Origin of the sequence: Nocardia mexicana NBRC 108244 (assembly GCF_001613165.1) — a bacterium.
In the GTDB taxonomy this organism is placed as follows: domain Bacteria; phylum Actinomycetota; class Actinomycetes; order Mycobacteriales; family Mycobacteriaceae; genus Nocardia; species Nocardia mexicana.
This window is the reverse complement of the sequence record NZ_BDBV01000035.1, coordinates 55,706-166,885: the sequence shown is the minus strand read 5'-3', so window position 1 is coordinate 166,885 and position 111,180 is coordinate 55,706. Positions and strand designations below refer to the sequence as shown.

97 protein-coding genes and 1 pseudogene (1 of these 98 running past the window's edge) are annotated in these 111,180 nt (G+C 68.2%); 46 read left to right on the top strand and 52 right to left on the bottom strand.

Translation table 11 applies throughout. The annotated features are described in order from the left end of the window. The 4 genes from NM1_RS14855 to NM1_RS42235 all read right to left on the bottom strand — a co-directional run. The coding region (locus NM1_RS14855) for an AAA family ATPase (RefSeq protein WP_084519640.1) at positions 1-1,586 on the bottom strand (1,586 nt) is incomplete at its 3' end. A 154-nt stretch (positions 1,587-1,740) separates the two neighbouring features. Continuing rightward, positions 1,741-2,037 carry a WXG100 family type VII secretion target gene (locus NM1_RS14850; protein WP_068019780.1) on the bottom strand — a complete coding sequence of 99 codons (297 nt, stop codon included), beginning with the start codon at positions 2,035-2,037 and terminating at the stop codon, positions 1,741-1,743. 47 nt (positions 2,038-2,084) lie between these two features. After that, complete coding sequence (locus NM1_RS14845) at positions 2,085-2,381, bottom strand: WXG100 family type VII secretion target (protein WP_068019777.1); 297 nt, start codon at positions 2,379-2,381, stop codon at positions 2,085-2,087. A gap of 115 nt (positions 2,382-2,496) precedes the next feature. After that, positions 2,497-2,721, bottom strand: coding sequence for a hypothetical protein (locus NM1_RS42235; RefSeq protein ID WP_147289079.1), 225 nt, complete (start codon positions 2,719-2,721; stop codon positions 2,497-2,499). A 345-nt stretch (positions 2,722-3,066) separates the two neighbouring features. Here NM1_RS42235 and NM1_RS14840 point away from each other — a divergent pair, with 345 nt between their 5' ends. From NM1_RS14840 to NM1_RS14830, 3 genes are read left to right on the top strand one after another with little or no spacing between them, the layout of a single operon-like run. Then, positions 3,067-3,750: a response regulator transcription factor gene (locus NM1_RS14840; protein ID WP_068019775.1), complete on the top strand. Its 684-nt coding sequence runs from the start codon at positions 3,067-3,069 to the stop codon at positions 3,748-3,750. Further along, on the top strand, positions 3,747-5,075 hold the full coding sequence (locus NM1_RS14835) for a sensor histidine kinase (protein ID WP_068019774.1): 1,329 nt from the start codon (positions 3,747-3,749) through the stop codon (positions 5,073-5,075). Before NM1_RS14840 ends, NM1_RS14835 begins: the two co-directional genes overlap by 4 nt. Before the next feature lie 60 nt (positions 5,076-5,135). Then, positions 5,136-5,354: a hypothetical protein gene (locus NM1_RS14830; RefSeq protein WP_068019772.1), complete on the top strand. Its 219-nt coding sequence runs from the start codon at positions 5,136-5,138 to the stop codon at positions 5,352-5,354. 202 nt (positions 5,355-5,556) lie between these two features. On the opposite strand, the gene NM1_RS14825 is transcribed toward NM1_RS14830, so the two are convergent. Both NM1_RS14825 and NM1_RS42230 read right to left on the bottom strand, forming a co-directional pair. After that, on the bottom strand, positions 5,557-5,988 hold the full coding sequence (locus NM1_RS14825) for a hypothetical protein (protein ID WP_068019770.1): 432 nt from the start codon (positions 5,986-5,988) through the stop codon (positions 5,557-5,559). Positions 5,989-6,004: 16 nt separating this feature from the next. Beyond that, entirely contained in the window at positions 6,005-6,154 is a 150-nt protein-coding gene (locus tag NM1_RS42230; protein ID WP_157123916.1) for a hypothetical protein, read from the bottom strand. Positions 6,155-6,225: 71 nt separating this feature from the next. Between NM1_RS42230 and NM1_RS14820 the strand changes: the two genes are divergently transcribed. Further along, entirely contained in the window at positions 6,226-6,465 is a 240-nt protein-coding gene (locus tag NM1_RS14820; protein WP_068019768.1) for a hypothetical protein, read from the top strand. A gap of 1,170 nt (positions 6,466-7,635) precedes the next feature. Here NM1_RS14820 and NM1_RS14810 read toward each other — a convergent pair. The 5 genes from NM1_RS14810 to NM1_RS14790 form a co-directional block, all read right to left on the bottom strand. Continuing rightward, on the bottom strand, positions 7,636-7,983 hold the full coding sequence (locus tag NM1_RS14810) for a WXG100 family type VII secretion target (protein ID WP_068019764.1): 348 nt from the start codon (positions 7,981-7,983) through the stop codon (positions 7,636-7,638). Positions 7,984-8,060: 77 nt separating this feature from the next. After that, positions 8,061-9,965 (bottom strand): propionyl-CoA synthetase, encoded by a 1,905-nt coding sequence (locus NM1_RS14805; protein ID WP_068019762.1) that lies wholly within the window; start codon positions 9,963-9,965, stop codon positions 8,061-8,063. A gap of 155 nt (positions 9,966-10,120) precedes the next feature. Beyond that, positions 10,121-10,450 carry a glycine zipper domain-containing protein gene (locus NM1_RS14800; RefSeq protein ID WP_147289078.1) on the bottom strand — a complete coding sequence of 110 codons (330 nt, stop codon included), beginning with the start codon at positions 10,448-10,450 and terminating at the stop codon, positions 10,121-10,123. 132 nt (positions 10,451-10,582) lie between these two features. After that, positions 10,583-12,088, bottom strand: a complete 1,506-nt coding sequence (locus NM1_RS14795; RefSeq protein ID WP_084519631.1) for an MFS transporter — start codon at positions 12,086-12,088, stop codon at positions 10,583-10,585. Positions 12,089-12,437: 349 nt separating this feature from the next. Then, positions 12,438-14,057 carry an AMP-binding protein gene (locus NM1_RS14790; protein WP_068019755.1) on the bottom strand — a complete coding sequence of 540 codons (1,620 nt, stop codon included), beginning with the start codon at positions 14,055-14,057 and terminating at the stop codon, positions 12,438-12,440. Positions 14,058-14,149: 92 nt separating this feature from the next. On the opposite strand from NM1_RS14790, the gene NM1_RS14785 reads away from it, so the two are divergent. After that, on the top strand, positions 14,150-17,098 hold the full coding sequence (locus NM1_RS14785; RefSeq protein ID WP_084519629.1) for an AfsR/SARP family transcriptional regulator: 2,949 nt from the start codon (positions 14,150-14,152) through the stop codon (positions 17,096-17,098). Here the strand turns inward: NM1_RS14785 and NM1_RS41080 are convergent. The 3 genes from NM1_RS41080 to NM1_RS14770 form a co-directional block, all read right to left on the bottom strand. After that, on the bottom strand, positions 17,058-17,717 hold the full coding sequence (locus tag NM1_RS41080; protein WP_084519628.1) for a response regulator transcription factor: 660 nt from the start codon (positions 17,715-17,717) through the stop codon (positions 17,058-17,060). The genes NM1_RS14785 and NM1_RS41080 overlap by 41 nt on opposite strands. Positions 17,718-18,778: 1,061 nt before the next feature. Then, entirely contained in the window at positions 18,779-20,242 is a 1,464-nt protein-coding gene (locus NM1_RS14775) for a sulfatase family protein (protein ID WP_068019747.1), read from the bottom strand. Between the two features lie 188 nt (positions 20,243-20,430). Then, on the bottom strand, positions 20,431-21,093 hold the full coding sequence (locus tag NM1_RS14770; protein WP_068019745.1) for a TetR/AcrR family transcriptional regulator: 663 nt from the start codon (positions 21,091-21,093) through the stop codon (positions 20,431-20,433). Between the two features lie 264 nt (positions 21,094-21,357). Here NM1_RS14770 and NM1_RS14765 point away from each other — a divergent pair, with 264 nt between their 5' ends. Continuing rightward, on the top strand, positions 21,358-22,197 hold the full coding sequence (locus NM1_RS14765; protein ID WP_211339490.1) for an SAM-dependent methyltransferase: 840 nt from the start codon (positions 21,358-21,360) through the stop codon (positions 22,195-22,197). On the opposite strand, the gene NM1_RS14760 is transcribed toward NM1_RS14765, so the two are convergent. Beyond that, entirely contained in the window at positions 22,178-22,483 is a 306-nt protein-coding gene (locus NM1_RS14760; protein ID WP_147289077.1) for a hypothetical protein, read from the bottom strand. The two genes, NM1_RS14765 and NM1_RS14760, sit on opposite strands and share 20 nt — an antisense overlap. Positions 22,484-22,986: 503 nt before the next feature. Between NM1_RS14760 and NM1_RS14755 the strand changes: the two genes are divergently transcribed. From NM1_RS14755 to NM1_RS14745, 3 genes are all read left to right on the top strand, one after another. Beyond that, positions 22,987-23,220: a DUF397 domain-containing protein gene (locus NM1_RS14755; protein WP_084519625.1), complete on the top strand. Its 234-nt coding sequence runs from the start codon at positions 22,987-22,989 to the stop codon at positions 23,218-23,220. Between the two features lie 61 nt (positions 23,221-23,281). Then, entirely contained in the window at positions 23,282-24,181 is a 900-nt protein-coding gene (locus NM1_RS14750) for a Sco1979 family transcriptional regulator (protein WP_068019741.1), read from the top strand. 89 nt (positions 24,182-24,270) lie between these two features. Continuing rightward, a complete protein-coding gene (locus tag NM1_RS14745; protein WP_307719314.1) occupies positions 24,271-25,671 on the top strand; it encodes a cytochrome P450 in 1,401 nt (466 codons plus the stop codon). A gap of 23 nt (positions 25,672-25,694) precedes the next feature. Here NM1_RS14745 and NM1_RS14740 read toward each other — a convergent pair whose 3' ends face one another. The 7 genes from NM1_RS14740 to NM1_RS14710 form a co-directional block, all read right to left on the bottom strand. Then, positions 25,695-26,534: a hypothetical protein gene (locus NM1_RS14740; protein WP_068019737.1), complete on the bottom strand. Its 840-nt coding sequence runs from the start codon at positions 26,532-26,534 to the stop codon at positions 25,695-25,697. After that, positions 26,531-27,268: an ABC transporter ATP-binding protein gene (locus tag NM1_RS14735; protein ID WP_068019734.1), complete on the bottom strand. Its 738-nt coding sequence runs from the start codon at positions 27,266-27,268 to the stop codon at positions 26,531-26,533. The genes NM1_RS14740 and NM1_RS14735 overlap by 4 nt, the downstream gene beginning before the upstream one ends. Before the next feature lie 15 nt (positions 27,269-27,283). Then, on the bottom strand, positions 27,284-27,766 hold the full coding sequence (locus NM1_RS14730) for an MTB12 C-terminal domain-containing protein (RefSeq protein ID WP_068019732.1): 483 nt from the start codon (positions 27,764-27,766) through the stop codon (positions 27,284-27,286). A 100-nt stretch (positions 27,767-27,866) separates the two neighbouring features. Next, complete coding sequence (locus NM1_RS14725; RefSeq protein WP_068019731.1) at positions 27,867-28,679, bottom strand: SAM-dependent methyltransferase; 813 nt, start codon at positions 28,677-28,679, stop codon at positions 27,867-27,869. 194 nt (positions 28,680-28,873) lie between these two features. Further along, complete coding sequence (locus NM1_RS14720; RefSeq protein WP_147289075.1) at positions 28,874-29,941, bottom strand: hypothetical protein; 1,068 nt, start codon at positions 29,939-29,941, stop codon at positions 28,874-28,876. Positions 29,942-30,074: 133 nt separating this feature from the next. Then, entirely contained in the window at positions 30,075-30,431 is a 357-nt protein-coding gene (locus NM1_RS14715; RefSeq protein ID WP_068019730.1) for a VOC family protein, read from the bottom strand. Positions 30,432-30,455: 24 nt separating this feature from the next. Then, positions 30,456-31,094 (bottom strand): VOC family protein, encoded by a 639-nt coding sequence (locus tag NM1_RS14710; RefSeq protein WP_068019729.1) that lies wholly within the window; start codon positions 31,092-31,094, stop codon positions 30,456-30,458. A 228-nt stretch (positions 31,095-31,322) separates the two neighbouring features. On the opposite strand from NM1_RS14710, the gene NM1_RS14705 reads away from it, so the two are divergent. The 3 genes from NM1_RS14705 (at position 31,323) to NM1_RS44625 (ending at position 35,627) form a co-directional block, all read left to right on the top strand. Next, complete coding sequence (locus NM1_RS14705) at positions 31,323-34,109, top strand: ATP-binding protein (protein ID WP_068019728.1); 2,787 nt, start codon at positions 31,323-31,325, stop codon at positions 34,107-34,109. Positions 34,110-34,710: 601 nt separating this feature from the next. Then, positions 34,711-35,532 carry an SDR family NAD(P)-dependent oxidoreductase gene (locus NM1_RS14700; RefSeq protein WP_068019819.1) on the top strand — a complete coding sequence of 274 codons (822 nt, stop codon included), beginning with the start codon at positions 34,711-34,713 and terminating at the stop codon, positions 35,530-35,532. Positions 35,533-35,552: 20 nt separating this feature from the next. Further along, on the top strand, positions 35,553-35,627 hold the full coding sequence (locus NM1_RS44625) for a 50S ribosomal protein bL37 (RefSeq protein WP_373864043.1): 75 nt from the start codon (positions 35,553-35,555) through the stop codon (positions 35,625-35,627). Here the strand turns inward: NM1_RS44625 and NM1_RS14695 are convergent. After that, positions 35,624-36,643, bottom strand: a complete 1,020-nt coding sequence (locus NM1_RS14695; protein WP_068019727.1) for an AraC family transcriptional regulator — start codon at positions 36,641-36,643, stop codon at positions 35,624-35,626. The genes NM1_RS44625 and NM1_RS14695 overlap by 4 nt on opposite strands. Before the next feature lie 276 nt (positions 36,644-36,919). Here NM1_RS14695 and NM1_RS14690 point away from each other — a divergent pair, with 276 nt between their 5' ends. Continuing rightward, entirely contained in the window at positions 36,920-38,017 is a 1,098-nt protein-coding gene (locus NM1_RS14690; RefSeq protein ID WP_147289074.1) for a PucR family transcriptional regulator, read from the top strand. A 4-nt stretch (positions 38,018-38,021) separates the two neighbouring features. Here NM1_RS14690 and NM1_RS14685 read toward each other — a convergent pair whose 3' ends face one another. From NM1_RS14685 to NM1_RS14670, 4 genes are read right to left on the bottom strand one after another with little or no spacing between them, the layout of a single operon-like run. After that, a complete protein-coding gene (locus tag NM1_RS14685; RefSeq protein WP_068019726.1) occupies positions 38,022-39,329 on the bottom strand; it encodes an FAD-dependent oxidoreductase in 1,308 nt (435 codons plus the stop codon). Between the two features lie 18 nt (positions 39,330-39,347). After that, positions 39,348-40,316 carry an AfsA-related hotdog domain-containing protein gene (locus NM1_RS14680; protein WP_068019724.1) on the bottom strand — a complete coding sequence of 323 codons (969 nt, stop codon included), beginning with the start codon at positions 40,314-40,316 and terminating at the stop codon, positions 39,348-39,350. Then, positions 40,313-43,432 carry a type I polyketide synthase gene (locus NM1_RS14675; protein WP_068019722.1) on the bottom strand — a complete coding sequence of 1,040 codons (3,120 nt, stop codon included), beginning with the start codon at positions 43,430-43,432 and terminating at the stop codon, positions 40,313-40,315. Before NM1_RS14675 ends, NM1_RS14680 begins: the two co-directional genes overlap by 4 nt. Before the next feature lie 19 nt (positions 43,433-43,451). Then, a complete protein-coding gene (locus NM1_RS14670) occupies positions 43,452-49,940 on the bottom strand; it encodes a type I polyketide synthase (RefSeq protein WP_068019720.1) in 6,489 nt (2,162 codons plus the stop codon). Between the two features lie 265 nt (positions 49,941-50,205). On the opposite strand from NM1_RS14670, the gene NM1_RS14665 reads away from it, so the two are divergent. The 4 genes from NM1_RS14665 (at position 50,206) to NM1_RS14650 (ending at position 54,946) form a co-directional block, all read left to right on the top strand. Beyond that, positions 50,206-51,111: an SDR family NAD(P)-dependent oxidoreductase gene (locus tag NM1_RS14665; RefSeq protein ID WP_068019718.1), complete on the top strand. Its 906-nt coding sequence runs from the start codon at positions 50,206-50,208 to the stop codon at positions 51,109-51,111. Beyond that, positions 51,098-52,309: a lipase family protein gene (locus NM1_RS14660; RefSeq protein WP_373864040.1), complete on the top strand. Its 1,212-nt coding sequence runs from the start codon at positions 51,098-51,100 to the stop codon at positions 52,307-52,309. Before NM1_RS14665 ends, NM1_RS14660 begins: the two co-directional genes overlap by 14 nt. 31 nt (positions 52,310-52,340) lie before the next feature. Continuing rightward, entirely contained in the window at positions 52,341-53,528 is a 1,188-nt protein-coding gene (locus tag NM1_RS14655; RefSeq protein ID WP_068019714.1) for a lipase family protein, read from the top strand. A gap of 131 nt (positions 53,529-53,659) precedes the next feature. After that, positions 53,660-54,946: a PucR family transcriptional regulator gene (locus NM1_RS14650; RefSeq protein ID WP_068019712.1), complete on the top strand. Its 1,287-nt coding sequence runs from the start codon at positions 53,660-53,662 to the stop codon at positions 54,944-54,946. Positions 54,947-54,949: 3 nt separating this feature from the next. Here the strand turns inward: NM1_RS14650 and NM1_RS14645 are convergent, their stop codons facing one another. Then, positions 54,950-55,876 (bottom strand): cyclase family protein, encoded by a 927-nt coding sequence (locus tag NM1_RS14645; protein WP_068019707.1) that lies wholly within the window; start codon positions 55,874-55,876, stop codon positions 54,950-54,952. A gap of 140 nt (positions 55,877-56,016) precedes the next feature. Beyond that, positions 56,017-56,490 (bottom strand): hypothetical protein, encoded by a 474-nt coding sequence (locus NM1_RS14640; protein WP_068019705.1) that lies wholly within the window; start codon positions 56,488-56,490, stop codon positions 56,017-56,019. A gap of 350 nt (positions 56,491-56,840) precedes the next feature. Between NM1_RS14640 and NM1_RS14635 the strand changes: the two genes are divergently transcribed. Beyond that, the gene (locus NM1_RS14635) at positions 56,841-57,719 is read left to right on the top strand and encodes a class I SAM-dependent methyltransferase (protein WP_068019813.1); all 879 of its coding nucleotides are present in this window, start codon (positions 56,841-56,843) and stop codon (positions 57,717-57,719) included. Between the two features lie 21 nt (positions 57,720-57,740). Here NM1_RS14635 and NM1_RS14630 read toward each other — a convergent pair whose 3' ends face one another. Next, complete coding sequence (locus tag NM1_RS14630; RefSeq protein WP_084519619.1) at positions 57,741-58,739, bottom strand: LysR family transcriptional regulator; 999 nt, start codon at positions 58,737-58,739, stop codon at positions 57,741-57,743. 266 nt (positions 58,740-59,005) lie between these two features. Between NM1_RS14630 and NM1_RS14625 the strand changes: the two genes are divergently transcribed. From NM1_RS14625 to NM1_RS14615, 3 genes are all read left to right on the top strand, one after another. Beyond that, positions 59,006-60,253, top strand: coding sequence for a Glu/Leu/Phe/Val dehydrogenase dimerization domain-containing protein (locus tag NM1_RS14625; protein ID WP_084519618.1), 1,248 nt, complete (start codon positions 59,006-59,008; stop codon positions 60,251-60,253). Between the two features lie 537 nt (positions 60,254-60,790). Further along, positions 60,791-61,846 carry a DUF8832 domain-containing protein gene (locus NM1_RS14620; protein WP_114699738.1) on the top strand — a complete coding sequence of 352 codons (1,056 nt, stop codon included), beginning with the start codon at positions 60,791-60,793 and terminating at the stop codon, positions 61,844-61,846. Positions 61,847-61,953: 107 nt separating this feature from the next. Then, positions 61,954-63,291 (top strand): MFS transporter, encoded by a 1,338-nt coding sequence (locus NM1_RS14615; protein WP_114699737.1) that lies wholly within the window; start codon positions 61,954-61,956, stop codon positions 63,289-63,291. Between the two features lie 93 nt (positions 63,292-63,384). Here the strand turns inward: NM1_RS14615 and NM1_RS14610 are convergent, their stop codons facing one another. From NM1_RS14610 to NM1_RS14590, 5 genes are all read right to left on the bottom strand, one after another. Further along, complete coding sequence (locus NM1_RS14610; RefSeq protein ID WP_068019702.1) at positions 63,385-64,047, bottom strand: peptidylprolyl isomerase; 663 nt, start codon at positions 64,045-64,047, stop codon at positions 63,385-63,387. A gap of 286 nt (positions 64,048-64,333) precedes the next feature. After that, entirely contained in the window at positions 64,334-66,781 is a 2,448-nt protein-coding gene (gene hrpB / locus NM1_RS14605) for an ATP-dependent helicase HrpB (RefSeq protein WP_174556875.1), read from the bottom strand. Next, on the bottom strand, positions 66,778-67,476 hold the full coding sequence (locus NM1_RS14600; RefSeq protein WP_246011564.1) for a DUF4166 domain-containing protein: 699 nt from the start codon (positions 67,474-67,476) through the stop codon (positions 66,778-66,780). The genes hrpB and NM1_RS14600 overlap by 4 nt, the downstream gene beginning before the upstream one ends. 5 nt (positions 67,477-67,481) lie before the next feature. Next, complete coding sequence (locus tag NM1_RS14595; RefSeq protein ID WP_211339484.1) at positions 67,482-68,201, bottom strand: hypothetical protein; 720 nt, start codon at positions 68,199-68,201, stop codon at positions 67,482-67,484. After that, positions 68,198-69,028 (bottom strand): MerR family transcriptional regulator, encoded by an 831-nt coding sequence (locus tag NM1_RS14590; protein WP_068019699.1) that lies wholly within the window; start codon positions 69,026-69,028, stop codon positions 68,198-68,200. Before NM1_RS14590 ends, NM1_RS14595 begins: the two co-directional genes overlap by 4 nt. 135 nt (positions 69,029-69,163) lie before the next feature. Between NM1_RS14590 and NM1_RS14585 the strand changes: the two genes are divergently transcribed. After that, positions 69,164-70,138 (top strand): DUF5996 family protein, encoded by a 975-nt coding sequence (locus NM1_RS14585; protein WP_068019697.1) that lies wholly within the window; start codon positions 69,164-69,166, stop codon positions 70,136-70,138. Between the two features lie 112 nt (positions 70,139-70,250). On the opposite strand, the gene NM1_RS14580 is transcribed toward NM1_RS14585, so the two are convergent. After that, positions 70,251-71,069, bottom strand: a complete 819-nt coding sequence (locus NM1_RS14580) for an LLM class F420-dependent oxidoreductase (protein ID WP_068019695.1) — start codon at positions 71,067-71,069, stop codon at positions 70,251-70,253. A 57-nt stretch (positions 71,070-71,126) separates the two neighbouring features. Further along, a complete protein-coding gene (locus NM1_RS14575; protein ID WP_068019693.1) occupies positions 71,127-72,293 on the bottom strand; it encodes an aromatic ring-hydroxylating oxygenase subunit alpha in 1,167 nt (388 codons plus the stop codon). Positions 72,294-72,405: 112 nt separating this feature from the next. Between NM1_RS14575 and NM1_RS14570 the strand changes: the two genes are divergently transcribed. The 3 genes from NM1_RS14570 to NM1_RS14560 all read left to right on the top strand — a co-directional run bounded on the left by NM1_RS14570 (position 72,406) and on the right by NM1_RS14560 (position 74,194). After that, complete coding sequence (locus NM1_RS14570) at positions 72,406-72,954, top strand: TetR/AcrR family transcriptional regulator (RefSeq protein WP_068019691.1); 549 nt, start codon at positions 72,406-72,408, stop codon at positions 72,952-72,954. Between the two features lie 73 nt (positions 72,955-73,027). Continuing rightward, positions 73,028-73,543, top strand: a complete 516-nt coding sequence (locus tag NM1_RS14565) for a DUF3558 domain-containing protein (RefSeq protein ID WP_084519617.1) — start codon at positions 73,028-73,030, stop codon at positions 73,541-73,543. 63 nt (positions 73,544-73,606) lie between these two features. Further along, on the top strand, positions 73,607-74,194 hold the full coding sequence (locus NM1_RS14560) for a TIGR03086 family metal-binding protein (protein WP_068019684.1): 588 nt from the start codon (positions 73,607-73,609) through the stop codon (positions 74,192-74,194). 3 nt (positions 74,195-74,197) lie between these two features. Here the strand turns inward: NM1_RS14560 and NM1_RS14555 are convergent, their stop codons facing one another. Then, positions 74,198-74,761 carry a cupin domain-containing protein gene (locus NM1_RS14555; protein WP_068019682.1) on the bottom strand — a complete coding sequence of 188 codons (564 nt, stop codon included), beginning with the start codon at positions 74,759-74,761 and terminating at the stop codon, positions 74,198-74,200. A gap of 209 nt (positions 74,762-74,970) precedes the next feature. Further along, complete coding sequence (locus NM1_RS14550; protein ID WP_068019680.1) at positions 74,971-76,314, bottom strand: lipase family protein; 1,344 nt, start codon at positions 76,312-76,314, stop codon at positions 74,971-74,973. A 250-nt stretch (positions 76,315-76,564) separates the two neighbouring features. Between NM1_RS14550 and NM1_RS14545 the strand changes: the two genes are divergently transcribed. Together NM1_RS14545 and NM1_RS14540 are read left to right on the top strand one after the other, a co-directional pair. Further along, entirely contained in the window at positions 76,565-77,695 is a 1,131-nt protein-coding gene (locus NM1_RS14545; protein WP_068019678.1) for an alkaline phosphatase PhoX, read from the top strand. Positions 77,696-77,765: 70 nt separating this feature from the next. Beyond that, positions 77,766-77,999: a hypothetical protein gene (locus NM1_RS14540; RefSeq protein WP_068019676.1), complete on the top strand. Its 234-nt coding sequence runs from the start codon at positions 77,766-77,768 to the stop codon at positions 77,997-77,999. Between the two features lie 74 nt (positions 78,000-78,073). Here NM1_RS14540 and NM1_RS14535 read toward each other — a convergent pair whose 3' ends face one another. Continuing rightward, entirely contained in the window at positions 78,074-79,108 is a 1,035-nt protein-coding gene (locus tag NM1_RS14535) for a phosphotransferase family protein (RefSeq protein ID WP_114699736.1), read from the bottom strand. Next, the gene (locus tag NM1_RS14530) at positions 79,105-80,220 is read right to left on the bottom strand and encodes an Rv3169 family protein (protein WP_068019674.1); all 1,116 of its coding nucleotides are present in this window, start codon (positions 80,218-80,220) and stop codon (positions 79,105-79,107) included. Before NM1_RS14530 ends, NM1_RS14535 begins: the two co-directional genes overlap by 4 nt. A gap of 127 nt (positions 80,221-80,347) precedes the next feature. Here NM1_RS14530 and NM1_RS14525 point away from each other — a divergent pair, with 127 nt between their 5' ends. Then, positions 80,348-80,959: a TetR/AcrR family transcriptional regulator gene (locus NM1_RS14525; RefSeq protein WP_068019672.1), complete on the top strand. Its 612-nt coding sequence runs from the start codon at positions 80,348-80,350 to the stop codon at positions 80,957-80,959. A 441-nt stretch (positions 80,960-81,400) separates the two neighbouring features. Here NM1_RS14525 and NM1_RS14520 read toward each other — a convergent pair whose 3' ends face one another. Further along, complete coding sequence (locus tag NM1_RS14520; RefSeq protein ID WP_157123914.1) at positions 81,401-81,727, bottom strand: hypothetical protein; 327 nt, start codon at positions 81,725-81,727, stop codon at positions 81,401-81,403. A gap of 122 nt (positions 81,728-81,849) precedes the next feature. Next, on the bottom strand, positions 81,850-82,086 hold the full coding sequence (locus NM1_RS14515; RefSeq protein ID WP_147289072.1) for a hypothetical protein: 237 nt from the start codon (positions 82,084-82,086) through the stop codon (positions 81,850-81,852). Here NM1_RS14515 and NM1_RS44820 point away from each other — a divergent pair. The 5 genes and pseudogenes from NM1_RS44820 to NM1_RS14490 all read left to right on the top strand — a co-directional run. Further along, positions 81,986-82,309: pseudogene (locus NM1_RS44820) on the top strand (hypothetical protein); the annotation flags it as partial. The gene NM1_RS14515 and the pseudogene NM1_RS44820 sit on opposite strands and share 101 nt — an antisense overlap. Positions 82,310-82,577: 268 nt before the next feature. Beyond that, on the top strand, positions 82,578-82,967 hold the full coding sequence (locus NM1_RS14505; RefSeq protein WP_068019665.1) for a DUF8832 domain-containing protein: 390 nt from the start codon (positions 82,578-82,580) through the stop codon (positions 82,965-82,967). Positions 82,968-83,067: 100 nt separating this feature from the next. Continuing rightward, the gene (locus tag NM1_RS14500; RefSeq protein WP_068019664.1) at positions 83,068-83,469 is read left to right on the top strand and encodes a FixH family protein; all 402 of its coding nucleotides are present in this window, start codon (positions 83,068-83,070) and stop codon (positions 83,467-83,469) included. Between the two features lie 43 nt (positions 83,470-83,512). Continuing rightward, positions 83,513-84,634, top strand: a complete 1,122-nt coding sequence (locus tag NM1_RS14495; RefSeq protein WP_068019662.1) for a hypothetical protein — start codon at positions 83,513-83,515, stop codon at positions 84,632-84,634. Further along, complete coding sequence (locus NM1_RS14490) at positions 84,634-85,182, top strand: hypothetical protein (RefSeq protein WP_373864042.1); 549 nt, start codon at positions 84,634-84,636, stop codon at positions 85,180-85,182. The genes NM1_RS14495 and NM1_RS14490 overlap by 1 nt, the downstream gene beginning before the upstream one ends. A 180-nt stretch (positions 85,183-85,362) precedes the next feature. Here the strand turns inward: NM1_RS14490 and NM1_RS14485 are convergent, their stop codons facing one another. After that, positions 85,363-85,821 (bottom strand): SRPBCC family protein, encoded by a 459-nt coding sequence (locus NM1_RS14485; RefSeq protein WP_084519616.1) that lies wholly within the window; start codon positions 85,819-85,821, stop codon positions 85,363-85,365. Positions 85,822-86,014: 193 nt separating this feature from the next. After that, the gene (locus tag NM1_RS14480; protein ID WP_068019656.1) at positions 86,015-86,554 is read right to left on the bottom strand and encodes an LOG family protein; all 540 of its coding nucleotides are present in this window, start codon (positions 86,552-86,554) and stop codon (positions 86,015-86,017) included. Between the two features lie 654 nt (positions 86,555-87,208). Between NM1_RS14480 and NM1_RS14470 the strand changes: the two genes are divergently transcribed. Continuing rightward, positions 87,209-88,975, top strand: coding sequence for an oleate hydratase (locus tag NM1_RS14470; RefSeq protein ID WP_068019652.1), 1,767 nt, complete (start codon positions 87,209-87,211; stop codon positions 88,973-88,975). Positions 88,976-88,985: 10 nt separating this feature from the next. Here the strand turns inward: NM1_RS14470 and NM1_RS14465 are convergent, their stop codons facing one another. Next, positions 88,986-90,392: a lipase family protein gene (locus NM1_RS14465; RefSeq protein WP_425454316.1), complete on the bottom strand. Its 1,407-nt coding sequence runs from the start codon at positions 90,390-90,392 to the stop codon at positions 88,986-88,988. A gap of 199 nt (positions 90,393-90,591) precedes the next feature. On the opposite strand from NM1_RS14465, the gene NM1_RS14460 reads away from it, so the two are divergent. Further along, a complete protein-coding gene (locus NM1_RS14460) occupies positions 90,592-91,221 on the top strand; it encodes a TetR/AcrR family transcriptional regulator (RefSeq protein WP_068019649.1) in 630 nt (209 codons plus the stop codon). A gap of 47 nt (positions 91,222-91,268) precedes the next feature. Here the strand turns inward: NM1_RS14460 and NM1_RS14455 are convergent, their stop codons facing one another. After that, positions 91,269-92,654: a serine hydrolase domain-containing protein gene (locus tag NM1_RS14455; protein ID WP_068019647.1), complete on the bottom strand. Its 1,386-nt coding sequence runs from the start codon at positions 92,652-92,654 to the stop codon at positions 91,269-91,271. A gap of 49 nt (positions 92,655-92,703) precedes the next feature. Further along, on the bottom strand, positions 92,704-93,720 hold the full coding sequence (locus NM1_RS14450; RefSeq protein ID WP_147289071.1) for a poly(ethylene terephthalate) hydrolase family protein: 1,017 nt from the start codon (positions 93,718-93,720) through the stop codon (positions 92,704-92,706). A gap of 217 nt (positions 93,721-93,937) precedes the next feature. Here NM1_RS14450 and NM1_RS14445 point away from each other — a divergent pair, with 217 nt between their 5' ends. The 5 genes from NM1_RS14445 (at position 93,938) to NM1_RS14425 (ending at position 97,908) form a co-directional block, all read left to right on the top strand. Further along, positions 93,938-95,479, top strand: a complete 1,542-nt coding sequence (locus NM1_RS14445; protein WP_373864039.1) for an LVIVD repeat-containing protein — start codon at positions 93,938-93,940, stop codon at positions 95,477-95,479. Continuing rightward, on the top strand, positions 95,469-96,113 hold the full coding sequence (locus NM1_RS14440) for a DUF305 domain-containing protein (RefSeq protein ID WP_246011554.1): 645 nt from the start codon (positions 95,469-95,471) through the stop codon (positions 96,111-96,113). The genes NM1_RS14445 and NM1_RS14440 overlap by 11 nt, the downstream gene beginning before the upstream one ends. A gap of 37 nt (positions 96,114-96,150) precedes the next feature. Continuing rightward, positions 96,151-96,597 carry a MarR family winged helix-turn-helix transcriptional regulator gene (locus NM1_RS14435; RefSeq protein ID WP_068019639.1) on the top strand — a complete coding sequence of 149 codons (447 nt, stop codon included), beginning with the start codon at positions 96,151-96,153 and terminating at the stop codon, positions 96,595-96,597. Between the two features lie 97 nt (positions 96,598-96,694). Next, entirely contained in the window at positions 96,695-97,156 is a 462-nt protein-coding gene (locus tag NM1_RS14430; protein ID WP_068019800.1) for a hypothetical protein, read from the top strand. 20 nt (positions 97,157-97,176) lie between these two features. Then, complete coding sequence (locus tag NM1_RS14425; RefSeq protein WP_068019636.1) at positions 97,177-97,908, top strand: HD domain-containing protein; 732 nt, start codon at positions 97,177-97,179, stop codon at positions 97,906-97,908. A gap of 8 nt (positions 97,909-97,916) precedes the next feature. On the opposite strand, the gene NM1_RS14420 is transcribed toward NM1_RS14425, so the two are convergent. Further along, positions 97,917-98,477 (bottom strand): EF-hand domain-containing protein, encoded by a 561-nt coding sequence (locus tag NM1_RS14420; protein ID WP_068019633.1) that lies wholly within the window; start codon positions 98,475-98,477, stop codon positions 97,917-97,919. A 134-nt stretch (positions 98,478-98,611) separates the two neighbouring features. Beyond that, positions 98,612-99,742, bottom strand: a complete 1,131-nt coding sequence (locus NM1_RS14415; protein WP_246011553.1) for a lipase family protein — start codon at positions 99,740-99,742, stop codon at positions 98,612-98,614. A gap of 571 nt (positions 99,743-100,313) precedes the next feature. On the opposite strand from NM1_RS14415, the gene NM1_RS14410 reads away from it, so the two are divergent. The 3 genes from NM1_RS14410 (at position 100,314) to NM1_RS14400 (ending at position 105,140) form a co-directional block, all read left to right on the top strand. Then, entirely contained in the window at positions 100,314-102,071 is a 1,758-nt protein-coding gene (locus NM1_RS14410; protein ID WP_084519613.1) for a BCCT family transporter, read from the top strand. A gap of 436 nt (positions 102,072-102,507) precedes the next feature. After that, entirely contained in the window at positions 102,508-104,241 is a 1,734-nt protein-coding gene (locus NM1_RS14405; protein ID WP_068019632.1) for a thiamine pyrophosphate-dependent enzyme, read from the top strand. Positions 104,242-104,321: 80 nt separating this feature from the next. Beyond that, the gene (locus NM1_RS14400; RefSeq protein WP_068019630.1) at positions 104,322-105,140 is read left to right on the top strand and encodes a thioesterase family protein; all 819 of its coding nucleotides are present in this window, start codon (positions 104,322-104,324) and stop codon (positions 105,138-105,140) included. Positions 105,141-105,214: 74 nt separating this feature from the next. Here NM1_RS14400 and NM1_RS14395 read toward each other — a convergent pair whose 3' ends face one another. Together NM1_RS14395 and NM1_RS14390 are read right to left on the bottom strand one after the other, a co-directional pair. Further along, positions 105,215-106,720, bottom strand: a complete 1,506-nt coding sequence (locus NM1_RS14395) for a YfcC family protein (RefSeq protein ID WP_068019627.1) — start codon at positions 106,718-106,720, stop codon at positions 105,215-105,217. Positions 106,721-106,784: 64 nt separating this feature from the next. Continuing rightward, positions 106,785-107,855 (bottom strand): SAM-dependent methyltransferase, encoded by a 1,071-nt coding sequence (locus NM1_RS14390; RefSeq protein ID WP_255286191.1) that lies wholly within the window; start codon positions 107,853-107,855, stop codon positions 106,785-106,787. Between NM1_RS14390 and NM1_RS14385 the strand changes: the two genes are divergently transcribed. From NM1_RS14385 to NM1_RS14375, 3 genes are all read left to right on the top strand, one after another. Then, positions 107,802-109,385, top strand: a complete 1,584-nt coding sequence (locus tag NM1_RS14385) for a DUF885 domain-containing protein (RefSeq protein ID WP_218022166.1) — start codon at positions 107,802-107,804, stop codon at positions 109,383-109,385. The genes NM1_RS14390 and NM1_RS14385 overlap by 54 nt on opposite strands. A 116-nt stretch (positions 109,386-109,501) precedes the next feature. Continuing rightward, entirely contained in the window at positions 109,502-110,113 is a 612-nt protein-coding gene (locus NM1_RS43960; protein WP_084519612.1) for an aggregation-promoting factor C-terminal-like domain-containing protein, read from the top strand. A gap of 213 nt (positions 110,114-110,326) precedes the next feature. Continuing rightward, positions 110,327-111,180, top strand: the 5' portion of a protein-coding gene (locus tag NM1_RS14375) for a DUF475 domain-containing protein (RefSeq protein ID WP_068019624.1). 274 nt of this gene lie beyond the right edge of the window; the window shows 854 of its 1,128 coding nt (coding positions 1-854); the start codon lies at positions 110,327-110,329; its stop codon lies off the right edge, out of view.

The window sequence follows — 111,180 nt, the reverse complement described above, 5'->3', positions numbered from 1 at the left end:
CCCACGTTCAACGACGCCAGGATCTCCGTCAGCGCGGCCCGCATATCCTCCGCCTCGATCCGCATCAGCAGCGACTCGTCGGCGGCCGACAGGTCGAGCGAATCGTCGTTGGCGAGCCGGAACTCGCGTTCCTCCTCCGCCGCCTCGATCACGTTGCGGACGAAGCGCCCGTTGCCCGCCAGGTCCACCCCGCGCCGCGGCGCACCGCTCTGGTCGGTGCTCTCCAGGTTGTACAGCTGCTCGCAGGCCCGCACCAGCAGCGCCTGCGCATCCTCGGACAGTTCCGAATCCCGGGCCCCGGCGATCAGCACCGCGATCCGGCCGAGCTCTTCGGGCTTGTACGAAGGGAATTGGAGACGCTTGGAGAAGCGGGAGGACAGGCCGTCGTTGGCCTGCAGCAGCCGGTCGATCTCGCCGTCGTACCCCGCGATGATCACCACGAGCCGGTCGCGGTCGTTCTCCATCCGCGCCAGCAGCGTATCGACCGCCTCACGACCGAACGCGTCACCACCCGACAGTCCCGTTTGGATCAGCGTGTAGGCCTCGTCGATGAACAACACGCCATCCATGGCGGTGTCGATCAGCTTCTCGGTCTTGATCGCGGTCGAGCCGAGGTGCTGGCCCACGAAATCACCGCGCTTGGCCTCGACCACCTTGTCGGTCCGCAGAATCCCGACACCGCAATAAATCTTGGCGACCACGCGGGCGATGGTGGTCTTACCCGTGCCGGGCGGGCCGGTGAACGCCAGATGCTGACCACGCGGCGCCGCCGACAGGCCCTTCTCGGCGCGGATCTTGGCCAGCTGCGCCGTCGACTGCAGCTTCGCGACCTGGTTCTTCACCGCGTCCAAACCGATCTGACGGTCCAGTTCGGCACGCGCGTCGGCGAGGATCGCCTTGGCCCGGTCCTCGACCTCGGCCTGCTGCATCCGCCGGATCGCCTCGCCGAACAACCCCAGCTGCGCACACGCCGTGCCGACCATCACATGAGCACCGGCCGCGAGGTACGGATCATCCCACTCCGCAGACCCTGCCAACACCGTCATCACATCCGGCCACCGCTGCGTGTTGTAGTGCAACACGGCGCGCACATACGCTGCGACGCGTCTGTCCATATCGCCCGCGGCAATTCTTTTGTCCCCCAGACGGTCCGGTTCCTCGAACCGCGATGTGCGATGGTCCTCGAGCTCGTCCAGTACGCGTTCGGCCACGTCGTACTCCCGCTCTCCGATCAGGTGCGTCGCCCACGCCAACCAGATCTCCGCATAACCCGACAGCGGATAAACGATGAACAGCCCCAACGGAAACCGGCCCGCCAACCGCCCCTGCGACAACCCTACCCAGCGCTGCTCCCTGTACAGCGTGCCCGCACTGGTCTTGTGCAGACTAAACAACACCTCCGTGACCTCCGCAGCAGTGGCCCGGCCCAGCCAGGCATCACACATCGTCGGATCCCACCCCGTCGCGCGCTGAAACGCCAACCTCGCATACTGCGGATCCGGCGCCGATTCCTGCCCCTCGATCGGCAGACCCAACGACAAGACCCCGGAATCGAATGCGCGCTGCGCCTGACGATTACTGCTCACGACGGTCGCACTCCGAAACCCTCGTTCATGATTGTGTTTCCATTCATCGGCCGACCACGGGTTGCCGCACGACAATTCAGGACCGAACACCGACGGCCGACCAGCCACTCCGGTCGGCCGTCGGCATGACCTCATCGAAACCGCTTGCGCGGACTCAGAATCCGGCGAACCCGTCGCCGACGCGGCCGTCCGCCTCCAGCGCCGCATTCTTGGCGCTCTCGACCTTTCCCGCCAGGGCATCCAGCTTCTGCCGGGTGTCCGCCAGCGCCTCGTTCATCTTGTCGCTGGCCTGCTGGAAGCTGGCCTGGGCCTGCTCACCACCCAGGTTGTCGTGGAACGACTTGGCGGCCGACTGCAGCGCGTCGATCTCGCCATTGATCTTGCTGCCGTTGGCCTTCAGCTCGTCGAACAGCCGGTCCATGGCCTTTTGGTCGTAAAGAATCTCGCTCATGTTCTCAATTCCTCTGTGGTCGAATGAAATAGGGGATCGTCACCGGATCAGACGGAGGTCTCGTCCATCTTCACCAGGGTCGACTTACCCGAGGTCACGGCTTGCGACAGCGCATCCAGCCGCTGGTTCAGCTGAGCCGACTCGTCGTTCCAGTCGTCCATCGTCTTCTTGAACGAGTCCTGCGCCTCCCCCTTCCAGCCCGCGCGGACCTCATCGCACGCGGCGTCGACGGCATTCACCGACTGGCGCAGGTTCTGGATCGACGTCTCCATATCGGAGACGACCTTGTCGATACCGGCGGTCTGGACGCCGACGGCATTTCCGCCATTACCGAACATAGACATTTCTCAAAGCCTTTCGTTACGGATGATCTTGATTTCTAGATCGGTTCGATCTGACCGGATTCACATTCACGATTGGGCTACGGCGTCGGGCACCTCCTTACGTCCGGCGGCCCGGTCACGCCGTCATCGCCTGCGGGCCACCGGGTTCGGGGCCCGGAACGATGTCGGCGCAGGTATGACATGGCCCGAACGGACCCGCCCAAATGGAATCTCTTATCCATACCGTCGCGACTTGTTCTTCCGAACCGCGCACGCGCACATACCAGTTCGGGTGCGCGAGCGCCTCGAGCACTCCGTCGACCCAGTCGTCCATCCGGCGCCACAGGTCCTCCCACGCCACGCCGACGCTGCTCCATCTCGTAAACCATGGCATCCTGGTCGCTCTCGAACGACAGCGGCTGCGGTAGCGAGCCGACGCGATATCGTTCACGCGACCGTGGTGGATCGTTCCAAGACGACTATGGCTGGTTGATTATGAGAATTTCATGAATGCTTAATCCACGCTGGGACATTCCGTCCGGACTCCTGGCCCGAAGTTGGCGCGGTGGACACTGTTCTCGACGCGTGCAACAGGAGTCGTAGGGACCGCTTCGCGATCCGCGCGGAATAATTTTTCGATCATTTGATACCAATCGAGACCTTGCGACGGTTGGGCAGTGCGTAGAAATGGCCTAATGTCTGCCCGGTGCGTGTTCTGGTGCTGGAGGACGACCAACGGCTGCGCCGTGAGGTCGTGGAGGGGCTGAAGGCGGCCGGTTTCGCTGTAGACCTGGCATCCGATGTCGCCGAGGCCGACTTCAAGGTCGCCGTCAATCGGTACGACTGCCTGGTTGTCGACCGTGGGTTGCCCGACGGGGACGGCTTGGATCTGATCGCCGGCGCTCGTGCCGCCGGACAAACCGTGCCCGCGCTGATCCTGACCGCCCGCGATGGGCTGGCCGACCGTATCGAGGGGTTCGAGAATGGGGCCGACGACTATTTGGCCAAGCCGTTCGCCTTGCCCGAGTTGGTCCTGCGCGTACGCGCGTTGTGCCGGCGGCAGGATCAGCCCACGGCTTCGCGAATCACGGTGGGCGACATAGAGCTGGACCGGATGCGCCGTCGGGTACAGCGCGGCGGGATCCTGTTGTCCCTGACACCGAGGGAATTCGCCGTACTGGAGCTGATGGCGGCACGGCACGGCGGCGTGGTCTCACGCAGCGAACTCATCGAGTGTTGCTGGGACGAAATGGCCGAACCCGCCTCCAATGTCGTGGACGCGGTGGTAGCCAAGCTGCGTCGAAAGCTCGGAGCGCCGGCGGTGATCGAGACCGTGCGCGGTGCCGGATTCGTGCTTGCCGCGACCGGCGCGGGGTCGGCCCGGGCATGAGTTCCATCGATCGTCCCGCGCTCGCGCGGCTGCGCAGCACACGGTGGATGCTGACGGCGCTGGTCACCGCGATCACGGCGGTGTGCATGACTGTGCTCGGCGTGGTTGCGGCAACGCTGGATGCCCAGTCGCGGTCACAGGGTGTCGACCGCGATCTGGACCGGGTGGCCGGCGGCTTGGCGCGCGCCGTGCAGCTCACCGACGAAAATCACACCATCGATGTCGCCACCATCGTCGACGATTCGCTGGCCAATCAGCAGGCCGCTGTCGCCGTCCTCACTCGCAGTGGGGCGAGCGGGCCCTGGCGGCAGGCACACACCTACCTTCGGACGCAACTGCCGTCGGACGCCGACCTCGAACTGCTTGCCTCCGATACCGTGGACCGGTCGGAGTGGCAGATTTATGCCACCCGTATGCACAGCGAGACGGGTCTGTCCGGCGCCGCGGTCCGAGTCGCTGCGACGCCGGTGTTCTGGGCCGACAACGACCTTGTCGCGGTGGTAATGGCGGGTGCCCCACCGATGACAGGAACCGGTGAACACCGGATGCTGGTGGCGGGGCTCGTACTCGGTGGGCTGCTCATCGTCGCAGCCGCCGCAGCGACAGGACATCTGCTGGCGGGACGCAGCATTCGCGCCGCCGCACGGGTACTCGACGAGCATGAGCAGTTCCTCGCCGATGCGGCGCACGAGCTGCGCACCCCGCTGACGACTATGCGCCTGATAACTGAATCCCACCCGCGGTCGCCCGGCGATGTCGATCGTATGCTCGACGAGACGCGTGGACTGGCCGATCGGATGGCCCGGCTCGTCACCGGCCTGCTCACGCGGGCGCGCATGCAGGCGGGCATTGCCGACCCGGAGCGCACCCCGCTCCGCCTCGACCAGCTCGCCGAGGCCGTCACCGACGAGCTCGGCGACGCCCGCCTCACGATCGACGCACGACCCTCGGTGGTGGTCGGCGATCCCGAACTGCTGAGTCTCGCTGTCCGCAATCTCCTCGAAAACGCAATCATGCACGGCGCGGTGAACAGGCTGGTCCCCGTGGAAGTGTTCGTGGCCGAGGGGCGGATCAACGTCCGCGACCATGGCCCCGGCATCGATCCGACCATGTCGGCCAACCCCTTCGAGCGCGGGGTCGCCGGGCGCGGTGGTCGGCATGGAGTCGGCCTGTCGCTGGTGGGCTGGGTGGCGCGCATGCACGGCGGCAACGCGTCAATAGAACCTGCCACAGGCGGCGGCACCCTCGCCACGCTGTGGCTGCCGCCCGCCGAACTCCCCACCCCCGCGGTCACGAGAGGACCGGCGGTCACGAAATCATCATAGTCGCCCTGTTGTAATGCGTTGTGGTGGAACGTGATCCACCACAACAAAGGGAGACTGCAGATGTCGAACCGGATCGCGGCCGCCTTCGCCGCTCTCACAATCGGCACACTGTTCGGTAGCGGAGCCCAGGCGCTGGCCGACGACATCCGCTACGGCGTATACGACAACCGGGGCGCCTGCGAAGCCGCCGGCGCCGACACGCCCGCGCACCCGGGCTGGACCCGCTACGAATGCCGACCAGCTCCCTCGAGCAGCTGGGAACTGTACCTCGTCAACTGACGGAAGCCGGACTCGTCGAAGATTCCGGGGCAACCGAATTCCCACACATGTTTCCATGCGTAACACGATGTCCCCAACACCATTATCCACGATGCACCCCGGCCCGGTCGCCGCAATCGGCGACCGGGCCGAGCGAGAGAGGCTGCGTGAGGTAGCTGCTACACCCACTCACTCGCCACCCCTGTGCGTGCCGACTATAGTGTCAGCCCACATCCTTGAAATACACCGTCATGCCATCGCGACGATCGACCAAACCCCGATAGCGCCAGTTGGCAAATCCACCATCCCCGTTGTTGGTGAACTGCCCGCCCTCGATCAGGTAAAGACCATAGGTAATGCCGTCGTAATCGAAACTCGTGTAGCCCGCTACGTCGAGCTTCGAATCGTCATGCGGCTGCTGCAAATTCATCGCAAGCACACCGAACTCCTCCCTCTCGTCGAAGTACGCCTGATTGACGGCGGCCTCGATCGCAGCTTCCCGATTATTCGCGGCCTTGATCGAACTCGCGATCGCTTGCCCGAGCGCACCCGGATCGACCGGCAACGGCTTGGCGGACGCAGCGGGTGCGGTGAACGCCGTCGCACCGATAGCCGTCGCGGCTAGAGCGGTCGCAGCGAACGTAGTGAGTTTCATTGCGGCAGTTGTCCTTCTACGAGTCGTTCCCGAACAGCCAGCAGACAATCACCCCGTCTATGACCGAATCGTGATCGGGCATGCCGATCACGATTGGGTCCGGCACGATCGCCACCGTGGTGAGGCTCGACCTGACGCGACTGGAGAATTCGGTCGAAACGGTCATGAAACCTTCACGATCGGGTTGGTGAAGTAGCCGTAGCGGTCGCCCGACCGCTACGAAGAAAGGAAGATCTGATGTTCAAGACCGTACTTGCCGCCAGCGCCCTGGCCCTCGGCGTCGTCGCCGGCGGCGCCGCGACCGCCAACGCCGAAGAGCTGGTCGTTCAAGGGCAGTACAACACGATCGGCGAGTGCACCGGCGCGGGCGACTTCGGCGAGGTCACCGTCGACGGAAACCCGGTCAAGCTGTCCGACGGCTGGTCCTACCGGTGCGACCCGGTCGGCGACAAGTTCCAGATGACCCTCGTCCGCTGATATATCGCAGGAGCCACGCACCGAGTGCGCGGCTCCTGACCAACGTCAGCCGTCGCAGCGCTGGGTGTACGCGATGGTTCGCGGGCGCGCCGCCCGGACATCATCTACCCAAAGGAGTACACGATGATGTGGCTGATGCTTTTGATGGATCTACCCAGGTACATATTGTCCGGCAGCACGGAATCTCCGTTCGGACCACCTGGGCTGTAATGGAGTTTGACCACTTTCCAAAACTGCCGGAAATTACCACAAGAAGTCAGGAGCACTGTGCACCGGAAGAAATCGGGTATCATTCTCGGCGGGGCCGCGGTAATCGCTGCACTCGCCACCGCACAACCTGCCGTAGCGAACGCCCAGGGCGTGGCGGATACCATCACAGTTCAAGTCAAGGTCCCTCTGAGCGACAACTCTGACGCCCCTGACTCGTCCAAACCGGACGAGGGCTCCCGCGTACGCGAAGGGGGCATCCAGTACCCGCAGCCCGATCCTGGCAATGCGGATGACGACAGAGATAACGGGAACCATTTCCCCTGAGGTCAACACGCTCTGAGCCCACTGACCGGTCGCGTCCATCCCAGCGGCCGGTTACGGTTCGAAGTTCCGCTCTTCTCGCGAGGCCTCGACCACCAGGAACGGCAGCACATCTGGTGGTCGAGGCCCTCGACATAGGTTGAGGGGCCTATCCATCCGGGTTCCATCGCCACCCGCAGTGGCCGGTGTGCCGAGTGCGATGGTCGCGGGAATCGGGTTCTGGGTCTGTGTCCTCGTCAGCAGAAGGGCGGCGACTGCACTGCATGAGCTCACCCGTCCGGAGATCGATGTCCTGCTTGGCGCAACGACCGCATTGGCGCTGTTCGTGCAGGCAATCGTGACGTTTTCGCTGTCCAGACGACCGTAGTGTCGATGGCTCCGGTCATGGTCTGGTACTGCTTCGCTCTCTGTAAGGCACGCCGGCAGGTTCGCGGCGCAGCGCAGTCCGGGACGGTGCGGATACTGTGCTGTCGTTGTTGCTGGGTGGGGCCCGCTCGCCCAGAGTTCTCGAGCGGACGTTGAAAATCGACGGCCCCGCCGATGGCGGGGCCGTCGCTGTTAGCGTGTTGTCCGATTACGGTGCATCGGAACGGTTCTGAGCTTCTTTCGACAAGGCCATTTCTGCGGTTCAGTCCACTTTTACCCTGTCGGATGCCGACGCGATTGAACTCGTGGGGCGAGCATGTCGCGAGAGCGATCCTCGACGCATTCGAACTCCTCCGCAGCCTGACGAATCTGATTCGCGTTGTCATTGAGGAGTGAGATCCGGCCGTCGATCGCTTCGATCATATTGTCTCGGCCACTCTCATACCCCTGCTCACCCTTGGCAAACTTCTCGCCGATCTTGTCATCTCCCCAAACCTGTCCCCTGCTCTGGATCGCGTCTTGCAACTTGTCCACTGTTCGCCGACACCGTTCGGCGATGTCCTCGAACTCCGCTGCCGCCTCGCGCAATTTCGCCGGGTCCAATTCGATGCGGTCTACCATGATTGACGCCCTTTATCGTTCTCAGAGTTGGTGAAACATCGGCGATACCAGCCAAACTCGGCTGCTACGTGACAGCCTCAGCGGGCGTTGGCCGCACCAGAAGACTTCGCGGACAGCAGGGTCCGCATGCCGTCCAGGACCGCCGGATCCTCGATCGTCGCGGGGAGCGGCTCCTCCCGGCCGTCCGCGATGGCGCGCATAGCTTTTCGCAGGATTTTCCCGGAACGAGTCTTGGGCAACGCGGGCACGATGTCGACATCGCGGAATGCGGCGATCGGTCCGACGCGGTCACGCACCGCCTGCACCAGTTCGACACTCAGCTGCGCGGCCGAGATGTTCTCGCCCGATTTCAACACGACGAGAGCCCGTGGAAGCTGGCCCTTGAGCTGGTCTCGGACGCCTATGACGGCGCATTCAGCGATCGCGGGGTGATCGGCGACGACCGCCTCCATCACGCCGGTCGACAGGCGGTGGCCCGCTACGTTGATGACGTCATCGGTACGGCCCAGGAAGAACAGGTAGCCGTCCTCGTCCAGGTAGCCACTGTCGCCGGTCAGGTAGTAGCCCTCATGCGCCGACAGATAGGAGTCGATGTAACGCTGGTCCGAACCCCACAGTGTGGTGAGCGTTCCCGGCGGCAACGGTAACTTCATGCACACCGCACCTTCAGTGCCCCGAGGGACCTCCTGTCCGTCTTCTCCCAGAATCCGGATGTCGTAGCCGGGCACCGGCACAGTCGCGGATCCGGGTTTGGCCGGAAGCAGTTCGATCCCGGCCGGATTCGCCGCAGCGGGCCAGCCGGTCTCGGTCTGCCACCAGTGGTCGATGATCGGGGTGCGAAGAACCGCGTGGGCCCAGTGGTAGGTATCGGGGTCCAGGCGCTCCCCGGCGAGGAAAAGGTAGCGCAGTGACGAAATATCGTGATCGCGAAGGCATTTCGCCTCCGGATCCTCCTTCTTGATGGCGCGGAACGCGGTGGGAGCGGCGAACAGAGTCTTGACCTTGTGCTCGGCGACGACCCGCCAGAACGCACCGGGATCCGGGGTCCCGACGGGCTTACCCTCGTAGAGCACGGCGGTCGCCCCGGCGAGCAGCGGGCCGTACACGATGTAGGAGTGGCCGACGACCCAGCCGACATCGGAGGCAGCCCAGAAGACATCGCCCGGCTCGATACCGTAGATGTGACGCATACTCCACAGCAGCGCGACGGCGTGGCCGCCGTTGTCACGGACCACGCCTTTGGGTTTTCCGGTGGTGCCGGAGGTGTAGAGCACATACAGCGGATCGGTCGCCGCGACCGGCACGCAGTCGGCGGGCTCGGCGGCGGCTGTCGCCGCATGCCAGTCGACATCCCGTCCGTCGACGAGATCGGCCTCCAACTGCGGGCGCTGCAGGACGATGCACCGGTCCGGTTGGTGGACAGCCAGTTTCAGCGCCTCGTCGAGTAGCGGCTGGTAGGCGATCACGCGGTTCGGCTCGATTCCACAGGACGCGGAGACGATCACCTTCGGTGTCGCATCGTCGATCCGCACCGCCAACTCCGCGGCTGCGAACCCGCCGAAAACGACCGAGTGCACTGCGCCCAGCCGCGCACAGGCAAGCATCGCGACCGCCGCCTCGGGCACCATCGGCATATAGATCACCACCCGGTCGCCCACGCCCACACCGAATCCCCGCAGCGCACCGGCAAACCGGGCCACCCGCTCGAGCAGTTCACCGTAGCTGAGTGTTTCTCGCACGCCGGTGACAGGACTGTCGTAGATCAGCGCCGCCTGATCCGAACGCCCCTGTGCCACATGCCGATCCAGGGCGTTGTCACAGGTATTCATCCGCCCGTCGACGAACCACCGGTGCAGCGGCGCTCGACTCGAGTCCAGTACCACCGTGGGCGCATGGTCCCACGTCACGGCGCTAGCATGGGCCGCCCAGAACTCCTCCGGATCGTTCATGCTGCGGTTGAAATGCTCGATGTAGACGCTCATGCTTCCTACTGTCTTCGGCCGGAATAATTCTGTGATCAGTCACCGCTCAACCGGTCACCGGTCGATATTCGGAGGCAGCATGTTCCACTGCGCTGGTACACCAGAAGGAGACCGGTGACTCGGTACGAACGCCTACTGAAATGGATGTGTGGACGTCAGGGAAGGACCTGAGGGACCACGTCCGGATTGAAGTGTCCGATCAGGGCACCGATCAGCCCGCCGATGACAGGTCCACCGAAGCCCGTGGCCGAGCCGACGGCGCTCCCGATTCCGGCACCGAGCACGGTGCCGTTGAGGACCGGATCGGGAAACTGGGCGTTGGGATTGGTTGCGATGTCGTCAGATTGCAGGGGGACACCGGCGACGGGCGCTGCCTGATCGGCATACGGTGATGACTCGGCGGAGGCTGGACCCGCGTAAATCGCCGCCGCGACCAGCGGCATAGAAATAACCGTCAGCGATTTTACGAGTGTGTTTCGTACCATGTTCGTATCCTTTCGACCCCTCGGCCGTGCCGAGGTACTTGTTTCGGTGGTCCGGCGCGGACTCCGGCCGAAGCGAGTCGGCCCTGTGCAGTCGCACCATGAAGTCATTGAACAGATCGGTTCGTGATCAATTCATGACGTTGTGGGCGCCTGCTCGGCAGAGCGCCGCCAGCCGAGGACGGTGAGTCCCGCAGCGATCACGGCGATGCCGGCGGAAAACGCGAAGGCGGTCCCGAAGCCGTGAGCCAGCGCGTCGGTGGGTCCGGCCGATGGCATGCTCGCCAGCCGATCCGAGGTCGCCCGGGCCGCCACCGACGCGAGCACCGCCACCCCGAGCGTCCCACCCACCTGCTGGGCCGCGCCGAGCACACCGGAGAGAACGCCCGACACCTCCGGCGTTACCTGCTCCACCGCCGCGAGAGTGATCCCGACCGTGGCGAAACTCACCGCGAAACCCAGCAAGACCAGTGCGGGGAGAAGCGTGAGATAGCCACTGCGGACATGAGTGGCCAGCCAGATCGAGGTGATCAAGTAGAGCCCGGAACCCATCGCCATCAGGGGGCGCGGGCCGATCCGCAGTACCAGTTTCTTGGCCACGCCCGCGGCCAACAGCATCGAAACCCCGCAGGGCGCGAACGCCAATCCTGTTTCCAACGCGTCGAATCCGCTGACGTCCTGCATCATCCGGGTACCGAAGAACAGGATCGGATACAAGCAGCCGTAGGCTGCGACCATCGTGCCGATCGCCGACAGCCGGGCTCGATCGCGCAATAGGCCCAGCGGCAGGATAGGTTGTCGGCCGTTCCACTCGACTGCCACGAAAAACACTGTCAGCCCCGCAGATCCGACCAACAACATCAGCGTCGTCGGATCTGTCCAGCCGTCCGTGCCCGCCCTGATCGCGCCGTATACCAAGCACACCAACGCCGCAGTACCGGTAATCGCACCGGGTACATCCAAACCGCGCGCCACCGACTTGGGGACCACCGGCAGCACTATCGGTGTCAGCACCAGCAGCAGCATCCCGATCGGCACATTCACGAACAGAACCCAACGCCAGGAACCGAATTCGGTGAACACGCCGCCGAGCAGTTCCCCGCCGATCGCGCCGAGTCCGGCCATCGCCGCGTACACCGTCATCGCCCGCTGCCGCCGCGGCCCGGCCTCGAACAGCACGGTCACCAGCGACAGTGCCGCCGGAGATGCGAACGCCGCGCCCATGCCCTGCAACACGCGCCCAGACAGCAACACACCGGGCGTCGCCGCCGCCCCGCCCAGCAACGATCCGGCGGTGAATACCGCGATCCCGAGCGCGAACATGCGCCGCCGGCCGACCAGGTCGGCCATGCGACCACCGAGCAGCAGCAACGCACCGAAGGCAAGGGTGTAGGCGTCGACCACCCAGGCCAGCTCGGAGTTGGAAAATTCCAGGTCGTGTTGGATCGAGGGGATCGCGATATTCACGATCGCGACATCCAGCACCACCATGAACTGGGCAAGGCAGATCACCGGCAACGCCCACCGCCCCACTCGGTACTGCGGCCGGGCAAGCAGGGCTTGGAACGGATCGTGGATCGCCGGCCGGTTCGGCCGGATGGGGGCGCTGCCGAAATGTCGCACTGTCGGAATGTTTCTCATCGATGTCCTGTTGTTGATTTCTTGACCGCGGGGCCGATGACCTTCCCTCGGGGAAGCGGTACGCCCACTCGCCTGCCGACGGCCTTCGGACGGATGGCGGTTGGGACTCTGTGGGATTCGGTGGACGCCGCAGGACCGCTCCGTACGTCGAGCCGTTGCGATTCCATCCGGTGCACGATGCCCCCGGGCGCCGGTTCCCCGCGGACATCCCCTTCGATCAGGAGCCCGGCCGCCACCGCGGTGAGGCAAATCATCGCCAGCGGCGAGCCTGCGAGCACGGCCCAGGATCTCGACGGCACGGCTCGACCGACGGGGTGACTCCAGAAGCAGTCACGGTATGCCGGTGTCGTCATGATTGCGCGGCGGATGTAGGCCGCTGCCGTCGGTAGAATTCCGCGGCGCGACGCCGGCGGACTTTTCCACTCGTCGTCACCGGCACAGCGCCACGCGCAACGAAATGAATATCGTCCAATACCAGATCGTGTCGCGCAGCGACGGCGGCGCGCACAGCCTGCGCGGCCATGTCGTGGCCGTCGACAAGTTCAGCCACCAAGACGATCGACCCCGTATCGGCGAACACCGCGCAGGCATGCGGCCGGATCCGCGGATACGCCTTGGCCGCTGTCCGCTCGATATCCGCAGCACGATATTCGCGGCCGTCCACGACGAGGAGGTCGGCGGTTCTGCCGAGCACGAACAGCTCTCCATCCAGCAGACAGCCGAGGTCGCCGGTCCACTGATACCGCACGCCATCGATATCGAACCCGGTCTCCTCCTCGCCCCAGTACTCCATCACCACACTCGCACCGGCGATCGCGATCTCCCCGACCCGTCCGTCCGGCAGCACCAACCGCCGGTCCTCGCGCGAGACGATCGCGACCGGCAAGTCCGCACCGGGACGTCCGCTGCCGACCACGGTCACCGCATCCTCACGAGTTGTCGACCGTAATATTCCGTGGGACAAGGAATCTCGATCAGCCCGCAGCGTCACCACGGGGGTGCCCGGTGGCGTGATGCAAACATGCAGCACCGCCTCGCCCAGTCCATACCCGGTATTGAGCACGATCGGGTCCAGCCCGCTCACGGCGAAGCCGTCGGTGAACGCCCGCATCCGCTCCGGATCCAGCTCATCTGCGGCGGTCCGCGCGATTCGCAGTCGGTCCAGCCGCAACGCCGCCCGCTGCTCCGGCGGCACCCGCCGCAACAGCATGTCGTAGGCGAACCCCGGCAATGCCACAATCGTTGCTGCTTGCGTGGACACCTCGCGCAGCCAGCGTGCGGGATCGGCGACGAAATCCTGCGGCTGCATCAGCACAGCCCGGCTGTCGTCGAAGATCGGCTGCAGAATCTGACTCACCAGCCCCAGATCGTGAAACAGCGGCAACCAGCCCACGATCCGGTCATCCGAGGTAAGTGCGTGGTCCGCGCTCGACAAACGCAGATTGGCCAGCGCGTTGGCGTGCCGGACGACGATCCCCCGGGGCTTTCCGGTCGTTCCGCTGCTGTACTGCAGGTAGGCGATATCGTGGGCCGTGATCTCCACCGGCGCGAACTCGGCCCAGCCGAGCAGCGCATCCGCCGCGACTACCTGCATCCCGGACGCCGGCATCAACGCTGCCCACTCGGCCGTGGTGACCAGCAATTCCGGCGTACAGTCAGCGACGATATCGGCGAACCGTTCGGCCATCGCGCCGGGCAGCGGCGGCGGGCACGGCACTGCCACGATGCCCGCATACAGGCACCCGAAGAAGGCAGCCACGAAATCGTCGCCGGTCGGCATCACCAACAGCGCCCGGGAACCCCGCGGTGCGCGTTCTCCCAGTCCAGCCGCAATGGACCGGGCCCGACGATCCAGCTCGGCGTAGGACGGCGCAGCAACCGCCGCGTCGATGAACTCCAACGGCCGCCCCGCTGGGCTGAGCAACGTTCGCGCCGCCAGCATCTCCGGCAATGTTTCGACATCCAACATTCGACCAGCACAACAGCACACAATCAGTGACCGATCAGAACGCAGTAACACCGCGATCAGGACAAATCGCGCGATTGCCATAGGATGGCCGGATGGTGGGAGAGGAATTCCGGTTTACCGTCCTGGGACCGGTGACGGGGTGGCGTGGCAGCGAACGGTTGGAAATCGGCACACCGCAGCGGCAAGCAGTGCTCGCGGCGCTGTTGCTGCACCGAAATCGAACGCTGTCGCTCGGCGAACTGATCAACGCGGTGTGGGGGGCATCCGCTCCTCCACGAGCCTCGGGCGCAGTCCGCAACTACGCAGCCGATCTGCGAGCCATGCTGGAACCGGACCGCACCGCCCGTACCCCCGCCCGGCTGCTGGTCTCCGTCGGTAGTGGCTACGCACTGCGTATTCCCGATGCGACGGTGGACTGGGACTCGGCGCAAGCTCAGATCACGGAGGCTCAACGCGCCAAGGAATCCGGTGATCTGAATGCTGCGCGCGCTCTCTTGAGTGATGCGGCGGCGCTATGGGTCGGCGAACCTCTGTCCGGAGTGCCTGGACCGTTCGCCGCACAGCAACGCGCCAAGCTGGCCGAACAGCATCTCGCAGTCCTCAGCGCACGCATCGATATAGACCTGGCGCTGGGGAGACACGATGAGCTGGTGAGTGAACTCATCGGGCTCACCGCAGAACATCCTCTGGCCGAAGGTACGCACGGACAACTGATGACCGCGCTGTACCGGTCGGGCCGGCAAGCGGAGGCGCTACGGGTATTCACCGACATCCGGCGCAGGCTCATCGATGAACTCGGGGTCGAGCCCGGTTCCGAACTGGCCGAGCTACACCAGCAGCTCCTGCGTGGTGAACTCACTACGCCACAGCGCCCGTCCGGCGTGCTCGCCCCTACGCCGGTCCGCAACCCGCAACCCGCCCAATTGCCCTCCGATCTCTCGGACTTCACCGGTCGTGCCGATACCGTCGACCAGCTGACCACTCGACTGCGAAACCAGGACTCACCCGCGGTCCCGGTATCGGTGATCACCGGAATGGGCGGCATCGGCAAGACGACCCTCGCCTTGCATGTCGCGCACCTGATCCGCGACAGCTTTCCCGACGGCCAGCTGTACGCGAATTTGCGTGGCATGGATGCCCATCCCGCCGACCCCGACGTCGTACTAGGCGGCTTCCTCCGCGCCCTCGGCTACGCCGACGGCGAATTGCCCGCATCCCTCGACGACCGCTCTGCCCTGTTCCGGACCGCCGCCGCCGGAAAACGGCTGCTGATGGTCCTGGATAACGCGGCCGACGCCGACCAGATCCGGCCACTTCTGCCGGGAGGCGCGGGCAACGCCGTGCTGATCACCAGCCGATCCAGCCTCACCGGCCTCCCCGGGGCCGTCACCACCAGCCTCGATACCTATTCGCCGACAGAATCCCTCGACCTGCTGACCCGCATCGTCGGCGAACCCAGAGTCCGAGCCGACCCCGACGCTGCGCGCCTGATCATCGAGGCATGCGGACAACTGCCACTCGCAGTTCGGATCATCGCCGCGCGACTGGCCGCAAGGCCGCAGTGGTCCCTCGCTTCGGTCGTTCGGCGAGTAGCCGATGAACGGCACCGCATCGGCGAACTCGAAACCGGCGACATCGCGGTGGAGGCCACTTTTCATCTCGGGTACCGACAACTCAACACCGAGCAAGCCAGGGCATTCCGCCTCGCTGCCGCCGTCGAATCCCCGGACTTGCCCGCCCCCGCGATCGCGTGCCTGCTCCGCCACTCCGATGCACAAGCCGAACGATTATGCGAGGAGCTGGTGGATCTGAATCTGCTGCTCTCGCCGGCACCGGGCCGCTACCGCTATCACGATCTGGTGCGGCTGTTCGCACGCTCCCTGCCGGGAAGTGACCACCCAGCCGCTTTGGCCACACTGCTCGACTTCTACCTGGCGTCAGCGAAAAACCTTGTCACACTGTGGAACCCGAGGACCCGGCTGCCCGAGTACGTGACCGCCACCACCGCACGCGGACAGATGTTCGATGACGAGTCCGACGCGCACAAATGGCTCGCCACCGAACGCGGCACCCTCGCCGCGCTGTATCGGCAGGTAGCCGCCGCCGATACAGTCGAACTCCTCCCGGTCGCTGCCGACCTGTGCTGGACTCTGGCCGAGACCCTGTTCATCTCCGACGGCAATTTAGACTTGGTCCAACCTCTGCATGACCTGCTCGATCGCGCAATCCGGATCGGCGACAGCGGATCCGAGGCCCGCATCCGCATCGGCCTGCACACATCCCAGGTAATGGAACGCGGTCGCTACGACGAAGAATCCCGCACAAGCATGGAACGGGCCTCGGCCTTGGCCTCCAGGACCGGAAACGCCCGGTTGTACGCGACAGCCGAGATGTCCCTCGCCGGAGTAGTCATGATCGCGCAGCCGACGGCCGCAGTCCCGCACTGGACCGCAGCGGCCGAGATCTTCCAGAGACTCGACGATGACTGGGGCATGGGGATGTCCTACGGATTCGCGGGGTGGACCTGCGCCGAAGCCGCCATGTTGGACGACGCGCAGTCCGCGAGCGAGCAGGCTCTGACCAGTGCGAGAACCACCGGGCACCGCTTCATCGAGGCATTCGCCCTCCACACGCTGTCCCGCATTGCCTGGCGGCGGCAGATGTTCCCGGAGGCAGTAAGATTCGGCGCGGACGCGGTAGCACTGGCGCACCGCACCCGACATCGGGTCCTGCAGGGATGGACACTCATTCGGCTCTCCGAGGCGCAACTGGCCGTCGGCGACACTCTGGCTGCCGTCGATACCGCCACAGAATCCGTACGCGCCCTGATCGACTCGGCAGACCCAGTTCGACGGATCGGCGCGCTCATGGCCCAGAGCCAGGCACTGGCCGCAGCAGGACGCGACGCCGAAGCCCGAACGGCGATGCACAATGCGAACGAACTCATCGCACAACTCAAACCGGCCGAGTCTGCGGGGAATGCCGAAACGCTGCCCGACGTCAAACTTCCCAGCGATAGCCGTACCCCCGGACCGTGTTGATCAGTCCAGGCCGGTTCAGTTTGGCACGTAACGTCGACACATGAACATCCAATGATCGCGACAGCGCCAGAAACGCATCGCCCCAGATCCGATCCCTCAACTGTTGACGGCTCACGGCCGATCCCGGCTTCTCCACCAAGATCTCGACCACCCGAAATTCGCTGGGAGTCAAAGCCACCGGCTCGCCTCCGACCCGCACCTCACGGGCGGCCAGGTCAACGCAAACATCACGCGTGACGACCATGACCGGTGCCAGCACCGTGGGCGACACCCTGCGACGGCTGATGTTCTCGAGTCGAGCTATCAACACGCCCACGGGCGCAGGCTTCACAAGATAATCGTCGGCACCGAGCCGCAGTGCTCGCACGACCGTTCGCTCATCGTTGTTCACTGTGAGAACGACGACCGGCGCGGAGCTGACCATCCGGAACCGACGCAGAGCATGCTCCCCGTCCATGTCGGGCAGGTTCAGGTCAAGGATCACCACGTCGTAGTCACGGTGTGAGGTCAGCAGTTCCGCACCGCTGCCAACTGGCGCAGCCTCATGTCCACATGCATTGAGAACGGCGACCAACGCATCAGCCACCGGCTTGTCGGCGTCCACTACGCCCAGCCTCACGAGAGCCCCGAGCTATTCGATAGCGCACCAATTCTTCCCCGCGAAACTGGTTTGCCCCCAACATTACTGAAAGATGAGCGACACCGATTTCCGGAAATGAATCCCGGGTACTGCAGTGACATCACCATCGGCTCCTCTGATCCTCGACGCAAGCAAACAGATGTCTGCCATTCAGTAGCGTGTCGCCCTCCAGTGGTGACCCAACCGAGTCAACAGCGAGCCGATAAGGCATCGATCACCAACAAATCACTCCATTTCGGCTGAGGCAGTCGATGCCGGACCGAACGCGGGGTTCGATTCCCCGTGGCAGCGGGCCGAGGGTGGCGAAGGGGCGGGCGTCGGGCTCCATCAACACGCCCACCCCTTCGGCCGCATACGTCCGGGGCATTGAGGGGAATGCTTCGGACGAGACCGGGATCGGCCCGGAGCCTGCGGTGCCGAACGGGGGCAGCCGATCGACGATAGAATCCGGGTCCGGGTGACCGCGGCGATCCGATCTGAGTGCCACTATCACGGGTCGACCGTGAGAATTTCGTGAATACCCCGCTCCCTGGAGCGCCAGGTTCGGTCAGTTCACCAAGTACAGTTCCAGCTGCTAGCTGGGACCGGTCGGCATTCATAGCGGGCCCATCTCGGGTGCGTGGGGGTGTCCACCCAGCCGCCTCACAGGCACCGCGGTCGTCGTACACGCCGTAACGGACGTGATCGGCCAGTGCCCGCGCACCGCTGCCGACCAGCGCGCCGACTGCCAGGGCGACGAGGACGGCCGCCATTCGGAGAGACATCACAAGGTCCTTTCTTGTGGTGGAATACCCTCCATCACAACGCATTCCAGCAAGGCGCCGGCATCACCGGATCGATGCCTTGGCCAACGCCACGGACGCTGATGCGAGTACCGCGCACCCGCCGCCGTGTCCGACTGGCGATCCGCTGGGTTGTCTCGGGGCTGCGAACGATGATCGGGGCGATGTCGGCGAACGGGACGGCGAACAGATCGTGCAGGCGCGACGCGCATCGAATCGCCGGGTCTGCCCGCTAATTCGACGCGCCGGGATGTGCTCTCACGAGAGAGGTCTTAGTTCGGCGGTGATCAGGGAGTCGACGAGGGCGTTCATGTCGTCGACCAGTGCGGCCGCGCCGCCGTTGTGTGCCAGGTTGTGCAGTTCGAGCGGGTCGTTGTCGCGGTCGTAGAGTTCGTATTCGAATGCGGTGCGCGGTCCGTCGATCGCCTCGGGGGTGCTGTAGCGGGCGAAGCTGTAGCGGGGTGTGAGGGCGCCGCGCAGGCAGTAATTGATGCCGGGGGTCTGGCCTGCGCTGGATTTGGCGTCGGAGGTGAGGAGCAGGGCGTCGCGGACGGTGCCTGCGGGGTGGGTGAGCAGCGGGCTCAGGTCGTGGCCGGGCAGCGGTCCGGGCGTGGCGCCCGCGAGGGCAGCCAGGGTCGGGGCGATGTCGATGTGGCTGGTCAGGGCCGTGACGGTGCGGCCGTGGCTGCCGGGGTTGCGGGGATCGGCGATGATGAGCGGGACGCGGTTGTTCTCGCGGTAGATCATCGCGCCCTTCTGCCGCAGGCCGTGTGCGCCGCCGAGTTCGCCGTGATCGGCGACCTTGATCACGACGGTGTTGTGCGCGGCGCCGCCGCGATCGAGGGCGTCGAGGACGCTCCCGGTCAGTTCGTCGGTGCGGCGCAGCAATTCGAGATACCAGTTGCCCCACTGCCGCCATTGCTGTTGTGCGAGTGGTGAAGTGACCTCGCCGGGCATATGCCCGCCGATTATCTCGTTCGTGGTGCGCCACGCGGTCTGCACGCGGGGCTTGGTGGACAGGTCGGATTCGAAATTCGGGGGGACGTCGGCGCCGTGGTCGGGAACGTCCTCGAGGCGGTAGAAGCGCGGGCAGTACATCATGTCGTGCGGGTTGACCATGCTGACCACGCACAGCCACGGTTGCGTGCCGGTGGCGTTGCGGGCCAGCCAGTCGGTGGCGTGGGCGACGACACCGGGATCCTCCTGCGATCCCTCGTTGGGGCCGCCGCCGGACAGAATGTCGTAGGCTTCGTCGAATCCGTAGCCCGCCAACGCGTTCGATTCCGGGCGCACCGGATCGGACAGGTGCCACTTGCCGATGTAGGCGGTGCGGTAGCCGGAGTGCCGCAGCATGGCGCCGAGAGTGGGGATGGCGGTGTCGAGGTTGGGGCTCGAGGTGTGCAGGCTCGCGAGGAGCTGCCCCATGAGGTCGTTACCGCTGACATTGTCGGTCATCCCGCTCACCGGCGCCTGCAGTCCGGTGAAGAATGCCGAGCGGGCCGGGGTGCACGGCGCGGTCGGTGTGTGATGCATGGCGAAACGCACCCCGCCCGCCTCGAGCCTGGCCCGCGTGGGCAACGAGAACCCTTCGGGGACAACGACATCGGCGCGTTCCTGATCGGTCATGATAACCAAGATGTTGGGCCGCTCCCCCACCGCGGCCGCCGCGGGAGCGGACCGCAGTGCGCCGAGGGCCGGGACGACCACCGGGGCCGCGGCCATCATCGACAGTATCTGCCGACGATTCGGCTCCGGGGCGTGATCAGAGGTCGATCGATGAGGTGATGGGGACATCGGAGGGCGCCTTCGGTCTAGTGTGGCGAGCCCGGCGGTGCCGCCCTCGGGCGGCGGCGCACTCGGCCCGGATGCGTGTGCTGGCGGCGGGTGTCACCGGGGCCGCCCGCCGATGCTCATCGGATTTCTGTGGCGTCGGGTCGCCCGGTCGACGATTGTGCGGTGGCCGAATCGGGGCGGCGGATGACGCCGTGCAGGGTGCTGGCGAACACCGGGGCGATGGCGGCCTGGTCGACGCGGTCGGGGTCGGTGCCGTGTTCGAGCGCGAGCCCGAGCCGCAGCGACTGCAGCGTCAGCGCCAGCTGTTCGGCGGGCACGGTCAGCTCGACACCGAGCTCGGTACAGGCCGCGGTCAATGTGGCGGCCAACTCCGCGCGCAGCGCCCGGCGAACGTCGGCGTAGACGGCGCGGACCTCGGGATCGCGGGCGGCCTGCTGAGCGATCTCGGTGAGCAGCCGAGTCCAGGTGCCCTGCTCCACGATTCCGCGGGCGAGCACCTCGGCGATATCGTCGAGTGCCATGTCGGGCCGGTTCTGGGCCCGGACCTCGACGGCACTCACCGCCATCTGGGTACGGGCGCGCTGGTCGATCAGTTCGGCGAGCAGGGCATGCTTACTCGCGAAATTGGAATACACAGCGCCCTTGGTGAATCCGGCGGCATAGGCGACCTCGTCCAGCCGGGCCGCCTGATAGCCACGTTCGGCGAAGACCTCCGCCGCCGCGTCGAGCAACCGGCGCCGCACCTCGTCGCGTGGGACGCGGCGAACCGGCCCGCTCACGAGATCGACCTGCCTGCCAGTCGACCGAGGGGCGCGGGACCCCTGCCGCAGGTCGGCGAAATGTCCTCCGTTCGAGTCTGCAGGAATTCAGCCATAACAGGCACAATACCGATGGGTACTGAAAACCGCAAAGTATCCAATACCAGTGGGTACTGAACGTGTGAGGATGTACTCGACTACCTGCGCCGGGTCGCCCGAGGCATAGACCGGGCCGAAAGGTGTAGCGGGCACAGCATTTTCGTCGGGATGGTTAGGCTGTCGGGTGTGAACGATTCCCGGCGCACCGATTCGAACACGCAGGGTCTGGCCATCGATCGTCCGACCCCTGCCCGTATGTACGACTACTTCCTGGGCGGTAAGGACCACTACGACGTCGATCGGGAGGCCGCCGAACAGGTCAAGGCCGCGCTGCCGAATACTCGTGAAATCGTCTGGGAGAACAGGTTTTTCCTGCAGCGTGCCGTCCGGTACCTGGCCGAGGCGGGAATCGACCAGTTCGTCGACCTGGGCACCGGTCTGCCCACCAAGGGCAATGTGCACGAGATCGCCCAGGCGATCACGCCGCACGCCCGCGTGGTCTACGTCGACAACGACCCGATCGTGCTCAGCCACGGGCGCGCGCTGCTGGCCACCAACCCGAACACCACGGTCATCACCGCCGACATCCGCGAGCCCGACAGCATCCTCGAGCACCCCGACCTCCGGGCGCTGATCGACTTCAGCCGCCCGTGCGCCGTCCTGTTCGTCGCGATCATGCACTTCATTCCCGACGACGCCGACCCGTACGGTGCCGTCGCGGCGTTCCGCGACGTCCTGGCTCCCGGCAGCTACCTGGCGCTATCGCATCTGACGTCCGATATCGTTCCCGCGGACCAGGTCCGGCGCGTGGTCGAGGTGTACGAGGCGGCGACGTCCCCGATCGTGTTCCGCACCGGACCGCAGATCGAGCGCATGTTCGACGGGTTCGACGTGGTGGCTCCCGGCCTGGTTCACCCCTGGCAGTGGCAGCCCTGGCTGAAATCTCCGTACGAGACCGAAGAGATGCGCACCGACTGGCTGTGGGCCGCGGTCGGAAGCAACACTCCTAGCCTAGGGGTTGGCTGACGTCGAGTAGGGCCGTCCAGAACTCCTGTTGGACCGCGTCCCACAGGTCCTGATGCTGTGGCAACACCTCGCGGGCATCGGCGAGATCCAGCGAGCCCGCGTCTCCGGCGAAGACGATCATTCCCCGTTGCGCCAGTGGCAGCAGCTTGTCGGGCCACTGGACCGCCGGGCTCGAGTCGCCGAGCAGCAATACGCGCCGAATCCACGGGCGCCTGCGCGTCAGTGACCAGTCCGCGGTCTTCTTCCCGTCCGCGGTTGTCGTCGTACGCAGTCCTTCTCGCTTCATTCGGCTTCCCTCGCGGCTAGTGATTCCCGGTGCGGGGGGACACTGCACCCCCGCACCGGGACGACTCGAACTCCCGCATACCGCTCGGCCGCAAGGGCTGGACCCCTGTCGGCCGGCTCCGCGAGACGAACCGCGCACCGAACGAAATCGGCATCCCCCCAACACCATTCGCCGGCGGTGCGAAGGCGGACCGCAGCTATAGCGTCCGAAGCGCCTGCCGCATCGCGGCCGTGGACCGGTAAGGAGACACACGGGGCAGGCACCGTGTCGACCGCTCGTCCAACGCGGACCCTCATCCCGTCCTCCTGTCGCAGAACAGCACTCGGCTGCCCACGCTGCACGCCACACCAGACGTTTCCGGTTGACGACAGTGTTCCAAACTCCGGGCGCAGATGCAACGGCAGGTGCATCAGCACCTGCGAATAGACATGCATCTGCACGTGCGTCTGCATGTACAGTGGGACTGCGAGTCTCGTTCATCGATAGGAACAGTGGAGAGTGTCATGTCCGATCCCACCGTCGAGCCCCCGTTAGAGCCGAGCGAAATCGCCTGGAGGAAAAGCTCGTACAGCGGGCCGAACGGCAATTGTGTTGAACTGACCCGGTTCTCCGGCGACCGCATCGGGGTGCGCAACTCCCGAGACCCCCAGGGCTCCGTACTGACCTGCACGCGCGCGGAGTTCGCGGCCCTGGTGCGCGACATCAAGAGCGGTCGCTTCGACGGCCTCATGCTGTAAAGTAATGCGGCGGTGCATCCACAAAGGAGCCGCAGATTCTTATGACACGGGAGTCGACTCGATGACAGCCAGGGCCGATCGCGACAGTAGTGCGGCAACGGCCCAGGCCTCCGCCGACCGCGGCCCGACCGTCCTGCGGATCGCGCTCGGCGGCCAGTTACGGAAGCTGCGCGAGGAACGCGAGGTCAGCCGCCAGACCGCGGGCGAGGCACTGCGCGCATCCGAAACCAAGATCACCCGACTCGAGTTGGGGCAGACCGGGTTCAAGGAACGCGATCTGAGCGATCTGCTCACGCTGTACGGGGTGAACGACGCCGACGAGCGCGACCGCTTGCTGACCCTGGCCCGTCAAGCCAACCGGCCGGGCTGGTGGCACCGCTACAGCGACCTGCTCCCCTCCTGGTTCGAAACCTATGTCGGTCTCGAACAGGCCGCCCTCGGCATCCGCATCTACGAAACCCACTACATTCCAGGCCTTTTCCAGACCGCCGACTACGCCCGCTATATCTTCGGTCTCGACTCCCGCGCGGACGCCCAGCGCCTGGTCGATATGCGGATGCGGCGCCAGCGCATACTCACCCGCACGCCGACCCCGCCCACCGTGTGGGCCGTCATCGATGAGCACGTACTGCGCAGGCAGCCTCCCGACCGACAGGTGGCCCGCGACCAACTCCGTCATCTGCTCGACCTGGCCCAGCGGCCCAACATCACCGTGCAGGTGCTCCCGGAAGCCGCCGGCCCCACCCCCGCAGAGGGTGGCTCCTTCAGCATGCTGCGCTTCCCGGAAGAAGAATTACCCGACGTCGTCTACCTCGAACAACTCACGGGCGCACTCTATCTCGACAAAAACGCCGACCTGCAACGCTACCGGAAACTGATGGACACCCTGTGCGCAGGCTTCGCCCTGTCCCCCGAACAAACCCCGATAATCCTGCACGACCTCCTCGACGGACTCACCTGACGCAAAGGGCCGGAGAAGCAGATCACGCTCTGTGGGACAGACGTTTTCGCTTGTCAACCGACCGCCGCGCGACTCGGGGCTGAGGTAACGTGTGGGTCGCTACGGGGCTCAGCGATCCGATCGGATCCTCCGAAGTCCTTGGCCTTGGACCTGCCGAAAGAAGGGGCAAGATAGCAGTGGACATCCGTGACGTCCCGTGCGGTCCCGGCCGCTTGCCTGTTATCGGGCACGGCTGGAGGATGTGGCGTGATCCGGTCCAGTTCATGGTGGATCTGGCCGGCGTCGGAAAAATCGCGCGTGTCGATATCGGAAGTCTTTCTGTCTACGTCATTACCGATTTCGAACTTCTCCACAGGGTTTTGGTGGAGAATTCCGACTCGTATGAGCGAGGACTCCTCTTCGAACGCATCCGTCTCATATTCGAGGAATCGCTGATCGTCGCGGACGGTGAGCAGCACATGGGCCTTCGTCGCATGCTTCAACCGGCGTTCCATCGACCGGAGCTGGAAAGCTACGCGGGCACCATAAAGCGTAACGCGGATGCGTTGGCGAACTCGTGGCGGCCGGGCCAGATCGTCGAGGCCCGTTCCGCCGTGCTGGAAATGGTGATCGCCAACCTGCTGGGGTCCATGTTCTCGCACGAACCCGATGCCGACGAGGTGCGATTCATCTCGGGGCTGGTCGGGGACATCGGCGCAGGTGCCATCGTAGGCAGTGTGCTGCCCAAGCGGCTGGCGAGCCTGCCGTTGCCGGTGAACCGCAAATTCCTGTCGGCCGGAACGCAACTGCGGGACTACTGCCGGGACCTGCTCGTCGCGCGCCGGGCCAGTGGTGAACGCCGGAACGACCTGATCGACATCCTGCTGAATTCGCCGGACAGCGCAGACCGTAGTGACAATTTCCTGGCAGAGCAGGCCGTAACCATCATCTTCGGCGGAATCGACACCTCGACAGCCACACTGACCTGGGCTCTGTACGAGTTGTCCCGGCATCCGAAGGTGGCTTCGAAACTGCGGGACGAGATCTCCGCCGCCAGGGAACTCGAACCCCGAAGCCTCGACCAACTCGACTATCTGAACCGGTTCCTGAACGAGGTCACACGGACCCATTCGCCACTACTGCAGACGAGACGCACCCTCACCACGGTCGAACTCGACGGTTTCACATTTCCCGCCGGCACCGATATCGGTTACAGCATTGCCGCTATTCACCGAAACCCGCACATTTTCGCCGAGCCGAACACTTTCGACCCCGATCGGTGGTCGACCTCGGACTCCGGGTCGAAATGCCGGAGCTTCGTTCCGTTCAGCATGGGCAATCAGATGTGCCTCGGCAACAATTATGCGTGGATGGCACTGCAAACGACGCTCCACAGCCTGCTGTCCACATGGGAGTTCCAGCCGATCGCAACCAAGAAGCTCCCGCGAGCCATGGGTCCGATCCCCGGGCTCGGAAGACTTCCGCTCGAGGTTCGTCCGGTCTCCGCGTAATCACGCGACCGAAAGCTCGAGGCTCAGGCTGTGCCTGTTTTGGCGAGCGCCGTCCTGCGATATCCGGATATCCGGCGAACGAGGGCGGGAAGGACGGCTGTGGTGACGAAGAGGCCCACGGCGACGAGGACGAAGTAGAGCAGAGATCCATTGCGGCCGAAGCGAGGCAGGAAGGCGACTTCCTGGCCGGTTGCGGCGACGGCGTTGAGGAACGGCGCGTAGGCCTGCAGGGTGTACCCGTGGGGTAGCAGATTGACGGAGTTCTCGGCCACGTAGACCCAGAACAGCAGGACCGCGACGGCGGCGGACGGAGTGCGAATCAGTGACCCGACCGCGATACCCACACCGCACGCGGCGAACGCGTAGCTCGGGACGGTCCAGAGGAACCGGAGGCCGGCGGCATCCGTGATGTCCACCGCCCCATAGATTTTGGGGAACTGGTAGGGCAGCGTGACCATGACGACGACGAGCAGGACAACTGTCGATATCGCCGTGATGGCGCCGTAGTAGATCCACCGGGACGACGCGGCCGTCCAGGTCCGGGGAAACAGGAAAGCGTTGAGATCGCTTGTCTGACCGCGCCATTGGGAGGCGTGGGCGTAGGCGGTGGTGACCATCATGATCGACACGGACAGGGTGATCACCCAGTACACGGAATTGGTGGTGGAGACCGTGGCTACGTAACTCTGTCCGGGGAGATCGGCGAGCCGTTCCGCGACCGCGGCGATTGCGAAGGTGACGACCAGCGGCAGCACGAAGGTGAGCGGGACCGCGATGGTCCACAGGAAGCTGCGTCCGGCGGTGCGGGTCCACTCGGCGGCGACGCCACGGCGGATGAGGGTGGCCGGGCCGGGGCCGCTCATGAGGCCACCCCGGACACGACGTCGGTGGGCAGGCCGGCGATGCGCAGGTAGGCGTCCTCGAGGCTGGTCTCGCCGGGTTCCAGGGTGTTCATGAGGTGGGCGAACGGCTGGTCGGCCAGAATGCGCCGGTCGCCGAGGATGACGATGTGGTCGGCGTTGCGTTCGACCTCATCGAGCAGGTGCGTGGCAACCAGGACACAGGTCCCCCCATCGGCGAGTTGGCGCAGCAGTTCGCGTATCCAGCGGATGCCCGCGATGTCGAGGCCGTTGAGCGGTTCGTCGAGCAGCAGGGTGCGCGGCTCGGAGAGCAATGCGGCGGCGATGCCGACACGTTGGAGCATGCCGAGCGAGTAGTGCCCCAGCCGGCGATCGGCGACCCGGACCAGGTCGACGATCTCGAGGACGTCGCCGACCCGGCCGGTGGGTAGTCCACGGGCACGGGCGATCCAGCGTAGGTGCCGCCGTGCGGTGTGGCGTGGGTCGAAAGCTCGGTAGTTGAGGTGCATTCCGAGAGTTGCCGGTGTGGTGTGATGGGCGCGGACGCGGTCCCCGTCGACCCGGACGGTGCCGACGGCAGGCGCTATGACGCCGCAGATGCACCGCAGCAGTGTGGTCTTGCCGGTGCCGTTCAGGCCGATCAGGTAGGTGAGTTCCCCGTCTGCCACCGTCAGCTCGGGGACGTCGAGGACGGTCACGCCCGGGTAGCTCAGGGTGAGGTCACGAATTTCGATCACGGTGTCGGGAGCCGGTCAGAAATCGCAGCCCATTGCCAGTCCGACGGCCTTGACGCCCTCGCACACGGAGCTGTTGGACAGCTTCCAGACACCGTCGATGCGCTTCCAGACCACGCGCGCAACAAGATCCGGCTGTCCGGCCGACTTGCTGCGCAACATCGCGGTGTGCACGTCGCCCTCGTGGGTTTCGGGACCGCTGATCTCGTTCGACCCGCGCGGGGCTCGGTACCAGCCGATGTTGTAGAGGGTGCGCGCGACCACGACCGCCCTCATGCCGCCCTCCATATTGGCGGCCTTGGCCTCGTCGGAGGCGGGTTGCTCGATCAGGAACGCGACCTGGGCGTCGAGATCCTCCACGGTGGGGACCTCTTTGGTGATGAGGAACTCGCCGGGAGCGGCGGAGGCGACAGGGGCATTGACAACCGAGGCGCCGGACGTGACCACGGCGACCGTTGCGATCGTCGACACGACACCAGCGACAAACTTGAGGGTCTTCATATTTATCCTCTGATCGACTGGGACAGCACCTGATGCACGCTCGAATGTGCAGGCGGGCAACAAATTGGCGTGTACAGACTACTCCTGTTCACGCGGATACTCAGGGTTTGCGGCCGATCCCACCGAGCATGACCATTCGAGTCTCCGGCAGGTCGGAGCGCAGCCACTGCTGTACCGGCACCACACCGGGTTCGAGCAGTTCGAAGCCGGCGAGGAATGCCTCCGTCTGCGGTGTGGACCGGAAGGCGACCTGGGCCGACGTATCCTTGGTTCCGGTGAGCACCTGGAGTATCGCCGGGTCGGAGTCGCTGGAGCCATGGGTGATCGCCATGTAGCTGCCCGGCGCCATCCGATCGCGGAAGGCGGCGATGATGTCGGCGGGTTTTTCCTCGTCCATCACGTAGTGCAGCACGCTGATCATGGTGATGGCCACGGGCTCGTCGAGGTTGATCAGGGCGTGGTTCTCCAGCTGATCGAGGATCTCCTGCGGATGACGAACGTCTCCCAGCAGTGCCGCGACGCCGGGTTGTCCGGCCAGCAGCGCGTCGCAATGGGTGTATACGACGCGGTCGTAGTCGACATACACCACCCGCGCCTCCGGCTCGATTTCCTGCGCGATCTCGTGCACGTTGGGCGAGTTCGGGATACCCGAGCCGAGATCGACGAACTGACGGATACCGGCATCGGCGGCCATCTCGACCGCCTTGCGCATGAAGCTCCGGGTGAACCAGGCCAAGGTCTTGAGTTCGGGTGCGCTGGACAGCATTTGACGCGCCATGTCTCGGTCGACGTCGTAGTTGTCCTTGCCGCCCAGCAGATAGTCGTACACGCGAGCGGAGGTCAGCTGTTCGGTGTCGAGCGGGTGCGGTGTTCGGTCGCTTTCCGGCGCGGACCCTTCATTTCCTTCGACCACGGGTGTAACCGTAGCCGATCGCCACCTCGGGTGCGGCTTCTCGAGAGATCTGTCGTCGCCCGGATGTGGTGGAGTGTGCCCCTCGGTCCGAGCCATCGACGAACCCTGCTACGACACAACACGATCCGAGACTCGACGACGGGTCTGCGGGCACCGCGGGCGAACTGCGGCGGTCGCTGTGACCACCGGCCGTTTCACAGGTCGGTTTCGGCCAAGGCGACCGCGTGCGCCACCGCGGACCGTGCCCGCTCGACGGTCGTATAGCGGCCCAGACCGCAAGGGGCCGCGACGTCCAACGGGCCGCCGTAGGCGGACTCCGCCGCCGCCAGCCCCTGTCGTGCCTGCGCGAGCGGCTGCGCCGGATGCGCGAGCCCGGCGACGACGCGCGTGGAGTCGGGCAATTCGAGGCGTGCCAGGGGCGCGTAGTACCGCGGCCGCACCGGCGCCCGGCTACCGTCGCCGATGGGCATGTGGACGAAGTCGAGATGCCTTCCCGCAGGCCAGTATCGCGCTACCGCGTTGGCCAGCGCGACGACCCCGGCCGTCGATCTCGGCGCCACGGCCGGCTTGTCGCCGAGGCTCCCGTAGCACAGGTGCACTCCGAAACGGGCGTCATAGGGCGCCTGTGCGACGAGGCGTCCGATCGCTCGACCCGCCGCCGCGGCCAGGCCCTGCCGCAGGACGCCGGGCGTGCGCGCGCAGAGGAGCGTCTCCGCGGCCAGTTCGAGTTGGAAGACGACCTTGTCCCCCCACGTCTGATGGATTCGGACGATCTCTCTGGCGGTGGCGTCGACGATCGGGCGGTAATAGGGGAAGGCTCGGTCGCCGGGGCGGGCCGAGCCTCGACGCCACCTGAGCATCCGTGCCTCGAAGGCGATGAAACCGATGACGAAGGGCGTCGGTATGCCTACCTGCAGGCGAAGCCCGGGGTCGGTTCGGCGCAGGTCGTCCAGCGCCTCGATGGCACGCCCGGTCTCCGCCGCGTAGCCGAGCGCGGCGTCGATATCAGCCTCGGCCAGCGATCGGCCCGGCCGCAGCCGAAAGGTGTTGCGGGAACGCAGCGTCGACCAATCGCCGCGGCGCACGGGCTCCAGCGCCGGAATATCGTCGAGCCGGTCGATGATGGGTCTGATGTACCACTGGGCGCGATAGGGATCCGCCTCACCGCCGGGAACCACGCCGTCCAGGTATTCACCGGCCGTATCGACGGCGAACGCCATTGCCTTCTCCGGACTGTCCAACTGTGCGGGCAAGCTGCCCACGAAGTGAATCCTGCGATTAGGCTGCACGGCGTCAGTGTCGCACACGGCCGTCCCGAGCGGACCGCCCGAGTGCCATCCGAAAATATGCCCGCCACCGAAATGCGGTGGCGGGCATCGAAAGCGGGGCGGGTAGTTACCTATCCTCGATCAGTCCGAGGGTGTTGCCGTCGGTGTCGGTGACGGTCGCGACCCGCCGACCGCCCCCGACCCGGCGCGCGGGCTCCTGCACCGTGGCTCCCGCGGCGGCCAGTTCGGCCAGCTTGGCCTCGATGTCCGGCACGTGCCAGTAGGCCACCGGCGCGCTCATGTGCTGCGGGCCGCCGTTCGGCACCAGGCCGATGTGCTGGCCCTCGGCGTCGAAGCCGACGTAGTAGGGGGAATCGGTCTGTGGCGCGGTGCCGAGCAGGGCCGTGTAGACGGCCTTGGCCGCCGCCAGATCGGTCACGGGATGCAGCACGGTCTTGATGCCCTGAGTCGACGAGTTGGTCATGGCGTACTCCCTGAAATCGAGGCGTCAGGCCGACCGGCTCGGGGCGGCGGCGGACTCCCACACGAAACCGTCCAGGTCGGCGCCCGGTTCGATGGCGGCGCCGAAGGCGATCCGGTGCGATCCGGTTCCCTCCGCCGCGACACCGGCGTCCTTGGCGGCGGCACGGCGCCCGTACAGCGCGAGCTTGATCGACGACGCCGGGGCGTCGAACTCGACGTACTTGCTGCCGAAGCTCTTCGACACGGTCATGCCGCGGTCGATGTAGAACTGCTTGGTGGCCTTCACGTTGTCGACACCGAGGAGCACCACCACGTCGTCGACCTCGCGGGTGGCCGGGCCGGTGTCCTTCTTCTGCGATGTCGCGATCTTCCAGAGCGCGCCGTCCGGAGCCTGCACGACGCCGCCGTAGCCCCAGAAGCTCTTCTTGGCGGGCTTCACCGTCGTCGCGCCCGCGGCCAGGGCGGAGCCGATGAGGCTGTCGACGGTGCTCGGCTGCGACACCACGAGCGACAGCATGTAACCGCGAAACCCGGACGTCGGCGCCTGCCCGGCGCGTGCCCGCACCTTGTCGCCGAGACCGAACGCGGCGTCGTAGAAGGCCTCGACGGCGGCGGGATCGGCGGCCTCGAGGATGATGGAGTCGATAGCGGGAGAGTTGGTCATGATCGTTCCTAGCTTCGTGGGTCGGAGGCCCGGGGAGTGTTCGTCTGTGTGTTCAAAGCTTCGCTCCCGGCGGGCCCCGGCCACATCCGTGCCGACCACGGAAACGACCACGGACCGCGGCCACGCAGTACGCGGCACGGAACGGACCACGGATCGGTGGTACGGACCGTCCGGCCCGGTGCCGACCGCGCATTATGATCATCGAAGCGTTACGGAAGATTGAGGATCATGGCAGCAACCGTGGAGATCTCGGCACGGGAAGCCGAAGTACTGGCGCTGGTGGGGGACCATCTGAGCAACGCCGAGATCGGTGCGCGACTGTTCATATCGGTGCGCACGGTGGAGAGTCACGTCTCCTCTCTGCTGCGCAAGCTGGAGGTACCGGATCGGCGGGCACTCGCCCAGCACGCGTCCGAGCCCGCGCACACCGATCGTTCGCGCGCGGCGGCGGTGCTGCCGATACCGCTGACCTCGTTCATCGGCCGGACCGGTGAGCGCGCCGAGTTGCGGACGATGCTCGCCGAGCACCGGCAGGTCACCACGGTCGGTCCCGGTGGTGTGGGCAAGACGCGGCTCGCGCTGGCGGTCGCCGCGGACCTGGCCCACGACTATGCGGACGGCGTGTGGTTCGTCGATCTGGTGCCGGTCTCCAATCCGGAGATCTGCGCGGTGGCGGGCACGGTCGCGCTGGCACTCGGCCTGGGCGAGCAGCCCGGCCGCGATATGGACGAGTCCGTACTGGCGGCGCTGGCCGACCGGAAGGCCCTGCTGGTGCTGGACAATTGCGAACACGTGCGCGACGGGGCGGCGCCGTTCATCGAACGACTGCTCGGGGCGTGCCCCGGTGTGACGGTGCTGGCGACCAGCCGCGCGCGGCTGATGGTGCCGTTCGAGCGGGTGTACAACGTTCCGCCGATGTCCCTTGCGGGAGTGGGCAGTTCGGATGCCGTCGAATTGTTCATGGACCGCGCGGCGGCCAGCGGCTGGCCGCCCAACAACGCTCTGCGCGACCAGGTTTCGACCTTCTGCACCCGACTCGACGGTGTGGCGCTGGCGATCGAGCTGGCCGCCGCCCGCTGGACCACGCTCGGACTCGACGGACTCGAGGCCGGATTGTCCGATCAGCTCCGCATGCTGTCCGGCGGTTCGCGCGCCGAGGACCGGCACCGCTCGGTGCGGGCCGTGCTGGACTGGAGTCACGATCTGCTGGAGCCCGAGGATCGGACGCTGCTGCGCCGGGTTTCGGTGTTCGCGAAGTCGTTCACGATCAGGGCCGCGGCGGCGGTCACCGTGTCCGACATAGGAGTTGTCGCAGACGGATTGGCGCGGCTTGCCGAGCAGAGCCTGCTGGTCGTGACGGCGGCGGCGAGTGGAACCGAGTATCGGCAGCTGGAAACCATCCGCCAGTACGGGACGGAACGGCTGGCGGAGGCCGGTGAGCTGGACGACACCCGGGCCCGCCACCTGCACTGGTGCCTGAGCGAGGCCGCCGTCCTGACGGAAGCGGCCCGGCGGGCCCGATTCGACGCGGTGGCCGACGACTTTCGTGCCGCGCTGCAGTGGGCGGCCGATCGGCCGGAGCAGCGCGGGCCGGCGCATCGCCTCGCTCGGTGCCTGGCGGATCTGCTCTTCTCTCGCAACCTGATCGGTGAATCACAGGGACGCTACGAACAGGCGGCCGCGCTCGCGGACGATCCGGCCGACACCGCCGCACTGCTGCGGCACGCCGCCGCCGCGGCCGGCTGTCAGATGCGGGGCGACGACATGTACCGGCTGCAGCGCGCGGCCGCGGAGTCTGCCCGTCAGGCCGGGGAAACGGCAAGCACGGCAATAGGTTTGGCGACGGCTGTCGCCACCGCCTATCGCTTCGCGAGCAAGTTCGTCCGGACCCTGCCGCCGGAGGAGGCGGCCGCGCTCATCACCGAGGCGCGCGAGCTGGCCGGGGACGATCCGGCGGCGCGGGCCGCCGTGGCACTGGCCGACGCCGGTCGGGCGCTCACCGACGCCTTCACCGCCCCGCACCGGTCCGACGATGCCGTGCTCGAGACGATCGCGTGCGCCGAGCGGGCTGTCGAATTCGCCCACCGCACAGGCGATCCGCTCGCCGAGTCCGCCGCACTCGACACGCTCGCCGGTGCGCAGAGCTGGGCCGGCGACACGTTCGCCGTGGCGGCGACGACGCGGCGGCGAATGACGCTGCTGGAAACCGCACCGCCCACCCCGGAGGGCACCCACGAACTGCTCGAGGCGCTCGGCGAGGCCATCGAGGCGAGCCTCGGCACGGGGGATCTGCGCGGCGCTCGTCGCTGGGCTCGGCAACTCGCCGAGCATCCGCTGCTGGCCGAGGTCGGTCATCGCGCGACCGGCTGGCTGCTGACGGCGGATGCGTTGGCCGGCAACGTCGATGACGTGCTCGCCCACAGCGTCCGCTTCCTGGAGGCGTGGCAGCGGGCCGGGAGTCCCGCGGGCTCGGTGCTGGGTCCGGCGGCGGCCGGGGTGGCGATGATCCACGACCTGCGCGACGACCGCGACGCCCGCGGCGAATGGGCCGACGCGCTGCGCCGAATCGACGTCTCGCCGTGGCGCACCCACGGCTACGGCGCGGTCTTCGACGCACTCGCCCTGCTGCACCGCGGACAGGCGAGTGCGGCGCTGGACCGGATGGCGGCCGAACCCGGCGAGGTGTGGCGGTGGGTCACGTGGACGTGGCTGCACTGGTACGTGGCGCTGCGTGCCGAGGCGGCCGCGCTCGCCCAGCGCCCCGATGCCGGTGATCTCCTGGACGAGGCTCGAAGCATCGTGTCCGGCAACGCTATTGCCGAGGCCCTCGTCGAGCGGGCCGATGCGCTGCGCGCCGGGGACCGGGAGCGGCTGGTGGCCGCGGCGGAGGTCTTCGATACGGCAGGCTGCCGCTACCAGGCGGCGCGGACCAGGGTGCTCGCCGGTGGTGATCATGCGTCCCGCGGCGCCGCCGAGTTCGCCGAACTCGGCCTCACGCCGATGCTCGGTGCGTGAATCCAGCGTCTCCGCCGCGACTAGAGCCGTCGATCCAGGAGCAGGTCGGCGGCGCGATCGAGGACCTGCGCCCGGGTCCGGGCGCCGTGGTCGGCGGCCAGGAAGTGTTCGCCGATCACCACGCAGAAGGCGCCGATCATCTCGCGCAGTACAGCAATCGGCCCTGTGCCGACGAACGTCGCAGGATGACCCGCGCTTCGAGGCGCTGTGATTCCGGTCGGTCCAGGGGGTTGGGCGGAAAATTTTCGTCAATACGGTGGGGGGAGCTTGCTTCGGGATCGTGGGGGCGGGTCTGATGGGGGCATGGCCGACATGCGCACGGTTGCCCGTGCCTCGCAGCAGGGGTCCGGTGTGACCGGGCGCTGCGGGCCGTCGGCCGTCCGCCGGGAGCCTGCGCCGACTTCGTTGGAGCGCTTCGGTTTCGGCGGTGAGGATGAGCCGCCGTCTCGCGGCTCCCGCCTCGCCTGACGGTCGTTCCGGACCGAATTCCCTTCCGGTAGAGCGGATTCCGCTCGCCCTTCTCCCACCCGATTCGCAGGTGTTCGGTCGCGTCGACCAACCGCGCGGCCGGACGGTCCTGCCTCAGTTCGATGGATGGCTGATGTCCAACTCCCCCTTGATTTCTCGTACCGCCCTGGTGACCGGGGCCACCGGTGGCCTCGGGTTCGCTCTCACGCGCCGCCTGGTCGACGACGGCGCGACCGTGATCATGCACGCACCCGACCGGGCCAGTGGTGACCTCGCGCTGGAGGAACTGGTGAAGGACGGCGCCGAACCGCTGCGGCTGCGGCTCGTGGTCGCCGACTTCACCCGGATGGCCGAGGTCACCGAGCTGGCCGGCGAACTCGCGCGCACGGTACCCACGCTGGATGTGCTGGTGAACAATGCCGCCGTTCGCGGATCCGAACGGCGAACCCGCACCGGCGACGGCAACGAAACCACCTTCCAGATCAACTATCTCGCGCCCTACGTGCTGACCAGGGCGCTCACCCGGGCCCTGACCGCCGCGCGCGGCCGGGTCGTGAACATCTCCTCCGACCGGCATCGCGGCGGCAATATCGCCTGGCGCGACCTGGATCGGAAACAGGGCTACTACCTGCCGCTGCCCGTGTACGCGCAGTCCAAGCTCGCGTTGACCATGTTCACCCGCAGTCTCGCCGAGGCCCACGACGGCTCGCTCACGGCGATCAGCGTGGACCCGGGCAATATCAAGACGAGCATGCTGTCCTTCTACGGCCACGTCGGGCGCCCGGCCACCGAGGTCGCCGCCGAAATCGCCAAGCTGTGCGACACCGACCGCGAGGTCGTCACCGGCGGCTACTACGCCCGCCTCGAACCCGCGCGGGCCGCCGCACTGGTCGCCAGCGCGAGCCACCGCGCCCGCCTGGCCGCGCTCACCGCCCGGCTGACCGAAATCCACTGAGGGAAAGGACCTTTCACGCCATGTCGAAACGAGCCGACAAGAAGCGCGCACGGCGCAAGAAGAAGGCCAACCACGGCAAGCGCCCCGGGACCTAGCCCGAAACGCTCCGCAGCCGAAACTCCCGCGGCGGGCAGCCGTTCCAGCGGCGGAAGGCGCGGATGAAGGAGGCGGCTTCGGCGTAGCCGAGGCGGGCGGCGACCTGTTCGCTGGTCATGCCGGTGTGGGACAGCAATTCCTCGGCGAGGGCCTGGCGCACCTCGTCCAGCAGGGCCCGGAAGGAGGTGCCCTCCTCGCTCAACCGCCGCGACAGCGTGCGCGGGCTGACGAACAGCTCCGCGGCGACCGCGGTCTGATCGGGCAGCTCCCCCGGGTCGCGTACCAGCAGGTCGCGCACCGCGCCGGAGACCCCGGCGCGTGTGCGGCGGCTGGTCAGCAGATCGCGGCAGGCCCGCCCGCAGGTATCGCGGGCCGACTCGCTCGCCTGCGGAAGCGGCAGGTCCAACTGGGCGCCGTCGAAGGCGAGCAGATCGTGCGCGGCATCGAAAACCGGTTCCACGCCCAATATTTCGCGATAGCGGGACACATCGGCGGGCGCTCGATGGCGGAACATCACCCGCTGCGCCGACAGTCCGGTGGAGAACAGTTCGCGCCCGGTCGCCTGGATGCCGGCGAGCAGGCGTTCGGCCAGGAACGGCCGCACATCATCGGGCACATCGGTGCCGTCGAACACCAGCCGGGCCTCGCTCGGGCGCTGCTCGAACGACAACCGGCCGAACACGACCGCCAGCTCCACGTATTTCACGGCCACCTCGAGCATCTCGCGCACCGTGCCGCTGGCCAGTAGCGCCAGGCCCCACGGGCCGTACGGCGAGAGGCGATAGCGCCGACCGGCTTCCACGCCCAGGCCCGGCTCGTCGCCACAGTGCCGCATCACATTGCGCACCACCCGGAGTTCTTGGCGTGCGGTGATCTCGGCGTCCGGGCATGTCACGTGCTCGGGCAGCAGCGCGGTCCCCGCCAGGCAGGCCCCGGGCGACAGGCCGCGCTCGGACGCCAGCTGTATCAATGCGTGGACACCGGAGGTGTTCCGCGGCAAATCCCAGTCGAGCATGTGCACAAGCCCTCATCGACGCACGGGTCGGCGAAACATATCACGGGGTCACGCACCGTTTCGGCTGTTCCAGGCGTCAATGGCGGCCAGCTGTGAAGGCACACAACATCCGAACGGCAGGAACGATGACTCGAACAAGTGCGGCGCGGGCCCATCGCGCCGATGTTCGACGGTCGATAACGTCCGGTTCGAACACCAGGGCCGGTGGCGGGATTCGCCTCCGGCTGCAGCGAACCGGCGGGTTCGATCCCGCTGCAGGTGGTACGGAGTGACTCGATGACTTCCTCGACTCTCGACAAGTCGGCCGATACGGTCCGGAGTGCTAACGGGCGTGATATGTCGGCCGCGATTACCAGGCACTGCCTGAGCTTGGCCATGGAGCTGCTCGACCCGGACGCGGCGCCGTCCGGGAGCGAGCTCGCGGCCGTGCGCTCCGCCGCGGCGCTGTGGGCACGGCAGGGCGTACCGATCGAGCGGATCATTCAGACCGTCCACGAGGGGTTCCGCGGACTCCCGCATGCCGTCACCGGGGGCCGCCTGCTGCAGTTGCTGGAGTCGATCAACACCGCCGTCGCGAGCGCGTATCTCGATGAGCAGAAGCTCGCCGGGGAGCATCGGGCCAGCGCCCATGCCGTCGTGTCGGCATTGCTCAGCGGGCACGGCGTGACGGCATTGACCCGGCAGCCCGGGATTCGGATCGCGGAGTCGTATCAGGTTGTGGCGCTGCGTATCCCGTCGCATCCCGAGGAGTTCGGACCGCGTGCGGAGGCACAGCGCGCCGAGCGCCGAAAGCTGCGGCGAGTGCGCGCGGCGCTGGCGGAGGCGTTCGAGTCCCCGTCCCTCGCGCTGCTGGGTGCCGAGAGCGGCACCGTGCTGATCCCCGACGATCTCCCCGATTCGGCGGGCATGTCCGACACGGTCCTCGCGGACATGAACGCGGCCGCCGGGGTGGATCTCACCGCGACCCTGGTGGCGTCGGGCACCGACCGGATTCCGGCCGCCGCCGAGGAGGCACACGAGCTGCTCGACCTGGTCCGCAGCATCGGCCGCCCGCCGGGCCTGTACCGGCTGGCGGACCTGGCGATCGAGTATCAGCTCACGCGGCCGAGTCCGGCTCGCGATCAGCTGACCGCCGTGATCGCACCGCTCGGCGACTTTCCCGAACTGCTCGATACGCTGCGGGCGTACATCGCCTGCGGCCTCAATCGGAAGGCGGCGGGGCGGCGAATGCACGTGCACCCCAACACGATCGACTACCGCCTGCGCCGAATAGCGACCGTGACCGGTCTCGACCTCACCACCGCCGAAGGCATCCTCCGCGCCCGGATCGCCCTGCTGGCGGACGATCTCGCGCACGCCCGGCCCGCCGCATGAGACGTCAGCCCGCGAGCCGGGTCGCGGCGGCCACGCCCGACCGATAGCACGCCTCGAGCTGCGCGCCGAGCAGATAGTCCCCGGCCAGTTCCAGCCCGACGATCGAATCGGCCTGTTCCCGTACCTTGGCGAGGAATTCGCCGTGGTCGGGCACATAGGCGCAGTGCGCTTCCGGCCAGCTCCGTGTGACGGTGCGGAGCTTCGCGACAGGGCCGGTCCCCAGCAGCTCTCGCACCCGGCTCTCCGCGCTATCGATCCACGCCGCCAGCTGCCGCTCGTCCGGTTGCGGGCGGGCGGCGCGTCCGCTGAAGGTGTATCGGACGATATCCAGGTCGTTGATGCCGTATACGCCTGCGGCGCTGCAGGGTCCGGAGTCGAATGCGATCGATCGCACGGTGCCGGTGAACAGCGGCCGGTCGTACTGCACCACCGCGACCGTGGACGGGAAGTACGTCACGTCGGCGAGCAGCTTGCCGAGGGCGGGTAGTTCGTGGTCCACGACGAGCCGGGCAGCATGGGCCGGGGTCGCGAGGACCACCCCGTCGTACTCGAATCGTGTTGTAGAACCGTCGTTTTCGGAGATCTCCAGCCCGATCACGCGGCCGTCGCGGCACACGATCCGGTCCACCCGCGTGCGCAGGCGGACCAGCACCCGGCTCGCGATCCGGTCGAGGATCGGCTGGATGCCGTCCACGAGTTGGTCGTACCGGTCCATGACCATCCCGAGGCCGACGCCGAACGTGCCGAGGAATACCTCCTCGGGTTCGGCCGCGTTGAGCCGCAATGTGATCGGCCGGAGCACGTGCCCGGCGAACTCGGGCGTGAAATGTGCGGCCAACGGAACTCGGTCCTCCGCGGCGGCCGTCCGGGCGAACGATGTCGACCCCAGGTACCGGTTTCGCTCGTCGAATCGCACGCGCGCACCGAAGTACAGCATCTTCACCGCGTCCGTGCGCGATCCGCTGCGAACGAGGTGGCGGACCAGTCCGGCGATCCCCGGGTTGTCGAGCGTCACCAGCTTTCCGCCGATGACCTGGGAACTGTTGATGCCGAACGGTTCGTACGCGGACGCACCGTTCGCGGCGAGGAACTCACGCAGCTCGCGGTACCGCCTGCCGATATTCTTGCCCCCCAGCATGATCGGCCGATCACCGAGGACGCCCACCCCGCAGCGGCCGCCGAGCGCGGCGTCGGACTCGATCACCTCGACCTGGTGCCCGGCCCATTCGAGGTGGAATGCCGCCGCCAGACCGGACATTCCGCCACCGACGACCGCGAATCGCTTGACGGGTCCCACCGGCTCCCTCGTCATGGATGTGGTTCTCCTCTCCTATTCGGCGTCCGGGTAGGGCGCCAGTTCGACGCGCGCGGAAGCGATCCGACGTCCGTGCTGATGCAGCTCCACGTCGATGGCGATCTCGCCGAAGTCCATGCCGCCGCAATATCTTGCGGTGCAACCGATGTCGGCGCCGAGTTCCCCGAAACCGGTGAACCGGGCCTCGATCGCCACGACCGCCGCCACCGGAGAGTCGAGCAGTCCCTCCGCCGTGGCGCAGACGACGGCGGCCTGCCGGAAACACTCGAGGATCAGCGGACCGGGCACGTGGTCGTAGGGATGATCGAAGAAGCTCGGATGTCCCTGGTCGACGACCAGTACCAGGCCGCCGGGCGAATGCGTCCGCGCGAGGACCACGTTCCGCGGATCGCGGCGCCCGACCTCGCCGGGAGACAGGGGGTCACGCGGTGGTCCCGATTCCGCGCCGGGGCGTTGCCGCTGTTGGAGTCGCCGGAACTCGTCGTATGTCTCCCGGGGAAAGGTGACTCCGCCACCGCCCGCCGTCATGGCCCGCGCGCCGCCGACGGTGAGGGCCGCCTCGAAGGCGACGTCGTCGTAATAGCCTCGCGCGGAGGAGTTTCCGCCCGGACGCAGCCGGACCACTCCCTCCAGCGGCGACCGCTCGTCGTCCCGATAGACGCTCAGATCCTCGACCACGAAGTCGAATCGCTGCAGGCTCGACGGCGCGTCGGCGGGGATACCGAGGTACCGCTGGCCCACGACCAGCAACGACTGGCGGATGGCCTCCACCGTGGACAACGGATCGTGATAACCGGCCAGCCGATCGAACCAGAGCGAATGAGCCCGCGGAATCTGCACCGCGACAAGGAATTCCTCGGTGCCGACCGGGGTGGTGTCGGCCACGAACACCTCGGCGAGGGCGCGGCGGTGGGCGAGGGCGGCCGGTACCAGCTGCTCGAAGACCACCCCGGTGCCCGCCGCGGTAGCTGAAACGTCGGTCATGCGTGCACCACTTCCGTTGTGTCGCTCCATATCCGAGTGGCGACCAGGCGTGCCAGCGTCCGCGGCGTCGGGTGCGTGAAGAGGTCTTCGAGGGATATCCCGATTCCGGCGGCGGCATTGATCCTGCTGCGCAGTTCCAGCACGGACAGTGAGGTCAGACCGATCTCGAGGACCGTCGCGTCGAGATCGATATCCTCGTCCGACAATTCGACGAGAATCTCGCGAATCTGCGATACCACCAGGCGCCGTGCGGAATCCTCGCGCTCACCGGGTGGGATCGTGTCACGCCATTCGGGCGGCCGCACCGGTTCCGGGGAATCGGTCCGGCCGCCGCCGACCAGTTCGGCTCCGGCGTCGCCGAGCAGGCCCTGGAGTACCGTGCGGTCGGCGCGAATCCAGTAGTTGCGATGCTGGAACGCATACGTCGGCAGGTCCACCGCCCGCACGGGGTGGCCGGAGTAGAGCTGCGGCCAATCCACCTCGGCGCCCCGAACCCAGGCGGCCGCAACCGCTTTCACCACGGACAGGGCCTCGTCGGCACCCGGCCGCAGGAGCGGCACGGCCGCGGCGTCGATGTCGGCGACCGTCTCGTAGACCAGACCCGACAGCGCATCCCCCGGGCCGGCCTCGAGAAATGTGGTCACACCCGATTCCCGCAACCGGCCCACACCGTCGTGGAAGCGGACGGTACCGCGGATCTGCCTCACCCAGTGCTCCACCGAAGTCAGCTGTCCCGGTGGTGATTCCGTACCGGTCAGGGTGGAGATCACCGGAAGTCGCGGCTCCTCGAGACGAACGCCGGACACCACCTCGCGAAACTCGTCGAGGATCGGATCCATGTGCGGCGAATGGAACGCGCGGTCGGTGCGCAGCCGGGTCACCCTTCGACCGCGCGCATGCCAGTATCGCGCGATCTCGGCCACCGCGGCGGTATCACCCGAGATCACGGTGGCATTCGGCCCGTTGGCGGCGGCCACCGACACCGCGGACTCGCGTTCGGCGATCGACGCGGCGGCCTCGTCGGCGGACACTCGCACCGAGACCATCGCGCCCGGTGCCAGCCCCTGCATCAGCCGTCCCCGGGCGGCCACGACGGTGGCCGCGTCCGGCAGCGACATCACCCCCGCGACGTGGGCGGCCGCCAGTTCGCCGATGGAATGACCGACGACGTAATCCGCTGTCACACCCCAGGATTCGAGCAGCCGGTACAGCGCCACCTCCATTGCGAAGATCGCGGGCTGGGTGTAGCCGGTTCGATCGATCAGGGCTGGGTCGTGGTCGGGCCCGAACATCACCGCACGCAGCGGAACCTCGAGACGGTCGTCGAAATGCGAGCAGATCTCGTCCAGCGCCCGCGCGAATACCGGGTACGTTTCGAGGAGCCGCCTGCCCGTCCCGGCCCGCTGCCCGCCCTGCCCCGGAAACATGATCGCCGTCCGGCCGTGCGCACCCGCGCGACCGCCGACCACCGCCGATGCGGGAAGTCCGGCGGCCACGGACGCCAAGCCGTCCAGCATTTCCGCACGGGTTCCGGCGACGACCACCGCCCGGTGGTCGAAGGTCGAACGGGTGGTGGCCAGGGAGTGGCAGATGTCCACGGTCCGCTTCTCGGGCGCGGCCTCGCAGGCGGCGCGCAGCCGTGCCGCCTGCCCGCGCAGCGCGCCCGGATTCTTCGCCGACACCACCCATGGAATCGGGCATACCGGCTCCGAATCCTGGTCCGCCTCTGCGGTTTCCGGCGCCTGCTCGATGACCACGTGCGCATTGGTGCCGCTGATCCCGAACGACGACACCCCCGCTCGGCGCGGATGCTCGGTCCGCGGCCACGGTTGCCGCCGCAGGGCCAGCCGTATCCGGCCCGCGGACCATTCGGCGTGCGGGGTCGGCGCGTCCACATGCAGCGTCGGCGGTACCTCGCCGTGACGGATCGCCTGGACGGCCTTGATCAGCCCCGCGACCCCGGCCGCAGACTGGGTGTGCCCCATATTCGACTTGATCGATCCCAGGAGCAGCTGCCCGGCACCGCCGCTGTGACCATAGGTCGCCAGCAGGGCCTGCGCCTCGACCGGATCGCCGAGCAGGGTGCCGGTGCCGTGACCCTCCACCATGCCGACCTCGTCGGCTCGCACGCCGGCGTTGGCGAGAGCGGATCGAATCACCCGCTGCTGCGCGAGGCCGTGCGGGGCGGTGAGGCCGTTGGAGGCGCCGTCGGCGTTCACCGCCGATCCGCGCACCACCGCGAGCACCGGATGCCCGTGCCGACGCGCATCCGAGAGACGTTCCAGCACAACGACTCCGACACCCTCGCCCCACGCGGTACCGTCGGCCCCGGCGGCGTAGGACTTGCACCGGCCGTCCGGCGCCAGGGCGCGCTGGCGGGAGAACAGGGCGAAGGGGCCCGGTGTGGACAGCACCGTCGCGCCGCCCGCCAGCGCCGTCTCGCACTCCCCCAACCGCAGCGACTGCACGGCCTGATGCAGCGCGACCAGCGACGACGAACACGCGGTGTCGATGGTCATGGCCGGGCCCTCGAGCCCGAGCAGGTAGGCGATCCGCCCGGCGGCCATGGCGGCGGAGTTCCCGGTGAAGTAGTAGGTCTCCGCGCCGTCCCACGCCTCGGTCGCGCCGAATCCGTAGCCCTGTTCGCTGAGGCCGACGAAGACCCCGGTTGCGCTGCCGCGCAGCATGTTCGGATCCAGCCGCGCGCGCTCCACCGCCTCCCACGCGACCTCGAGCAGCAGCCGCTGCTGCGGGTCCATCGCCTCCGCTTCGCGTGGTCCGATCCCGAAGAACCCGGCGTCGAAGTCGCCCGCGCCGTCCAGGAATCCGCCCTCTCGCACATACGATTTCGCGAACTTGTCCGGGTCGGGGTCGTAGATGCCCTCGATGTCCCAGCCCCGGTCCGGGGGAAAATCGGTGATCAGATCCCGTCCTTCGAGCAGGGCGTCCCACAACTGCTCCGGTGATCCGATGCCGCCCGGAAACCGGCACGCCATCGAGACGACGGCGATCGGCTCGCGGGTGCGTTCCCGCTCCGCGTCGAGACGCTGCCGCATCTGTTGCAGCTGTCTGGTGGCGCGCCTGAGGTATTCGCGCAGCTCCGCTTCGTCGGCCATGGTGTGCCTCCCGTCCGGCTCAGACCGGCCGAACCTGGTCGATCAGCTCGAACAGTTCGTCGTCGTCGGCGCCGTCGATATTGTCGACAAGGTCGTCGGTCGCACCGCCCCGCAGCAGCCGCACGACGGTGTTGATCCGGTCCAGCAGCTCGTTCACCTGGTGTGGCGGCAATTCGACCGTGGCGCAACCGGTCACGAGCGCATCCAGCTGACCGGCGATTCGGCCCGCCGGGTCGTCGGCCGGTGCGATCTCCGAGCGGATGTACCGGGCCAGGGCGGCCGCGTTGGGGTAGTCGAATACGACCGTCGTCGGCAGTTTCGCACCGGTGGCCGCCTTCAACCGGTTTCGGAATTCCACCGCGCCGAGCGAATCGAATCCCAGGTCCGTGAACGCGGTTTCGGAGGGCACCGCCTCCGGCGTGGCGTGACCCAGTACCGCGGCCGCATGCGACCGGATGACGCCGAGAACGACCCGCTCCTGCTCCCCGGCGCTCAATCCGGCCAGATCGGCCAGCAGCTGCGCCGACGAGCCCGCGCCGCTGTCGGCGGCACGACGGGTCGTGCGCAGCAGGGATCTCAGCACGGCGGGCATGTCGTCGGGGTCGCCGAGCGACCGGAGGGCCGAAATGTCCAGCCGCGCCGGAACGGTCAGCGGCGGGCCCAGCGACAGGGCCGCATCGAACAATGCCATGCCCTCGTCGTCGCCGAGGGGGATCAGGCCGTCGCGACGCATTCGTTGCCGATCGCGCTCGCCCAGATGTCCGGTGATGCCCGTGGCGCGGTCCCACAGTCCCCACGCCATCGACGTGGCGGGCAGCCCAGCGCGCTGTCGCCGCTGCGCCAGGGCATCGAGGAACCCGTTCGCCGCAGCATAATTCGACTGTCCGGGGGCGCCGAGCACACCGGCGATCGAGGAATACATGACGAACGCCGACAGCTCGCGATCCGCCGTCGCCTCGTGCAGATTCCACGCGGCATCCGCCTTGGCCCGGAACACCCGGTCGATATGCTCGGGTGTCTGGGCGGAGAATACGGCGTCGTCGACGACTCCGGCGGCGTGCACGACGGCCGTCAGCGGTCGGTCGTCGGGAATCGCCGCCAGCAGCTCGTTCACGGCGGACCGATCCCCGGCATCGCAAGCCGCAACGGTGATCTCGGCGCCCAGCGCCGACAGTTCGGCGGCGAGTTCGGGCGCACCGTCGGCATCGCGTCCCCGGCGACCGGTCAGCATCAGGTGCCGGACACCGTGTTCGGTGACGAGGTGACGGGCGACGACGGCGCCGAGTCCGCCCGTGCCGCCGCTGATCAGGACGGTGCCGTCGCGATCCAGCGGCCTGGGCACGGTGAGCACGTACTTGCCGATGTGCCGCGCCTGACTGAGGTGCCGGAACGCCTCGGGCGCCCGCCGAACATCCCAGGAGGTCACCGGAAGCGGTTGCAGCACACCACTTTCGAACAGGCTCCGGAGCTCGGACAGGATGGCCCGCAATCGATCCGGGCCCGCCTCCATCAGCAGGAAGTTGCGATAGCGGACGCCCGGGTATCGCGCGGCGATCTCGTCGGGATCGCGCAGATCGGTGAGCCCCATCTCGATGAACCGCCCGCCCCGCGGCAGCAGTTCCAGCGAGGCGTCCACCTTGTCGCCCGCCAGCGAGTCGAGGACGATATCGACGCCGCGCCCGCCGGTGGCCTCCAGGAACTCGGCGGCGAACGCGGTGGTCCGGGTATTGCCGATGCGGCCGTCCTGGAATCCGTTGGCGCGCAGCGTCTGCCACTTGCCGGGACTGGCGGTGACGTAGAGGTCCAGGCCCAAATGTCGCGCCAACTGCACGGCGGCCATCCCGACGCCGCCGGTCGCCGCGTGCACCAGCAGCGACTCCCCTGCCCGCGCGGCGGCCAGATCCACCAGCGCGTAGTAGGCGGTCGCGAAGACGATCGGCGCCGCCGCAGCCTGCTCGTGGGACCAGCCGTCCGGAATCCGGATCACGGTCCGATGGTCGGCCACGACCGTGGCGCCGATACCGGTGAAGATCCCCATGACGCGGTCGCCGGGCGCGAAATCCACGACGCCGGAACCGACCTCGACCACCACACCCGACCCCTCGCCCCCGACGGGCGTGTCCGGGGTCGGGTACATGCCGAGCACGATCAGCACATCGCGGAAGTTGACTCCGGCCGCGCGCAGGGCGATGCGCACCTGACCGGGTTGCAGCGCCTCCTCGCCCTGATGCGCGAGGACCATGTTGTCGCCGTCCAGGGTGCCGCGGTCCCGGGTGGTCAGCCGCCAGTTGTCACCGGTGACCGCGGCCGCCGAACCGACCGTATCCGCTCCGGCGCGCACCAGCCGCGGGACGTACGTCTCGCCGTGCCGGAGCGCCACCTGCGACTCGGGCAGCGCGGCGGCGACGCCCACCGCCCCGCGATAGTTCTCGGGGTCGTCGACATCGAGCAGGACGATGCGTCCCGGGTGTTCGTTCTGCGCGCTGCGGAGCATGCCCCACACGGCAGCGGCCGCCAGGTCCCCGACGCTCTCGCCGCCGTGCACGGCGACACCACCCGAGGTGACGACGATGACCGGATCGTCGGCGGCGAGCATTTCCTGCACCCGCTGCTGGACGGCGGCCACCCGCGCCCGCACGGCTGTCGTGAAGTCGTCCGGCGAAGCGGTGGCACACACGCGCAGCACGACGAACTCGCGATCCGCAACGACGCAGCGCTCCGGCGCCTCGATCTCCGATCCGGCGATGACGGAACTCCACTGCGCCCGTTGCGTATTCGGTTCCGTGGGCGGCGGGACGGCAACCCATGTCAGCTCGAACAGGCCCTGGTCCGCGACCGAGGGACGGGCCCGGAGCGCGTCCAGCGAAACGGCCCGCAGCGCCAGGGATTCCGCCCGTGCCACCAGCCCGCCCGACGCATCGGTCAGTTCCACACCGACCCGGTCCGGCCCGCTCGGCGTCATCAGGACCCGCAGTTCGGATGCGCCGACGGCATGCAGGGACACGCCCTCCCACGCGAACGGCAGGCGCACCTGCCCGGATTCGGTGAGTCCGGCGGTGCCGGTCGCGATCAGGGCGTGCAGCGCCGCGTCCAGCAGCGCGGGGTGCAGCCCGAAACGCGTGGCGTCCGCCCGGCCCGCCTCGGGCAGCCGAACCTCCGCGAGAATCGAATCACCGAGGCGCCAGGTCCGTCCGAGCCCGCGGAAACACGGCCCGTAGTCGTATCCGGCCGCGGCCATGGCCTCGTAGGGGTCGTCCGCACGCGGCACCGGCACCGCACCGGCGGGAGGCCACGGGCCCGCGGCGAGCACGGCGGCGTGGACGTCGTCCGATTCCTGCAGCGTGCCGGTCGCGTGGCGGACCCAAGCCGGCTCCTCGTCGGCATCGGCCGCCGCCTGCGGCCGCGAGAAGACCGAGACCGACCGCTGTCCGGATTCCTGGGAACCTCCCACTGCCACCTGCAGTTCCACCGCGCCGCTCTCGAGCAACACCAGCGGCGCCTCCAGGACGAGTTCACCGACCACCGGGCAATGCGCCAGATCGCCCGCGTACCACAGGAGTTCGAGGAATGCCGTGCCCGGCAGCAGCGTCGTATCGCCGATCCGATGCCCGGACAGCCACGGATGCGACCGCAGCGAGAGCCGTCCCGTCAGCAGCAGCCCGCCGTCGTCGGCCACGCTGACCTTCGCACCCAGTAGTGGATGATCCGTTGCCGCCAGCCCGGCGGCCCGCACATTGCTGCCGGTGGCCACCTCCAGCCAATAGCGTTTGCGCTGGAATGCGTAGGTCGGCAGGTCGATTCGCCGGGCGTCCGCACCCTCGAACAGGTGCCGCCACCGCACCGGCACACCGCGGGAGTACGCGGCGGCCAGTCCCGAGACGAACGCCACGTCGCCCGGGACACCCGGGCGCTGCAGGGTGGCGGCGACCGTCTCGGCCTCGTCGCCGGAATCGTCGAGGATGTCGTGGACGAGGGAGGTGAGCGTGCCGCCCGGCCCCGCCTCGACGAAGCACCGCACGCTCCCCTCCTCGCGCGCCCACTGCACCGCGTCCAGATACCGGACGGGTTCCCGCAGATGACTCACCCAGTAGTCCGGCGAGCACAGCTCCTCCGCGTCGGCGACCTTCCCGGTCAGCGCGGAGATCACCGGAATCGCCGGTGGGGCGTATGCCAACCCCCGGCATACATCGGCGAATTCGGCCAGGATCGGATCCATCAGCGGCGAATGGAAGGCGTGGCTCACCCGCAGCCGGGTCGCCTGCACGCCCTCGGCGGCCAGGCGGTTCGCGATATCCTCCACCGGAGTCCGCGATCCGGAGATCACCACGGCCGCAGGACCGTTCACGGCGGCGAGGCCGACCTCGTCGCTGTGGCCGCGCACCAGGTCGGCGACGCTGTCGGCATCGGCGCCGACGGCGATCATGGCGCCGGTCGCGGGCGCCGATTGCATCAGGCGTCCGCGAGCGGCCACCAGGGTGCACGCGTCGGACAGCGTCCAGACACCCGCGATATAGGCGGCCACCACCTCACCGATCGAGTGGCCCATCACGAATTCCGGTCGCAGCTCCCATGATTCGGCCAGTCGGTAGATCGCGACCTCGGTCGCGAACAGCGCCGCCTGCGTCACTGCGGTCCGATCCAGGTCCGCCGCCGCCGCGGTGCCGGGCTCGGCGAAGACGACGTCGCGCAGCGGAATATCGAGTCGTGTCCCGAATTCCGCACAGATCTCGTCGAAGGCGTCGCGGAAGATCGGGTATCGGTGGTACAGCTCGCGGCCCATACCGGGCCGCTGTGCCCCCTGACCCGGAAACATCACCGCGGTGACGGCCCCGCCGGTGACACCGGGCGGGCGCTGCCCGTCGGCCACCGACCGCAGGCCCGAGATCAGTTCCTCGGTGTCGCGCCCGACCACCACCGCGCGATGCTCGAGCTGCGCGCGCGAACTCACCAGGGAGAACCCGATATCGACAGGATCGGCGTCGCGACCGTCCTCGATCCACGCCAGCAGCGATCCGGCCTGTGCGGCAACCGATTCCGCAGAACGACCGGTGACGATCCACGGAATCACCGGTGGCACGGAGGCATTCGCGCTCCGGTTCGACTCGACCGGGAAGTCACCCTGCTCGACGACGATGTGCGCATTGGTACCGCTGATGCCGAACGAGGACACCGCCGCCCGGCGCGGCCGATCGGACTCCGGCCAGGCCCGCGTCTCGGTCACCAGCCGCACGCCGCCCGCGGACCAATCCACATGCGGCGTCGGCTCGTCGACGTGCAGCGTCGGCGGCACCAGCCCGTACCGCATGGCCATCACCATCTTGATGAGGCCGCCGACACCGGCGGCCGCCTGCGTGTGCCCCATATTCGATTTGATCGAGCCGAGCAGCAGCGGGTTCGACCGGTCGCGTCGCGCACCGTAGGTCGACAGCAGTGCCCGCGCCTCGATGGGATCGCCGAGTGTCGTTCCGGTGCCGTGTGCCTCGACGACATCCACGTCGTCGGCGGTCAATCCGGCATCGGACAGCGCCGAGCGGATGACCCGCTGCTGGGACAGGCCGTTCGGGGCGGTCAGCCCGTTGGACGCCCCGTCGGAGTTGACCGCGGCGCCGCGCACCAGCCCGAGTATGGGGTGGCCGAGCCGCCGGGCCTCGGAAACACGCTCCAGCAGCAGCATTCCGGCGCCCTCGCTCCACGCCGTGCCGTCGGCGGCCGCCGCGAACGACTTGCACCGGCCGTCGGCCGCGAGTGCGCGCTGGGTGGAGAACGCGACGAACGCGGCCGGTGTGGTCATGACCGTCACGCCGCCCGCCAGCGCCATCGACGACTCCCCGGAGCGCAGCGAGCGCATGGCCTGGTGGATCGCGACCAGCGACGACGAGCACGCGGTGTCGACGGTGACCGCCGGGCCCTCCAGCCCCAGCACATACGCCACCCGGCCCGAGGCGATGCTGGCGGCCTGGCCGGTCATCAGGAACTGCTGAATCCCCTCGCGCGCACGATCATCCATGTCCCGGGCGGTCGGGCCCTGGGAGTCGGACATCATGCCGATGAACACCCCGGTCTCGCTGCCGCGCATGGTCACCGGGTCGATCCCGGCCCGCTCGATGGCCTCCCATGCCGTCTCCAGCACCAGCCGCTGCTGCGGATCCATGGCCAGCGCCTCGCGCGGGCTGATCCCGAAGAAGTCGGCATCGAATTCGGTGGCGCCACCGACGAATCCGCCGGTCTTCACATACGACCGGCCCGGCCGCCCGGGCTCCGGATCGAAGACGCCATCGATATCCCACCCGCGATCCGCGGGCCACTCCGATACCAGGTCGGTGCCCTCGACAACCGCCTGCCACAGCTGCTCGGGGGTAGCCACACCGCCCGGGTAGCGGCAGGCCATCCCGACGATCGCGATGGGTTCACTCGCCCGCGACTCCACGTCCTCCAGGCGTTTCCGGGTGGTCTGCAGCTCCCGGACGGCCTTCTTCACGTACGAGCGAAGCTCGTTCTCACTCGCCATTGCGCAAACATCTCCTGCATCAGTGGGTTTCGGAGAGGGAGCAGCTCAGCGACCGGCATCCCATCGAGACCCCGCGCTCATACGGCCGCGGGCGATCGGCCAGCGACTTGCTCGGAACACTGACCAGCGCCACGCTACGACACCGCGTGACCGAAGTCTGCTGTCACAGTGAGACTTTGGGAAATGACCAACGATCCCGCAGTGGTGTCTGACAATCTCCAAACACATTGCCGTGCGATTGCGGGGCTCGTTAGGGTCGGTCGCCATGGCGTGGACCTCCGATCTCATACCGGACCAGCACGGCCGGACATTCGTCATCACCGGGGCGAACGGCGGCCTGGGTACGGAACTGACGCGTGCCCTGGCCGCCCGCGGTGCCACGGTGGTCATGGCGTGCCGCGACACCACGGCGGCACAGCGGATCGCCGACCGTCTCGGCGGCGACATCTCGGTGGCGCCACTGGATCTGGCCGATCTGTCCTCGGTCCGTCGCTTCGCGCGGCACTGCGGAGACATCGACGTGCTGATCAACAATGCCGGGCTGATGAACGTCCCGTTCGCGCGGACGGCCGACGGGTTCGAGCGGCACCTCGCCGTCAACCACCTCGGCCACTTCGCATTGACCGGGCTGCTGCTCGATCGCCTCCGCGACCGCGTCGTCTCGGTCTCCAGCATCGCCCACGGCTGGACGCGCTCGCTCCGCACCGACGATCCGGGCTTCGAACACCGCCGGTTCGTGCGGCCGCTGGCCTACGCCGAATCCAAGCTCGCCACACTGATGTTCGGCCGCGAACTGCAGCATCGTTTTCGCGAATCGTCCGCGCCGCTGAAGTCCTTCACGGCGCATCCCGGCATCGCACCGACGAAGCTGGTCGCCAGGACCGAGACGCCGCTGGACCTCGTGGCCGAGCCGTTCATCCGGCTGATCGGCCAATCACGTTCCGCCGCGGCGCAATCCATTCTGTTCGCGGCCGCCGCGACGGATGCGGATCCCGAGATCTACTGGGGTCCGACCCGGATGTTCAACACACGCGGGCCGGTCGGGCCGTCACCGTCGAGCCGGTTGTCCCGCGACCGGGCACACGGGCTCCGGCTCTGGGGCATGTCCGAGCGGGCGACCGGCGTCCGATACCGGACGAGCACTCGGGAGGCCGTCCGTGAAGATCAGTAGTCTCCGGCTCCTCGCCTGCACGGTGCTCGCCGCCCTCCTCGCGGCGTCCGGCACCCCCGCGATCTCCGGCGCCCAGCCGATATACCCGGCGCCCGACCCGGATCCGTTCTATGCCGCGCCCGCGGATATCGCGTCCCGCGGCCCCGGCGAGGTCCTGGATGTCCGGGAGCAGCCGAACCTGCCCTACTTCCCCACGGCCACAGTCACTTTGGTGAAGTTCCGGTCATCCGACTCGCGCGGTGGACCGATCGCCGCGACGACCACGGTCCTCACCCCGGCCAACCACCGGCCCGGGGCGCCGCTGCTGTCGTATCAGCACATCATCAACGGCCTGGGCACCCAGTGCGCGGTCTCGCGGGCCCTCTACGCCTACGACCCGAATCTGCTCTATCGGGCCGTGCCCCTGCTCAATACGATGCTGCTGCGGGGGTGGAGCGTCGCTCTCCCCGACCATCTCGGCCCGCGGGTCGCCTACGGCGCGGCCCGGCTCGGCGGTCAGATCACCCTCGACGGAATCCGTGCCGCGCAACGGGTTTCCGCACTGGGACTCGCGGACAGCCCGGCCGCGATGCTCGGCTACTCCGGCGGCGGCATGGCCACCGCGTGGGCCGCCGCGCTCGCCCCGAGCTACGCGCCGGACCTCCGCATCGCCGGATCCGCGGCGGGCGGCGTGCCGATGAATATCGCGACGATGGCGCGCGGGCTGGGCCTCGCCCCGCACCCCATGTTCGGGCTGGCCATGGCCGCGGCGCTCGGACTGGAGCGGGAATATCCCGACCGGCTGCCGATCAGCGACCAACTGAACGCCACCGGACTGGCGGTGCGCGACGCCATGGCCAACGGCTGCACGGTCGAACTCATCGCGCACGGCGCCATGCACAGCGCCGCCGAGCTGGCCGCGACCACATCTTTGATCGACGACCCGCGGGTGTGGCAGGTCGGCGAGGAGAACAGCCTGGAGATCTTCGACGGCATACCGTCGGCGCCGATCTTCGAGTGGCACACCCCGATCGACCCGCTCATCCCCGTCGACGCGATCGATCGGACGACGGAGCGGTACTGCCGCGCCGGCGTGCCGGTGCAGTCCGAATTGTATTCGAGCCCAGACCATCTCGCCGCGGCGGTGATGGGCTTCCCCGCCGCCGTGGCCTGGCTCGACGCCCGATTCCGCGGCGAGCCCGCGCCCAGCACCTGCTGATCCGCACCCCCACACCACCGAAGGATGACCCATGCGTCGGATGTTGACGACCGTCCTGGCGTTGCTGCTGTGCGCCCTGTCGGTCAGCGCGCTCGCACCGTCGGCGACAACCCAGCCGCTGTATCCCACCCCCGATCCGGACCCGTTCTTCGCTCCCCCGGGTAATCTGGCCGACCTCGCTCCCGGGGATGTCGTCCGAATGCGGAAGCTCGACACCGGCCCGTATGCCGGTACCGCGATCTGGCACGTCGCATTCCGTTCCACCAATTCCGCGGGCGATCCCATCATGGCGGTGACCACGGCCCTGATCCCCGCCGGAGTGCCGAATCCGCCGCTGGTGTCGTATCAGGCATTGATCAATTCGCTGGGCACCAAGTGCAATCCGTCGCATTCGCTGCTCAACGAGGAAACTCTGGATTCGCTGGGAGCCGTCCTTCCGCTCGGCCGCGGCTGGGCGATCGCGCTCCCGGATTATCTCGGCCCCAATGTCGCCTACGGCGCGGCGCGGCTGAGCGGCATGGTGACACTCGACAGCGTCAAGGCCCTGCAACGCGCGCCGGAACTCGGGCTCGGACAATCCCCGATCGCGCTCGCCGGATATTCCGGCGGCGGCATGGCCAGCGCGTGGGCGGCGGCGCTGCAGCCCACGTATGCCCCGGACCTGAAGCTGGCCGCGGTGGCGGCCGGCGGCATTCCGGCGGATCTCGAGCAGATGGCGCTGGGAATCGGATTCGGCCCGCACCCCGGATTCGGCCTGGCCTGGGCCGCCGCGATGGGGCTCGAACGCGAGTACCCCGAACGCCTGCCGATCTCCGACCAGCTCAACGACACCGGCCTGTGGTTCCGCGACTTCACCCATGACGAATGCCGTCGTTTCCTGCTGTTCCACGGCGCATTCCGCAATGCGGAGCAACTCGCGGCGACCAAGAGCCTCATGGACAGCCCCGATGCGCGAGCCGTCCTGCACGAGAACAGCCTGCGCAGATATCCGGGCCTGCCGCAGGCGCCCACCTTCATCTGGCAGGGCGTCTACGACGAACTGACTCCGTTCGACGCCGTTGCCGACGTCGCGGCCCGATATTGCCGCGAGGGCGTGCCGTTGTCGTTCTCCCGCTACGACATCGCCGAACATATGACCACCGCGGTCGCCGGATTACCCGAGGCGTGGAACTTCATCGAGGCCCGCTTCCGGAACGAGCCGCCGCCGACCCGCTGCTGAATTGTGGTGAACACCAATGCTCATCGCGCTACCCGACCGAGATTCCAGCAAGCCCCGAGAGCGCCTCGCGGCATCGATCGCCGCGGTTAACGTTCGATAGCTGGAGGAAAGCGGGGGTGGAAGGAAACGCTATGAGAGTCTATCCCCAGGTTCGATCGAGCCTGACGATCTCGGGCAGTCCGATGTCGTCGGCACTGCGGGACGTGCCCAAGCTGTCGCGGCAGATGGTCCGGCATTTCATCGACAATGTCGCGCCGTGCGGGACGCTGCCCGGCGACGCCCTGCGCGGTGATGTCACCGCGATCACCCGCACCTGCCTGGAGCTGGCGACCAGCATGCTCGACGGGCGAAATATCCCCGAGAAGATCGAATATCTGCAGGAGGCGGCGAGGCAGTGGGCGCGGGAGGGCATCCCGATCCACACCATTCACCACGCCATCCACGAGGGATTCAAGATCGGCTTCGATATGGTCGTCACCGCGGCGGCGTCGAAGTTCCGCCCGCCCGGCAGCGCGGCGGACGAATCGACACTCGCGCTCACCACAGCGGATTTCGACAGCCTCATGAACGGCGCCCGGCTCGTCGTCGACATGCTGGACACCATGACCTCGACGGTGTCGACGGCCTACTTCCACGAACTGCGCGCCGTGGCCGGTGAACACCACACCGCCGTGCACACGCTCACCACCGCGCTGCTGAGCGGCCGCTCCACCACGGTCATGGCCCGCGAGTGCGGCGTCGAGATCGCGAATTCGTATCACGTGCTCGCGGTGGCGATCGGCAAGCACGCGGACGAGCAGAATCTCCGGTTGAACGCCCGGGTCGTCGCCCGCCGCAAGCTCCGGCGGCTGCAGGCCGAGCTCGCGACCCGCTGCGACGAGACGGCGCTGTCGCTGCTCTCGATCGACGGTGGGACGGTGCTGCTGCCGGTCACCGCGCACGGGTGCGATCTCGACGAGTTGGTGGGTCAGCTGTCCCGCGCGGCCGATGCCCCGGTCACCGTGACCGTCGCGCAATCCGATCCCGAGCGAATTCCGCACGCCGCCAATCAGGCTCACGAACTCCTGGACATGGTGCAGCGGCTGCAGTGCGCCCCCGGGCTGTACCGGTTCAACGATCTGGCGCTCGAGTTCCAGCTGACCCGGCCCGGCCCCGGCCGCGAAAGCCTTGCGCGGCTGCTGGATCCGCTCGACCGGCATCCCGAGATGCTCGAAACGCTGCAGCGGCACATCGGCAACAACTTCAACCGGCGGCGCACGGCGCGCGCCATGCATGTGCACACGAATACGGTCGACTATCGGCTCCGGCGGATCGGCCAGCTGACCGGCCTCGATCCGGCGGAGGTGTACGGGCTGTGGTACCTGCGCGCCGCGCTGGTCGCGCGCACCTACCGCAATACCGATCGCCGGGGAGCCTAGGCGCTACAGGATCGCCACGGGCGCAACGGGTGTCCCGGTGGCACCCACGAACGGTTCCGGCATCGCGGACAGGAAGAATTCGTATCGTCCCTCCTCCGCGCATGTCGCGGACAGCTCCTCCAGATTCCAGTTCTGCCCCTGCAGCATTCCCATCTCCACCAGGTGCAGCGCGTGCACGGCCAGCCAGAGGTTCTCGATCTCCGGCGGCATGATCTCGAACGTCAAGGTGTCGTTGGCGACGGCCGCGACATCGCGGGCGTGGAACCATCGCGGGCAGCGCACCGAAAGGCCCGGCGACGGCATCGCGTACCCGGTGCGGTCGCCCGCGAGGAACAGCCGCATCTGCCCGGTCCGGACCAGCACCACGTCACCGGCCCGCACCCGCACCCGTCCGAATTCCTCCGCCGCGGCCAGATCGTCCGGTGTCACCGCGTGATCCCCCGCGAGCCGGTCCACGCCGCGCGCGGCCGCCACATCGAGCAGCACACCGCGCGACACCACGTGCAGCGCCTTCTCCATCCCGCTGAAGGCGGCCCCGTCGTGCGCGGTGATGCTGTCGGCGGGCCGCCCGTTGTAGATCCGTCCCTCGTACGAGACGTGCGTCCACGCGTCCCAGTGGGTTCCGGCCTGCAGGCCGAGGGTCACCACGTCGTCGCTCACGGCCACGGTTCCCGGCCCGAACAGCTCCCGGTTCACCGCGACCATGCTGTGCAGCGGATTCACCCGGCCCTTGATCATGCCGGTCTGAATACCCTTGTGACTCAGCGGGACCGCCAGTGGCACCCGGCGCCCGCTCCGCACGCAGGCCGCCGCGGCCCGCACCACGTCGTCGGTGACGAGATTGAGCGTCCCGATCTCGTCCTCGGAACCCCAACGCCCCCAGTTGTTCACGCTCGCGGCGAGGTCGACGAACTCCGACGGTGGTGCCATACCGGAGAAAGATACCGGCCGGGATCCGTGCTCGGACGAAGGGGGACTCGCCGCTCAGTACACGGCGAACGTCGTCACGCTCGGGCTGTCTCGCCGCTCAATATACGGCGAACGTCGTCACACTCTGGCTGTCTCGCCGCTCAATATACGGCGAAAGTCGTCACACTCTGGCTGTGCGGAAGATCGGTGTCGAGGGTGAAGGTCACCTGGCCGGGCCCGGTGACCAGCCGCACGTTGCCGAGTTGCGGTCCGCCCCACCAGAACGGGAAACCGTTGCCGCTGCCGAGGAAGACCGAACCCGAACCGGAGGCCCCGGTGTCGAGGTTGTGCCAGTTCACCACCGCGGTGACCGAACACCACGGGGCAGGCACGCCGAACACCTTCAGCCAGCCCTTCAGCTGCAGATCGACCGTTCCCGGAACGTCACCGTCCGGATAGACATTGCCCTGACCCCACACCTCGCCCGCGCACCCGAGCCCGTGCACGCCGGTGGAGGTCATCGGCAGGCTGACCGGAATGTAGTTCGACGCCGTGGCGGGCGCACTCGCGCCGACCAGTGCCGCGATCGCGACGGCGACGACGGCCGACGCCGTGCCGAGCTTCCTCTTCGACATACTGCAACCCTTCGCCTCGGTTCCCGACCTCACGCGGATACGCAGGTCACGATGGCCGCGCGGACTGCCGCAAGCCACGATGATCTTCCCGGTACATCGCCGGTACGCCCGCGAACGCTACGCCCGCACCCGTCGCCGCACTCGGACCGAGGCTGCACTGGCGACTTTCAGCCATCCGAAACACTGTCGTCCCATTTGTTCTATTTGTGCGAATCCCTTTTAGCTGCAACGGATTTGCCCACCGGAAGACCCTGTACCTAGATCATCGGGACGCCTACGCTGGATTGTGGCGCGAACCGACCGGTCGCCGCCGAACTATCGAGCCCGACACCGGAATCGAGGGAACCGAAGTGCGAACCGACGGAGACACCTGGGACATCGTCAGCAGCGTGGGCGCGACGGCACTGGGGGTGGCGACCTTCCGGGCGATCGAAACCGCCCGGACCGACGCCATGATCCGCGACGACTGCGCCCGGCTGTTCGTCGAGGCCGCCGGTGATCCGCACTTCATCGAGACGATCGACGATCCGCCGACCGACGGGCCGGTGCTCCGGATGATCGGTCTCCGGACCACGTTCTTCGACGAATTCTTCGGCGCGGCAACGGATGCCGGGATCCGGCAGGCGGTGATCGTGGCCTCCGGGCTGGACGCGCGGGCGTATCGCCTGCAGTGGCCCGCGGGCGGCACGCTGTACGAGATCGATCAGCCCAAGGTGCTGGAGTTCAAGCAGCGCGTACTGGCCGACCACGGCATCGCCCCCGGAGTCGAATTGCGTTCGGTACCGGTCGATCTGCGCGACGACTGGCCTGGCGCGCTCGCCGCCGCGGGCTTCGATCCCGACCTGCCTACGGCGTGGTCGGCCGAAGGGCTGCTGCCGTATCTGCCTGGTGCGGCGCAGGATTCGCTGTTCGAACGCATCGATGCCCTGTCGGCGCCGGGCAGCCGGGTATCGGTGGAGTGCTTCACCGGGCGGCCCGACCTCGCGCGGTTCTCGGCGATCGAACAGGCCCAGTTCGACAGGAATCCGTTCGGCGACCTCGACGTCTCCGAGCTGTTCTACGACGACGATCGCGCGGATCCGGCGCAGTGGCTGTCCGAGCACGGCTGGTCGGTCCGGGCCGACAGCGTGGCGGACCTGGCCACGCACTACCACCAGCCGGTCCCCGAACTGCCCGCGGAAGCCGAGCACATGTCCGCGGCGACCGCGTACCTCACCGCGCAGAAATAGGCTGCGCCCCAAGGGAAACTGTCAGCCGAGACCGAGCCCCCCGTCGGCCACCCCGAGCGGGTCCGGCGGGGACGGCACGGTCTCGACATCGGCCGGGGCGGATAAGGCGGTGTCGGCGCCCAGCCCCTTCTCCGCAGCGGCGGTGCGGATCGCGTCCACGACGATCAGCAGCGCGGCGCGCCGCGCCGTATTCGTGCGGTAGGCCAGCGACACGGTCCGGGTGAGCACGTCGCCGAGTACGACGATGTCCACCCCCGCCGGGCGCAACGCCAGCCCGAGGTCGGACACCAGCGTCACGCCCAGTCCGGCCGCGACCATCGCCATCGCGGTCGCCTGTTCCTCCACCTCGTGGTGGATCCGCGGTGCGAGCCCGACGGATTGGAACGCCAGTCGCGCCGAATGCCCGAAGTGCGAATGGGCGGGCGCGACGATCCACGGGTGCTCGGCCAGTTCGGCCAGCGTCACGCTGGCCGCCGGTACCGCACCGGCCGGGACGGCCGCGTAGATCCGTTCGACGGCGATGACCGCGCGCTCCAGGCCGCGGTCCCAGGTCGTCGGATAGTTCGAGTAGTCGATCACGAACGACAGGTCCAGCGCACCGTCGCGGACCGCCGCGGCCGTCGCCTCCGGCGGGAGTTCCCGCGTCCGCACCAGAATGCCCGGATGGGTGCGCGCGAGGGCGGTCAGCGCGTCCGGTAGCAGGCCGGATGCCACCGAGGCCCACACCCCCGCGGTGAGCTTCGCCGTCACCGACTCGCCCGCCTCCTCGAGGGCCTGGGTCGCGCGCTCGACCGAGGCGAGAATCTCCTCCGCATGCTCGGCGAGCAGCACCCCGACGTCGGTGAGCTGGACCCGGCGCCCCCGTCGCTCGAACAGCCGGGTGCCGACATCGCGTTCCAGCTGCGCGAGTTGCTGGGAGACTGCCGAGGCGGTGTAGTGCAGCGCGCTCGCGGCCGCCGTGATCGTGCCGCGCCGACGCAGCTCACGCAGCATTCGAAGGCGGGGGAGCGACAGATCCATGGCACCGAGCCTAATTGGGGTATGCAAGGCGAAGCTTGCGGAGCCGGGGCGGGGCGGACGCGGCGTTGTTCAGGATCGGTGAACACGTCCGTGAAAGAACCGTAAATAGACGGGAAGACAGGTTTAACCGCAGGCTGGTGGCACCGGACGCGAGCCACCGACCGGAAACGACAGGGACCGGACGGGATCGCGCGACCGGAGGCGATTCCCTGTGATCGGTGGTGGCCGGAACGACGACGCAGAGGAGGTAGATCGCCGTGACGACGATGCAGAACCCGGCTGGGGGCACCCCGCAGGTGACCGCGCAGACCGTTCCGACCATCCCCGCGGCCGTTGCCGCTCCCCCCGCGATCCGCCGTTCCGAGCCGTACATGCGGCTGCAGTGGAACGACTCACAGACCGGCGCCGTCGGCTATCTCGTCGTCCACACGTTGCGCGCCGGACTGGCCACCGGCGGCACCCGGATGCGCGCGGGCTGCACCCTGACCGAGGTCGAGGACCTCGCCCGCGGCATGGCCAACAAGACCGCCACGTTCGACCTGCCGATCGGCGGCGCGAAGGGCGGCATCGACTTCGATCCCAAGGACCCGCGCGCCGTCGACGTGCTGCAGCGCTTCTGCGAGGCGATGCGCCCGTGGCTCGACGCGCACTGGGTGACCGCGGAGGACCTCGGTGTCCCGCAGCACCTGATCGACGAGGTCTTCGAGAAGCTCGGCCTGGGCCAGAGCTACCACGCCGCGATCCGCCGTGCCGACGACCCGGCCGCGACGCTGGAACGCGTCCGAAACGGGCTGAACGCCGCGGTCGAGGGCGGATTCCTGCTGGGCGACGTGATCGGCGGCTACGGTGTCGCGCACGCCTGCCTCGCCGCCGCGGTCTCCTGGGGCCGGCCGCCCGCCGAGACGACCGCCGCGATTCAGGGTGTCGGCACCATGGGCGGGGCGGCCGCCTACTACCTGCACGAGGCCGGGATGAAGGTCACGACGGTCGCCGATGCGGCGGGCACCCTGCACTGCGCCGCGGGTCTGGACATCCCGGCGCTGCTGGACCTGCGCGACGGCTACGGCGAGATCGACCGCACCCGGCTGCCGGAGGGCATCGAACAGCTGCCGCGCAACGCGGTCCTGTCCGCCGACGTCGACATCCTGGTCCCGGCGGCGATCTCGTACGCGATCACGCCGGACAACTCCTACGACGTCCGCGCCCGCGTCATCGTCGAGGCCGCGAACGCCGCGACCACACCGGAGGCGGAGGCCATGCTCGCCGCCCGCGGCGTCCCGGTGCTGCCGGACTTCGTCGCCAATGCCGGGGCCGTGGCCTGGGCGTGGTGGCTGCTGCTCGGCGAGGTCGACGACAACCCGGAGAACTCGTTCGACCGGCTCCGCACCGTCATGCACAGCAAGGTCGCGCAGTTGCTGGCCGTCTGGACGGAAGAGGGCGTCACGCCGCGCGAGACCGGCCACACCTGGGCCGACGGCCCCGCGCCGGTGGCCGGTCCGGTCGCCATTCCCTGACCCTGCACCCTGCAGCAATTCATCGCTGATCAGCGGCCCCTCGACCGAAGCCCTGGCATGGGGGCCGCAGTCCGACATACACCATGTCGGACTGCGGCCCCCATCGTCGTTGCTCTCGCCCCTCTGCAACGGAACGAAGTCGACCACGAGCGCCTGACCGCGGCGACAGGCACCGCTAGAGCCCGGCGGGTCGCGGCTGCGGCTGACATCCCGGCACTGACGCATGTGCGGGCGGCCGGGCACATCGTCGCCACCGAAACTTGCGGCGGCAGGCCGCTGGTGTGGCATTCGCAGACCTTCAATCACCTGGCGCCGCTCCCTCACTGACCGAGCCTCTTCTGCGGGTCGCGGTCCGCAGCTCTGTTTGTCGCCTGGCTGCCATAGGCACTTCGTCGCCGAGCTAGGACCCCGCATCGCGCCGACCTCCGCTCACCGCCCAACCGGTGAGGCAGGTCACGATTCGCCAGCCTTGTCATATACCCCCCAGGGGTATAACTTTCTCTTCGTCGGAAGAACGAAGATCGAAAGGCCGGAGCGATGACCACCCAGAACCACACCACCCACAACGGCGCCCACGCGGATCACGCAGGCCACACCGAGCAAGGAGCCCACGGCAACCACGCAACCCGCGACGACCACGCAGCCCACGGCAACCACGCAACCCACGGCAACCACGCAACCCACGGCAACCACGCAACCCACGGCAACCACGCAACCCACGGCAACCACGCAACCCACGGCAACCACGCAGCCCACGGTGACCACGCAGCGCAGGGTGACCACGCAGCCCATGGCGCGCACGAGGCCCACGCTGGGCACCCAACCCACGGCGCGCACGATGCTCACGCCGGGCACGGCGGCGGGCTGCCGGGCGGGCTGCAGATCACTCAGGACGGGTACACGCTGCAGCTCGCTGAGCAGATCGTGCAGCCTGGCGATATCGACTTCCGGTTCCGGATCCTGGGGCCGGACAACCGCCCCGTCACCGACTACGACGGCCTGCACGACCGGGACCTGCACCTGATCGTCGTGCAGCGCGAGCTGACCGGGTTTTGGCACGTCCACCCCGAACTGGGCGCCGACGGCACCTGGGCGGTGCGGCTGAACCTGCCCGCGGCCGGTGCCTACCGGGTGTTCACCGATATCCAGCCCACGGCCCTCGGCCGGACCCTCACCCTCGGTGCGGATCTCGCGGTGGCGGGCGCCTACGACCCGCGGCCCATCCCGGCGACGACGCGGACCGCCGTCGTCGACGAGTACGAGGTCACCCTCGACGGCGACCTGGTTCCCGGTGCGGGGCAACTGCTCACGCTGACGGTCCGCAAGGACGGCGAGCCGGTCACCGACCTGCAGCCCTACCTCGCCGCCTACGGCCACCTGGTGGTGCTGCGCGGCGGCGACCTCGCCTACGTCCACGTGCACCCGAACGGCGAACCGGGCGACGGCGTCACGGCTCCCGGGCCGGAGATCACCTTCCACACGGTCGTGCCCGGTCCCGGAACGTATCGGCTGTTCCTGGATTTCAAGCACGGCGACACCGTCCGCACCGCCGCCTTCACCCTGCCCACCACCGCGGGCACTGAAAACCACTGAGCGAGCGGGCAATCCGCCCGCCCGGCACCGAAAGGAGCACCCATGTGCGAGTGCCGCTGTCCCAGCACCCGTGACCCACCCCCTTCTCCTTCAAGGACGTGTTTCCGATGCACAAGCTCCCCCTGGCCATCTGGGCCCTGGTCATAGCCGCCTTCGCCATGGGCGCCGACGAGTTCGTCGTCGCCGGTGTGGTGGAGGAGATAGCCCGCTCCCTCGATGTATCCCTCGGCGCCGTAGGCAGATTCGAGAGCGCCTACGCCCTGGGCGTCGCCATCGGCGCCCCGCTGTTCACCGCCATCGGCAGCCGGGTCAGCCGGCGCTTCATGCTGCTGGCGACCACCGGCGTCTTCCTCGCCGGAAATGCCGTGTCGCTGTTCGGTCCCGACTACGAGACGATCCTGGCCGGCCGCATCGTCGCCGCGCTGGCACACGGCGCGTTCTTCGGCATCGCCGCCCTGTTCGCCGCCGAACTCGTCGCGCAGCGACTACAGGGCCGCGCCATCGCCACGGTCTTCGCCGGATCCACGGCGGCCACGATTCTCGGCGCACCCATCGGCGCGGTGGTCGGCAGGGCACTGGGCTGGAGGGCCACCTTCGGCACGCTGGTGGTGTTCGGCGTGATCGCCGCGATCGGCCTACTGCTCCTGCTGCCCAAGGGAATCGGGCGCGGCAGGGCCCGCGCCGTCGTCCAGGAGACCGGCGGCCACCATGAGCACTCCCCTGCTCTACACGACGACCCGAGCGGCCACACCCGCGACGATGCCGATCTCGATGCCCATGCTCGAATGCATATGGCGTCCGGCGGCAGCGCTCCGCTCCGCGAGCAGTTGCGCGCGCTGCGCCGTCCCGCCGTCCTCCTCGGCCTGCTGACCACGCTGCTCGGTTACGGCGGTGTGTTCACCAGCTACGTGTATCTCGCCCCGCAGCTCACCGAGGCCACCGGCGTGAGCGCGGCCTGGGTCACCCCGATGTTCCTGCTCTTCGGGATCGGCCTGTTCGCGGGCAACCAGCTGGGCGGCAAGCTGGCGGACCGGAATCTTCCACTGGCACTGGTTGTTTCGATCGGATCCCTGGCGGCCGTGCTGTTCGCCATGACCCTGCTGATCCGCAATCCCTTCACCGCGGTGATCGGGATCCTCGCCTACGGCGTGGCCGCCTTCTCGGTGGTCGCCCCGCTCCAGCTGCGGGTCATGCAGAAGGCCGGGGACGCACCGGATATCGCCTCGGCGTCCAATATCTCCGCCTTCACCCTCGGCTCGGCCCTGGGCATCTGGCTCGGCGGCGCGGCCATCGACGGCGGACTGGGCGTCACCTCGGTCAACTGGGTCGGCGGCACCATAGCCGCCAGCGGCCTGGTCCTGACCCTGGTCTCCCTGTGGCTGGACCGGGTAATCACCCCCGAGCCGTTCGAGAGCCGGCCGGTCCACCTCACCCACCACCACTGAGGCGCGAAACAGCACGCTTTTGGCCGGGATCCATTCACGCAGTGTGGATTCCGGCCAAAGCGTGCCGGAACTACGGGGAGGGTGCGTGGCCGATCAGGCCAGGTTCGCGCTCGTGATGGTGACGGGCGCGGTGGGCTCTCCATCGCCCGGGGCGCGGTCGCTGGGAGTTATTCCGGCGGCGACGATTCCGTCCAGCACCTCCATACCGCTCACGACCCGGCCCAGGACCGAGTAGTTCGGCGGGATGTTGGCGAAGGAATGGACGATGAAGAATTCGCTGCCGTTGGTGCCCGGGCCCTGATTGCCCATGGCCACCGTGCCGCGGCCGTAGGTTTCGGTGCCGTCGACCTCGTCCGGGAAACCGTAACCGGGGCCGCCCTTTTCGACCTCGTAGAGGTCTCCGCACTGGAGCACGCCCAGCCGGGCGTTGTCGGTCAGCCGCCAGCACCGGCTCTGGTCGTAGAAGCGCTGCAGCACCAGGCTCGCCATGTTCTGCACGGCGCACGGCGCGGCCCCGGCCCGGTCCAGGCGCACGGTGACCGGGCCGGAACCGAAGTGGAACGTGACATCCACGGTGCCGACGGCCGGGGCGATCGGCGGCGGTGGCAGTACCGGCCGGGCCGCCGGATTGCCAGGGGTCGGCGTATAGGAGCACAACACCACCGGCGGCCCGGCCGAGGCCGTGGCGGCACCCGCAACCAAGCCCGATAACGACAGGACGGCAATGGCCAGCGCGGCAGCCCAACGCGATCTCATAGTCGCAACCTAATCGAGTCCGCCCGACTTCGTCGGCGGATCTCGGCGGCCGTTGCCCGCGGACCTCGGGTGCGTTACGCGCGGCGCACCTCGGTGGCGTCACACGGCCGACCCCGGTGGCGTCACGCGGCCGACCTCGGTCGCATTGCGCGCGGCGGACCTAGATCGCGTTACGCGCCGCGGACCTAGATCGCGTTACGCGCCGCAGGCCCTACGCGGCGTCACGCGCGGCCGACCTCGGTGGCGTCACACGCGGCCGACCTAGATCGCGTTGCGCGCGGCGGGCCTAGGTCGCATTGCGCGCGGTTCCTCGATGCGCCGGAACGGTCGTGGGGTCCTCCGGCCAGGCGTGTTTCGGGTAGCGGCCGCGCAGCTCCGCACGAACCTGCGGCCAGCCCGTGCGCCAGAACGACGACAGGTCGGCGGTCACCGCGATGGGCCGCCGGGCGGGCGACAGCAGGTGCAGGACGGGCGATACGCGGCCGTCGGCGAGGCGCGGCGGGTCGGTCCAGCCGAAGATCTCCTGCACCTTCACCGCGAGGACGGGCTGGTCCGCGGAGTAGTCGACCCGGACGCGGCTCCCGGAGGGCACCGGAATGCGTTCCGGCGCAAGCTCGTCGAGCCGCGCGGCCGCGGGCCACGGCAGCAGCCGCCGCAGGGCGAGCCCCGCGTCGATGCGCTCCAGGTCGGCGCGGCGGCGCGCGGTGGCGAGTTCGGGCGCCAGCCAGCCGTCGAGATCCGCCAGCAGCGCCGTATCGTCCACCGGTGGCCACGGTGCGCCGAGGGTGCGATGCAGGAATTCCAGCCTCTGACGCAGCCCGCGGGCCTCGTCGTCCCAACGGAGCAGGTCGAGCCCGGCCGCGCCGAGACCCCGGCGCAGGGCCCGGCCGACCAGGGCCGGATCGGGATCGCGTAACGGCCGCTCCGACAACACGATCGCGCCGAGCCGCTCCACCCGGCGCGCGACCACATCGCCGTCGACCCAGTCCACCTCGTCGGCACGCACGAGCAGCGCCGGCGCGGCACGGCGGGCGAGCGCTTCATCGGCGGTGGCGGCCAAGCGGATTCGCCCCTCGGAACGGCCCGGGTCGCGGGTCGCCACGGCCACGGCCAGCCACTGCGAGTCGGTCAGCCCGGCGCCCGGCGGGAGTGTCACCGCGGTCCCGCCCGCCGTGAGGTAACTGGCGGAACCCGGCGCCCGTCGCCGCGCCAGCCGCTCGGGATAGGCCAGCGCGGCAATCAGCGCCGGATCCTCGGAATCTGCTGGTGCGCCCGCTGTTTCACCGACGAGCCGGGCGAGACGGTCGGCCTCCCGCCGCCAGCGCGGGGGCCGCTCCGACCGCAGTGCCCGCAGAGCGGCGACCAGATCGGTGGCCGGTGCCGACGCTTCGTCGTCGAGCAGCGCGACCACCTCGGCGGCCGCGCGCGCCCCCACCTCGGCCGCACCGTCGAGCAGCGCGCGGGCCAGCCGCGGATGCAACCCCAGCCCGGCCATCCTGCGCCCGCGCTCGGTGATACCGCCCGAGCCGTCCAGTGCTCCGAGCGCCGTCAATACCTCATGTCCGGCCGCCAGCGCCCCCGGGGCGGGCGCGTCCCACCACGCGAGCCCGCTTCCGTCCGGCGTGCCCCAGCACGCCAATTCCAGTGCGAGCCTGGTCAAGTCGGCGGTGCGAATCTCCGGCTCCGGATAGGCGGGCAGCGTGCTGTGCTCGTGCTCGGGCCAGCACCGCCACACCCGGCCGGGCGCCTCCCGGCCCGCGCGCCCGGCACGCTGCTCCGCCACCGCCGCCGACACGCGCACCGTGGCCAGGCCCGACATCCCCCGGCGGTGATCCATGCGCGGCACCCGGGCGACTCCGGAGTCCACGACGGCGCGCACTCCGGGCACGGTCAGGCTGGATTCGGCGACGGCCGTGGACAAGACGATCCGGCGCCGCGTGCCGGGACGCAGTGCCGCGTCCTGCGCCGCGGCCGACAGCCGTCCGTGCAGCGGGAGCACGTCCACGGCGGTGAGATCGCCGAGTTGTTGTGCCACACGCCGGATTTCGGCCGCGCCCGGCAGAAAGACCAGGACGTCACCATCGGTCCGGGTGAGCGCGGCCCGGACGGCACGGGTGACGTGGGCCTCGAGCCGTTCCCCCTTGATCGGCGCGACGTAGTCGATCTCCACCGGATGGGTCGTACCGCGCGCCCGCAACACGGGTGCGGGCGCTTCGGGACCGAGTAGTTCCGCGAGCCGGTCCGCGGCGACCGTGGCCGATGTCGCGAGCACCCGCAGATCCGGACGCAGGCCCGCGCGGGCATCGAGCAGCAGCGCGAGCAGCAGATCGGCATCGAGGTGCCGCTCGTGGCATTCGTCGAGCACGACCGCATCGACACCGGCCAGTTCCGGATCGCTCTGCAATCGGCGCACCAGCAGGCCGGAGGTGACGACCTCGATCCGGGTTTCGCGTCCCACCCGCCGGTCGCCGCGCACCGAGTACCCGACGGTGGCCCCGACGGGCTCCCCGAGCAGGGCGGCCATCCGGGCCGCGGCGGCACGGGCGGCCAGCCGCCGCGGCTCCGCCACCAGCACCCGCCCCTGACCACCCGCACCCAGCGCGAGCGGAACCAGGGTCGTCTTGCCCGTCCCCGGCGGCGCCACCAGCACGGCCGTCCCCCGCTCGGCGAGCGTGCCGACGACCTCGTCGAGCACCGCGCGGACGGGTAGATCAGGCAGTTCGGGCAGCATCATTGCCGACCGGTCTGCAAGAGGGACCGCTCCCTCGGCTCTTCCCGGCGGGGTCGCAGACCAGGTCGCACACCGTGTGCGCGGGCGTCGACGTATTCGGCGGTGAAGGTGCCCTGGTAGCCGAAGATCGGGCCGATGATCGGGTTGGTCACCCGCACCCGGATGCGGAACCGGCCCAGGGTGTCGTCGAAGGATTCGCGGACCTCGGCGCAGCCGTGCAGACCGGCGGGCAACCGTAATCCCCACGGGCCCTTGCGCAATCGCAGATCGCCCGAGCGGATCAGCAGCGAACCGTCCGGCTCGGCCGACAGGTGCAACTCGGAAGCGAGGTGCTGATGGGTGCCCAGGTAGTCGACGATCCGGTCGCGGCGTGGGTCCAGGACCATCTGCGCGTCGAAGCGCCGGATGTCGCCGGGAAACGCGAAGGTGCGCACGAACGACACCGTCTCCCGGCCGAAACTGTCCCGGTAGGGGATGTTTTCGATGGTGAAGGGGATATCGGTGCCGGTCCGCGGCAGCAGGATGTTGCGGGTGGCGCCGAGCGCGAGGAACGGCTGGACCAGGCGCCGCCCGTGCCAGACGTGTTCCATCACACCGGTGCCCAGGCAGCCCTCGTTGCCGTCGAGGCCGACCGAGAAGCGACGGCGCAACTGCGGATGCAGGCGATCGAAATCGGCCCCGAGGACCGTCCGGAACATCGAGGTCACGACGTACCCTCCAACTCGTGCAGCAGCGCCGGGGCGGTCACCCGGGCCGGTGGCGTGCGCAGGCAGCGCCGCGCCGCGGGGGTCGCGGGGCCGGGCGGCGTCAGCACAGCCGCGGCGGCACACCCCGCGAGCGCCGCCGACCACAGGACGGACGGATCGGAAACACACAGTGCCACAACGACTGCCGCGACAATCGCCCCGCGAATCAGCAACTCGAACACGGCGTACAGCAGCGAGCGGCGCGGCGAGACGCCGCGTTCGCACCACAGCCGCAGCCGATCGAAGGACCATGCGGTGGCCCAGCCCATGACCGGGCGGAAGACCCGATCCGCGACCGCACCGAATCGACCCCAGCGCACGCGGTAGCCGTACCCGGTGTAGAAGCGAATTCCGTTGGGGGTGGGGATATATCGCCAGTAGCCGCTGCCCTCCTCGATGAGCGAGAGCCGGTCGGCGGAGGCGAACCGCAGGGCGGAGGTGCGGCTGCCGTCCGGCCGCTCGCGGTCGCCCGCGCTGGTCCCGGTGCCCGCGATCGGACGGAACGGCAGCAGGCGGGTCGCGTAACGGAAGTGCTGTGGCTGCCCGGGTTCTCTTGGGAGATAGTCGATCTCGGTGAAGCGCAGATCCCAGCGGCGATGTTCTTCCGGGTTCTGGGTGCGTTCCCACAGCAGGTCCATCTCGGCGTGGACGCGGGTCTCGATGTAGAGATTGTTCACGATCTGTCCTCGGCATTCAGATATCGGTCGACGGCGTCGTCGTCGGCCGAGCTGGGCTCCAGCAGGCGTTCGCTGAGAACGGGGACGGGGCGATCGGCCCAGGCGGGGGCCTCCCCCTCGGCGGGCAGCAGTTCGTGGCGCGCGGCGAACCGTTCCGCGAGGTCGCGCATCGACTCGCGCAGCGCGCCGACCGCCACCCCTTCGGCGATGCCCGTCAGTTCCTCCAGCAGCGCGCGGACCTGGTCGAGCTGATCGGCCTCGGTGCTGCCCTGCTGGATCCGCGGCCACAGCGTTCGCTCGAAGACCTCGGCGAAATCCGCCGCGATCTCGTCCGTGCGGGCACGCAGCCGGGCGAACTGATCCAGGACATCGGTCACCGGGATGTCGAGCTCCGCGACCCGCAGCCCACTGGCCAGCGCCCACCGCCGGGCCTGCGGCCTGCCGCGCTGCCAGCGGATCAGCCCGAGCCGAGTCGCCTTGCGCAGCAACGCCGGTCGCAGATCCTTGGCCTTGATGACGGTGCGGATCTCGCGCAAGCCCAGCGGCACCCAGTCCTCCGGCCCTCCGGGCAGCGCGAGCAGGTCGGCCACGCTCGCGCCCTGCGCGCGAGCGGCGAGCAGCGCGGCGATGGAGGCCAGCGAGAACCCCCGGTCCTGCAAGCGCTGCACCAGTTCCATGCGCTCCAGGTGCGAGGTGTCGTAGCGCGCCGTGCGGCCTGCGCGGCGCGGGGCATGCAGCAGCCCCTTCGTCTGATACATCCGCACGGTGCTGGTGGGAACACCGGCCCGGGCAGCCAGACTCTCGACGGTGAACTCGACCTCGCGCATGCCCTCACCATTCCAGCATGCAATCGTCGAGTCAATACTCTTCTAATAAATGCTCGAATCCTCCATCTGCGCCCATCGGACGATGCACTGGGCAATTTCATAGCAATCACACGCGCCCGGCCGTACCGTTTGGGTATGACCGACTCTCCCGAGTTGTTGCCCGCGCTGCCGCTGCAGTCCTGGCGGCCCACCAAGGAGACGCTGCATCGGTACGCGCAGATCGTCGGCAAGGTCGCCCTCGCCGCGGGCATCCGCCGCAATCACTGGTGGCATATGACCTACCGGCTCACCGCACGCGGCTGGACCACCGTGCCGCTGGGCACCGCGCACGACGGGCCCGTATTCACCTGTGCCTTCGACTTTTTCGACGATGTGCTGCGAATCGCCACCGACCGGGGGACCGAGGCGGAGATCGACCTGCCCCGGCAGTCGGTGGCCACGTTCTACCGGGACGTGATGCGCAGCCTATCCGATCTGGGCGTGAATGTCGTTCTCCCCCACCCGCATCCGTTCGATCTCCCGGATGCGCACCGGCCGTTCGAGGACGATACCGAGCACGCGGACTACGACCCGGCCCGGGCACGCGCGGCGTTCCGGGTGACCAGCCAGGTGGGACGCATCCTCGAGGAGTTCAGCGCCACCTATTCCGGCAAGATCAGCCCGGTCCAATTGTTCTGGCACACCTTCGATCTCGCGGTGCAGCGATTCTCCGAGCGGCACGTCGAACTGTCGGCGGACGTCGACTCGGTCACCCGTGAGTCGTATTCGCGCGAGGAGATCAGCGCCGGATTCTGGTTCGGCGACGACAAGGTGCCCGAGCCGACGTTCTACTCCTACGCCGCACCGGAGCCGCCCGGCCTCGCCGACCGGCCGCTGCCCGAGGGCGCGCGCTGGGTGTCGGCGGGGTCCGGGCACTCGGCCTACTACGCCTACGACGAGGCCCGCCGGACCCCGGACCCGGTCCGCGCGGCGCTGGCGTTCTTCCAGTCCGTCTACGCGTCGGCCGCCGAACTCGACGGCTGGGATGCCGCCCAGCTCGCCTGCTGGAACGGCATCACCGACCCCGTACTGGAACACCGGAACCCACGCTGGCCGGAATGGCCCGCGTAGGCCGTGGCGTTCAGGACTCCTCGGGGCTCCAGGTGGCGATCGACCGGATCACCACGATGTCGAGGGCGATGGCGGAGATACACAGCAATCATCCAGCGTTCGCCCGGATCGGCTAGGTGAGGTAGCGGTCGGCCAGCTTCGCGAAATCGTCCAGGGCGCGCAGCGATTCCGATTCCGGGACGGTCGGGAGCGCGAAGGTCACCCGCTCCACGCCGCGCTCGGCGTAGGCGTCCAGGACCGCCGGATCGGGGACGACGGGTGTCACGGAGACGGGCAGGTCCGCGCGAAGCAGGGCGAGCTGCGCGGGCACCGACGCCGCATCGGGAACCCCGTTGGGGATCCAGCCGACGCCGTGGCGGACCGCGCGCTCGGCCGCGGCCTCGCCGCCACCGATGTAGATCGGCGGGTGCGGCTGCTGCACGGGTTTCGGCCACGCGTACATCGGATCGAAGTTCACGAAGCGGCCGTGGTACTCGGCCTCGTCCTTCGCCCAGATCTCCCGGATGGCCTCGAGCTGCTCGTCGAGCAGGGCGCCGCGGGTGCGGGGGTCGGTCCCGTGATCGGCCATCTCCTCGCGGTTCCAGCCGACGCCCACGCCGAAGACGGCGCGGCCGTTCGAGAGCCGGTCGAGGGTCGCGACCTCCTTCGCGGTGTGGATGACGTCGCGCTGGATCAGCAGCGTGACCCCCGTGCCGAGGATCAATCGCTCGGTGACGGCCGCGACGGCGCCGAGCACGACGAACGGATCCAGGGTGCGGTAGTAGACCCGCGGCAGCTCCCCGCCGCCCGGATACGGCGACTCCCGGCTGACGGGAATGTGCGAATGCTCGGCCAGAAACAGCGATTCGAACCCGCGTTCCTCCAGCGCACGCCCCAATTTCGGCCCGCTGATGCCCTCGTCGGTGATGAAGGTATTGATCCCGATCTTCATATGAAGCCGAACCCCGAGCGCGCCCGCGAGTATTCCGCAAACCGGTAATCCGGCACACTAGTCCTCCCGGAATGCCGGGCGCAGAGCATCCCAAACCTGTTTCTGGAAGGCATGAATGACGCCCTCGGGGCCGTTCATGAGCGGGCCGGGCTCGTAGTAGCCGGACTCCAGGCCGCGCTGCACCCGTTCCATCACCTCGATGTCCTCGTCCACGCCCTGCCCGAACAGGACGGCGTTCATCTCGCCGACCGGTCCGGCCGGAAGGTCCGGCCGCAGGTACGTGCGGGCGACGGTACGCGTGGTGCCGGGACCGGTGGGCTCGAGCCGGAGGATGTGCTCGCCGACGTATCCGCTGACGACAATCGTGTTGGGCCACAACGTGTACTGGGCATACCCGTACTGGCTGCCGGACTTGCCCGCGGGGAACTTCGCCTGCCACTTCGCCGTCAGATGCTGGCCGACGACCATCCCGAACTTTCCCCGGGTATTGAGTTCGTAGTCGAAATCGGCACCGGTGACGGCGCAGATCGTCTGCGGATGGATCGTCGGGCAGTGATAGCACTCATTGGCGTTGTCCACCACGAGCTTCCAGTTCGCACGCACGTCGGCGCGGTCCTCCGTGCCGGTCGTCAGCGGCGTCGGGCCGCCGTCCGCAGCGGCGAACGGAAAGTCGTATCCGGCGCGCGCCATCATGTCCGGCATGTCACCGAGCTGGTCGAGCAGCGACTCCTGCGGTTCGAGGCAGACGAAGACGATGCCGCCGAACACGTCCACCGCGACGGGCCGCAGGCCCAGCGTGTCCGCGGGGGGCAGGTCGCCCTGGTCGCGGTGCGGAATCCCCTTCAGCGACCCGTCCAGCGAATAGGTCCATCCGTGGTAGGCGCACTGCAGGCTGCGGCAGTTGCCGCTGCCGGTGGCGATCACGTTGGCGCGGTGCCTGCACACGTTGACGAATGCCCGCAGCGTGTCGTCCCGCCCGCGCAGCACCACCACCGGGACGCCCGCGACATCGGTCGTCAGATAGTCGCCCGGGTCGCGCAGTTCGCCCACGATACCGACGGCCTGCCAGGCCCGGTTCAGGAGCAGCCGCTTCTCCAGCCGATGCAGTTCCGGGTCGTGGTAGAACGCCGACGGCAGGGCGTGGCGGCGGCCGAGCAGCCGGTCCACCTCCTCCGGGTCGATGGAGCCGACTCCCCCGGCGAGTTGATTCACCTTGTGCGGCATGGCTTCTCCTCCTCTTGGCGCTGGTGCCGGACGGGGGCCCGGCTGCCATCACCGTAGGAGGAAAATGAGACACACATGTCTCACTTACCGCGGTGACCGCTAACCTCGGTGCGTGCGCGTGGATGCGGCGGACAACCGCGAACGGATCATCGAGGCCTACCTGCGGCTGGTCGCCCCGGCGAATCCGGATCCGCGGATGGACGATGTCGCGACGACGGCGGGCTTGGCGCGCGGCACGCTCTACCGGCACTTCAGCGACCGCAACGCCCTGCGGCGCGCGGCACACATCCGCGTGCTGGACGACACGGAGCAACTGATGCGCGACGTGGTCGAGAGGAGGGAGCCGGTCGACCAGGCACTGTCCGCCGTCGTCCGCGAGAGCTTCGACCGGGTGCGGCTGCTGCAACTGCTGACCAGCCACCAGGACTATTTCGACCACCGGATAGCCCGCCGCTGGACGAGATGGAAACGCCCGCTGATCGACCTGGTGCGCACCGCGCAGGACCGCGGCGACCTGCGTGCCGACCAGCCCGCCGACTGGCTCGTCGACACGCTGCTGTGGATCGTCTACGCCATCGGCATGAGCGGTACGCCCTCGGCGCATCGCGACCCGGCGGGCGCCGCCCTCTCCCTGTTCTTCGACGGCGCCCGCCGCCGCTGAGCCGGAACCCGAAGAGCCCGAATGGATCACGATCCTCGTGACGACGGATGGTTCCGGGATTACGCTGCACAGGATGAGGTTCACTACGGCCTGTGCCGTACTGCTCGGCGCCGCACTCGTGAGCGGTTGTTCGAGCGAGACGACCGATTCCCCGGTCCCCGCACCGACTTCGGCGCCCGCGGTGAGCACGGAAAGCTCCCCGGCATCGCAGCAACCTGCGTTCGCGCATCCCTGCGATATCCCCGACGCGACGCTGAGCGCCGCCGGTATCGACCCCTCCACCCGGAAACACGCGGACAGCACCATGAACGGGCAGTTCTACTCGATCTGCCAATTTCCGAATTCGGGCACCGGCCTGTTCTCCGGCGCCGCGACCCTCGACGCCGTGCGTGTCGAACCCAAGGGCGTCGCGCGGGACGCCACCGTCAACACCCGCCCGGCCCTCGTCATCGAGATGGAGGGCGGATGCAGGGTGGCGCTGAAGACGACCGGCGGCATCTTCATGGTCGGCGTCGAGAGCTTCCTCGAGCCGGTGTGTGACCGCGCCGAGCGCATCGCTACTGCGCTCGAGCCCGTCGTCGGCCGATAACCGGCAAGTGGAGCAGTCCGCACCTGTCGGAAGTTGTCGGTCCGGCTCGATAGCGTGCCCGGTATGGATGGAACGGATGCCGAAATCGTCGACCCGCGACCGCAATTCGGGCGAGCCCTGGACCAGGCCGGGCGGCTGGTCCGCGCCGTGCGGCCCGGGGAACTCGCCGAGCCCACCCCCTGTACCGAATACGACGTTCGCGCGTTGTGCGGTCATATGACCGGCGTCCTGCACAAGCTCGCGCGCCTCGGTGCCGGGCAGAGCGCCGCGGGGCTACCCGATGTCGCCGATATCGGTGACGACTGCGCCGGAGCGTTCGAAGGGGCCCGTGCCGAGGTCGAGCACGTCTGGCAGCACGATGCGGTACTCGACCGAACGATCACGCTGCCGTGGGCGACGCTGCCGGGCCGGGACACGCTCACGGCCTACACCCACGAATTCACCGTGCACTCCTGGGATCTCGCCCACGCGACGTCCCGGCTCGCCGGGCTGGACCCGGATCTCGCCGCGGCGGCGCTCGCCTGGTTCAGCCGCTACGTGCCGTCCGAGGCCCGCGACGAGGAGGCGGGCAAGTTCGGCCCGGCCGTGCGGATCTCCGGCGACGCCGACATCTACACGCGATTGGCCGCCTATGTGGGCCGTCGGCCGTGAGGGTCAGCGAGTCTTGAACGACCTGCGGAGGGCGGCGCGGTCTTCCCAGGAATCCGCGCCCGGGCCCTTGGCCATATCGGCGAAGAAGCTGTCGTGCCGGACGAAGAAGGCCGCCCGCTCCTCGTCGGTCATCCCCGCCACGTGCTCGAGGCCCTCGAAGTAGCCCTCACGCGCGGCACCGGGCGCGAACAGCATCAGAAAATCCGCGGGCTCCCCGGAGATATTGCCGAACGAATGCACGCCGCCGGGCGGAATGTAGAGGTAGTCGCCCTGGGCGGCGTCGAACCAGCGTTCGCCGTCGAAGACGTGGATCTCTCCCGACAGCACGTAGAACGACTCGGACATCGTCTTGTGGAAATGCGTGCTGGTGCCTCCCACGGCCGGTCCCATGTGGTTCTTGTAGAGCCCGAACAGCCCGTTCGTGGACAACCTGGTGGACAGGTAGTGGAAGGTGCTGTCGCCGGAGGTGTAGTCCGGCGGGCTGTCGGCGGCGCGGAAGCTCGCGGAGACCTCGCCCTCGTCACAGTCGTAGAGGATCTCCGGGTAGTCGGGAGACAGGAAAGACACGGCACTCCTAAGGTCGTTCGCTGATACCCGACCCTACCAATCGGATGCATTCGAAAGCCATTGTGCCAAAACCATTTTGACGATAAGGCCGCATTGTTGCCGTAGCGTCAACGACCCGGTTTCCGCAACGTCAACCTCGCCTTTCCACTGCGTCGACTCGGGCGGAACGGCCGACCGCCCGCGGATACGATCCGCGGGCGGCTACGACCTCAGGCGCCGGGGAATCCGGGCGGGAACGGCGACGGATAGTCCAGCTTGAACTTCGGCCCCGGCGGCAGGCCGCGCAGGATCGCGCTGAGCCAGGCAACCGCCGGCGGCCAGCCCGCCACCGCATTGGTGATGTGCTCGGGCACCGGCATGGTGTAGTACCGCAGATCCGCGCCGCGCTGCCAGTAGTCGTTCACCCCCGGCGTCACGATCGAGGCCGGGATGAGCTGGTCCCACACCCCGTTCCACCACAGCAGCGGGATATCGGGAATGTGTTTGCCGAGGCTCTGGCTCTTCAACACGCCTTGAATCGCGGGATCGTTCAGGCCCTGCGAGCCCGGCGCGTAGTAGTCGCTGATCGGCCGGTACATGCCGGTGAGCGCCGCGGAATAGACGCAGCGGCTGTTCAGGTCCGCGATGATCTGCTGCCCCTCGGCATTCAGCAACCGCTTCGGATCGAACTCCTCCGGGAATTCGCGCGCCAGCGCGGCCGCGCCGAGCCACATCGTGAAGCTGCTCATTCCGGTGACGCCGGGCCGCGACACGGTGGCGTAATCGGCGATGGCGGTGAGATCCGGTGGCGTGCCGCCGAATGCCGCGCCGAGAATCTTCACGTCGGGCGCGTAACTCTGGCGCAGTTCGGCCGCGCGGGCCGTGGCCGAACCGCCGCCGGAGAAGCCGTACATGCCGATACCGGAATCGGTGAGGCCCAGCGACGCGTCGTTCTTCATCGCGCGCAGGCTGTCGAGCACCATCTGGCCCTCGTCATAGGTGGCGAAGGTGTTGTACTTGCCGTCGAAGTCGGGAATGTTGAATGCGAAACCCTGCGCGATCCAATACTGCGCCAGCGCAATCTCTTTGAACGTGCCGACCTGCAGCGTATGCGATGGATTGCAGGAGGAATCGGTGGAGTCGATCGCCTCCTGGAAAGAGATCACCGGCCGCGGGCTGCCCACCCACGGGATGCCCGGAACGATGACCGTGGTGGCCGTCGCGATGGGATTGCCGTGCACGTCGTTGGACCGGAACAGCAGCTGCTTGCTGAATACCGGAACCGGGAGGCCCAGCAGCCTCGTCTGCACCACGCGACTGCGGATGATGTCGCCCGGCTGCAAATCCGCCAGATTCGCCGGATCGTCGTACCAGGGGTCGTTGTCCGGCGCCGGAATCGGCAGCGCGTCATAGATATCGGGCTCGCGCGGCAGCTGCGGCAGCTGATTCTGATCCGGCGGAAACGACGGCGGGAATGCGGGCTCGGCGAAAGCGGTCCCGCTACCGCCGACCACGCTCATCAGGACCGCCCCGGCCGCCGCCAGCGGTACCACTCGACGACGCAACGTTGTCATCATCGAAGACACTCTCCATTCGCCACCCGCATTCGGGCAGTTTGTCCAGCCGCGACCCCCGTAGCCGCTGAATGCACAGTACGGCCGCCGATCACCGGGCAGTATCGGCAGATATTCGACTTCCCCGGACCCGGTTTGTTCGAGTGCACAAAACGCCCGCACGCCGGGTAGCGCCGTCGGCGCGACTGCACTACTGTCCGCAGCGTCTGCTGGCGGGTGCGGCAAAGTCGACACGTTTCGGAGGTGCCCGGTGGATCGTCGAAGTTTCCTGCGAGTCAGCGTCGCCGGCGGTGCGGCCGCCGCCGCGTTCGGAGGTGCGTCCTGGCTGGACGCCTTCCGGGCCGGAGCCGCGGCCGGCGAATCGCCCTACGGCCCGCTGTCGGGCCCCGACGCCAACGGGGTGTCGCTGCCCGCGGGCTTCACCAGCCGGATCGTCGCGCGGTCGGGGCAGCCGGTGGAGCGGACGAACTACGTCTGGCACCCCGCACCGGACGGCGGCGCGTGCTTCGCCGACGGCCCGGGCTGGATCTACGTATCCAACAGCGAGGTCAGCGGCACCGGCGGCGTCGGCGCGATCAAATTCGGCGGGGACGGCGCGATCCTCGGGGCCCACCGCACCCTGTCGAACACCAATCTCAACTGCGCGGGCGGCGCCACACCGTGGAACACCTGGCTGTCGTGCGAGGAGCTGGAGGGCGGCGCGGTCTTCGAGACCGACCCGTGGGGCCTGCGCCCGGCGGTCCGCATGCCCGAGATGGGCCTGTTCACCCACGAGGCGTGCGCCGTGGACCCGGAACGCCGGGTCGTGTACATGACGGAGGACCGCCCCGACGGCCGCTTCTACCGATTCGTCCCCGCCGTGTGGCCCGCGCTGGTGGCCGGGCGGCTCGAGGTGCTCGTCGAGAACGACGGGGCCGTCAGCTGGCGCGAGATCCCCGACCGCGCAGGGGCTTCCGCGCCGACCCGCCGCCAGGTTCCGGAGTCGAAGGCCTTCAACGGCGGCGAGGGCTGCTACTACGCGGGCGGGACCTGCTGGTTCACCACCAAGGGCGACAACAGGGTCTGGGCGCTCGACGCCGCGAACAACCGGCTCTCGGTCGCCTACGACGGCGATGCGGAACTGTCGGGCGTGGACAACGTGACCGGTGCCGCCAACGGCGACCTCTTCGTCGCCGAGGACGGCGGCGATATGCAGATCTGCCTCATCGCGGGCGGCAACGTCGCCCCGTTCCTCCAGGTGGCCGACTCCGACGCCTCCGAAATCACCGGCCCCGCTTTCAATCCCGCGGGCAACCGCCTCTACTTCTCCTCACAGCGCGGCACCACGGGAAACAGCGCGGACGGCATCACCTACGAGATCACCGGCCCCTTCCGGCGCTGACGTTTCGGACACCGCGCCTCGGGTAGCGCGAGGACACGACAGTCAGCACGCGACACGAAGGAGCAGCGTCATGACACAGTCCACCGAATCAGGCCATGTCACCGGCACTCCGGACAAGGACTACAACCTGATCTGGTTCACCGAGGCCTGCCTGAGCAATGCGCTGCGGATGGAGAACTACGCCGCCGACGCCGAACGCTCCGGCGACCGCGAGCTGTCGGAGTTCTTCCGCCGCGCACAGGCCGAGAGCCGCAAGGGCGCCGAACAGGGCAAGGACCTTCTCCGCCAGCGGCTTTCGCGGTAGTCGCTCGCCGATGGCAAGCTCCACAACGGAAGACCCCGTCCCACGACGGGATGCTGTCGTGGGACGGAGGGAGGCTATTCACCGGCGGGATGGGGAACCAGGTCCTCGATCCGGCGGGCGCAGAATGCCGTGAGATCCATTTCGGGCGGTAGCCGCAGGCGGTGGGCCATGCGCAGCAGCGGGATGCTGAGTAGGACGGCCGCCAGGACCTCGTTGTACCGCAGGTTGCGGACCGGCAGGCCCGTGCGCCGCTCGTAGTACGAGACGGTCTCCTCGCGGGTGGGAGTGCCGGGAAGCCGTGCGTGGCCTTCGAATTCGCTGCACGCCCAGTCCAGGAACAGCAGCCAGGCCAGGTCGGCCTCGTGATCGCCGAGGTAGGCGATCTCCCAGTCCAGCACGCCGGTGACGCGGAAGTCGCTGTCGTAGAGGATGTTCGACATTCGCGCGTCGCCCCAGCACAGCGTGACGTGGTCGGGCTCGTAGGCGTTGGCGCGCAACCAGTCCACGCCGCGGCGCAGCGCGGGTGGCGGCTCCGGCGCGGCCCAGGACAATGCGGCCGCGAGATAGTCGGCGATCCGCCGCACCGGGCCCGCGCCGTCGCCGGGCAGCGTGAGGAACTCCAGATCCATTGCCCGCCAGTCGAGCCGGTGCACCTCGGCGATCACATCCACGCAGCCCCACCACATGCGGGCACGCTGTTCGGGCTCGGCGGCGTGATAGATCCCGGCGGTGTGATACGACGGGTAGTCGCTCGGCGCCTCGCCGGGCATGCGATCCATGACGTAGTACGGCCCGCCCGTCGTCTCACCCACCCGGTCGAGCCAGCGCACGGCGGGGACCGGGATCGTGGTGCCGGCCAGCCGCCGCATCACCAGCACCTGCCGCAGCAGGTCGTAATCGGGGAACAGCGCCACCTCCGGCGGACGCCGGAGCACCAGCGGCACCGTCGATTCCGGCGACTCCAGATCGAACAGGTAGGTCTCGGTGGCGAATCCGCGCGGGCTCGCCGACCAGTCCCGGATCGTGGCCCGTTCCGCACCGGGAATCCGCTGCCGCAGTACGGGTTCCACGGCAGACGGCAGCTGCTCCGCGGACAGTCGCGCGATCATCGATACCCCGCGTACCCGTAGCGGGCGTTGCGCCCGACGAACACCATCTCGACCAATCCGTGCCCGACCTTGCCGTCGCACTCGACCCGGCAGAACGTCTCGCTGAGCATGCTCACCGGCCGCAGTTCCTCGGTATCGCCGAGATCGACGGTGAATCCGTCGCCGTAGGACGGGCCCTTCCACATCCCCGACGCGTAGTCGCGGTAGCGGTCGTAACCCGCCAGGCCGGGCCAGAAGTCCGACACCGGGGTGATCGTCAGCTGCCGTGTGGTCCCGTCCGCCGCGTGGGCGCGGAACGAACCGCCGGATACGACGCGAAGGTCGTCGCGGAAGCGCAGATCGTGCTCGACGGTGTGGATCGGCACCGGCGGCGTCCCCGAATCGATCGGCGGCGCGACGGTGCCCTCGAAATGCCACCGCTGTCCGTCGGCGGTCTCGCGCTGCGCGAAATGCACCAGCTCGTCGTCGAATTCGAAGATGCCCATGAAGTACAGGACGCCGTCCGGAACGTCCGGCGGCTGCAGCCCCTCCCCCTCCGGCAGGCTGCCGCCGCCACCACCGTGGCGGGTGCCCCAGGAGTGGTCACGGCCGAACCACCAGGTGTCCGGGTCGATCTCGATGCGCTCGCCCTCGACCTCGAGCCATCCGGAGATGGTCCCGTTCTGGTAGTAGCGGCGCGCGTCCTCGCGCACCCTGCCGCGGCTGCGGAAGAAGGCGGGCTCCTGCTCGTAGGCGGGGAACCGGGCGTGGAAGTTCAGTTCCAGCCGCGGCCCGAAGTCGTTGTCGCCCAGCGTGGCCCGCACGTGACGCAGCGGTTCGACGATCTCGTAGCGGTACGGGCCCACCTGCCAGGCGCCCAGATCGGCGGGGCCACCGGCGATCTCGCTCGACAGCCGCACCACATGCGCCTTGCCCTCGACGGTCACCATCGCGTAGGCGTCGGTCACGTTGCGGTTGGGGTAGCGGGCCATGCCGGTCATCACGCTGACCGATCCGGCGGTGTCGAAGCCGTACAGCACTATTCGCTCGGTCCAGCGCAGATCACTCTGCAGCACATGGTCGAACGTGGTGGGCAGCTGATGGCAGAGCAGTTCGTCCTGGGGCGTCAACATGGACGGTCCTCTCGAAGTACGGGTGGAACGCGTTTCAAGGTAGGTTATTTGAATACGCTGTGTTGCGTATTTGAAAGAACTGCCAGCTAAGCTGGTCCCGCACCCGCACGACAGCATCGGAGAACTCGTGACCGAACCGGCCCTCGGGTCCGAACGGACCGCCCGCCCCGGGCGCCCGCGCGACCCGCAACTGGACGAGCAGGTGCTGCGCGCGACCCAGGAACTGCTCGTCGAGCAGGGCTATCAGGCCACCACGATCCAGGGCGTCGCCCGCCGCGCGGGCGTGGTCACGACGTCGATCTATCGCCGCTGGCCCGGCAAGCGCGAGCTCGTCGAGGACGCGGTCTTCGCCCTCGAGACCGGCGCCAACCCGCCCCCGACGGGCGACCTGCACGCCGACCTGCTGGCCTGGACGCGGCTGTTCGTCTCCGTCGCGAACCACCCCGCCGCGCGCTCGGCGATCCCCGGCCTGCTGTCGGCGTACCACGACGACCACGACAGCTACCGCCGCCTGATCAACCGCGGCGAGGAGCCCACCCGCGGCGCACTGCGCGAGACCATCGCCGCGGCCGCCCGCGCCGGCCGGGCGGACCCGGCCTGCGACGTCGACACGATCTTCGAATTCCTGCGCGGCGCAACCCTGATCCGCGCCCTCACCCGCGGCGACGAGAACGCAGACCAATTCTGCCAACGAACCGCCGACGCCCTGGTCCGCCTGGCCACCCCGCCAAACCCCTGACACCCCGCACCCCTAACCCGCCCCCGCACCTCCTAACTGGTTCTCGCACCCCAGGCTGACCCCCGCACGCCCTGCAGCACGTGCAAGAAGTGCGGGAATAGACAGGGGGTGCGAGAAGGCCGAGCCACCCTGTTATCCCCACACCACCCCGCTATCCCCGGCACACCACCCCCGGCATCCCGGCACACCACCCCCAGCATCCCGGCACGCTGCCCCCGTCATCCCGGCACGCTGCCCCAAGCATCCCGGCACGCTGCCCCCGTCATCCCCGGCATGCTTTTGGCCGGGGTCGCGGAATTCGGACGGTGAAACACATTGGGATGCACGGCATAATCGGTGTGGTGTTGCCGCCGTCGACTGTTCGCCTCGCCGCTGTCCACCGTGTTTCCCGTGCTCCCGAGCCCGCGGGACCGGCCCGGCAGGTGACGGCGGCGACCACGCTCAGACCTCTCTGACATGCGGGGCATTCGCGGTGCGGCGGTGGCGATCTGCGTTTGCCTGCTGGGCACGCAGCTGCTCGGCGGTGCGGCGGCAAGCGCCGACGGCGGTCCGGCGGGTGCGGATCTCGCGGTCGCACAATCCCTCGGCGACCGGGAGCTCACCGTGATCGTGCGCCGGGCCGAACCCGTGCCCGGCCCGCTGCGCGTCGATATCGTCACCCACGCCGGGACCGCCCCGGGCACGCTCGCGCTCAACGCGTTTCCCGTCGACCGGGCCGGTTCGGGCTCGTCGGCCACGGTGGATCTCACCGATCGTGCCGGTCCCCATCCGGCGAATCTGCGGGTGGATCACGCCGGACCGTGGGAGCTGACCGTCGGCGACGGCGAGCGGGTCGCGCGGATTCCGTTCCTCGTCGCGGCGCCGGTGATCACGCCGTGGGAGCGGGCCGCCTACGGCGGATTCGTCGCCGCGGGCGCGCTGCTGCTGGTCTCGGTGGGTACGGCGCTGATCTCGCGACGCGGGTGGCCGACGCTGCTGCCCGCGGGCGCGATGGTCGCGGCGCTGGCGGTCGGCGTCACCGGCGCCGTGCTGTCGGGCGGCGCCCCGGCGCCCCGGCCCGCGGGCAGCCTGCTCGATCCCACCTCGGACAGCATCGACGACCCGTATCCGGAGCGCGATCTGCCCACGACCACGAATTACTCACGCCCGCCGGCCAACCTGGCGCTGCATACGCCCGAGCCGGCGGATGCGAGCCGTCCGACCGAGCTGACGCTGTCGCTGATCGACAGTGCGACCGGGCGGCCCGTCGATGATCTGCTCGCGGTCGACGACGCGTTGATGCACCTGATGATCGTCGGGCCCGGCGGACAACTGTGGCACCGGCATCCGATCCGCACGGCGCCCGGCACGTATCAGCTCCGCCTGCACCTCCCCCAACCCGGCGACTACGCGGTCGCCGCCGAAATCGGCAGGCGCGGCGGCGGAGTGCAACTGCTGCGCTCGGCACTTCGCGTCGGTGGTGCACCCTCTGCGGCCGAAAACGCCTCTGGCACAGAGGCTCCTGGCCCGCAGCTACCCACGCAGACAGCCGACACAACCTCGAGGGTCGCCGATAACGACCACCTCGCCTCCCGCGCAAGGCACGAGTTCCCCAGCGCCGCAGACCCCTGGCTACACGGTGCCCATCGCACCCTCCCTCACCGCAACCGAACTGATCGCGGGTGCTCCGAGCACCCTCACCGCGCACTACGGCGGACCGGCGGATCTGCAGCCGTGGCTGGGCATGGCGGGCCACCTCATCGCCGTCGGCCCGCTGCCGGAGGGGCCGCCCGCCGGAACCTCCGCCGTCACCGCGCCCGTCTGGGCACACGCGCACGCCATGCCGCCGATGCTGGGCCCGGGTGCGCAGGCGCCCGACGAGACCGTCGCGGCCTACGGCCCGGACGTCGCGTTCACCTACACCTTCCCGCTGCCCGGCCGGTATCTCGTCTGGGCACAGGCCGAGCGCGGTTACTCGGTGATGACCGTCCCCGCCGTCGTCGACGTGAAAGCCGAGGTGCCGCAATGACAAGCGCTCCGCGTGCGGCCGATATCGCCGCGCAGACGAACCCGCCCGACGGCGGCGAAACGCATCCCACAAAGTTGCGCCGCCGGACCGGAGGCGCGCGATGAACCGGCGCGATGTGCTCGTCTTCGTGGCGTTCGCCGCCGTCATCGCCGCGCTCGCGGCATGGCTGTGGTGGCCGGACGACAGCGACGAGCAGCCATCGCGAATCCCGGCCGGCCCCTACCTCGTTCAGCTCACCGGCCCCCTGCGCGTGGGCGCCAACACGATCGAGTTCGACATCACCGACCGCCAGGAGAATCCCGCCGCGCCGACCCGGGTGCTGGTCGAGCCCGCCATGCCGCAGATGGGTCATGCCCTACCCCCGGCCCCGGCCGAGGCCACCGCGCCGGGCCACTATCGCGCCGCCGTGGACCTGCCCATGTCCGGGCAGTGGGAGATCACCGTCGATGTGTCGGGCCCGCCGGGAACCGGCACCGCCACCTTCTCCGTCGGTGCGACGTGATCACCGCACGGCCTGAACATCGAGAGAAATCAGGAGCAGCCCAATGGATTTGACCGCCTCACCACCGGCCGTCGCCGCCACCACGGCCGACCGCACCGGCGCCGTCCGGCCCTGGGTGCCCGCATCGATCCTGTTGCTCGCCGCCTTGACCTGGGCCGTCGGCGCCACCTGGGATATCCAGTGGCACAGCGACGTCGGCCCCGACACCTTCTTCACCGTGCCGCACCTGTTCATCTACGCCAGCGCGGCCATCTCCGGATTCACCGGTCTCACAGTCATTCTCGCCACCACCTCCGCCGGTCGGCGCGGCAACGCCGTGGATCCGGCGCTCGGCGGCCCGGGCATCGGCGTCTTCGGCCGCACCTTCACGGCGCCGCTCGGCTACCTGGTCACCAGCCTGGGCGCGGCATCGTTCCTGCTGTACGGGCTGTGGGATCTGTGGTGGCACACCCTCTACGGCTTCGACGCGGTGATCGACTCGCCGCCGCACATCGGGCTGTTCCTGTCCAGCACCGTCACCTCGGTGGGCACGGTGATCGTGTTCGCCGCCGCGCGCGACCAGCTGTGGGGATGGCTCGGCGCCCTGCTCTGCCTCGGACACCTGGTGACCTCGAGCGTGATCACGGCGCTGGCCGTTCAGCAGCTGTCCACCGGAACCGTCCGGTGGACCACCGCGGTCACCGCCTTCATCGTCGTGATGCTGGTGCTGACCGGGGCCGGGTTCCGGCGTTGGGGCGCAACGATCGTGGCCGCTACCGCGGCGGCGATGCAGGGGGTGTTCTGGTGGTTCGCACCGTGGGCCGCGCAGGCCTACGCGGATGCGGTGGGCCTGCCGATGCGTGAGAACAACGAGATCATTCCGTCCACCCCGGCCCTGATCCCGCTGTGCCTGCTCCCCGTCGGTGTCGTGGTCGACCTGCTGCTGCGGCGTACCGGCAGCGACTCGCGGCTCGTCCCCGCGCTGGCCGGGGGGCTCGGCGGCCTGATCATCGCGGTCTGCGCGCCATGGCAGAGCGTCCTCATCTACGACCGGGGCCTGCCCGCCGCGACCGTCATCGTTGCCACCGCCGTCGCCGGTGGCGTGCTCGGCGCCGCCGGTGGATTCCTGGGTTGGCGGTTCGGCGCCATGCTGCGCCTCGCCGCACCGGAAGGAGCACGCGCGTGATCACCAGAGCGCTGTCCGCGGCCGCCACGCTGCTCATCGTCCTCGGCCTCACGACCATCCCCGCGGGTACCGCCGCCGCGTACGAACCGGTCAACATCGCACACACCGAACGCGTGCAGGCCGGGCCCTACGGCATCACCGTCGGTTTCAGCGAATGGCCGCTGCACGCGCTGCAATCGCTGGACTTCACCTTCCTGCCCGACGGTGGTATCGACGGCAAGTCCGGCAATCTCGTGGAGACCCAGCCCAACGGGCGCACCTACCGGCCCGAGCCGCTGTCCCGGCATCCCCGCAAGCGCGAGGTCTGGGGCCTCGACGTCAGATCCCTCGACCAGGAAGGCAATTGGACCTTCCGCTTCGAGATCGACGGCCCCCAGGGGCACGGCGTCGGCGAGTTGCGCGACCTCGCAGTACTCGAGCAGCCCGGCCCGCCACTGTCGCTGAGCTGGGCGCTCAGCGCACTCCCCCTGGTCGGGCTCGTCGGCTTCCTGGGCTATGTATGGCGCCGTACGCGGCGAAGTGACCGGGAGCCGGTCGCGACGGCGTGATCCCGGCCAAAAGCATGCCGGGAAATGAACAGGGTCGGCATGCCGGGAAATGAACAGGTCAGCACGCCGGGGAATGTAAGGGTCGGCACGCCGGGAAATGCAAGGGTCGGCACGCTGGAGACCGGTGAGACCAATATGTCTTGGCGCTCACCTCATTTCCGGCGTGCTTTGGGCCGGAATCTACGCTTCCACCGATGCCCGCAGATGGGCCAGCTCGCGCCGACAGGTCCAGGCCAGCAATGGGGAAACGAGGCGCAGGCCGAATTCGCCCACCCATCCCAGCGGCGGCTGCAGGCGTTCGCGCCAGGTGAGCCTGGTCCGCCCGTCGGGCAGTGATGTCAGGTGGATGTCGCCGCGGCCCTCGACCCACCCCAGGTGGGCGAGGCCGAGGTGGCCGCTGCCCGAACCGTCCGGCGGCTGCCAGACATCCGTGCGGAACCGGTCCCCCGTGCGCACGCATCCCACGCCGACCGTGGCCTCGACGATCACGCCGACCCCCGTGTGCTGAGTGGAGACAACCTGGAACTCGGCCGCTTCCAGCACCCAGTCCCGCGGTCGTTCCCAGTCCACGACCTGCTCCCACACCTTCGGCGGCGGAGCGGCGATATCGGCACTCACCGCCACCATCACAGTTCGCATACGACACCCCGGGCGCTCTCGCGACGGTCAGGTCACATCCGCATCGTAACGTACACGTTCTGCCACAAGCGTTTTCGAGCTTGCGGGCACGATGCTGCCGAGTCAGCGCCCAGGACCGGTCTGTGCGGTCACAAATCGAGTCGTCACGGCAGCTATTGCCACGCGCTGTCGATTCATGTCCGCGCAGGCCGGTTCACTCCACCCCGACCACACTCTCCAGATAGGCCATTGCCGCGGCACCGTCGTCGGCGAAGTACACCAGCTCGTCCAGGGGAATCGGCAGGAATCCCTCGGCGTCCATCCGCTCGAATTGCTGCCGCAGCCCGTCGTAGAACCCGGCGGTGTTCAGCAGAACGACCGGCTTGCGGTGCAGCCCATGCTTTTTCAGCTCCAGAATGTCGGTGGCCTCGTCCAGGGTTCCCGTGCCGCCGACCATCACGACCACCCCGTCGGCCCGGGCCAGCAACTGCGCCTTCCGCTCGGCCAGATCGGCCGCGACGATCATCTCGTCGGCGTTCGCCCGAGCCTTGTTGGCCAGGAATTCCACGGACACCCCCACCAACCGGCCGCGACTGTCCTGCACCGCGTCGGCCACCACCTTCATCAGCCCGACGTCCGAGCCGCCCCAGATCAGCGTGTGCCCGCCCTTGCCGATCAGTTCCGCGAACTCGCGGGCGGGGCCGGTGTAGCGCTCGTCGAGATCGGCGGCCGACAGAAAGACACAGATATTCATCCGGCCACTGTAGTTGCGCATTCGTTAACCAGGAGTACGCTCCTGAGTGAGCGCGCTCATTCTCAAATCGAGAGCGGGAGGTGTCGGATGGCTGCGCCACCTCGCGCATCCCACCTCGTTCGGCGTGAAAATACCATGCAGGACAAGCATTCTTGCATCTTGGACGTCGCAGCTGCGCTCTTCGCCGAACGAGGTTTCGACCCACGAGATCCCCAGGCCGCACATGTTGCTGTCGTGATGCTGTTCCGCTACGCCGCCTACAAGGTCGAGCTGCTGCCGATGGTCTACAACGAGGACTTCCGCGCGGCGCTGGAGCTGCGCGAGCACAGATCACGGCTGATCGACGATCCGTTCCCCACAAGCGCAGCCACCCGTACTCCCGTTCCCCACAGGCGCAGCCACCCCGAATTCCCGATCCCCACAAGCGCAGCCACCCCGAATTCCCGATCCCCACAAGCGCAGCCACCCCGAATTCCCGATCCCCACAAGCGCAGCCACCCCGAATTCCCGATCCCCACAAGCGCAGCCACCCCGAATTCCCGATCACCACAAGCGCAGCCACCCGTATTCCCGATCACCACAGGCGCAGCACCCCGTATTCCCGATCCCCACAGGCGCAGCCACCCCGTATTCCCGAACGTAGAGAGGGAGCACATGTACTACAGCAGTGGCAATTACGAGGCCTTCGCCCGCCCCCGCAAGCCCGCGGGGGTCGATGACAAGACGGCCTGGTTCGTCGGCGCGGGTCTCGCCTCGCTGTCGGGGGCGGCGTTCCTCATCCGCGACGGGCGGATGCCGGGCAACAAGATCACGATCCTGGAGGAGCTGCGGATCCCCGGCGGTGCGCTGGACGGGATCCGGGAACCGAAGAAGGGCTTCGTGATTCGCGGCGGCCGCGAGATGGAGAACCATTTCGAATGCCTGTGGGACCTGTTTCGCTCGGTGCCCTCCCTGGAGATCGACGACGCCAGCGTCCTGGACGAATTCTATTGGCTCAACAAGGACGATCCGAACTCGTCGCTGCAGCGCGCCACGGTGAAGCGCGGGCAGGACGCCCACACCGACGGCCTGTTCACCCTGACCGACCGGGCGCAGAAGGACATCACCAAGGTATTCCTCGCCACCCGCGGGGAGATGGAGAACAAGCGCATCAACGAGGTCTTCGGAAAAGACTTCCTGGACAGCAACTTCTGGATGTACTGGCGGACCATGTTCGCCTTCGAGGAGTGGCACAGCGCGCTGGAGATGAAGCTGTACCTGCACCGCTTCATCCACCACATCGGCGGACTTCCCGACTTCACGGCGCTGAAGTTCACCAAGTACAACCAGTACGAATCGCTGGTGCTGCCGCTGTACACCTGGCTGCTCGACCAGGGCGTGAAGTTCAAGTTCGACACCACCGTTACCGATATCGATTTCGAGATCACCCCGGAACGCAAGCAGGCCACCAGGATCCATTGGGTCTCGACCGGCGCGGAGGGCGGCGTGGACCTGGGCCCGGACGATCTGGTGTTCACCACCATCGGCTCGCTCACCGAGAACTCCGACGAGGGTGACCACCACACCGCCGCGAAGTTGAACGAAGGCCCCGCGCCCGCATGGGATCTGTGGCGGCGCATCGCGGCCAAGGATCCGGCGTTCGGCCGACCCGACGTGTTCGGCGGGCACATCCCCGAGACCAAGTGGGAATCGGCGACGGTCACGACGCTGGATCAGCGTATCCCCGAATACATTCAGAAGATCTGCAAGCGAGATCCGTTCAGCGGCAAGGTCGTCACCGGCGGCATCGTGACGGTGCGCGATTCGAAATGGCTGATGAGCTGGACGGTGAACCGGCAGCCGCATTTCAAGCAGCAGCCGAAGGATCAGATCGTGGTGTGGGTGTACTCGCTGTTCGTGGACGTGCCCGGGGACTACGTCCGGAAGCCGATGCAGGAGTGCACCGGCGAGGAGATCACTCAGGAATGGCTGTACCACCTGGGCGTTCCGGAGGCCGACATCCCCGAGCTCGCCGCGAGCGCCGCCAAGTGCGTGCCGGTCATGATGCCCTACATCACGGCATTCTTCATGCCGCGCCAGGCCGGTGACCGCCCCGACATCGTGCCCCGGGGCGGGGTGAACTTCGCCTTCATCGGCCAGTTCGCCGAGACCACCCGCGACTGCATCTTCACCACCGAGTACTCCGTCCGCACCGGCATGGAGGCCGCCTACCGGCTGCTCGGCATCGAGCGCGGCGTGCCGGAGGTCTTCAACTCGACCTACGACATCCGCAAGCTGCTCGCGGCGACGAGCCGGCTGCGCGACGGCAAGGAGGTGCGGCTCCCCGGCCCGGAGATCCTGCGACGCAAGCTGCTCGAGAAGCTGGACGCCACCGAAATCGGGGAGCTGCTCACGGAATTCGGGCTGGTGGGCGACCACTGAGGCGCGGCACCTACTTCACCCCGATCGGCTTGCCGAAGAACGACGCGAAGGTCTCACCGAAGGTGGAGGCCAACAGTTGGAAGCCGTTGGGGTCCAACGCAAGCCAGCCCGCGTCACCGGTGCTGCAGCCCTGCTGGGCCGGAACACCGTCGAGCCGATCGCGCATCCACAGCAGCGCCGGGGCGACACCGGAGATCTCCGTCGCCACGTGCTCGGCGAAATGCTCACGCGTGTATTGCACAGTGGCAGAGGGGCTTTGGCAGTAGGTATCCACCAGCGTGTTCACCTGCCCGACCGGGATGACCTCATCCGGGTTGCCCTGCCAGATGTACATCGGCATGTCCGGCACCGACTTGCCCATCCGGGTCTTGTCGAGCACGTCGACTACCGCCGGGTGCTGCATCGGATCCCCGGCGGTCCGCAGCATGCCCTTCAGGTTCAGGAACGGGAAGCTCGACAGGTACTGCACGCACAGCCCGCTCTGCACGGTCGTCACCGCCTTGCCGAGCAGGTCCATGTTCTCGTCGAGGAACTTGGCGAAATCCGGGTACTCGCGTGAGATCCCCTGCACGGCACCCAGTATCAGCCCGGCGGTGGCCTGGCCGTTGGCCACGTTCAGCGTCACACCCAGATCCGCCGGTACCCCGCCCTCGGCGGCACCGACGATATCGAGCTCCGGCGCGTAGCTCTGTTTCAGCTCCGCCGCATGTCCGGTGGCGATCGCCCCGCCGGAGTACCCGTACAGGCCGATCCGCGCGTCCTGCGTGATCCGCATCGGGTCGAAATTGCGTGCGGCGCGGACCCCGTCGAGGGTGATCCGGCCCGCCAGCGGCCCGGCGGCATACGCCTGGTTCGGGCCCTGGTGGTCGGGGATGACCACGCCCCAGCCCTGCTGCACCGCGCCCTGGGCGATGACGAATTCGGCCGGTGCGACGACCTGCCCGACGAACGAACCCACCGACCACTGCTGCACCGCGTACGACGGAGAACAGTACTGCGCCAGGGAGTCCGCCGCGATCTGCATCGACAGCACCTTGTCGGGCGCGGAGCCCCGCGGCTTCAGCACGGTCGTCACCGCGGCGATGGGCTCGTCGCGGCTGTTGTTGGAGCGGTAGGACAGCTGCCAGGCGTCGACATTCACCGGGATGAGCCCGAAATTGGCGACATTCACCTGCCGCGCCGCGATGATCTCCCCCGGCGCCTTCGCCGCCACCACCTCGGCGGGCGGGTGATAGAACGCGGGGTCCAGCTCGGGCGGCATCGGCAGCGCGGCCGCGGGCTGCACCGGAACGGCCGCGGGCTCCGGCGGCTGGGCGGCCACCGTTCCCGATGCGAACAACAGGGCCGTCGCCGCGACCACGACCTGCAGGGCCGCCACCGCGCCGGTGCGCCTCCTCGTCACTGTCAACACTGACACCTCTCCAACAATGTGAAACCCCCGAGTCTCACAGATGAAGAGACTATGACACAGGCGTGATCTGCATCGCAACCCTCCCCCACGGGATGCCCGGCTCACATCGCGACATCGACCGGGAGGGTACGGGGAGCGTGTCCCGATCCCGGCCATGACCGGCCGGAACCCCGGATGCCGCCGACCGCTGAGATACCGTGGCCGGGTGACCACAGCGGAGAGACAGTACGGCGGCCGCGCCGTCACGGAGCGGAAAGCCGAACGGCGGCAACGCTTCGTCGACGCGGCGATACGGATCTTCGCCGAACGCGGTTACGCGAACTGCTCGCTGGCCGACGTCTGCACGGCCGCCGGACTGTCGAAGCGCCAGTTCTACGAGATCTTCCAGACCCGCGAGGACGTGCTGGTCGCCGCCTACGACCACATCCACGACGAGGCGGGCGAGGCCATCACCCAGGCGCTGGCCACGGTGCCGCCGGGCACGACCATCGAGGACGTGATCGAGGTGGTGCTGACCGCGTTCCTGGACTCGGTCGGCTCCGATCACCATCGCGCCAAGGTCGCGTTCATCGAGGTCGTCGGCGTCAGCGACCGGATGGAGGAGCATCGCCGCGAGCGCCGGGGCACGTGGACCCGCACGCTGGAGACCATCGTCTCCTCGGTCGCCGGGCCCGGGGCGCGCATCGCGGGCGGTACGACCTGGGGAGCCAGCGCCCTCATCGGCGCCATCAACGCCATGGCGCACGAGTGGCTGCTGTCGGATCCCCGGCCGCCGATCAGCGATCTGATGCAGGCGCTCGGCCCCGTCGCCGCCGCGCTGGTCGTCACCGAGTAGCCGCTCGCGCGACACCGGACGCGCACCGGCACGGAGCCGAACGCCGGCTATCGCGGCCCGTGTTGCAGACCGAGGACCGCCGCCGCAACCTGGCCGCCGGTGTCGAGGATCGCCCGGAACACATCCACGGGTACCGGTTTTCCGTTGCACCACAGCACATTACAGCCGGTCGAGGCGTACGGACCGACACCGAGCAGGATCGCCGCGGCGTTGAGCGGGTCGGCCAGTTTCGCCAGATCGTCGAGGTTGCGGATCGACAGGGGCGGGCTCGGGAGCGTGTACGGATTCACGTACGGCTCGGCAGGTAAATCGGTGACCGCGGCGGTGATTCGGTGATACAGCTCCTTCGTGTCCGGATTACCGGAACCGGTGACCATCGAGATCGGGTTCTTGGTGTCGAGGCGCGTGGGGACGCCGAGGCGGACGATGACCATGTCCCGGCTGGGCACCACGGTCACGAATTGGCCGAGCGCGCCCTCGAACGAATACATGTCCCGCGGCGATCCGGGGAACTGTGGATTGTCGTGCCGCAGCGATCTGGGAGCCTCGACACCCATATAGGTGTCGCTCGAGTTGAGCCAGGTCAGGAATCCGTAGCCGGGGTTCGCATCGCTGCCCGTGCGGGCCTGCCCGATGTAGTCGGGGTCGATGAGTTGCGTTCCGCCCCAGGCACCTTCGTGCAACATCAGCTGCCCCAGTCGGCCCAGGTCGTCCGGCCGCATGGCGAGGCCGCCGTTGACGGCCGTATTGCCGCTGCGATCCCGCAGCCAGATCCAGTTCTCGCGCGCGATACCCAAGGGCTGCAGCAGTTCCCGCTGCGCGAAGTCCGGGAAGTCCGTCCCGGTGGTGCGCTCGATGATCTTCGGCAGCAGGGCGAGGACGTTCTGGGCGTACTGGAACGTCGTGCCCGGCGGGTACTCGGCGGGCTGGGCCAGGGTCTGCAGCACGGAATCGGTGTAGAGGCCCGACACGTCGGCTGGCCAGCTGAAATGCAGGCCGGTCGTCTGGTTCAGCACCTGGCGGACCGTCAGCCCGGCATGGGCGGAATCCGCCTGGGGGAAGAACTTTCCGAGCGGATCGTCGAGTCCGAAGTACCCCAGGGTGACCGCGCGGCCGACCACCGCGGAGGCCACCCCCTTCGTCGCACTGGCCAGCGGCAGCGGCACGTTCCCGGTCGGCGTGCGATCGCCGACGAGGCAGCCGTGCCGATAGACCTGGATCGCGACACCGCCTGTGCGCGTCCCGAATTCCAGTGCGGCATGCGTCGCGGCAGGGTCCATTCCGACCTCGGCGGGATCGGCGCCCCGGAACGCCGCACCGGCCGCGGGTTCCGCGCACGCGGCCTCGGGTCCGGGATCGGCCGCCGCGAGCGGTGCGGCGAAGGGCAGCACGGACAGCGCCGCGGCGGCCAGGAGGGTGTTGCGGATCGGCATCAGGGATCTTCCTGTCTCGGTATCGAAAAACACCGGGCTGCAGTCGGATTCATGGCAGGGCGTCGGCAAGCGCGTTGCGTTCGACGCTGAAGTAGGTCTTGTCCGAGCGCAGCAACCAGTCGGGTCCGACGAAGAATCGCGCCGCGGTCTCGTCACCGAATGCCACGTACTTCAGCCAGGCGAGCGCGGTGCCGGACGACAGGTACGCGTCGACCCCGTCGATCGGGCTGGCGTGACTCACGCCGCGGGCGTTGGCAATCCAGGCCGGGGCGTTGTGGGTCAGGTTGTACTGCCACCACCGCACCCAGGCGAAGTCCGGCACGATGAAATCGTTGTAGCCGGTGAGGAACAGGGTCGGAACGGTGAGCGCGGGCCCGGCCGCCAGTGGGCCGGGTTCGATGGCCAGGGTCCCGGCCACGCGAAGGTCCGGGTCTATGGCCTGGGCGACTCCCGGCACGACGGAGGCCGCCTGCAGCGCCGCCTGCCCACCGCCCGAATGGCCCGCGAAAATGGTTCGACCCAGGTCGATCTTGTTGTGCAGCACCGAATTCGGGTCACGATCGGCCAGCACGGCGACCGCCAGCCCCATCGCGGGCACATGCAGCAGCGAGTTCTCGTGGTCGTACGGGATCACCACCACGAACCCGTGGCCGACCCACTGGCGGGCCAGCGCGTCGTACATGCCCGCGTTGGCATTGGCGCCGGGCATCATGACGATCAACGGCGCGTCCGGCATATCGGCGATATCGGCCGGATAGTAGGTATTGACCCCGATCGGCGACTCCAACCCGTACGGAAACGCCTGGGTGCAGGTCGGATCGTCGCGATTGCCCAGGATGTGGGCGCCGATGTGCATGACCATGCCGAACACCGATTCCGTGCACGGGTTGGTGCGCACCGCCGTCGCCACCGGATGCGGTCCGGTTTCGCCGAAGACGCTCCGGGCGGTGACGCCGGGCATCAGGTCGTCGGCCCGCGCAGTGGGCGCGGTCGACGTATTCGCCAGTAGCGCAAGCGCAGTCGCCGTTACGACCGCGAACGCGCGCAGCGTCGTGCTCATCCTCATCGATGAGTCTCCCCTCGGTACCGCGACCCGTCACGAGAAAAAAGTGAGACGGGTCAGTCTCGCAATGGAGCGAGGTTAGCGAAATGTGGCTCGGGACACAAGCAACGGCAATGAATCAAGACAGCGCCCCGCCCGCATCGAATCCCCCGATTCCCGGACAGCGACCACCGCGCGCACATATGCTGCAACACGTTCTAACCGCAAGGGGGTGGAGAACGTGTCACTGTGGACACGCGCCGCTGGATCGGCGCTCGCAGCCGTACTGATCGCCGTGCTGGCGCCCGCCGGAGCCAGTGCCGGAACGACCACTTTTACCGAGATAGGCACGGTTTCGGTGCCGCGCGCCGAATGTGGTCCAGGCTCGATGCCGGAGGCGGGCCTGCAGGGCGACGTCCCCGCCGAGGATCGCAGCAGCGGCCGCAGCAGGCAGGGCTACCGGTGCAACATGTTTCAGGTTGGCGGCCTGCAGGAGCAGGGCGGCGGCGTCCTCTCGGTCACCTTCGAGCACTGCTCCTACACCAGCACGTTCTTCCCGGGGAACCTGCTCGACGCGGCGGCGCCGGGCGTGCACGTGCTCGACGTCTCCGATCCCGCCCGCCCGGTGCGCACGGCCTCGCTGAACGAGCCGGCGATGCTCGGCGGCACGTGGGAGTCGCTGAAGGTCAACAAGGAGCGAAAGCTGCTGGCCGCCACCGCGGTTCCGGTGGCCATGGGCACCGCCTACTTCTCGGTGTACGACATCTCCGACTGCGCCCATCCGCGGCTGCTCAATCGCGGGCCGGGCACCGACCTGACGATGCCGCTGCCGTTCCTGTCGCACGAGGGCGGCTTCTCGCCGGACGGCAACACCTACTGGGCCTCCGGCGTCGGGCCGGGCGTGCTCAGCGCGATCGATATCCGCGATCCCGCCAACCCGCGCATCATCTGGCAGAGCCTGCAGGCCCTGACCGACCACGGCTTCGGCATCAGCCCGGACGGCAATCGGATGTACCTGTCGATCCAGTCCGGCATCAATATCCTCGATATCGGCGCGATTCAACGCCGCGACCCGTATCCGGTGGTGCCGCAGCTGGCCACCTATCTGTGGGCCGACGGGCTGTTCAATCAGCACAGCGTGCCGGTGAGTTACGGCGGCACGCCCTATATCTTCACGCCCGACGAGGCGAGCTCCGGCGGCGTCAAACTGATCGACGTCTCCGATCCGCGGCGGGCCGAGATCGTGCGCACGCTCAAGCTCGAGGTGCAGCTGCCCGGCAATATCGACGACCAATGGCGTTCGGCCATGGGCGGTTCCGCGTACTCCTACGATTCGCACTACTGCGCGGCCGACCGGCAGACCGATCCGACCGCCCTGGCCTGCTCGTGGGGGCAGGCCGGGATCAGGGTGTTCGACGTGCGCGATATCGACGATATTCACGAGATCGCCTACTACAACCCGCCCGCACAGACCGGCAAAAACGCTCTGCAACTGCCGAATTCACCGCATGCGGTCGCCTCGACCCTGGGCGTGCCGGTCTTCGGCCTGATCCCGCTGCTGCGCGACAGCATCGCGGGCCGAGTCGACCCGGGCACGCTGTTCGGGCCGCGGTTCGGGCAGCTGGCATTCGGCGACCTGTCGGCCGACTGGTGCCTGTCGCCGCCGGAGTTCCGCGGCAACCAGATCTGGACCTCGTGCTCGGACAACGGGTTCATGGCACTGGAGCTGAGCGACAACGTGTATTCCCCACCCGCGGACCAGGACTCGACCGTTGGCTCGTAGGGCACGCATCATTCGCGGAACGGCCTGGTCCGCAGCAGTTGTCGCGATCGCACTGATCGCTTTCGGCGCCGGGCGCTGGACGGGCCCCGCACCGGAGGGGCCCGGCGTCCGGCTGTCGGCCGTCGACATCGGATTCGCCCAGGACATGTCCGCCCATCACGATCAGGCAATCCTGCTGTCGCACACGCTGTCTCGCGAGGTGATACCGCAGATACGCGCCCAGGCCGATCAGATCGCCGCCGCCCAGACGGCCGAAATCGCCATGATGCGGGGCTGGCTGGTGCTGGCCGAGGAGCCCCTGGCCTCCGACGGCTCGATGGCCTGGATGCAGCACGGCGGGCAGCACGGCGGCGCGCATCCGCACGGCGGGCCGCCGATGCCGGGCATGGCGAGCACCGATGAGCTCGCCCGCCTGGCGGGGCTGCGCGGAACCGATGCGGAGAGGCTGTTTCTCCAGTTGATGATTCGGCATCACCGCGGCGGCGTGGATATGGCGCAGGCGGCCTACGACCGCAGCCGTACCGGCGCCGTCCGCCGTGCCGCGATCGAATTCGTCCGGCAGCAGAACAGCGAGATCAGCCTCATGACCGCCCTGCTCGCGGCCCGCGGCGCCGACGCGCTGCCCTACCCGTGAGCAACCGAGGGGTCCCGCGATGCGGGAAACTGGAACGATGTCCACCGACGACGGCCGCTCAGATCCACCCGTGACCAGCGCCTCGATCCTCGCGCTCACGATCGCGCGAAAGGTCGAGGCCGAGCTCGCCGCCGCCCTCGCGCCGCTGGACCTCACCGTCAGCCGACTCGGGCTGCTCGGCCATATCTCGGGTGTTCCCGGGGCCTCGTTCAGCGATCTGGCGCGCATGTCGAGCATCAGCGTGCAGAGCGTGCACACCGCGGTGAAGGCGCTGGTGAACGCGGGACTGGTGCGCGACCGTACGGCCCGGGCCGGATCGGCGTCGACGATCGAACTCACGCCGAAGGGCGCGCGGCTGCTGCGGTCGGCCAGGGAGGCGATCGCCGAGGTGGACGCGAAGCTGTTCGGGCCCGAATCCGACCCGATTCTGCAGCGGGCAGGCAAGGCCCTGGTCGACGCGTTCACCGGAGAAACCCCTTCCTGACCTTTCCTTTTCGATGACGGGGTGACCTTACGCACAACCTTCAACTTCATTGAAGCTCAATGCTAAGCTTCAGCCACCCTGAAAGGTGGAGGAGTTCATGGAGCTTGTGCTGTTGTCGATCCACGTGCTGGCGGGCATCGTCTTCGTCGGCGGTTCCGCCGTCGCCGCGAGCCTGTTTCCGCGCTATGCCCCGGTGGCCGTCGCGGCCGATGCGGCCCCGTCTCCGGAGCCGATACGCGCGGAACGCAGCCCGGCGGTGGCCGCGGCACTGCACCGAATCACTCGCGGCTACGCGATCCCGGCACTCATCGTGCCCGCCGTCGGCATCGTCCTGGCGGCCGTCCAGGGGCGGATGGGCGAAATCTGGATCTCCGCGGCCATGATCCTCACGGCCGTCGCGGGCGCCCTGCTCGTCCAGATCGCCCCGATGCAACGGGAGGCGCTCGACCATCCCGACGACGGCGGCCGCCTGCGCACCCTGACCATGCTCGCCGGAATCTACAACCTGCTGTGGGCGGTGGTCGTGGTCCTCATGATCGTCCGCCCGGGCGCCCACTGAACAAATCCGAGGAGACTCGAATGTCTGTATCCCGCCGCACAATCGTCGGTGCCGGACTCGCCGGGGGCGCCCTGGCGCTGACCGGATTCCCGGCCGCAGCGGACGGCGATCCGCTCGCCCTGCCCGCGACTCCCCTTGCCGCCGAGGCACATCGGCTGATCACCGCCGAACAGCAACCGTACCTGCGCAACCACTCCATCCGCGGCTACCTGTTCGGCCTGGCCGTCGCGGGCGCTCAGGGCCTGCGCCCGGGCACGGATTTCGACGACGAAAACATGTTCCTCATCTGCGCCCTGCACGACATGGGTTTGACCGAAACCGCCAACGGAGACCAGAGATTCGAGGTCGACGGCGCCGACTACGCGGCGCGGTTCCTGGAGGACCACGGCGTGCGCGACGACCGGGTCGACGTGATCTGGGATGCCATCGCCGCGCACACCACCGGTCTCAGCAGCTCACCGGTATACCGCCGGCGCCGTCCCGCCGAGATCTGGATTGCGGTGGAGGGCATCGGAATCGACATCGGAGCAAGCCCCGACGACCTCCCGCCGGGCTACGCCGACCGCGTACACGCGGCCTACCCGCGCCTGGGCGGCGCCCGCGCACTGTCGAACGACGTCGAGGCACAGGCCGTCGCCAAACCGCAGAAGGCCGTACCGGGCTCGCTGGCCGCCGAGATCGTCCGCCAACGACATCCGCACCTGGTGCCGTCCTGGGAACAGATCCTGTCCACCAGCGGCTGGAACGACTGAGCGGGGCCTCAGCTCGGCAGGCGGCCCAGTAGCCAGCTGCCGACGCCGTCCGGATCGTCGTCGAAGTAGTAGTCGTGGATGGCGGTCAGCAGGTCGTCGGTGCCGATCTGGCCGTCGCCGTCGGTGTCGAGGCGGCGATGGATCTCGCGAGCGTCGGCCTCGGGCAGATGCATCAGCGCGCCGGTCCAGCGGACGTGTTCTTCGGCGTCGAGCCTGCCGCTGCCGTCGGTGTCGGCGATCGCGACGATCGTCTCCAGGAACGGGCGATATCCCTGTTCGAACGTTTCCTCGGTCACCAGCAGGCCGTCGGCGAAGGCCCGCTGGTATTCGTGCAGATCGATCGTGCCGTCGCCGGTGGTGTCGGCCGCCTGCGCCAGCAGCTCCCACAGGCCGAGGCTCAGCTCCAGCAGCCGCTTCCGGTCGGGCGAGTCGGCGCCCAAGCCGCACTCGTCGGCCAGCGCCGTCGCCGATGTCGCGAAATCCGCGCGCTCTATCCGGCCGTCACCGTCGAAATCGAAAGTCTGGAAACGTCGCTCGAGCTTGCGCCGCAGAAAATTGCCGATCTCCATTGCCACCCTCGTCTCATATCGAGTCCAGCAGAGAACGCCGAGCCCCCGGCGCCGACCTCATCCTATCGGCGAAACGTCCAGCAGCGCAGGTGATTCAGTCCCGGATGCGCGGCCTCGTCGGACGTGGCACCGACTCAGGCGCTCCGCTCCCGGACCGTCGAGTGCTCGGCGAAGCGTTCGCCGAGGAACTCGAAGGCCCTGGGGGCGAAGGAGAAGGCGCCGCCGACGTGTTCGCGGTTCGGCATGGTGAGGAAGGTGGCGTCGACGCCGAGGGCGCGCCAATCGCGGTAGAGCCGGGTCATCTGCTCGAACGGGACGATCTGCTCCTTCGTGCCGCCCGCCAGCAGTACCGGCGTGACGGGAGCCATTGCGCCCAAACGGTTCTCGCGCAGGCGCGCCAGCACCTCCGGCACCTCCAGGGGCGAGCGGCGCACGTAGCGGGCCGATCTTGTCGGCAGCAGCATGCCGCCGCCGATGCCCAGCGCCGCGCCCGGAACGACGTGGGTGCGGCGCAGGATCCCGGCCAGCGCGCGGCCCACGGGATTCAGCAGTGACAGCACGTCGAGCTCCGGGTAGGCGGCATCGATGCCGAGCACCGCGTAGAACAGCAGGAAGGCGAAGCGGCCGCCGTCGTGATGCTCGAACATCCCCTCCAGGTCGGCGGGCGCGGAGCCGACCGCACCGCCGTCCAGTGGGAGATCGGGGGCATAGCCGGGCTGCAGCTGCAGGGCCCAGCCCGCGGCGCAGCCGCCCTCGGAGTAGCCGAAGATGCCCAGTGGCCCATCGGGTTCCAGGCCCGCCTCGGGCAGCTGCCGCGCGGCCCGCATGCTGTCGAGCACGGCGGGGCCCAGCGCGCGGCCCATCACGTAGGGATGCGAGCCGGGAGTGCCCAGCCCGGGGTAGTCGCTGACCGCGACCGCCCAACCTCGCCGCAGCGCCCGCGTCAGGAACAGCGACTCGTATTCGAGGCCGCGGCGGAACTGCCACGAGGCGGCCGAGATATTCGCGAGCCCCTGGGTCCCGACGGCATAGCCGACCAGCGGACGCGGTCCGTCGGAATAGGGCGTCGACGGCACCAGGACCGTCCCGGTCACCTCCGTCGGTGCACCGTGGGCCGTGGTGGTGCTGTAGCGAACCCACCATGCGCGCGCCGGGAGTCGCAGTCCCGGAAGCAGATACGCCCGCATGGGACGGGCCTCCAGCAATCGGCCCGGCCGGGCGTCGGCGATGGCCGCGATCGGCCCCTGGCTCAGATGTGCGGTCACCGTTGACCCGCCTTCCACCTCGGGGTAGCCGACCGTGCCGACCGAACCCACTCTTCAACTGTCGCAACGCCTTCCGGCCGCGCTCATGATCATGGTGACATAACATCGACCAGAACACGAGACACTGAGATACCAACCTTCTCGCCAACTGATAAATTCCCCGGAGCGGACCGCGGCAAACGACATCCGGCATTCCTCCGCACAAAGCCCTTGCCACGGATGGCAATTCCAGGATTGACCGCATCCAACACTCCCGTCGGCCACCGAAAACACTCCGACGCGTCGAAACTTCCCCCGTCCGCTACCGGCGGGTTGCGGAAGCCGCAGCAGACCTCGGCAATATGATCCTCGGAATACCGGTTCGCACTGGTAGATCAGGCCATTGCGGCACACCCGACACTGCGGCGCGCACGGTAGCTACAGCCGAATCCCACCAGCGTAGTGGGGGTGCGCGGCCACCCGAAACGGTGGTACCGGCTGCATGACCACCCCGCACGCTGTACGGTTGCCCAAACCAGTAATGGGGGCTTCATGCAGGCCTGCGCCCATACTCTGAAAGGACTCGGATCTGATGTCGATAGACACCGGCCGCAAATCCGACGGATCAGATGACAGCACCGAGGATTCGCTCGGAAAACCGCCGACCAAACTCGGTTTGGACCGGTGGGTTTTCGGCATCACCGCGATCGGCTCATTGGCGTTCGTCGCCTGGGGCATCCTCAACCAGACGGGCCTCGCGTCCGCCTCGTCGGATGCGCAATCCTGGGTCATTACCAATACCGGTTGGCTATTCGTCCTGATCGCGTCGGCCTTCGTCGTCTTCGTTCTCTGGATGGCGGCCAGCCGCTACGGCAAGATCCCGCTCGGCCACGACGACGAAGTACCGGAATTCAAGACCGTCTCCTGGATCGCGATGATGTTCAGCGCGGGCATGGGCATCGGCCTGATGTTCTGGGGCGTCGCCGAACCGCTGACGCACTTCGTGAAGCCGCCGCCGGGCACCGCCGACCCGCAGACCGATCAGGCCGCGGAGACGGCGATGGCGCAGACGCTGTTCCACTGGACGCTGCACCCGTGGGCCATCTACGCCGTGGCCGGCCTGGCCATCGCGTACGGCACCTTCCGCAAGGGCCGCTCGCAGCTGATCTCGGCGGTGTTCCGCCCGATCCTCGGCCGCTACTCCCAGGGTTGGGGCGGCAAAGCGATCGACATGATGGCGATCTTCGCGACGCTGTTCGGGTCGGCCGCCTCGCTGGGCCTGGGCGCGCTGCAGATCGGCGCGGGCATGGAGTTCAACGGCTGGGTCGACTCGGTCGGCAAGGTCAGCCTGGTTCTCATCATCACGGCCCTGACCATCGCGTTCATCTTCTCCGCGATCTCCGGCATCGACCGCGGCATCCAGTGGCTGTCGAACATCAACATGGTGCTCGCGCTGATCATCGCGCTGTTCGTGTTCGTGCTCGGCCCGACGCTGTTCATGCTCAACTTCCTGCCGACCGCGCTCGGCGACTACATCGCCAAGCTGCCCTCGATGGCCTCGCGCACCGCGGTCAGCGGCGGCGAGGCCGAGAAGGCGTGGCTGTCGAGCTGGACGATCTTCTACTGGGCGTGGTGGATCTCGTGGACCCCGTTCGTCGGCATGTTCATCGCGCGCATCAGCCGCGGCCGCACCATCCGGCAGTTCGTGACCGGCGTGCTGCTGGTGCCCAGCCTGGTGAGCCTGGTGTGGTTCGTGATCTTCGGCGGCGCCGGCATCTTCCAGCAGCGCGAGACCGGCGACCTGACCGAGGCGAACGGCTCGGTCGACTCCAACAACGCGCTGTTCCGCCTGCTCGATCACTACCCGATCGCGTCGTTCACCGCCGCGCTGGTGATGATCCTGGTCGCGATCTTCTTCGTCTCCGGCGCCGATGCCGCATCGATCGTGATGGGCACGCTGTCGGAGAAGGGCAGCCTGGAACCGTCCAAGGTGACCGTGACGTTCTGGGGTGCGGCCACCGGCGCCGTCGCCGCGATCATGCTCGTCATCGCCGATCCGAAGGACCTCGATGGCGCCTTGAACGGGCTACAGGCCCTGACGACGGTGGTCTCGCTACCATTCGCGATCGTCATGGGCCTGATGTGTGTGGCGCTGTACAAGGACGTGCGCTCCGACCCGATCATCCTGCGCGAACAGCACGGCGCGCTGCTGATCGAAAACGCGGTCCTCCAGGGCACCGAACAGCACGACAGCGAATTCGGCCTGGTCACCGAGGCAGTCGAGATAGTCGAGGTGGAGGAAACCCCCACCGACGCCCCAGCCGAACCCGGCAAACCGAAGGCGGACTAGCCCACGGCTCAGCCCCGTCACAACCGCACACGGCTCAGCCCCGTCATTCCTGCCCTGCGGCGCCCAGCGCCGCGGGGCAGGACCATTCCGCCCCACCACCTCTGTCCCGCCGCTCAGCCCCACCACGCCAGCCCCGCAGTTTGGCCCCACCACCTCGACCCCGTCGCTCAGCCCGGCGACTTGGCCTCGCCACCTCTACCCCGCGACTCAGCCCACCACCTCAACCCGCAACTCAGCCCACCACCTCAACCCGCAACTCAGCCCACCATTTCCTGCCCCCGCGGCGCCCCAGCGCCGCGGGGGCAGGATCTTGCCCGCCCCTTCCGTTCCGATAACACCGGCTGCGCCACGCCCGCACAGGCGGTAGCATCCCGACCGATCGGTCTTTTACCTGCACTGGCTTCACCTCACGCACGTCCCGCGAAGGAGAGCAGCCATGGGGAAGAGTGTCGCCGACGGTATGTGGGAAATGCTCGTGTCGGCCGGGGTGCGCCGCTGCTACGGCATCGTCGGCGACGCGCTGAACCCGGTGATCGATGCGATGCACCGCAACGGGTCCATCGACTTCGTGCACGTCCGGCACGAGGAGTACGGCGTCTTCGCCGCGGTCGCCGAATCCTGCCTGACGGGGCAGCCGGTGGCGGTCTGCGGCACCGCCGGGCCCGGGGTCGCCCACCTGATCAACGGACTGCTCGATGCCCGCAAGGAGGGCGCGGCGGTGATCGCCATCGCCGGTGACAGCGAAACCGTTGTGCTGGACAGCAATACGGTGGAGGAGCTCAATCCCTACAAGTTCTTCGACACCGCCGCGCTGTACATCGGCCGGATCGGCAATCCGGCGCAGCTGCATCACGTCGTCAGCAGCGCGGTCACGGTGGCGATGGCCGAGCACGGCCCGACCGTGATCGCGCTGCCCGGCGATGTGGCCTCCGCGGACGCGCCGAAAGTCGCGCTGCGCGTGGCGGTTCCGCCCACCCGGATCGGCCCGGCCTCGTACCCCGAGATCAGTGCCATGGCGGACGTGATCAACGCGGCCGATACGGTCGCCATCTTCGGCGGCGACGGCTGCGCCGACGCCGGTGTCCAGGTACGCGAGCTGGCCGCGAAACTACAAGCCCCCGTGGGCTATTCGATGAAGGGCAAGCAGTGGCTGGAGTACGACAATCCCAACGCGGTCGGCATGACCGGGCTGGTCGGCTACGGCGGGTGCTGGGAGGCGATCAACAAGTGCGATGTGCTGCTCATGCTGGGCACCGACTTCCCCTTCTCGAACTTCCTGCCGCACTCGAAGGTCAAGGTGATCCAAGTCGACCGCGCGGCAAGGCATCTGGGCCGACGGGTGCCGCTCGAGCTCGGGATCGTCGGTGACATCGGCGGCACCGTGGACCAGCTGCTGCCTATGGTCGAGCCGAAGAGCAACGACCGGTTCCTGCACAAGTGCGTCAAGCACACCGAGCACTTCCACAAGCAGATGCAGCACTACGTCACCAAGGGACCGGACCTGAAGCCGATCCGCCCGGAGTATCTGGCGACGATCCTGAACGAGGAGGCCGCCGACGACGCGCTGTTCTTCGCCGACACCGGCACCGCGGTGATCTGGGCCTCCCGCTACATCACCTACGGGCCGAAACGCCGCATGTTCGGGTCGTTCTCGTGGGCGTCGATGGCCAACGCCTCCCCCAATGCCTTCGGCGCGCAGCTGGCCTTCCCCGGCCGCCAGACCATAGCGCTCTGCGGCGACGGCGGTTTCACCATGCTCGGCCTCGGCGACCTGCTCACCGAGGTGCAGCGCCGGACGCCCGTCGTGCACATCGTGCTGAACAACAGCATGCTCGACTTCGTCAATATCGAACAGCAGGAGGCGGGGCTGGTCCCCTACGGCACCGACTTCCACAACCCGGACTTCGCCAAGGTCGCGGAGGCCATGGGCGCGACGGGAATTCGCGTCGAGGAACCGGGCGACCTGCGGGCGGCGGTGCGCACCGCGCTGGCCCACCAGGGCGGCCCGTTCGTGCTCGACGTCCTCGTCGACAAATACGCCCTCGCGATCCCGGGCCACGTCCCCGCCGAAACCGCCGCGGGCTTCACCCTCAGCCTCGCCAAACAAACCCTCAACGGCCATTTCGACGAGGTCCTCGAAACCGCCACCCACAACATCCGCCTCCTCTGATTCCGGCCGAGAGCACGCCGGAAATACCGCGCGTTCGGTCGCATTCCCAGAGGCGGACCGGGGATTAGGCTCCGGACGTCATGGATGCCTTGTATACGCCCGACCCCTCGGACCCGGACCTGTTCCACTCCACCGAGCTGACCCGGGGGCCGTGGTCGCCGGACGCCCAGCATGCCGGGGCGCCCTCGGCCCTGCTGGGGCACGTGATCGAGCGGTACCGGCCGCGGCCGGGGTATCGGGTCGCGCGGGTGGCAGTGGAGATTCTGGGGCCGGTACCTATCGCGCCGCTGCGGGCCGAGGTGCGCATAGTCCCGGCGGAGGCGCGAGTCGCCCAGCCCGGGCGCGGTGCCGAATTGATCGAGGCCACACTGAGTTCCGACCGGGGCCCGGTGCTGACGGCGCGCGCCTGGCGGCTGGGCCGGGCCGATCCGGAAATGGACGTCCCCGGCGAACTACTGCCGACCGGCACCCACCCCGGGCCCGAGACCGTCACGCCCGGCCCCGAACACGCCTTCCCCAGCAATCAACCGGTCGGGTTCCACACCGCCGTCGACTACCGCTTCGTTTCGGGCGCCTTCCAAACCCCCGGCCCGGCCGTGTGCTGGATCCGGCTGCGCTGTCCGGTCGTCGCCGGAACCGCGCCCGGCCCGCTGGAACGGACCCTCGCCGCCGCCGACTTCGGCAACGGCGTCAGCTCCGTATTGCCTTGGGGCCGATACTTTTTCATCAACACCGACCTCACCGTGACGCTGCCCCGCGAGCCGGTCGGCGAATGGGTGTGCCTGGACGCGGTGACCCATCCCGAACGCAGCGGGATCGGCATGGTCGACGCCCGCCTGTTCGACGAGAAGGGCCCGATCGGCCGCAGCGCCCAGACCCTGCTGCTCGGCACGCGCTGAAGGCACCCGACCGACCAGGAACAGCCTTCCACACGGCCATATCGTATTGCCGGGCACTGCGATATAGGCCGAGTTCACCCGACCCAGGCGTCGACGGCCACGAACATGCAGATCAACACGAACAACATCCCCATCAGCGGCACCACGAACCGCACGTAGCGGTCATAGCGCACCTTCGCCAGCGCGATGCCACCGGTCACCACGGCCGTGGTCGGGGTGACCAGATTGGCCCATCCGGAGGCCGCCGCCCAGGCCGTCACCACCAGCGACCGCGGCACCTGCGCGAAATCGGCCAGCGGGGCCATGATCGGCATGGCGAGCGTGGCGTGCCCGGAGGTCGACGGGATGAGAAACGCCAGCGGAATGTTCACCAGGAACACCGCCACCGCGAACACCCCCGACGAGGTCCCGGTCACGATGCCCTCGAGCGCGTGCAGGACGGTGGCGGTGATCTGGGTGTTGTTCATGACCACCGTCACGCCGCGCGCCAGCACTATCACGAAGCCCGCCCCGACGAAATCGCCGAACCCCCTGCCGATCTCGTCGGTCAGGCGGCCCTCCCCCAGGCCACCGACGAGCCCGACCAGCACCGCGCCGAACAGGAACAGTGCGGTGAGTTCCGGAAACGACCAACCCAGTTCCCACGCAAACGGTTTCGCGTCCAGCCCGTTGACCACCTCGCTCCAGGGAATGATCGCGAAGATCATGAACACGAACAGCAGCGCCACCAGCCACAGCACCGCGACGTGCCGCCGGGTCATCGGATCCGGTTCGTGGTCTTCGGCTTTGGCGTCGCGGTCGCCGGGCTGCCAGCCCGACCAGGACCTGTCCGGATCGTTGCGCACCCGGCGCGCGTACCAGAGCACGTACGCGACGGTCACGGCGGTGAGCACCACCAGCATGATCAGGCGCAGCACGATGCCGTCGCCGATCGGTATCCCGGCGGCGGCCGAGGCCGTGCCGATGGCGAACGGATCGACGGTGGCGCACAGCACGCCGACACCCGCGCCGCAGATGATCGCGCCGACCGCGGTCATGCGGTCGTAGCCCAGCGCCAGCAGCAGCGGCACCAGCAGCGCGTAGAACCCGAGCGTCTCCTCCGCGAAACCCTCGACGGTACCGGCGATCGCGAAGGTCACCATCACGCCGACGATCAACAGGTACGACCGCTCGCGCAGCCGATACGCCAGCCTGCCGATGCCGCGTTCGAGCGCGCCCGTGGCGAAGGCGACGGTGATGAAGGCGCCGACGGCCAGCACGAACAGGAATACCGCCGCCGCGCCGTAGAGGCTGCCGGACAGGTCGGGACCGACCAGTCCGGTCTTGTCGTCCTGGATGCCGTACAGCCCGTCGACCGGGGCGAGGAACAGATCCTTCAGTCGCGCAACGAATCCCGGAGCGTCCTCGATGCGGTGGTACGTCCCGGCGATCGGCCGCCCCTGCTCGTCGCTGTCGTATCGACCGGGCGGAACGATGAAGGCCGCCAGCCACACCAGCAGCGTGACCCCGGCGAGAATGGTGTAGGTGGACGGGAATGTCCACCGGCGACGATGCCCGGCCTCGGCGGCGGCAGTGTCCATGGCGTCATGGAACCACCCCCGGGCTTATTTCCAGCGAATCTCCCGCGGTGTTTCCGGCGACCGCCTACCGCTTGCGGCCGACGCCACCCACGATGCAGTTGCGCACCGGCGACAGCGGCTCCAGGCGCGGACCGTCCGGCCACCAGTCGTCGCACAGCACCAGCCCCGGCTCGACCATTTCCAAATCGCCGAAGAACGCCTGGATTTCATCGAACGTGCGGAATCGCCCGCTGCCCATCGGACTGTGCACGAACTTATCCTCCATCTTCTGCGCGAGCTCGGTGAACTCGGGCGTCTGCGGATCGAGGAAGTGCGCGATGGCCACGTACGAGCCGGACGGCAGCGCATCGATGTAGGTCTGCATCATCGCCGCCCCGTCCTCACCGAGATAGTGATGGATGGTGCCGATCTGGAAAAGCGCTATCGGACGGTCGAAATCCAGCTCGCTGCGCACCACCTTGTTCTCGAGCACCTCGAACGGCTGGAAAATGTCGGCGGTGACGATACTGGTATCCGGGTTCTCCTCCAGCAATGCGCGCGCATGTGCCAGCACCATCGGATCGTTGTCGACATAGACGACGCGGGATTCGGGGCGGATGCGCTGCACCACCTGGTGCGTGTTCTCCGCGGTCGGCAGCCCGGAGCCCAGATCCAGGTACTGCTCGACACCCGTCTGCTTGGCCAGGAAACGGCATACCCGGATGAGGAAATCCCGGTTGGCCCAAGCCAAATCGGTGGCCTGCGGCGCCACGGATTGCACCCGGGCGAGAACCTCGCGGTCGACCTCGAAATTGTCCTTGCCGTTGAGGAAGGCGTCGTACACGCGGGCGATGCTGGCTCGGGTGGTGTCCACCCCTACCGGCACCGCGCTCGGGTAGGCAGCGGAAGACTGGGACATCGCAAACTCCCTGGCATAGTCCGGTTCGGTTTCCGACTCCGAGTTTGGCGCATTCGCGTGGGTTTCGGATCGGTACCGCGCATTTCGAGTTACGAGCGGCCCGCCACGGCGGGCGATGATCATCGTACGGCAGGTACGGTGGCCGCCATGTCGGAGAGCTTCGTGCAGCGGGCGGAACGGATCGTGGACGCGATACTGCAGGCGGATCCCGCCGCCGCGGCGTCGGTCGGCGACCACCGGGCCGACGATCGGCTTCCCGACTGGTCCGGCGACGCCGTGCGGGAGCAGACGGCGATGCTGCGCGAGGCCTCCCACGCACTGGCCGAGGTGGACGACCTGGAGCTGCCCGCGGAGGATCGGGTCGATCACGCGCTGCTGCTGCAGGAGGTCGACAGCCGCCTCTTCGCACTCGGTGAACTGCGCGAGCACGAGTGGAATCCGTTGCTGCACAACCCCGGACCGCTGCTGTACGACCTCCTGGCCCGGCCGTTCGCCCCGCCCGCCGAACGAGCGGAGGTACTCGCCGCCCGGCTGGCGGCGCTGCCCGATGCGCTCGCCACCGCGCGCAGCGTGCTGGGAGACTGCCCGCGCATCCACGTCGAGACCGCCATCGGGCAGTTCGGCGGCGTGGCCACGCTGATCCGCGACCAGGTCCCGGCGCTGGCCGCGCAGGTACCCGGCACCGGCGTGGACGGTTCGGCCGACGCGGCCGTGGCGGCGCTGACCGAGTTCACCGGGTGGCTGCGTGCGCGGCTCGACGGGTCCACCCGAGATCCGCGGCTGGGCCGCCGGGTGTGGGAGGCGAAGCTGTGGCACACCCTCGACACCGACCTGGGCGCGGCCGCGCTGCTCGACCGCGCGCATCGCCACCTGGACCGGCTGCGCGACGAGATCCGCTCCGCCGCAGGCGAACTGCTCGGTGTGGCGGATCCGGACGACGATACCGTCCGCGCCGCCCTCGACACGCTCGCCGCCGACCATCCGGACGACCACACCATCGTCGGACTCGCCGAGACCGCACTGACCGAGGCCGAATCCTTCGTCTCCGCGCACGACCTGGCGACGCTGGTCGACGACACCCTGGTCGTGCAGGAGATGCCGGAGTTCGCCCGGGGCGTGGCGGGAGCCTACTGCGATTCCGTAGGCCCGCTCGAAACCGCGGATCTGCCAACCTTTTTCGCGATCGCACCGACGCCGGCCGACTGGCCGCCGGAGCGAGTGGCCTCGTACTACCGCGAATACAACGACCACATGCTGCGCAATCTCACCGTGCACGAGGCGATGCCGGGCCACTACCTGCAGCTCGCCCACGCGCGCCGGTTCCGCGGCTCGACGGCCACCCGCGCGCTCTGCGCCAGCGGGACGTTCATCGAGGGGTGGGCCGTCTACGCCGAGGAGCTGATGTCCGAGCACGGGTTCGGCGGCCTGCCGGTGCGCCTGCAGCGGCTGAAGATGCAGCTGCGCGCGACCATCAACGCCATCCTCGACCAGGGCGTCCATTGCGACGGGATGACCGAGGCCGAGGCCATGGACCTGATGCTGCGCCGCGGCTTCCAGGAGGAGGGCGAGGCGGCCGGAAAATGGCGGCGGGCCCAGCTGAGCTCCACTCAGCTGTCGACCTATTTCGTCGGCTACGCCGAGATGTCCGCGATCGCCGCCGCCCGGCCCGCCGCGGTCTCGGTGCGCGGGTGGCACGACGCCATGCTGGCCCACGGCTCGCCCGCGCCGCGGCATCTGCGGACACTGCTCGGCATGGACGGCCTGTGAATCGAGTCACAGACACACCGGTCCGCTTCACCCACCCTATCGATAACTAATGGTTTGCTCTCTCTCACATCGGTGTCCGGGAATCCACCCGCCGACGCGAAGGGAGCGAGCCCTCCATGCCGCAGCCGAGATCGCGTACCGCGCGCTGGGTCGCAACGGCCGGAGTCACCGTCCTGCTGGCGGGAGCGCTGACGGTGGGCGCCGCGATCGCCGCCGCCGACGAGGTGGCGCTCGGACCGTGCGAGGCCGGTGCGCGCGCTTCCGCCGCGGGCCCCGGCGCCGCGGGCACGACCATCGACAACAACAAACCGACCCCGGTCCGCGCGGGCGTACCCCGTGCCACCGGAACCGATTTCGTCTGCGCCGCGCGGATCCCGGTGGCCTCGTCACTGATCCCCGACCTGGTCGCCATGAGCCTGGGCGCGGTGCCGACGGCGTTCCGGATGGCACCGAAGGGGATGGCGCTGCTGATCGTCCCGCCGCATCAGTTCCCGGCCTTCGACAACGTCATCACCCGGGAGAGCGGCTGGAACACCTTCGCGGTCAACAAGGAGTCCGGCGCTTACGGCCTGGGCCAGGCCCTGCCCGCGCACAAGATGGGCACCCACGGCCTGGACTGGTGCTGCAATCCGCTCACCCAGATCCGCTGGACCTATGACTACATGAACCAGCGCTACGGCGGCCCGGACGGCGCCTGGGCGTTCTGGCAGTCCCACGGCTGGTACTGAATTCGGGCAAATCGCCCGCGTATTACTCCCATGAGTGACACCGGCAACTTCGCAGACACCGGGTAGGCTTGCCCCGGACGTCCGCAGCCTGCACCGATTGCCGTTTCTTCCACATGGCTGCAACAATCGAGTCAGGGTTGCGGGCACTCTGACTGCCGCTACTCGTGGAGTTCAACCCCCCGCGGGTGTCGGGCTAATGCGAAAGGCATCGGCATGTTCGTGCGTGTGTTCGCCCTGTCGTTCATCGTCACGGTGGTATCGCTGGTGGTCGCGCTGATTTACGGCGGACCGGAGGCACTGATCCTGGCGGCGATCCTCGGTGTGCTCGAGGTGTCCCTGTCGTTCGACAACGCGGTGGTCAATGCCAGCGTGCTGCAGCGGCTGAGCCAGTTCTGGCAGCGCATGTTCCTCACCATCGGCGTGCTGATCGCCGTCTTCGGGATGCGGCTGGTATTTCCGCTGGTGATCGTCGCGATCGGGGCCCACCTGGATCCGGTGAAGGCGTTCGAGCTGGCGCTGAATCCCCCGGCCGACGGCGCGGCCTACTTCCCCGACGGCCGCCCCAGTTACGAGACGCTGCTCAACGAGGCCAACCCGAAGATCGCGGCATTCGGCGGCATGTTCCTGCTGATGCTGTTCCTGGACTTCGTCTGCACCCGCCGCGAGATCACCTGGCTGAGCTGGCTGGAGCGGCCGCTGGCGCGCATCGGCCGGTTCCCCATGTTCCCGACCGTCGTCTCGATGGTGGCCCTGGTCCTGATCGCGGGCATCGTCGCGCCGGACAACAAGGCCGATGTGGTGATGGTCGCGGGCGTGCTCGGCATGGTCACCTACATCCTCGTCAACGGGCTCAGCGAGGCCCTGGACGGCGAACACGCCGCGGATATGGAGCGCCCCGGGCCGGGGCGGGTGGTGGTCGCCACCGGACGCGCGGCATTCTTCGGCTTCCTCTATCTGGAGGTTCTGGACGCGTCGTTCTCCTTCGACGGAGTGATCGGCGCCTTCGCCATCACCGCCGACCCGATCATCATCGCGCTCGGGCTGGGCCTCATCGGGTCGATGTTCGT

Coding starts and splice junctions, on each gene's coding strand:
- NM1_RS14850 (WP_068019780.1), bottom strand. CDS start 2,037: ATGAGCGAGATTCTTTACGACCAAAAGGCCATGGACCGGCTGTTCGAC.
- NM1_RS14845 (WP_068019777.1), bottom strand. CDS start 2,381: ATGTCTATGTTCGGTAATGGCGGAAATGCCGTCGGCGTCCAGACCGCC.
- NM1_RS14835 (WP_068019774.1), top strand. CDS start 3,747: ATGAGTTCCATCGATCGTCCCGCGCTCGCGCGGCTGCGCAGCACACGG.
- NM1_RS14830 (WP_068019772.1), top strand. CDS start 5,136: ATGTCGAACCGGATCGCGGCCGCCTTCGCCGCTCTCACAATCGGCACA.
- NM1_RS14825 (WP_068019770.1), bottom strand. CDS start 5,988: ATGAAACTCACTACGTTCGCTGCGACCGCTCTAGCCGCGACGGCTATC.
- NM1_RS42230 (WP_157123916.1), bottom strand. CDS start 6,154: ATGACCGTTTCGACCGAATTCTCCAGTCGCGTCAGGTCGAGCCTCACC.
- NM1_RS14820 (WP_068019768.1), top strand. CDS start 6,226: ATGTTCAAGACCGTACTTGCCGCCAGCGCCCTGGCCCTCGGCGTCGTC.
- NM1_RS14810 (WP_068019764.1), bottom strand. CDS start 7,983: ATGGTAGACCGCATCGAATTGGACCCGGCGAAATTGCGCGAGGCGGCA.
- NM1_RS14805 (WP_068019762.1), bottom strand. CDS start 9,965: ATGAGCGTCTACATCGAGCATTTCAACCGCAGCATGAACGATCCGGAG.
- NM1_RS14800 (WP_147289078.1), bottom strand. CDS start 10,450: ATGGTACGAAACACACTCGTAAAATCGCTGACGGTTATTTCTATGCCG.
- NM1_RS14795 (WP_084519631.1), bottom strand. CDS start 12,088: ATGAGAAACATTCCGACAGTGCGACATTTCGGCAGCGCCCCCATCCGG.
- NM1_RS14790 (WP_068019755.1), bottom strand. CDS start 14,057: ATGTTGGATGTCGAAACATTGCCGGAGATGCTGGCGGCGCGAACGTTG.
- NM1_RS14785 (WP_084519629.1), top strand. CDS start 14,150: ATGGTGGGAGAGGAATTCCGGTTTACCGTCCTGGGACCGGTGACGGGG.
- NM1_RS14775 (WP_068019747.1), bottom strand. CDS start 20,242: ATGGCCGCGGCCCCGGTGGTCGTCCCGGCCCTCGGCGCACTGCGGTCC.
- NM1_RS14760 (WP_147289077.1), bottom strand. CDS start 22,483: ATGAAGCGAGAAGGACTGCGTACGACGACAACCGCGGACGGGAAGAAG.
- NM1_RS14755 (WP_084519625.1), top strand. CDS start 22,987: ATGTCCGATCCCACCGTCGAGCCCCCGTTAGAGCCGAGCGAAATCGCC.
- NM1_RS14750 (WP_068019741.1), top strand. CDS start 23,282: ATGACAGCCAGGGCCGATCGCGACAGTAGTGCGGCAACGGCCCAGGCC.
- NM1_RS14740 (WP_068019737.1), bottom strand. CDS start 26,534: ATGAGCGGCCCCGGCCCGGCCACCCTCATCCGCCGTGGCGTCGCCGCC.
- NM1_RS14730 (WP_068019732.1), bottom strand. CDS start 27,766: ATGAAGACCCTCAAGTTTGTCGCTGGTGTCGTGTCGACGATCGCAACG.
- NM1_RS14715 (WP_068019730.1), bottom strand. CDS start 30,431: ATGACCAACTCGTCGACTCAGGGCATCAAGACCGTGCTGCATCCCGTG.
- NM1_RS14710 (WP_068019729.1), bottom strand. CDS start 31,094: ATGACCAACTCTCCCGCTATCGACTCCATCATCCTCGAGGCCGCCGAT.
- NM1_RS14705 (WP_068019728.1), top strand. CDS start 31,323: ATGGCAGCAACCGTGGAGATCTCGGCACGGGAAGCCGAAGTACTGGCG.
- NM1_RS14700 (WP_068019819.1), top strand. CDS start 34,711: ATGTCCAACTCCCCCTTGATTTCTCGTACCGCCCTGGTGACCGGGGCC.
- NM1_RS14695 (WP_068019727.1), bottom strand. CDS start 36,643: ATGCTCGACTGGGATTTGCCGCGGAACACCTCCGGTGTCCACGCATTG.
- NM1_RS14690 (WP_147289074.1), top strand. CDS start 36,920: ATGACTTCCTCGACTCTCGACAAGTCGGCCGATACGGTCCGGAGTGCT.
- NM1_RS14685 (WP_068019726.1), bottom strand. CDS start 39,329: ATGACGAGGGAGCCGGTGGGACCCGTCAAGCGATTCGCGGTCGTCGGT.
- NM1_RS14680 (WP_068019724.1), bottom strand. CDS start 40,316: ATGACCGACGTTTCAGCTACCGCGGCGGGCACCGGGGTGGTCTTCGAG.
- NM1_RS14675 (WP_068019722.1), bottom strand. CDS start 43,432: ATGGCCGACGAAGCGGAGCTGCGCGAATACCTCAGGCGCGCCACCAGA.
- NM1_RS14670 (WP_068019720.1), bottom strand. CDS start 49,940: ATGGCGAGTGAGAACGAGCTTCGCTCGTACGTGAAGAAGGCCGTCCGG.
- NM1_RS14665 (WP_068019718.1), top strand. CDS start 50,206: ATGGCGTGGACCTCCGATCTCATACCGGACCAGCACGGCCGGACATTC.
- NM1_RS14655 (WP_068019714.1), top strand. CDS start 52,341: ATGCGTCGGATGTTGACGACCGTCCTGGCGTTGCTGCTGTGCGCCCTG.
- NM1_RS14650 (WP_068019712.1), top strand. CDS start 53,660: ATGAGAGTCTATCCCCAGGTTCGATCGAGCCTGACGATCTCGGGCAGT.
- NM1_RS14645 (WP_068019707.1), bottom strand. CDS start 55,876: ATGGCACCACCGTCGGAGTTCGTCGACCTCGCCGCGAGCGTGAACAAC.
- NM1_RS14640 (WP_068019705.1), bottom strand. CDS start 56,490: ATGTCGAAGAGGAAGCTCGGCACGGCGTCGGCCGTCGTCGCCGTCGCG.
- NM1_RS14630 (WP_084519619.1), bottom strand. CDS start 58,739: ATGGATCTGTCGCTCCCCCGCCTTCGAATGCTGCGTGAGCTGCGTCGG.
- NM1_RS14625 (WP_084519618.1), top strand. CDS start 59,006: ATGCAGAACCCGGCTGGGGGCACCCCGCAGGTGACCGCGCAGACCGTT.
- NM1_RS14620 (WP_114699738.1), top strand. CDS start 60,791: ATGACCACCCAGAACCACACCACCCACAACGGCGCCCACGCGGATCAC.
- NM1_RS14615 (WP_114699737.1), top strand. CDS start 61,954: ATGCACAAGCTCCCCCTGGCCATCTGGGCCCTGGTCATAGCCGCCTTC.
- NM1_RS14610 (WP_068019702.1), bottom strand. CDS start 64,047: ATGAGATCGCGTTGGGCTGCCGCGCTGGCCATTGCCGTCCTGTCGTTA.
- hrpB (WP_174556875.1), bottom strand. CDS start 66,781: ATGATGCTGCCCGAACTGCCTGATCTACCCGTCCGCGCGGTGCTCGAC.
- NM1_RS14600 (WP_246011564.1), bottom strand. CDS start 67,476: ATGTTCCGGACGGTCCTCGGGGCCGATTTCGATCGCCTGCATCCGCAG.
- NM1_RS14590 (WP_068019699.1), bottom strand. CDS start 69,028: ATGCGCGAGGTCGAGTTCACCGTCGAGAGTCTGGCTGCCCGGGCCGGT.
- NM1_RS14585 (WP_068019697.1), top strand. CDS start 69,164: ATGACCGACTCTCCCGAGTTGTTGCCCGCGCTGCCGCTGCAGTCCTGG.
- NM1_RS14580 (WP_068019695.1), bottom strand. CDS start 71,069: ATGAAGATCGGGATCAATACCTTCATCACCGACGAGGGCATCAGCGGG.
- NM1_RS14575 (WP_068019693.1), bottom strand. CDS start 72,293: ATGCCGCACAAGGTGAATCAACTCGCCGGGGGAGTCGGCTCCATCGAC.
- NM1_RS14565 (WP_084519617.1), top strand. CDS start 73,028: ATGAGGTTCACTACGGCCTGTGCCGTACTGCTCGGCGCCGCACTCGTG.
- NM1_RS14560 (WP_068019684.1), top strand. CDS start 73,607: ATGGATGGAACGGATGCCGAAATCGTCGACCCGCGACCGCAATTCGGG.
- NM1_RS14550 (WP_068019680.1), bottom strand. CDS start 76,314: ATGACAACGTTGCGTCGTCGAGTGGTACCGCTGGCGGCGGCCGGGGCG.
- NM1_RS14540 (WP_068019676.1), top strand. CDS start 77,766: ATGACACAGTCCACCGAATCAGGCCATGTCACCGGCACTCCGGACAAG.
- NM1_RS14535 (WP_114699736.1), bottom strand. CDS start 79,108: ATGATCGCGCGACTGTCCGCGGAGCAGCTGCCGTCTGCCGTGGAACCC.
- NM1_RS14530 (WP_068019674.1), bottom strand. CDS start 80,220: ATGTTGACGCCCCAGGACGAACTGCTCTGCCATCAGCTGCCCACCACG.
- NM1_RS14520 (WP_157123914.1), bottom strand. CDS start 81,727: ATGGGGACCGGCACGATCGGTGAGATCCACCGTGGCCGACGAGCCCGA.
- NM1_RS14500 (WP_068019664.1), top strand. CDS start 83,068: ATGAACCGGCGCGATGTGCTCGTCTTCGTGGCGTTCGCCGCCGTCATC.
- NM1_RS14495 (WP_068019662.1), top strand. CDS start 83,513: ATGGATTTGACCGCCTCACCACCGGCCGTCGCCGCCACCACGGCCGAC.
- NM1_RS14485 (WP_084519616.1), bottom strand. CDS start 85,821: ATGCGAACTGTGATGGTGGCGGTGAGTGCCGATATCGCCGCTCCGCCG.
- NM1_RS14480 (WP_068019656.1), bottom strand. CDS start 86,554: ATGAATATCTGTGTCTTTCTGTCGGCCGCCGATCTCGACGAGCGCTAC.
- NM1_RS14470 (WP_068019652.1), top strand. CDS start 87,209: ATGTACTACAGCAGTGGCAATTACGAGGCCTTCGCCCGCCCCCGCAAG.
- NM1_RS14455 (WP_068019647.1), bottom strand. CDS start 92,654: ATGCCGATCCGCAACACCCTCCTGGCCGCCGCGGCGCTGTCCGTGCTG.
- NM1_RS14450 (WP_147289071.1), bottom strand. CDS start 93,720: ATGAGGATGAGCACGACGCTGCGCGCGTTCGCGGTCGTAACGGCGACT.
- NM1_RS14435 (WP_068019639.1), top strand. CDS start 96,151: ATGTCCACCGACGACGGCCGCTCAGATCCACCCGTGACCAGCGCCTCG.
- NM1_RS14430 (WP_068019800.1), top strand. CDS start 96,695: ATGGAGCTTGTGCTGTTGTCGATCCACGTGCTGGCGGGCATCGTCTTC.
- NM1_RS14425 (WP_068019636.1), top strand. CDS start 97,177: ATGTCTGTATCCCGCCGCACAATCGTCGGTGCCGGACTCGCCGGGGGC.
- NM1_RS14420 (WP_068019633.1), bottom strand. CDS start 98,477: ATGGAGATCGGCAATTTTCTGCGGCGCAAGCTCGAGCGACGTTTCCAG.
- NM1_RS14410 (WP_084519613.1), top strand. CDS start 100,314: ATGTCGATAGACACCGGCCGCAAATCCGACGGATCAGATGACAGCACC.
- NM1_RS14405 (WP_068019632.1), top strand. CDS start 102,508: ATGGGGAAGAGTGTCGCCGACGGTATGTGGGAAATGCTCGTGTCGGCC.
- NM1_RS14400 (WP_068019630.1), top strand. CDS start 104,322: ATGGATGCCTTGTATACGCCCGACCCCTCGGACCCGGACCTGTTCCAC.
- NM1_RS14395 (WP_068019627.1), bottom strand. CDS start 106,720: ATGGACACTGCCGCCGCCGAGGCCGGGCATCGTCGCCGGTGGACATTC.
- NM1_RS43960 (WP_084519612.1), top strand. CDS start 109,502: ATGCCGCAGCCGAGATCGCGTACCGCGCGCTGGGTCGCAACGGCCGGA.